The sequence below is a fragment of the uncultured Cedecea sp. genome, from assembly GCF_947498825.1.
Lineage (GTDB): Bacteria > Pseudomonadota > Gammaproteobacteria > Enterobacterales > Enterobacteriaceae > JGM124.
The window spans coordinates 461372-576714 of the sequence record NZ_CANMLV010000001.1 but is presented as its reverse complement, the minus strand read 5'-3'; the positions used below and the strand labels follow the sequence as shown (position 1 = coordinate 576714).

95 protein-coding genes, 2 tRNA genes and 4 pseudogenes (2 of these 101 running past the window's edge) are annotated in these 115343 nt (G+C 47.8%); 70 read left to right on the top strand and 31 right to left on the bottom strand.

Translation table 11 applies throughout. The annotated features are described in order from the left end of the window. The 3 genes from Q1A40_RS02760 to Q1A40_RS02750 form a co-directional block, all read right to left on the bottom strand. A protein-coding gene (locus Q1A40_RS02760; RefSeq protein ID WP_299997452.1) for an ABC transporter ATP-binding protein crosses the window boundary here: on the bottom strand, positions 1–576 show its 5' portion. It extends 486 nt beyond the left edge of the window; only the first 576 of its 1062 coding nucleotides appear in the window; the start codon lies at positions 574–576; the stop codon falls past the left edge of the window. Beyond that, a complete protein-coding gene (locus tag Q1A40_RS02755; protein WP_299997449.1) occupies positions 573–2798 on the bottom strand; it encodes an iron ABC transporter permease in 2226 nt (741 codons plus the stop codon). The genes Q1A40_RS02760 and Q1A40_RS02755 overlap by 4 nt, the downstream gene beginning before the upstream one ends. A 79-nt stretch (positions 2799–2877) precedes the next feature. Then, positions 2878–3906 (bottom strand): ABC transporter substrate-binding protein, encoded by a 1029-nt coding sequence (locus tag Q1A40_RS02750; protein ID WP_299997446.1) that lies wholly within the window; start codon positions 3904–3906, stop codon positions 2878–2880. Between the two features lie 215 nt (positions 3907–4121). On the opposite strand from Q1A40_RS02750, the gene Q1A40_RS02745 reads away from it, so the two are divergent. Then, entirely contained in the window at positions 4122–5156 is a 1035-nt protein-coding gene (locus Q1A40_RS02745) for a LacI family DNA-binding transcriptional regulator (protein WP_299997443.1), read from the top strand. Positions 5157–5275: 119 nt separating this feature from the next. On the opposite strand, the gene ycaO is transcribed toward Q1A40_RS02745, so the two are convergent. Next, a complete protein-coding gene (gene ycaO / locus Q1A40_RS02740; protein WP_299997440.1) occupies positions 5276–7039 on the bottom strand; it encodes a 30S ribosomal protein S12 methylthiotransferase accessory factor YcaO in 1764 nt (587 codons plus the stop codon). 472 nt (positions 7040–7511) lie between these two features. On the opposite strand from ycaO, the gene serC reads away from it, so the two are divergent. The 11 genes from serC (at position 7512) to kdsB (ending at position 20636) form a co-directional block, all read left to right on the top strand. After that, a complete protein-coding gene (gene serC, locus Q1A40_RS02735) occupies positions 7512–8597 on the top strand; it encodes a 3-phosphoserine/phosphohydroxythreonine transaminase (protein WP_299997438.1) in 1086 nt (361 codons plus the stop codon). 69 nt (positions 8598–8666) lie between these two features. After that, positions 8667–9950 carry a 3-phosphoshikimate 1-carboxyvinyltransferase gene (gene aroA, locus Q1A40_RS02730; protein ID WP_299997902.1) on the top strand — a complete coding sequence of 428 codons (1284 nt, stop codon included), beginning with the start codon at positions 8667–8669 and terminating at the stop codon, positions 9948–9950. A 272-nt stretch (positions 9951–10222) separates the two neighbouring features. After that, positions 10223–10906 carry a (d)CMP kinase gene (gene cmk / locus Q1A40_RS02725; RefSeq protein ID WP_299997898.1) on the top strand — a complete coding sequence of 228 codons (684 nt, stop codon included), beginning with the start codon at positions 10223–10225 and terminating at the stop codon, positions 10904–10906. A gap of 117 nt (positions 10907–11023) precedes the next feature. Then, the gene (gene rpsA / locus Q1A40_RS02720) at positions 11024–12697 is read left to right on the top strand and encodes a 30S ribosomal protein S1 (RefSeq protein ID WP_259047972.1); all 1674 of its coding nucleotides are present in this window, start codon (positions 11024–11026) and stop codon (positions 12695–12697) included. Between the two features lie 97 nt (positions 12698–12794). Next, positions 12795–13082 carry an integration host factor subunit beta gene (ihfB, locus tag Q1A40_RS02715; protein ID WP_299997433.1) on the top strand — a complete coding sequence of 96 codons (288 nt, stop codon included), beginning with the start codon at positions 12795–12797 and terminating at the stop codon, positions 13080–13082. Between the two features lie 216 nt (positions 13083–13298). Further along, entirely contained in the window at positions 13299–15563 is a 2265-nt protein-coding gene (locus Q1A40_RS02710; RefSeq protein ID WP_299997430.1) for a DNA internalization-related competence protein ComEC/Rec2, read from the top strand. Positions 15564–15600: 37 nt separating this feature from the next. Beyond that, a complete protein-coding gene (gene msbA / locus Q1A40_RS02705; RefSeq protein WP_299997427.1) occupies positions 15601–17349 on the top strand; it encodes a lipid A ABC transporter ATP-binding protein/permease MsbA in 1749 nt (582 codons plus the stop codon). Beyond that, positions 17346–18329, top strand: coding sequence for a tetraacyldisaccharide 4'-kinase (lpxK, locus tag Q1A40_RS02700; protein WP_299997425.1), 984 nt, complete (start codon positions 17346–17348; stop codon positions 18327–18329). Before msbA ends, lpxK begins: the two co-directional genes overlap by 4 nt. 45 nt (positions 18330–18374) lie before the next feature. Continuing rightward, positions 18375–19607 (top strand): winged helix-turn-helix domain-containing protein, encoded by a 1233-nt coding sequence (locus Q1A40_RS02695; protein ID WP_299997422.1) that lies wholly within the window; start codon positions 18375–18377, stop codon positions 19605–19607. A 100-nt stretch (positions 19608–19707) separates the two neighbouring features. Beyond that, positions 19708–19890 carry a Trm112 family protein gene (locus Q1A40_RS02690; protein WP_299997419.1) on the top strand — a complete coding sequence of 61 codons (183 nt, stop codon included), beginning with the start codon at positions 19708–19710 and terminating at the stop codon, positions 19888–19890. Then, the gene (gene kdsB, locus Q1A40_RS02685; RefSeq protein ID WP_299997414.1) at positions 19887–20636 is read left to right on the top strand and encodes a 3-deoxy-manno-octulosonate cytidylyltransferase; all 750 of its coding nucleotides are present in this window, start codon (positions 19887–19889) and stop codon (positions 20634–20636) included. Before Q1A40_RS02690 ends, kdsB begins: the two co-directional genes overlap by 4 nt. Before the next feature lie 123 nt (positions 20637–20759). Here kdsB and elyC read toward each other — a convergent pair whose 3' ends face one another. After that, positions 20760–21536, bottom strand: coding sequence for an envelope biogenesis factor ElyC (elyC, locus tag Q1A40_RS02680; protein WP_299997412.1), 777 nt, complete (start codon positions 21534–21536; stop codon positions 20760–20762). A 133-nt stretch (positions 21537–21669) separates the two neighbouring features. Here elyC and cmoM point away from each other — a divergent pair, with 133 nt between their 5' ends. From cmoM to mukB, 4 genes are read left to right on the top strand one after another with little or no spacing between them, the layout of a single operon-like run. Beyond that, a complete protein-coding gene (gene cmoM / locus Q1A40_RS02675) occupies positions 21670–22446 on the top strand; it encodes a tRNA uridine 5-oxyacetic acid(34) methyltransferase CmoM (protein ID WP_299997409.1) in 777 nt (258 codons plus the stop codon). 3 nt (positions 22447–22449) lie between these two features. Further along, a complete protein-coding gene (gene mukF / locus Q1A40_RS02670; protein WP_299997406.1) occupies positions 22450–23772 on the top strand; it encodes a chromosome partition protein MukF in 1323 nt (440 codons plus the stop codon). Beyond that, positions 23753–24469 (top strand): chromosome partition protein MukE, encoded by a 717-nt coding sequence (mukE, locus tag Q1A40_RS02665; RefSeq protein ID WP_299997403.1) that lies wholly within the window; start codon positions 23753–23755, stop codon positions 24467–24469. Before mukF ends, mukE begins: the two co-directional genes overlap by 20 nt. Continuing rightward, positions 24466–28917, top strand: a complete 4452-nt coding sequence (mukB, locus tag Q1A40_RS02660) for a chromosome partition protein MukB (protein ID WP_299997400.1) — start codon at positions 24466–24468, stop codon at positions 28915–28917. The genes mukE and mukB overlap by 4 nt, the downstream gene beginning before the upstream one ends. A gap of 64 nt (positions 28918–28981) precedes the next feature. Here mukB and Q1A40_RS02655 read toward each other — a convergent pair whose 3' ends face one another. Then, positions 28982–29803, bottom strand: a complete 822-nt coding sequence (locus tag Q1A40_RS02655) for a cysteine hydrolase (RefSeq protein ID WP_299997397.1) — start codon at positions 29801–29803, stop codon at positions 28982–28984. A gap of 269 nt (positions 29804–30072) precedes the next feature. Between Q1A40_RS02655 and Q1A40_RS02650 the strand changes: the two genes are divergently transcribed. From Q1A40_RS02650 to Q1A40_RS02615, 8 genes and pseudogenes are all read left to right on the top strand, one after another. Beyond that, the gene (locus Q1A40_RS02650; protein ID WP_299997394.1) at positions 30073–31050 is read left to right on the top strand and encodes a BMP family protein; all 978 of its coding nucleotides are present in this window, start codon (positions 30073–30075) and stop codon (positions 31048–31050) included. 5 nt (positions 31051–31055) lie between these two features. Beyond that, the gene (locus Q1A40_RS02645) at positions 31056–32603 is read left to right on the top strand and encodes an ABC transporter ATP-binding protein (protein WP_299997391.1); all 1548 of its coding nucleotides are present in this window, start codon (positions 31056–31058) and stop codon (positions 32601–32603) included. Then, positions 32600–33694, top strand: a complete 1095-nt coding sequence (locus tag Q1A40_RS02640; protein ID WP_299997388.1) for an ABC transporter permease — start codon at positions 32600–32602, stop codon at positions 33692–33694. The genes Q1A40_RS02645 and Q1A40_RS02640 overlap by 4 nt, the downstream gene beginning before the upstream one ends. Continuing rightward, positions 33691–34608 carry an ABC transporter permease gene (locus Q1A40_RS02635; RefSeq protein WP_299997385.1) on the top strand — a complete coding sequence of 306 codons (918 nt, stop codon included), beginning with the start codon at positions 33691–33693 and terminating at the stop codon, positions 34606–34608. Before Q1A40_RS02640 ends, Q1A40_RS02635 begins: the two co-directional genes overlap by 4 nt. A 12-nt stretch (positions 34609–34620) precedes the next feature. Continuing rightward, positions 34621–35310, top strand: coding sequence for a TetR/AcrR family transcriptional regulator (locus tag Q1A40_RS02630; RefSeq protein ID WP_299997382.1), 690 nt, complete (start codon positions 34621–34623; stop codon positions 35308–35310). 435 nt (positions 35311–35745) lie between these two features. After that, a pseudogene (gene ldtD / locus Q1A40_RS02625) lies at positions 35746–37266 on the top strand (L,D-transpeptidase); the annotation flags it as partial. A 250-nt stretch (positions 37267–37516) separates the two neighbouring features. Continuing rightward, on the top strand, positions 37517–38065 hold the full coding sequence (locus Q1A40_RS02620; protein WP_299997380.1) for a YcbK family protein: 549 nt from the start codon (positions 37517–37519) through the stop codon (positions 38063–38065). Between the two features lie 39 nt (positions 38066–38104). Beyond that, positions 38105–38752, top strand: coding sequence for an MBL fold metallo-hydrolase (locus tag Q1A40_RS02615; RefSeq protein WP_299997377.1), 648 nt, complete (start codon positions 38105–38107; stop codon positions 38750–38752). A 76-nt stretch (positions 38753–38828) separates the two neighbouring features. Here Q1A40_RS02615 and Q1A40_RS02610 read toward each other — a convergent pair whose 3' ends face one another. The 4 genes from Q1A40_RS02610 to pncB form a co-directional block, all read right to left on the bottom strand. Beyond that, complete coding sequence (locus Q1A40_RS02610; protein WP_299997374.1) at positions 38829–40019, bottom strand: amino acid aminotransferase; 1191 nt, start codon at positions 40017–40019, stop codon at positions 38829–38831. Positions 40020–40204: 185 nt separating this feature from the next. Then, positions 40205–41332: a porin gene (locus Q1A40_RS02605; protein ID WP_299997371.1), complete on the bottom strand. Its 1128-nt coding sequence runs from the start codon at positions 41330–41332 to the stop codon at positions 40205–40207. 724 nt (positions 41333–42056) lie between these two features. Beyond that, a complete protein-coding gene (gene asnS, locus Q1A40_RS02600) occupies positions 42057–43457 on the bottom strand; it encodes an asparagine--tRNA ligase (protein ID WP_299997368.1) in 1401 nt (466 codons plus the stop codon). Between the two features lie 159 nt (positions 43458–43616). Next, on the bottom strand, positions 43617–44819 hold the full coding sequence (gene pncB / locus Q1A40_RS02595; protein WP_299997365.1) for a nicotinate phosphoribosyltransferase: 1203 nt from the start codon (positions 44817–44819) through the stop codon (positions 43617–43619). 432 nt (positions 44820–45251) lie between these two features. Here pncB and pepN point away from each other — a divergent pair, with 432 nt between their 5' ends. After that, positions 45252–47864 carry an aminopeptidase N gene (gene pepN, locus Q1A40_RS02590; RefSeq protein WP_299997362.1) on the top strand — a complete coding sequence of 871 codons (2613 nt, stop codon included), beginning with the start codon at positions 45252–45254 and terminating at the stop codon, positions 47862–47864. Between the two features lie 73 nt (positions 47865–47937). On the opposite strand, the gene ssuE is transcribed toward pepN, so the two are convergent. After that, positions 47938–48531: an NADPH-dependent FMN reductase gene (gene ssuE, locus Q1A40_RS02585; RefSeq protein WP_299997359.1), complete on the bottom strand. Its 594-nt coding sequence runs from the start codon at positions 48529–48531 to the stop codon at positions 47938–47940. A 408-nt stretch (positions 48532–48939) separates the two neighbouring features. On the opposite strand from ssuE, the gene pyrD reads away from it, so the two are divergent. Next, positions 48940–49950 (top strand): quinone-dependent dihydroorotate dehydrogenase, encoded by a 1011-nt coding sequence (pyrD, locus tag Q1A40_RS02580; RefSeq protein WP_299997356.1) that lies wholly within the window; start codon positions 48940–48942, stop codon positions 49948–49950. Between the two features lie 152 nt (positions 49951–50102). Continuing rightward, a complete protein-coding gene (locus Q1A40_RS02575) occupies positions 50103–50645 on the top strand; it encodes a cell division protein ZapC (RefSeq protein WP_299997353.1) in 543 nt (180 codons plus the stop codon). On the opposite strand, the gene Q1A40_RS02570 is transcribed toward Q1A40_RS02575, so the two are convergent. Further along, entirely contained in the window at positions 50642–51754 is a 1113-nt protein-coding gene (locus Q1A40_RS02570; protein ID WP_299997350.1) for a YcbX family protein, read from the bottom strand. The two genes, Q1A40_RS02575 and Q1A40_RS02570, sit on opposite strands and share 4 nt — an antisense overlap. Before the next feature lie 180 nt (positions 51755–51934). Between Q1A40_RS02570 and rlmKL the strand changes: the two genes are divergently transcribed. From rlmKL to rmf, 6 genes are all read left to right on the top strand, one after another. Next, entirely contained in the window at positions 51935–54061 is a 2127-nt protein-coding gene (rlmKL, locus tag Q1A40_RS02565) for a bifunctional 23S rRNA (guanine(2069)-N(7))-methyltransferase RlmK/23S rRNA (guanine(2445)-N(2))-methyltransferase RlmL (RefSeq protein ID WP_299997348.1), read from the top strand. Between the two features lies 1 nt (position 54062). Then, positions 54063–55970 carry an ABC transporter ATP-binding protein gene (locus tag Q1A40_RS02560; RefSeq protein WP_299997345.1) on the top strand — a complete coding sequence of 636 codons (1908 nt, stop codon included), beginning with the start codon at positions 54063–54065 and terminating at the stop codon, positions 55968–55970. Positions 55971–55986: 16 nt separating this feature from the next. Next, complete coding sequence (gene pqiA / locus Q1A40_RS02555; RefSeq protein WP_299997342.1) at positions 55987–57255, top strand: membrane integrity-associated transporter subunit PqiA; 1269 nt, start codon at positions 55987–55989, stop codon at positions 57253–57255. Then, positions 57245–58882 carry an intermembrane transport protein PqiB gene (gene pqiB / locus Q1A40_RS02550; RefSeq protein ID WP_299997339.1) on the top strand — a complete coding sequence of 546 codons (1638 nt, stop codon included), beginning with the start codon at positions 57245–57247 and terminating at the stop codon, positions 58880–58882. Before pqiA ends, pqiB begins: the two co-directional genes overlap by 11 nt. Beyond that, positions 58882–59448, top strand: coding sequence for a membrane integrity-associated transporter subunit PqiC (gene pqiC, locus Q1A40_RS02545; protein ID WP_299997336.1), 567 nt, complete (start codon positions 58882–58884; stop codon positions 59446–59448). Before pqiB ends, pqiC begins: the two co-directional genes overlap by 1 nt. 234 nt (positions 59449–59682) lie before the next feature. Next, positions 59683–59850 (top strand): ribosome modulation factor, encoded by a 168-nt coding sequence (gene rmf / locus Q1A40_RS02540; RefSeq protein ID WP_299997333.1) that lies wholly within the window; start codon positions 59683–59685, stop codon positions 59848–59850. Between the two features lie 143 nt (positions 59851–59993). Here the strand turns inward: rmf and fabA are convergent, their stop codons facing one another. Continuing rightward, on the bottom strand, positions 59994–60512 hold the full coding sequence (gene fabA, locus Q1A40_RS02535; protein WP_259047903.1) for a bifunctional 3-hydroxydecanoyl-ACP dehydratase/trans-2-decenoyl-ACP isomerase: 519 nt from the start codon (positions 60510–60512) through the stop codon (positions 59994–59996). A gap of 68 nt (positions 60513–60580) precedes the next feature. Then, entirely contained in the window at positions 60581–62329 is a 1749-nt protein-coding gene (locus Q1A40_RS02530; RefSeq protein WP_299997327.1) for a Lon protease family protein, read from the bottom strand. 178 nt (positions 62330–62507) lie between these two features. Here Q1A40_RS02530 and matP point away from each other — a divergent pair, with 178 nt between their 5' ends. Next, complete coding sequence (gene matP / locus Q1A40_RS02525) at positions 62508–62960, top strand: macrodomain Ter protein MatP (protein ID WP_299997324.1); 453 nt, start codon at positions 62508–62510, stop codon at positions 62958–62960. A 78-nt stretch (positions 62961–63038) separates the two neighbouring features. Here the strand turns inward: matP and ompA are convergent, their stop codons facing one another. After that, a complete protein-coding gene (ompA, locus tag Q1A40_RS02520; protein ID WP_299997321.1) occupies positions 63039–64103 on the bottom strand; it encodes a porin OmpA in 1065 nt (354 codons plus the stop codon). A 362-nt stretch (positions 64104–64465) separates the two neighbouring features. After that, positions 64466–64969 carry an SOS-induced cell division inhibitor SulA gene (gene sulA, locus Q1A40_RS02515; protein WP_299997318.1) on the bottom strand — a complete coding sequence of 168 codons (504 nt, stop codon included), beginning with the start codon at positions 64967–64969 and terminating at the stop codon, positions 64466–64468. 240 nt (positions 64970–65209) lie between these two features. On the opposite strand from sulA, the gene Q1A40_RS02510 reads away from it, so the two are divergent. Next, positions 65210–65824 (top strand): TfoX/Sxy family DNA transformation protein, encoded by a 615-nt coding sequence (locus tag Q1A40_RS02510; protein ID WP_299997315.1) that lies wholly within the window; start codon positions 65210–65212, stop codon positions 65822–65824. Here the strand turns inward: Q1A40_RS02510 and yccS are convergent. Beyond that, positions 65821–67956 (bottom strand): YccS family putative transporter, encoded by a 2136-nt coding sequence (gene yccS / locus Q1A40_RS02505; protein WP_299997895.1) that lies wholly within the window; start codon positions 67954–67956, stop codon positions 65821–65823. The two genes, Q1A40_RS02510 and yccS, sit on opposite strands and share 4 nt — an antisense overlap. A 15-nt stretch (positions 67957–67971) precedes the next feature. Continuing rightward, positions 67972–68418 (bottom strand): YccF domain-containing protein, encoded by a 447-nt coding sequence (locus Q1A40_RS02500; protein ID WP_299997312.1) that lies wholly within the window; start codon positions 68416–68418, stop codon positions 67972–67974. A 184-nt stretch (positions 68419–68602) separates the two neighbouring features. Between Q1A40_RS02500 and helD the strand changes: the two genes are divergently transcribed. After that, positions 68603–70657, top strand: coding sequence for a DNA helicase IV (gene helD / locus Q1A40_RS02495; RefSeq protein WP_299997309.1), 2055 nt, complete (start codon positions 68603–68605; stop codon positions 70655–70657). Between the two features lie 3 nt (positions 70658–70660). Here the strand turns inward: helD and mgsA are convergent, their stop codons facing one another. Continuing rightward, entirely contained in the window at positions 70661–71116 is a 456-nt protein-coding gene (gene mgsA / locus Q1A40_RS02490) for a methylglyoxal synthase (protein WP_299997306.1), read from the bottom strand. Positions 71117–71297: 181 nt separating this feature from the next. On the opposite strand from mgsA, the gene Q1A40_RS02485 reads away from it, so the two are divergent. After that, positions 71298–71711 carry a CoA-binding protein gene (locus Q1A40_RS02485; protein WP_299997892.1) on the top strand — a complete coding sequence of 138 codons (414 nt, stop codon included), beginning with the start codon at positions 71298–71300 and terminating at the stop codon, positions 71709–71711. A 93-nt stretch (positions 71712–71804) separates the two neighbouring features. On the opposite strand, the gene hspQ is transcribed toward Q1A40_RS02485, so the two are convergent. Both hspQ and rlmI read right to left on the bottom strand, forming a co-directional pair. Then, complete coding sequence (gene hspQ, locus Q1A40_RS02480) at positions 71805–72122, bottom strand: heat shock protein HspQ (protein WP_299997303.1); 318 nt, start codon at positions 72120–72122, stop codon at positions 71805–71807. 59 nt (positions 72123–72181) lie between these two features. Further along, on the bottom strand, positions 72182–73393 hold the full coding sequence (gene rlmI, locus Q1A40_RS02475) for a 23S rRNA (cytosine(1962)-C(5))-methyltransferase RlmI (RefSeq protein ID WP_299997300.1): 1212 nt from the start codon (positions 73391–73393) through the stop codon (positions 72182–72184). A gap of 158 nt (positions 73394–73551) precedes the next feature. Here rlmI and yccX point away from each other — a divergent pair, with 158 nt between their 5' ends. Further along, a complete protein-coding gene (yccX, locus tag Q1A40_RS02470) occupies positions 73552–73842 on the top strand; it encodes an acylphosphatase (RefSeq protein WP_299997297.1) in 291 nt (96 codons plus the stop codon). Here yccX and tusE read toward each other — a convergent pair. Both tusE and yccA read right to left on the bottom strand, forming a co-directional pair. Further along, positions 73839–74168: a sulfurtransferase TusE gene (gene tusE / locus Q1A40_RS02465; protein ID WP_299997294.1), complete on the bottom strand. Its 330-nt coding sequence runs from the start codon at positions 74166–74168 to the stop codon at positions 73839–73841. The two genes, yccX and tusE, sit on opposite strands and share 4 nt — an antisense overlap. A 137-nt stretch (positions 74169–74305) precedes the next feature. Beyond that, positions 74306–74965 carry an FtsH protease modulator YccA gene (gene yccA / locus Q1A40_RS02460; protein ID WP_299997291.1) on the bottom strand — a complete coding sequence of 220 codons (660 nt, stop codon included), beginning with the start codon at positions 74963–74965 and terminating at the stop codon, positions 74306–74308. 450 nt (positions 74966–75415) lie between these two features. Between yccA and Q1A40_RS02455 the strand changes: the two genes are divergently transcribed. From Q1A40_RS02455 to Q1A40_RS02440, 4 genes are all read left to right on the top strand, one after another. After that, a tRNA-Ser gene (locus Q1A40_RS02455) sits at positions 75416–75503 on the top strand. A 51-nt stretch (positions 75504–75554) separates the two neighbouring features. Beyond that, positions 75555–75642 (top strand) — tRNA-Ser (locus tag Q1A40_RS02450). Between the two features lie 284 nt (positions 75643–75926). After that, positions 75927–76055 carry a hypothetical protein gene (locus Q1A40_RS23150; protein ID WP_367275723.1) on the top strand — a complete coding sequence of 43 codons (129 nt, stop codon included), beginning with the start codon at positions 75927–75929 and terminating at the stop codon, positions 76053–76055. A gap of 281 nt (positions 76056–76336) precedes the next feature. Continuing rightward, positions 76337–76495, top strand: a complete 159-nt coding sequence (locus Q1A40_RS02440; RefSeq protein WP_299997288.1) for a hypothetical protein — start codon at positions 76337–76339, stop codon at positions 76493–76495. Between the two features lie 355 nt (positions 76496–76850). Here the strand turns inward: Q1A40_RS02440 and Q1A40_RS02435 are convergent, their stop codons facing one another. Continuing rightward, positions 76851–77024, bottom strand: coding sequence for a YhfL family protein (locus Q1A40_RS02435; protein WP_299997286.1), 174 nt, complete (start codon positions 77022–77024; stop codon positions 76851–76853). Between the two features lie 833 nt (positions 77025–77857). On the opposite strand from Q1A40_RS02435, the gene Q1A40_RS02430 reads away from it, so the two are divergent. Genes Q1A40_RS02430 through Q1A40_RS02375 form a run of 12 tightly spaced genes read left to right on the top strand, consistent with a single transcriptional unit; the run spans position 77858 to position 89737 of the window. Continuing rightward, positions 77858–78865 (top strand): 3-oxoacyl-[acyl-carrier-protein] synthase III C-terminal domain-containing protein, encoded by a 1008-nt coding sequence (locus tag Q1A40_RS02430; protein ID WP_299997283.1) that lies wholly within the window; start codon positions 77858–77860, stop codon positions 78863–78865. After that, complete coding sequence (locus Q1A40_RS02425) at positions 78862–79869, top strand: NAD(P)-dependent oxidoreductase (protein WP_299997281.1); 1008 nt, start codon at positions 78862–78864, stop codon at positions 79867–79869. Before Q1A40_RS02430 ends, Q1A40_RS02425 begins: the two co-directional genes overlap by 4 nt. A 6-nt stretch (positions 79870–79875) precedes the next feature. Next, positions 79876–80682, top strand: a complete 807-nt coding sequence (locus tag Q1A40_RS02420; RefSeq protein WP_299997279.1) for an MBL fold metallo-hydrolase — start codon at positions 79876–79878, stop codon at positions 80680–80682. Then, positions 80679–81965, top strand: coding sequence for a F390 synthetase-related protein (locus tag Q1A40_RS02415; RefSeq protein ID WP_299997277.1), 1287 nt, complete (start codon positions 80679–80681; stop codon positions 81963–81965). The genes Q1A40_RS02420 and Q1A40_RS02415 overlap by 4 nt, the downstream gene beginning before the upstream one ends. Then, a complete protein-coding gene (locus Q1A40_RS02410; RefSeq protein WP_299997275.1) occupies positions 81962–82570 on the top strand; it encodes a phosphatase PAP2 family protein in 609 nt (202 codons plus the stop codon). The genes Q1A40_RS02415 and Q1A40_RS02410 overlap by 4 nt, the downstream gene beginning before the upstream one ends. Continuing rightward, on the top strand, positions 82563–83675 hold the full coding sequence (locus Q1A40_RS02405) for a sterol desaturase family protein (protein ID WP_299997273.1): 1113 nt from the start codon (positions 82563–82565) through the stop codon (positions 83673–83675). The genes Q1A40_RS02410 and Q1A40_RS02405 overlap by 8 nt, the downstream gene beginning before the upstream one ends. Then, the gene (locus Q1A40_RS02400; protein WP_299997270.1) at positions 83668–84768 is read left to right on the top strand and encodes an acyl-CoA desaturase; all 1101 of its coding nucleotides are present in this window, start codon (positions 83668–83670) and stop codon (positions 84766–84768) included. Before Q1A40_RS02405 ends, Q1A40_RS02400 begins: the two co-directional genes overlap by 8 nt. After that, positions 84768–85883, top strand: a complete 1116-nt coding sequence (locus Q1A40_RS02395; protein ID WP_299997267.1) for an acyl-CoA desaturase — start codon at positions 84768–84770, stop codon at positions 85881–85883. The genes Q1A40_RS02400 and Q1A40_RS02395 overlap by 1 nt, the downstream gene beginning before the upstream one ends. Further along, on the top strand, positions 85880–86851 hold the full coding sequence (locus Q1A40_RS02390; protein WP_299997264.1) for an NAD(P)-dependent oxidoreductase: 972 nt from the start codon (positions 85880–85882) through the stop codon (positions 86849–86851). Before Q1A40_RS02395 ends, Q1A40_RS02390 begins: the two co-directional genes overlap by 4 nt. Next, a complete protein-coding gene (locus Q1A40_RS02385; RefSeq protein WP_299997261.1) occupies positions 86845–87963 on the top strand; it encodes a glycosyltransferase family 2 protein in 1119 nt (372 codons plus the stop codon). The genes Q1A40_RS02390 and Q1A40_RS02385 overlap by 7 nt, the downstream gene beginning before the upstream one ends. Next, entirely contained in the window at positions 87960–88544 is a 585-nt protein-coding gene (locus Q1A40_RS02380; RefSeq protein WP_299997258.1) for a hypothetical protein, read from the top strand. The genes Q1A40_RS02385 and Q1A40_RS02380 overlap by 4 nt, the downstream gene beginning before the upstream one ends. Further along, complete coding sequence (locus Q1A40_RS02375; protein WP_299997256.1) at positions 88541–89737, top strand: glycosyltransferase; 1197 nt, start codon at positions 88541–88543, stop codon at positions 89735–89737. The genes Q1A40_RS02380 and Q1A40_RS02375 overlap by 4 nt, the downstream gene beginning before the upstream one ends. A gap of 22 nt (positions 89738–89759) precedes the next feature. On the opposite strand, the gene Q1A40_RS02370 is transcribed toward Q1A40_RS02375, so the two are convergent. Further along, entirely contained in the window at positions 89760–90236 is a 477-nt protein-coding gene (locus Q1A40_RS02370) for a WbuC family cupin fold metalloprotein (protein ID WP_299997253.1), read from the bottom strand. Positions 90237–90665: 429 nt separating this feature from the next. Here Q1A40_RS02370 and Q1A40_RS02365 point away from each other — a divergent pair, with 429 nt between their 5' ends. After that, positions 90666–90956, top strand: a complete 291-nt coding sequence (locus Q1A40_RS02365; RefSeq protein ID WP_299997250.1) for a hypothetical protein — start codon at positions 90666–90668, stop codon at positions 90954–90956. A 4-nt stretch (positions 90957–90960) separates the two neighbouring features. Here Q1A40_RS02365 and Q1A40_RS02360 read toward each other — a convergent pair whose 3' ends face one another. Beyond that, positions 90961–91833: an EamA family transporter gene (locus Q1A40_RS02360; protein ID WP_299997248.1), complete on the bottom strand. Its 873-nt coding sequence runs from the start codon at positions 91831–91833 to the stop codon at positions 90961–90963. A gap of 68 nt (positions 91834–91901) precedes the next feature. Here Q1A40_RS02360 and Q1A40_RS02355 point away from each other — a divergent pair, with 68 nt between their 5' ends. Then, complete coding sequence (locus tag Q1A40_RS02355) at positions 91902–92417, top strand: MarR family winged helix-turn-helix transcriptional regulator (protein ID WP_299997245.1); 516 nt, start codon at positions 91902–91904, stop codon at positions 92415–92417. 58 nt (positions 92418–92475) lie between these two features. On the opposite strand, the gene Q1A40_RS02350 is transcribed toward Q1A40_RS02355, so the two are convergent. Beyond that, entirely contained in the window at positions 92476–92985 is a 510-nt protein-coding gene (locus tag Q1A40_RS02350) for a DUF523 domain-containing protein (RefSeq protein ID WP_299997242.1), read from the bottom strand. A gap of 365 nt (positions 92986–93350) precedes the next feature. On the opposite strand from Q1A40_RS02350, the pseudogene Q1A40_RS02345 reads away from it, so the two are divergent. From Q1A40_RS02345 to Q1A40_RS02335, 3 pseudogenes are all read left to right on the top strand, one after another. Further along, a pseudogene (locus Q1A40_RS02345) lies at positions 93351–94262 on the top strand (molybdopterin cofactor-binding domain-containing protein); the annotation flags it as partial. Position 94263: 1 nt separating this feature from the next. Next, a pseudogene (locus tag Q1A40_RS02340) lies at positions 94264–95397 on the top strand (nucleobase:cation symporter-2 family protein); the annotation flags it as partial. Positions 95398–95542: 145 nt separating this feature from the next. Then, positions 95543–95650: pseudogene (locus Q1A40_RS02335) on the top strand (sugar phosphate isomerase/epimerase); the annotation flags it as partial. 212 nt (positions 95651–95862) lie between these two features. On the opposite strand, the gene Q1A40_RS02330 reads toward Q1A40_RS02335, so the two are convergent. Beyond that, positions 95863–96816, bottom strand: a complete 954-nt coding sequence (locus Q1A40_RS02330) for a sugar-binding transcriptional regulator (protein WP_299997889.1) — start codon at positions 96814–96816, stop codon at positions 95863–95865. Between the two features lie 303 nt (positions 96817–97119). Here Q1A40_RS02330 and dalD point away from each other — a divergent pair, with 303 nt between their 5' ends. From dalD to zigA, 6 genes are all read left to right on the top strand, one after another. Further along, positions 97120–98505, top strand: a complete 1386-nt coding sequence (gene dalD / locus Q1A40_RS02325) for a D-arabinitol 4-dehydrogenase (RefSeq protein WP_299997240.1) — start codon at positions 97120–97122, stop codon at positions 98503–98505. Continuing rightward, a complete protein-coding gene (gene xylB / locus Q1A40_RS02320; protein ID WP_299997236.1) occupies positions 98489–99958 on the top strand; it encodes a xylulokinase in 1470 nt (489 codons plus the stop codon). Before dalD ends, xylB begins: the two co-directional genes overlap by 17 nt. 66 nt (positions 99959–100024) lie before the next feature. Beyond that, complete coding sequence (locus tag Q1A40_RS02315; protein WP_299997887.1) at positions 100025–100990, top strand: substrate-binding domain-containing protein; 966 nt, start codon at positions 100025–100027, stop codon at positions 100988–100990. 66 nt (positions 100991–101056) lie between these two features. Further along, on the top strand, positions 101057–102556 hold the full coding sequence (locus tag Q1A40_RS02310; protein WP_299997234.1) for a sugar ABC transporter ATP-binding protein: 1500 nt from the start codon (positions 101057–101059) through the stop codon (positions 102554–102556). An 85-nt stretch (positions 102557–102641) separates the two neighbouring features. After that, complete coding sequence (locus Q1A40_RS02305; RefSeq protein WP_299997884.1) at positions 102642–103553, top strand: ABC transporter permease; 912 nt, start codon at positions 102642–102644, stop codon at positions 103551–103553. Between the two features lie 184 nt (positions 103554–103737). After that, positions 103738–104961: a zinc metallochaperone GTPase ZigA gene (zigA, locus tag Q1A40_RS02300; protein WP_299997231.1), complete on the top strand. Its 1224-nt coding sequence runs from the start codon at positions 103738–103740 to the stop codon at positions 104959–104961. 616 nt (positions 104962–105577) lie between these two features. Here the strand turns inward: zigA and Q1A40_RS02295 are convergent. From Q1A40_RS02295 to Q1A40_RS02285, 3 genes are all read right to left on the bottom strand, one after another. After that, entirely contained in the window at positions 105578–106825 is a 1248-nt protein-coding gene (locus tag Q1A40_RS02295; protein ID WP_299997229.1) for an alginate lyase family protein, read from the bottom strand. A 342-nt stretch (positions 106826–107167) separates the two neighbouring features. Further along, positions 107168–109189: a heparinase II/III family protein gene (locus Q1A40_RS02290; protein ID WP_299997226.1), complete on the bottom strand. Its 2022-nt coding sequence runs from the start codon at positions 109187–109189 to the stop codon at positions 107168–107170. Next, positions 109189–110433: an alginate lyase family protein gene (locus Q1A40_RS02285; RefSeq protein WP_299997224.1), complete on the bottom strand. Its 1245-nt coding sequence runs from the start codon at positions 110431–110433 to the stop codon at positions 109189–109191. The genes Q1A40_RS02290 and Q1A40_RS02285 overlap by 1 nt, the downstream gene beginning before the upstream one ends. 555 nt (positions 110434–110988) lie before the next feature. Between Q1A40_RS02285 and Q1A40_RS02280 the strand changes: the two genes are divergently transcribed. The 5 genes in view from Q1A40_RS02280 to Q1A40_RS02260 are tightly spaced (at most 11 nt apart) and all read left to right on the top strand, a layout consistent with a single transcriptional unit that may run on beyond the window. Continuing rightward, positions 110989–112278: a sugar ABC transporter substrate-binding protein gene (locus Q1A40_RS02280; protein WP_299997222.1), complete on the top strand. Its 1290-nt coding sequence runs from the start codon at positions 110989–110991 to the stop codon at positions 112276–112278. Positions 112279–112289: 11 nt separating this feature from the next. Next, entirely contained in the window at positions 112290–113231 is a 942-nt protein-coding gene (locus Q1A40_RS02275) for a carbohydrate ABC transporter permease (RefSeq protein ID WP_299997220.1), read from the top strand. A gap of 9 nt (positions 113232–113240) precedes the next feature. Next, positions 113241–114080, top strand: a complete 840-nt coding sequence (locus Q1A40_RS02270; RefSeq protein ID WP_299997218.1) for a carbohydrate ABC transporter permease — start codon at positions 113241–113243, stop codon at positions 114078–114080. Between the two features lie 9 nt (positions 114081–114089). Further along, a complete protein-coding gene (locus Q1A40_RS02265) occupies positions 114090–115181 on the top strand; it encodes an ABC transporter ATP-binding protein (RefSeq protein WP_299997216.1) in 1092 nt (363 codons plus the stop codon). 11 nt (positions 115182–115192) lie between these two features. Continuing rightward, positions 115193–115343: the 5' portion of an alginate lyase family protein gene (locus tag Q1A40_RS02260; protein ID WP_299997214.1), read on the top strand. Its footprint extends 998 nt past the window's final position; 151 of the gene's 1149 nt are visible here — the first part of the coding sequence; it begins with the start codon at positions 115193–115195; its stop codon lies beyond the right edge, outside the window.

The window sequence follows — 115343 nt, the reverse complement described above, 5'->3', positions numbered from 1 at the left end:
GGCGGTGAAGCCAAGTCTTTGTTGCAGATCCCGAATATCTGTACGTACTTGACGGCGTAAGCGTTCGTCAAGGTTAGAGAGCGGCTCATCCAGTAAGAGTACCTGTGGTTCCAGTACCAGGGCTCGTGCCACCGCAATACGCTGTTGCTGTCCGCCTGACAATTCTGAGGGTAAGCGCTGGCCCTGGTTTTCAAGACCGACCAGTTTCAGACCTTCTCGGGCGCGATCTTGTATCTCCTGCTTATTGATACCTGAAGCCTGTAAGCCATACATAACGTTATCAAGTGCACTCATATGTGGAAACAGGGCATAGGACTGAAACACCATTGCCACATCGCGTTCATTGGCAGGTTGATATGTCACATCTTTTCCACCAATCAGGATACGTCCGGACGTAGGGTGCTCCAACCCAGCCAGTAGCCGAAGTGTCGTTGTTTTACCGCAACCGGATGGGCCTAGCAGTGTCACTAATGTACCCGGCTCTACCTTAAGCGACAGGTCGGGAATAGCTTCAAAACCCGCAAAACGTTTAGAAACCTGGGCAAATTCAACGGAACCTGCATGAACGGTTGTCATACGGCATTCTCCTGAGTTAATGAATTAGAAGCAGAGCGCGTTTTAGCTGTGTCTACCGGACGTGTCGCACGACGTAAACGACGTTCTCCTACCAGACAATGGAATACGCCAATAATGGCCAGCATCACGACAATAAGCACCGTAGAATAAGCAATGGCGACACCGTATTCCCCATTCTCAACCAGTCCGACAATGTAGGATGTAGCCATGTTGTATTGCGCGCTGACGAGAAAAATAACGGCGCTGATTGAGGTAATTGCACGGACAAAGGCATACACCAGAGCAGCACTGATAGCGGGTTTGAGCAACGGAAGAACGACTTTGCGCAGGGTGCGGAAACTGCTGGCGCCGAGTGTTAAGGAAGCTTCGTCGAGACTTTTATCCAGCTGACTCATGGCAGCAATACCACCGCGCACGCCAACCGGCATATTACGGAACACAAAACAAGCGATCAGAATCGCCGCAGTACCCGTTATCTCCAGCGGGGGGAGATTAAATGCCATCACATAACTGACACCAATAACGGTACCAGGAATGGCGAAGCTGAGCATTAACATAAATTCAAAGGTCTGACGGCCAACAAATTTCTGCCGTACAATCAGCCAGGCGGTCAGCATACCAACCAGTGCTGTTAGCGGTGCAGCAAGAAGCGCTATCTCAAGCGTGGTCCAGAATGAGTTCCAGGCAACACCACTCCATATCAAATGCCCCTCGCTGAAGCTGATACCGAAGGCCCGAATATAGTGATCGACGGTGAGTGTGTTATTGAGACCCCAGGATTGTACGAAGCCGCCAATAATAATCATGCCGTAGATAACCAGCGTAAACAGGCCCCAGGGAATGACCATACCGTAGACACCAAAACGCAGCGGACGTGGAAGTTGTCCGTGTCTACCGCCATCGCCTTTGCCAGTGACGGTAGCGAAGTTTTTTCCTCCCAGCCAGAGGCGTTGCAGGAGAAAAGCACCTAACGTAAAGCACAGTAGGATCATCGCCAGTACCGCCGCACGACTAGGATCGTTTTGTGCCCCTACGACCGAGAAGAAGATCTCTGTCGATAACACCCCGTGGCTCCCACCCAGTACCATTGGATTACCGAAATCGGCCATACTTTCAATAAAGCTGATAAGGAAAGCATTGGCGAGTCCGGGTGCCATTAATGGCAGTGAAACGCGACGGAAGGTACGCCAGCGATTGGCCCGCAGGGTTTGTGAGGCTTCCTCTAGTGAGGGGCTGACACCTTCGACGACGCCAATCAATACCATAAAGGCTATTGGGGTAAATGAAAGTACCTGGGCGAGCCAGATACCGGTTAGACCATACAGCCAGCGGCTGGGCTCGATATCAAACAGCGTGGCCATAAACTCTGTGATAACGCCAGAACGACCAAACAATAAAATAAGCGCAAGGCCTATCACAAAAGGAGGGGTAATAATCGGCAGAATGCTGAGCATACGCAGGGCTTTCTTAAACGGCAACGGTGTACGTGTGGCCGCTAACGCAAATGCCAGCCCGAGCAGGGTGGAGGCCGTTGCGGTCATTAGTGCCAGCCATAATGTACGCCAGGCTGTTCCACAGGTTCCTCCCGCAAGGCAGGACAGACTCCAGACAGAGGGGTCCTGCATATTGCTGATTAATCCATCTGGCATAAAGTGACCATCCACGTCCTGAACTGACATCACAAACATATTCAGAACGGGATAAAGCACAAATAGACTGACCAGCGCGGTTAACATCACGAGTGAGGCAACCAGAAATGCATCACCTTTCAGAATACCGCGTTCGGCCAGAGCAAAGGAAAAGAACAGCAGAAAGGTTGTCAGCATCAACAGAGCACCCGCTCCCATTGCAGGCTGGCCTTGTTCCAGGGGGGCAAAGTTATTTTCCAGCCACAGCCAGTTCCAGCCACTGTAGCCAATAGCATGACCTTCAATGATCAAAAAGAGTACGCCGAGTGCGCTGAACAAAAGTAATAAACGACTGCGCATTCCCGAAGGTAAAAAGCCACAAGATCCACAGAGCGCGAACAGCAGCAGTACAATACCCAGCCACGGATGAGCCTCTAATTGCCAGAGAGCAGATGCACTGGCACTGTCACTCCATAAATGGGTAAGCCAGAGACTATCGAAAAATCCGCTTTCAAGGCTGTACCACGGCAATAGCAGGAGTGCCACTACTCCACAGGCTAACGCCCAGAGCAGACGACGATTTTTTGCATTCATGAGTTACCTCGAGCTGAAAACCTGTCTGAAGCGGACATCAGGCCGTGACCACCGCATTTCAGTCCTGAATGGGTATGGATTACTGTGCGTTTACGCCTATCTCTTTATCCCAGCGTCCTAGCAGGGCTTTACGTTTGGCAGAATCACCGTAGGTTTTGAAGTCGTAGTCGATAAGTTTTATGTTTTCGAAACGAGGGGCATATTCAGAAATCGCTGCTTCACGATTGGAAGGGAGCTGATAGGATTTTGCATCCTTCATATGTGACTGTGCTTCTGCACTTAGCGCCCAGTCATACCAGACTTTTGCATTTGAAAGGTTACGGGCACCCTTGACGATAGACATAGAACCAATTTCATATCCGGTGCCTTCACACGGTGCCACAGTCTTAATCGGGAAGCCATCCACTTCCATCGCTACCGCATCATGCATAAATACGATACCAACCGTGGTTTCTCCCCGAGCGGCTGATTTCACCGGTGCTGATCCCGATTTTGTGTATTGCGAAATATTGGCATTGAGCTTTTTGAGGTAATCGAAAGCCTCATCTTCACCCATGATTTGTGCCAGCGTAGCGAGTGTGTTGTAGGCGGTACCTGATGAGTTCGGGTTGGCAATCTGAATCTCACCTTTAAAACTCGGATCGAGTAGGTCAGCCCAGCACAGTGGTTCTTTCATTTTTTTATCGGCCACCAGCTTGGTGTTATAGCCCCAGCCGAGGGCTCCGGCGTAAATTCCTACAGTACGATAGTTTGAATTTTCTGCTTGTTTCTGCGCCCAGTCATGCTGCTGAGCTAACAGGGGGGATTTATACACTTGTGTTAACCCCTCTTCGGCGGCCTGCATATGCGGATCGCCGGTCCCTGCCCACCAAATATCAGTCCGTGGATTGCGGGATTCGCTACGCAGACGAGCGTAAGCCTCTCCTGCGGACAGGCGTACCATGCTTACATTGATCTCCGGATTTGTTTCACTGAAAATGCGCGTCATCTGCTCACAGACCACGACATCTGCCGAGCAGACGACATTTAAATTACCTGCCGCGCTGACAGTAAAAGGCAATGCGGTGCAACAGAGGGATAACGCGATAGCTATTGATGTAACTCGCATGATGTTCTCCTTGAGCTGTAGGGTAGTGTTTTTTGATATCTTTTTGCACGTGTGTGCAAATTAGTAATGAATAATAAATTGGCTGTCAAATGCATTGTTAAGCAATTGGTAGAGCGCGTCACAAAAATGCAACAATTGAGGTGCTAATAAAATTGCACAGCTTTGCAAGTTGAGGCAAAATCATCATTCGCTATGAAGGCGCAGAGGAAAGCGGTATGCAAAATGATAAAACGGTAGTGAGCGCGCAGGACGTGGCCAATCGAGCTGGGGTGTCACGATCGGCTGTCTCCCGTACCTATACGCCGGGTGCCAGCGTATCGGATGCAACCCGGGCTCGGGTAATAAAAGCGGCTCAGGAACTTGGCTATCACGTCAACCATCTGGCGCGAGGGCTGGTACGTAATCGCAGTGGTATTGTCTGCCTGATCGTGTCTGAAATCGCGACACCTTATCGTGCGATGTTGTTGAGTCGATTAACGCAGTTTTTGCAGGATGCAGGAAAGGTCGCGATGGTGATTAACACCGACCGTTCTGACAACAGTGTGTCTGCCGCTCTGCAACAGGCGATTAATTTTCGTGCAGATGCCTCCATTATTCTTTCCGGGATGCCGGACCGTGCCATCACACAGCAGTGCTATAAACACGGACAGAGCATTATTTTAATTAATCGGGATGAAGCTCTGCCTGGTTCGCTCAGCATTAATCTGGATGCGATACGTGAGGCGGAAACGGCTGTGATGGCATTTCAACGTGCTGGCTGTCGGCATCTGGCGTTTGCCAATTCTCTGGCCGGCACACCGAGTCTGCTGAAGCGTGAATCCTCATTTGTTACAGCGGCAGAGCGGGCCGGGTTAACCGTAACGGTGGAACGCACAGGCAACACATCGTACGAGAGTGGACAACTGCTTGCCCAGCGTTTACTCACCCGTCATCAGCGACCGGATGCGGTATTTTGTGTCACAGATCTGGTCGCTTGTGGTTTTATGGATGAAGCGAGACAGCGTTTTTCGCTGAAGATACCAGAAGATTTATGCGTGATAGGGTATGACAACATTCCGCAAGCGGGATGGACTTCCTACAATCTGACCACTTTCGCGCAGCCAGTGGATATTTTTGCCCGTGATGCGGTGAAATGGCTGACAGATATCGGACAGGGTGAGGCAGGCTCAGTTCCTCAAGGGGAACAAGAACACCACACGTTGCTCTATCAGGCCGATGTTGTGTGGCGGGGATCTGTACGAGGCGGATAACCTGTGAGCAGCGTAAGAAAAAATGCCAGAACGCAATACGTTCTGGCATTAATTAAACTATTCAGGACTGGTATATACCGACATACTGTCGGGAAAACTTGCCTGAAAGCTGCGGGTGATTAGTTTTTCTGCCAGTAACGCGCTTTCGCACGCTGTAATTTCTCATACGCTTTTAACAGTGCCTGATGCGCAGGGAAGGCAAGCAGATCGCTATCGACGGGTTGCAGGCCATAGAATGGCTCTTCGCCACTGATAGCAGCACTGGCGGCTTCTACTGCATCGCTACCATACATCCGGGTGAAAGCGTAATGATATTGTAACGGCTCCCGCTCTTCTTCCTGAGCCAATAGCAGCAGAGTTTGCAGACAACGGTAGTAATTCGCGCGTTCAGGGCTGAAAACAGAAGCGTTGAACTCGATAGTCCATTCCGTCCAGATAAGGGCTTGTTCTAAGTCCCCTCCCGCCAGAGCCAGCATGGCTTTAAGCTCGCCAATACGCAGGGTATACCAACCATTATCTTTACCGGTGGCGAGGCCCAGCAGTTCACGGACGCGAGTAAAGTCGTCATGGCCTTCTTCATCGAGCAGTGCTATCAGATCCAAGTACTCTTCCGGCGTCGCTTCGCTGCCCGGTAAAGAAAGCAGGGTCTCACGAAGATGGCTGCCCATATTATTGTTGGCCAGTAATAAATCTTCAGCAGGATAAATATCAGACATACCTGGTACGATGATGCGGCAGGCATAGACATCAAGGTGCTGATAATCAGCAATATACACTTCTTTGCCTTCAGCATTGAAGATAGCCATCAGCGTGGCAAATTCTTGCTCAGTGGTACCAGAGAAGCTCCAGTCGACGAACGGATAATCCGCATCTTGTTTGAACATATCCCAGGAAATCAAACCACTTGAGTCGATAAAGTGGGTTTCCAGGTTGGTATGCTCGGCAACTTCTTCGTCATCAAACGTCGGTGGCGTAAAGACATCCAAATCTTTGAGGCCACGGCCTTGCAGCAACTCAGTGACAGTACGCTCAAGCGCAACACCAAAATCAGGATGAGCGCCAAATGACGCAAAGCAGGTTCCGTTTGCCGGGTTAAACAGCACGACACAGATAACCGGATATTTTCCACCCAGAGAAGCATCATAGGAGAGGATAGGGAAACCTTCAGCTTCCAGGGTGTTGATAGCATCCAGCACGCCTGGATAGCGTGCCAGTACTTCAGCGGGGATCTCTGGCAGACTGATGCTTTCAGCAATGATGCGATTTTTAATATGACGCTCGAAAACTTCAGATAATCCCTGAACGCGTGCTTCATTCGCTGTGTTACCCGCGGACATACCGTTAGATACGTACAGGTTACCGACAATATTCATTGGAATATAAACGGTATTTTGAGAGGACTGACGAGTGAAGGGCAGAGCGCAGATACCCCGGTCTTCATTACCTGATTGCAGGTCAACCAGCATACCTGCGGTTAACTCTTGTTCAGGATCGTAAAATGCACGCAGGTAATCATCGAGAATACCAGCAGGCAACTGCTCATCTTCCGGGATAGGGAACCATTTTTCATTAGGATAATGCACGAAATCGCTGTTAGCGATGGCATTACCTAACCAGAAATCAGCGAAGAAATAGTTTGTTGATAGACGTTCGAAATACTCACCTAATGCAGAAGCCAGGGCCGCCTTTTTAGTGGCACCTTTACCGTTGGTGAAGCACAAAGGACAATCTTTGTCGCGAATATGTACTGACCAGACATTGGGTACAGGATTCAGCCAAGAGGCTTCTTCAATGTTAAAACCAAGGTCAGTCAGTTGTTTTTGGAAGCGGGCAATAGAATCTTCCAGAGCGGCATCTTTGCCAGGGATAAAGGTTTGGGTCATGGCTTTCACTATAGGTGGTACGCAAGGAGCCTGATAATACGTGTTTTACCGCCTCGACGCTATCCTCTCCCGAGTCCGGTTAAACGTTAGTTAAAATGTAAAGAAATTCGGCTTTTTCGTATTACCGGTATTGCGGTTTTATCCCGGAGGGTTATAGGGTTCTCTGGGGGGGAGGATGCTGTTTTACCATCATAAATCGGGCGGTTTTTTCGCTTGCTGGAATATTGTATGGTTGCTTTCCTTTAACATTCTTCCCTTGCCACGGATTAACCGTTGCATCCTGCTATCAGTGAGTGATAAAACCGATATACCCGTCATACTTCAAGTTGTTTGAGTGTTGCCGCAGTAGAGACTGCTGAATCGCATAGTTTGTCTGTGCTCATCGCTTGTCTGAACTCGCGCCTACAAGCAACGCGAATTATTTTGGGTATAAGCTAATAGAAACTTATTGTTCGAGGCGTGGTGAGGGGAAATGACACAGGTATACAATTTTAGTTCCGGACCGGCAATGCTACCGGCTGAAGTACTTCGTCGTGCACAGCAGGAATTATGTGACTGGCAAGGTTTGGGCACTTCGGTGATGGAAATCAGCCACCGTAGTAAAGAGTTTATTAAAGTAGCGGAAGAATCGGCACAAGATCTGCGCGATTTGTTGCAAATCCCCTCTAACTATAAAATTTTATTTTGCCATGGTGGTGGTCGCGGTCAGTTTGCCGGCGTCCCGTTAAATTTGTTGGGTGATAAAACCACCGCAGATTATTTTGATGGTGGTTACTGGGCTGCCAGCGCCATTAAAGAAGCAAAGAAATATTGTCAGCCAGTTGCCCATGATGTGAAAATCTTGGTTGACGGTAAACGCGCGATTAAACCAATGCGCGACTGGCAGGTTTCTGAGAACAGCGCATTTGTGCATTACTGCCCGAATGAAACTATCGATGGTATCTCTATCGATGAAACACCTGACTTCGGCGATACCATCGTCGCGGCAGACTTTTCTTCCACTATTCTTTCGCGCCCTTTGGATATCAGCCGATTTGGCGTGATTTATGCTGGCGCTCAGAAGAACATCGGTCCTGCTGGTCTGACGCTGGTGATTGTCCGCGAAGATTTACTGGGTAAGGCCCATCAGTCCTGTCCTTCTGTTCTGGATTACTCTGTTTTAGACCAGAATGATTCTATGTTTAACACCCCACCTACTTTTGCCTGGTATCTCTCTGGTCTGGTCTTTAAATGGCTGAAAGAGCAGGGCGGTGTGGCAGCGATGGATAAAATTAACCAGTCTAAAGCCGATTTGTTATACGGCGTGATTGATAACAGTGATTTTTATCGCAATGATGTGGCAGCGAGCAATCGTTCACGTATGAATGTTCCCTTCCAGCTGGCAGATAACACACTGGATAAACTGTTCCTTGAGGAGTCCTTCGCTGCTGGTCTGCATGCTCTGAAAGGCCACCGCGTTGCGGGCGGTATGCGAGCATCGATTTATAATGCGATGCCGCTGGAAGGCGTAAAAGCCCTGACCGACTTTATGGTAGACTTCGAACGCCGTCGAGGCTAATCGCATCTGGCCCCGTATACGGATCTACGGGGTTTTTATTCTGTCTGTATTGAGAGTATTTTGTCCATGCTGGAATCCCTGACATTACAACCTATCAGTCTGGTTGACGGAACCATTAATCTTCCTGGTTCAAAGAGCGTTTCGAACCGCGCATTGCTGCTGGCCGCTTTGGCGAATGGCACTACGGTGCTGACCAATTTGCTGGACAGTGATGATGTCCGACATATGCTCAATGCGTTAAGCATCCTGGGCGTCACTTATACGCTTTCCGCCGATCGTACACGTTGTGAAGTCGTCGGTGTCGGCGGACCTTTACAGGTTGCGGGCGAACATGAATTATTCTTAGGCAATGCGGGTACCGCTATGCGTCCATTGGCGGCGGCACTGTGCCTGGGGAGCAACAATATCGTGCTTACAGGTGAGCCCCGGATGAAAGAACGTCCGATTGGTCATCTGGTGGATGCCTTACGCCAGGGTGGCGCGCAAATTGAGTATCTTGAACAAACTGACTATCCGCCCATTCATCTGCGTGGGGGTTTTGTCGGTGGTAAAGTAACGGTGGATGGTAGCGTATCAAGCCAGTTTCTTACCGCACTGTTAATGACAGCGCCACTGGCACCGCAAGATACCGAAATCACCATTAAAGGCGACTTGGTCTCTAAACCTTATATCGATATTACTCTGCACCTGATGAAGACTTTTGGTGTCACGATTGAAAACCGTGATTACCAGAGTTTTGTCGTTAAAGGTGGTCAGCAATATCAGTCGCCAGGAGCTTATCTGGTAGAAGGCGATGCTTCTTCCGCGTCCTATTTTCTTGCTGCCGGGGCCATTAAAGGTGGCAAAGTGACGGTGACCGGTATTGGTCGTAATAGTGTTCAGGGGGATATCCGTTTTGCCGATGTACTGGAAAAAATGGGGGCCAAAATTACCTGGGGTGAGGACTTTATTGCCTGTGAGCGCGGTGAGTTAAATGCTATCGATATGGATATGAACCATATTCCTGATGCTGCGATGACTATTGCGACTGCTGCACTGTTTGCTAAAGGCACCACGACACTGCGTAATATTTATAACTGGCGCGTGAAAGAGACCGATCGTCTCAGTGCGATGGCGACTGAGTTACGTAAAGTGGGTGCTGAGGTTGAAGAAGGGGAGGACTACATTAGGGTCCAGCCACCTGTTCAGCTGAAATTTGCCGAAATTGGTACCTACAATGACCACCGTATGGCGATGTGTTTCTCGCTGGTGGCGCTTTCAGATACTCCGGTGAAAATTTTGGATCCTAAATGTACCGCTAAAACGTTCCCGGACTATTTTGAACAACTGGCCGGGATCAGTACGCTGGCGTAAGTCAGTTATCTGAACCAGAGAACAAAGAGAAAGGATGTTCCACCCTTTCTCTTTTCTCTGGCATCAGTAATCTCTTTGACTCTTCACGACGAATATCTGTAAATTGCATCCTGCTCAGTGTTTTTCGTTTTTGTCCTGCGTCTCATCGTGTAATTATTCGGCATGTGATTGACTTTACCAGGATATTTACGTGGAAAAGTAACGATTCTGATGATTGCAACGCTATAATACCCTGAATTGATATTCTGCGAGTCTGGCGAAAGGAAAAAATGATGACGGCTATTGCCCCAGTGATAACGATTGATGGTCCAAGTGGTGCAGGTAAGGGCACGCTTTGTAAAGCTATGGCTAAAGCGTTGCAATGGCATCTGCTCGACTCCGGTGCTATATATCGTGTGTTGGCATTAGCAGCGTTACATCATCATGTTGATATCAGTTCTGAGGATGCCTTGGTTCCCCTTGCGGCCCACTTGGATGTCCGTTTTGTTTCAACAGAGATGCAGGTAGGAACCATTCTTGAAGGCGAAGATGTTAGTGCTGAAATTCGCACTCAGGATGTCGCTGAAGTAGCCTCAAAGATAGCTGCTTTCCCTCGCGTTCGTGAGGCGTTACTGCGCCGTCAGCGTGCATTTCGTGATTTTCCTGGCCTAATAGCCGATGGTCGTGATATGGGCACAGTGGTGTTTCCTGACGCCCCGGTAAAGATTTTTCTCGATGCTTCAGCAGAAGAACGTGCCGACAGACGCATGCGGCAGTTGCAGGAACAAGGCATTAGTGTTAACTTTGAGCGCCTTTTGGTCGAGATAAAGGACCGGGACGATAGAGATCGTAACCGACCTGTTGCGCCATTAGTGCCTGCTCAAGATGCACTCATTCTGGATTCCACCGGTATGAGTATTGAGCAAGTGATTGAAAAATCACTGGAATACGCCAGGGTTAAGCTGGCGCTCGTTTGAAATAACGACTAAATCCCAATAACCTGCTGCAAAGGATTGCGTGCAGGCATGTGAAACAACCCCATCCGGCATGATGCTAGATGGACGTTAAATTGAAGAATCCTGAAGATTATCAATATGACTGAATCTTTTGCTCAACTATTTGAAGAGTCCCTGAAAGAAATCGAAACCCGCCCGGGTTCTATCGTTCGTGGTGTTGTTGTTGCTATCGACAAAGATATCGTACTGGTTGACGCCGGTCTGAAATCTGAGTCCGCCATTCCGGCTGAGCAGTTCAAAAACGCCCAGGGCGAGCTGGAAATCCAGGTTGGTGACGAAGTTGACGTTGCTCTGGATGCAGTAGAAGACGGCTTCGGTGAAACCCTGCTGTCCCGCGAGAAAGCTAAACGTCATGAAGCTTGGATCACGCTGGAAAAAGCTTACGAAGACGCTGAAACTGTTACCGGTGTTATTAACGGCAAAGTCAAGGGCGGCTTCACTGTTGAGCTGAACGGTATTCGTGCGTTCCTGCCAGGTTCACTGGTTGATGTTCGTCCGGTCCGTGACACTCTGCACCTGGAAGGCAAAGAGCTTGAGTTTAAAGTTATCAAGCTTGATCAGAAGCGTAACAACGTTGTTGTTTCTCGCCGTGCAGTTATCGAGTCTGAGAACAGTGCAGAACGTGATCAGCTGCTGGAAAACCTGCAAGAAGGCATGGAAGTTAAAGGTATCGTTAAGAACCTTACTGACTACGGTGCATTCGTTGACCTGGGTGGCGTAGACGGCCTGTTGCACATCACTGATATGGCATGGAAACGCGTTAAGCATCCAAGCGAAATCGTGAATGTTGGCGATGAAATCACTGTTAAAGTTCTGAAATTTGACCGTGAGCGTACTCGTGTTTCCCTCGGCCTGAAACAGCTGGGCGAAGATCCATGGGTAGCTATCGCTAAACGTTATCCAGAAGGTACCAAACTGACTGGTCGCGTAACTAACCTGACTGATTACGGTTGCTTCGTAGAAATCGAAGAAGGCGTAGAAGGTCTGGTACACGTGTCTGAAATGGATTGGACCAACAAAAACATCCACCCATCCAAAGTTGTTAACGTTGGTGACGTAGTGGAAGTTATGGTTCTGGATATCGACGAAGAACGTCGTCGTATCTCCCTGGGTCTGAAACAGTGTAAATCTAACCCATGGCAGTTGTTTGCTGAGACTCACAACAAAGGCGATCGCGTTGAAGGTAAAATCAAGTCAATCACTGACTTTGGTATCTTCATCGGCCTGGACGGTGGTATCGACGGTCTGGTTCACCTGTCTGACATCTCCTGGAACGTTACAGGCGAAGAAGCAGTTCGTGAATACAAAAAAGGTGATGAAATCGCCGCTGTTGTTCTGCAAGTTGACGCAGAGCGCGAGCGTATCTCCCTGGGCGTTAAGCAACTGGCTGAAGATCCGTTCAACAACTACGTTGCAGTAAACAAAAAAGGCACTATCGTTAACGGTAAAGTGACCGCAGTTGATGCTAAAGGTGCTACAGTTGAACTGGCTGATGGCGTTGAAGGCTACCTGCGTGCTTCCGAAGCGTCACGTGACCGCGTTGAAGATGCAACTCTGGTTCTGAATGTTGGCGACGATGTTGAAGCTAAATTCACCGGTGTTGATCGCAAAAACCGTATCGTTAGTCTGTCTGTACGTGCTAAAGACGAAGCTGACGAGAAAGATGCTATTGCTTCTGTTAATAACAAACCAGAAGAAAGCAACTTCTCTAGCGCTATGGCTGAAGCATTCAAAGCAGCTAAAGGCGAATAATCTACAGCATTTTTTTGCAAAGTAGATAACAAGGCGACTTTGGTCGCCTTGGTTCGATTGATAGCTGTAAGTTTATCTAATGAAAACTGGAGGGATCATGACCAAGTCAGAATTGATCGAAAGACTTGCAACCCAGCAATCTCATATTCCAGCGAAGTCTGTGGAAGATGCAGTTAAAGAGATGCTGGAACATATGGCCTCTACGCTCGCCCAAGGTGAACGTATTGAAATCCGAGGTTTCGGCAGTTTTTCCTTACACTATCGCGCACCTCGCACCGGTCGTAATCCAAAAACAGGTGATAAAGTCTCGCTGGAAGGTAAATACGTTCCGCACTTTAAGCCGGGTAAAGAGTTACGTGACCGTGCCAATCTCTACAGTAATTAATATCCTGATATTAATTACAGCGAAAAACGATACCCTGAGGTGTCGTTTTTTTTTGCCTGCTAATTAAGAACTGCGATCGACTACCCGTCTCTTATTCTCTCCTGCGGTAAATGATAAATCTCTGTTGATAACGGATCGCAGAAGTAGTTTTTTGCACCAGACATCCGTTTGTTAAACGCGCAGGCTCTTGATTCTGAGAGCGATAAGAGTGTGTTTATGCCGAGAACTGTTTGTCTGACGTTAATTATCGGGCTTCTTCCTTTAGGGTGGCTGCCTGTTATTCCCTCCCAGATCTTGCTGATTACGCTGATCGGTGTCGCACTGCTTTTACTCTCAGGTCGAAAAAAAATCTCTCGTCTGGCTGGACTGGTTATGCTTTTTTTTTGCTGGGGATGTCTGTCAGCGGCTCAGATCCTGGCCTTTTTTCAGCAGATACCCACCACCCCAGTAAATGCTGAAATAGTGATAACCAGCAGTGATGGCCAACAACATCACCAGGCAAAAATAGTGAGCCTGTCTGGAAGGCTGCTGTTTCCTCAGCCGGGGGTAAGAATTTATAGTTCGCGGCTACCTACAGCAGTATGTGCGGGCCAGCATCTTAAGGTCTCAATGAAACTGCGCCCGCTACATGGACAGTTAAATGAGGGGAATTTTGATAACCAGAGATTTTATCTCGCACAGGGCATATTATTTAGTGGGCGAGTATTAACGGCTCAAACCCTTTCTGAGAGCTGTAGTCTGCAATCTCAATGGATGTCGGCAGTGCAACGCCATATTGGCCGCTTACCGATGCAATCCATTATGATGGCACTCTTGTTTGGCGACAGAAGCCAGATGTCTGAACAGCATAAACAATTGCTTAATCAGACCGGTACGGCGCATCTTATGGCTATTTCTGGAATGCATATTTCTCTGGCAGCCGGACTCGGGTGGTTAATGGGGAGGGCATGTCAGATAGTGCTGCCAGCGTATTATATCGGTTTTCGATTTCCGTTGTTTTGCGCGCTGGTTATGGCTTCAGGCTATACCTGGTTGTCGGGTAGCAATCCGCCTGCATTACGTGCAATGTTTGCTTTGATAATTTGGTCTTCACTACGCATCAGTGGTCGAAACTGGTCATCATGGGACGTCTGGTTGGTCTGTATTGCCGGCTTACTCTTTTCTAATCCGTTGGTCTTATTATCAGAGAGTTTTTTTCTTTCTGCTCTGGCAGTCGCGGTGCTAATTTTTTGGTATCAGTGGGTGCCCTTGCCCGAGAGAGTGAGAACCTGGTCCTGGTACTTGCGTTATCCTGTACAGCTACTGCATTTACAGGCAGGAATTATGTTGTTACTGCTGCCACTACAGATTCATATTTTTCATGGCATCAGTTTTAGCGCTCTGGCGGCGAATTTATTTGCAGTGCCACTGGTTTCTTTTGTCGTGGTTCCTTTGCTTATAGCAGCATTATTTCTGAATGATGTTTCATTGGTGGGGGAGTATCTTTGGCTGATAGCTGACAGGGTACTGGCTGTTCTGTTTCAGTTACTGGCATCTTTGCCCGACGGCTGGGTTAGCGTTGAAAAGCGGATGCTGTGGCTAAGTTTTTTCGGCTGGATTAGCGTCGTCTGCTGGCGTACTGGCGCCTGGAAACATTATAAAACTGCTTTACTTGTCGCCATAACGGCTGTCATTCTTGGTCACCATCGTACTTTAGCACCACCTGCGGTATGGAAAATGACTATGCTGGATATCGGGCATGGTTTGGCTGTTGCTCTTATTCGTAATAATCGGGTGTTGCTCTACGATACTGGAGGAGTGTGGGCGAAGGGAGATGCGGCGATTCAAACCATCATTCCCTGGCTAAAATGGCATGACCTGACACTGGATGCCATTGTGTTAAGTCATGAACATCTGGATCATATTGGCGGGCTAAAAAGTTTGCAACGTTTGTTACCTTCCGTGAGTGTCCGCAGTTCATTGGGCTGGGATAATCATCTGCCATGCTATCGCGGCATCAACTGGGAGTGGGAAGGGCTACAGTTTGATGTTCACTGGCCGCCGCCAGAAGAGCGTTTGCGGGGGAATAATAATTCATGTGTCGTCAGAGTAAGTGACGGTTATCATCGATTATTACTGACGGGGGATCTGGAGGCGAGCGCAGAATTCGCCATGCTGAGGCGAGAGAATCAGCATCTGGAGGCGGATTTTATTCAGGTTCCTCATCATGGAAGCCGAACTTCATCGACTGAAGCATTGTTAAAAGCTGTTGCAGGTAAGGTGGCATTTGCCTCCACCTCACGCTATAACCAGTGGCACTTGCCTTCAGCCAGGATTGTCAATCGTTACCAAAAAAATGGTTACCAGTGGTACGATACGCCCCATTCAGGTCAACTGACTCTCTCAATAGACCACGAAAAATGGCAAGTTTTTGGATTCCGGGAGCAAATAATGCCCCGTTGGTATCATCAGTGGTTTGGCGTCATCGGTGATAATGAGTAGAATGTACGGCTATTTACTATAAGGCTGGTTCGATTTAATGCTTAACGATAAAGATCTTTCCACGTGGCAGACTTTCCGCCGGCTCTGGCCGATGATTTCCCCTTTCAGGGCTGGCCTGATTGTCGCGGCAATGGCGTTAGTACTTAACGCAGCCAGCGACACTTTTATGCTGTCGTTACTTAAACCGTTACTGGATGACGGTTTTGGTAAAACGGAGTCATCCGTTCTGAAGTGGATGCCATTAGTGGTGATTGGTTTGATGGTATTGCGTGGTATCACGAGTTATGTTTCGTCTTACTGCATTTCCTGGGTATCCGGTAAAGTGGTGATGCATATGCGTCGCCGTCTGTTCAGCCATATGATGGGGATGCCCGTCTCTTTCTTTGACCAACAATCCACAGGTACTCTGTTATCTCGCATAACCTATGACTCTGAGCAGGTTGCCTCCTCTTCTTCTGGCGCGCTCGTGACTGTGGTGCGTGAAGGAGCATCAATTATTGGTTTGTTTGTACTGATGTTTTGGTACAGCTGGCAGCTTTCATTGATCCTTATCGTGCTGGCACCAATAGTCTCTTTAGCGATTGGTTTTGTTTCAAAACGGTTCCGCAATATCAGTAAAAATATGCAGAACACCATGGGGCATGTGACGACCAGCGCGGAACAGATGCTTAAAGGGCATAAAGAAGTCCTGATTTTTGGTGGTCAGGAAGTTGAAACTAAGCGTTTTGATAAAGTCAGTAACCGTATGCGCCAGCAGGGAATGAAACTGGTATCAGCTTCATCGATTGCAGACCCGGTGATTCAATTTATTGCCTCTCTGGCGCTGGCATTTGTCTTGTATGCTGCGAGCTTCCCAAGTGTCATGGAAACGCTGACAGCGGGGACGATCACGGTTGTCTTCTCCTCAATGATTGCTTTAATGCGCCCATTGAAATCACTGACTAACGTGAATGCACAGTTTCAGCGTGGAATGGCAGCCTGTCAGACTTTGTTTGCTATTCTGGATTCTGAGCAAGAGGAAGACAGCGGTAAACGGGTGATTGAACGTTCTAAAGGTGATGTCGAGTTCCGTAATGTGACATTTACCTATCCTGGCCGTGATATTCCGGCACTGCGCGATGTGAATTTAATGATCCCGGCAGGCAAAACGGTTGCTCTGGTAGGGCGTTCTGGCTCAGGAAAATCAACCATCGCCAGTCTTATTACGCGTTTCTACGATGCCCAACAGGGTGAGATCCTGATCGATGGGCATAAAGTCCATGATTACACGCTGGCTTCACTGCGTAATCAGGTGGCATTGGTTTCTCAGCATGTTTATTTGTTCAATGACACTATCGCCAATAATATCGCCTATGCCCGTACTGAGCAGTATTCACGGGAAGATATTGAAAAAGCCGCACGCATGGCACATGCGATGGACTTTATCAATAAGATGGAAAAAGGACTCGATACCGTGATAGGGGAAAATGGTGTCATGCTTTCAGGCGGACAGCGGCAGCGTATTGCCATTGCTCGCGCTTTATTACGTGATAGCCCAATCCTTATTCTCGACGAAGCGACCTCGGCACTGGATACCGAATCTGAGCGTGCTATCCAGGCTGCGTTAGATGAGCTGCAAAAAAACCGTACCTCCCTGGTGATTGCTCACCGCTTGTCGACTATCGAGAAAGCCGACGAAATTGTGGTGGTGGAAGATGGTTGTATTGTTGAGCGTGGCTCTCATCATGAGTTACTGGAACAAGCTGGTATTTATGCCCAGCTTCATAAAATGCAGTTTGGCGCATGATTGAACGTATCTGGTCGGGGAAGTCGTGGCTCTATTTGCTGTTGCTTCCCTTTTCCTGGCTTTACGGTCTTGTTAGTGTCGCCATTCGCCTGTCTTATAAACTGGGGCTGCGCAAGTCTTGGCGGGCACCGGTTCCAGTGGTCGTGGTAGGAAATCTTACCGCTGGCGGCAATGGTAAAACGCCTGTAGTTATTTGGCTGGTGGAGCAGTTACAGCAGCGTGGTATCAAAGTTGGAGTAGTGTCACGGGGTTATGGTGGAAAAGCCGCCTCGTATCCCTTAATACTGACTTCTGATACTTCAACGGCAGAAGCAGGAGATGAACCGGTACTTATTTACCAACGTACCGGAGCCAGTGTCGCGGTGGCTCCAAAACGCAGCGCGGCTGTTCAGGCATTACTCGTATCCACATCACCGCAAATTATTATTACAGACGACGGCTTACAGCACTATGCCCTGGCGAGGGATAAAGAAATTGTGGTGGTGGATGGCGTTCGGCGTTTTGGCAATGGCTGGTGGTTGCCTGCGGGACCGATGCGGGAGCGAGCAGCACGCCTTGATACGGTTGATGCTGTGATTGTTAATGGCGGAACCGCAGGCGCTCATGAAATAGCGATGCAGCTTATTCCGGGTGAGGTGGTTCATCTCAATAGTGGCAGGCGTCTGCCACTGCAACAACTCTCTAATGTGGTGGCGATGGCCGGTATCGGGCATCCGCCTCGTTTTTTTAATACTCTTGTCAGTGCCGGTGTTGTACCCGTAAAAACGGTGGCACTGACCGATCATCAGGCATTAGGAGAGAGAGAGATTAATGCTCTCACCCAGCCCGGCCAGACATTACTGATGACAGAAAAAGACGCGGTCAAATATCGCAGATATGCAGGGACAGAGTCTGACTGGTGGTATTTACCGGTTGATGCTCATCTTGACTCTCCTGCTGCCACGGTTCTGCTCGATTCACTGGTTAAGTTGGTCAAGTAACGTTTATGCCACGTAGCGTCGTTCGTTAATGACAGGAAGCCGCAGATGACTATTTTAAATATTTCGCTTCAAGCGGCCCGAAATATACATCTTGCTGCTCAAGGATTACTGTATAAACCTCGTTTGTCGGTTGATCATCAGGCCATCAATGACACCATTTCACGCATGTCATTACTGCAAATCGATACCATTAATATTGTTGCCCGCAGTCCCTACCTGGTGCTATTTAGCCGTCTCGGATGCTACCCGCCAGAATTACTGAATCAGGCTCTGGCCAAGGGGGATCTGATTGAATACTGGGCGCATGAGGCCTGCTTTTTACCCAGGCAAGATTTTAAGCTGATACGTCACCGGATGCTGAATCCGGACAACATGGGGTGGAAGTACCGACCTGAATGGATGCAGCAACATGCTGCTGATATTGAACAACTACTAAAACATATTGAGCAGTACGGGCCTGTACGCTCTGCTGATTTTAGCGCACAAAGCAAAGGTGCCAGCGGCTGGTGGTCATGGAAGCCACAAAAAAAGCATCTCGAAGGTTTGTTTACCGCTGGCAAGCTGATGGTCATTGAACGACGCAATTTTCAGCGAGTCTATGACTTGACTGAACGTGTCATGCCGGAGTGGGATGACGCTTTGCATGGCTTGGAACAACAACAGGCTGAACGGCTTATGTTGGATAACAGTGCCCGCAGTTTAGGCATTTTTCGCCCGGAATGGCTGGCTGATTACTATCGTCTGAAGAATATCCCCTTAAAATCCTGGATTATGACGGAACTTGATTCTGACCGATTACGCCAGATTGAGGTGGATTCTCTGGGCACTATGCTGGTGCACCATAGTGCCTATACTTTACTTGAAAAAGCCCGGAACAATAAGTTAAAGGCAACGCATAGCACAGTACTGTCGCCCTTTGATCCTGTGGTCTGGGACAGGCGTAGAGCCGAGGCATTGTTTAATTTTTCCTATCGGCTTGAATGTTACACCCCAGCCGAAAAACGCAAATACGGCTACTTTGTGTTGCCCTTACTGCATAAAGGTCAACTGGTTGGCAGAATAGATGCCAAAATGCATCGCAAGCAAGGTGAGCTGGAAATCATTAATCTTTATTCTGAAGAAGGAATAAAGGTAACTGCAGGCCTATTGACGGGATTACAAGCTGCACTGACGGAATTTGCTCAGTGGCAATCCGCTTCATCTGTTCGTCTGAGTGGAGCCCCTGCTACCTTCAGAGAGGTTTGGGGGCTGGGCTGGGAAATCACTCAAAGAGAGTGATACCGGTCATACTTAGCGCCATTTTAGAATTCTCTTCACCAGAAATTCGAGTTATTTGGGTATATTTATGGGTATTGTAAGAATACCTCCAGGAGTTGTTATGGAAAGTCGTTTACTTGAAATCATCGCTTGCCCTGTGTGCAATGGGAAGCTCCATTTTAGCCACGATAAACAAGAGCTTATTTGTAAGCCTGATGGTCTGGCTTTCCCGATCCGCGACGGTATTCCGGTATTACTGGAAAACGAAGCACGGACGTTAACTTCTGACGAGATCCACCCATGAGTTTTGTCGCGATTATTCCCGCTCGCTTCGCCTCAACGCGTTTGCCAGGCAAACCGCTAAAGGATATCAACGGCAAGCCAATGATTGTCCATGTGCTGGAACGGGCTCGTGAGTCAGGCGCTGACAGAATTATTGTTGCCACTGATAATATTGATGTCGCCCATGCAGTCGAAGCGGCGGGCGGAGAAGTTTGCCTGACCAGCCCCGATCATCAGTCGGGTACGGAGCGGCTGGCGGAAGTCATTGAAAAATGTGCCTTCAGCGATGATCAGGTGATTGTCAATGTACAGGGGGATGAGCCGATGATCCCGCCTGTGATTATTAAGCAGGTTGCCGATAATGTTGCTGCCAGTGAGGCCGGTATGGCGACCCTGGCTGTACCTATCACGACAGCTGAAGAGGCATTTAACCCTAATGCCGTAAAAGTGGTGATGGACGCTCAGGGGTATGCGCTCTATTTTTCCCGTGCGACAATTCCCTGGGATCGTGAGCGTTTTATGCACAGCCGCGAACAAATTGGCTCGCACTTTTTACGCCATATTGGTATTTACGGTTACCGGGCTGGATTTATCCGCCGTTATGTCAGTTGGTCCGCCAGCCCGCTGGAACAGATAGAAATGCTCGAGCAACTGCGGGTATTGTGGCACGGTGAAAAAATCCATGTTGCGGTTGCAAAAGAAGTTCCGGGGGTGGGCGTTGATACCCCGGAAGATTTAGAACGCGTGCGTTTAAGTATGATTCAGTGATTTAACGTTTTCACAGCCAAAACCAGACACCCAAACCGCGGCGTGTCTGGTTTATCGTTTATACTTCTCCAGCATCTTAATATCGTTATTTATCGGGTCAGTTCATTCAGGGCGGAGAGGATGTCAATTTTCTGCTGTCTCTTTTGGCGCGCGCAGTGCCTGCCACATTCTCCCCAGCGTTTCATAAACCGCGCTATGGCTGTGCATCAGCCAGGTGGGTGAGGGGAATGCTCTTTCCCAGGGATTCAGCGGGGAAGTGATAGCCAGCTGATTAGCCGGGGCCGGAAGAGGATACATGCCTGCCTGGTTAAAGAAAATCATTGCACGTGGCAGGTGTGAAGCTGAAGTCAGCAGAATAAAAGGCTGTTGTCCGACGATAGTTGAGACGGCCTGCGCTTCTTCTTCGGTATCCCGGGCCATGTCGAGGGTGATAATATGCGTTCGCGGTACACCCAGACTTTCAGCAACCCGCGCACCGGCGTCCGCAGTGGTGACGTTATTGCCGATAGCCGCAGCACCGGTAAAAATTAATTTTGCTTCCGGGCGTGTTTGCCACAGTCTGACAGCTTCAGTAACTCGCGGTAGATTATTGGCAAACAGATTTGAGCTTGGTGCCCAATCTGGGTTCCAGGTATAGCCTCCGCCCAGAACCACGATATAATCAACCCCATCATTTTGCAGCCTTGTCTGATAGGTATCTTCGATAGGTTTCAGTAATCTGTCCGCAACAGGTTGCAGGCTTAACAGCAATAATATTAGCCAGCTGAAGGTAAGCAGACCCTTGCCTGTCTTTTGCCAGCGGGTAAACCAGAGCAAAATAATAGCCAGACCCATCAGTAACAATAGCAAAGGCAGAGGTTGTAGCAGGCCACCAACGACTTTTTTTAGCACGAAAAACATGAACTCTGGCTCCTTTTTTAGCCATCTGGCAGGTAAACTCTGGCGATATTACACCAAATGGGTTCATTATCTGTCGGGCTGTGCCAAAATAAGTGTTTTGTCAGGTGACCCTTTTTGCCACGGAGCTGGATTAATGGCCGATCGTAATTTTGACGATATCGCCGAAAAATTTTCGCGCAACATTTATGGCACGACTAAAGGCCAACTACGACAGGCTATCCTCTGGCAGGATCTGGATAAATTTCTTGCAACCCAACCTCCAGGCCTCCGTGTGCTCGATGCAGGCGGTGGGGAAGGGCAAACAGCGCTCCGTTTTGCAGAACGTGGTCATCAGGTGACATTATGTGATGTCTCGGGCGAAATGATCGTCCGGGCGAAAGCACAAGCTATACAGCAGGGACTCAGTGATCGGATGCATTTTATCCAGGCATCTGCTCAGGATATGGCACAGCATTTGGACAGTCAGGTAGATCTGTTATTATTTCATGCCGTGCTGGAGTGGGTTGCCTCTCCGCAAGCGGTACTGGAGTCTCTTTGGCATTGTTTGCGCCCTGGGGGAACTTTGTCGCTGATGTTTTACAATGCTAATGGATTACTGATGCATAATATGGTGGTCGGTAATCTGGAATATGTTGAGCAAGGAATGCCAAAGAAGAAAAAACGTACATTGTCACCCAACAATCCGCTGCAGCCAGAGCAGGTCTACCACTGGCTGGAGCAAATTGGCTGGGAAATTACCGGAAAAACCGGTGTACGGGTGTTTCATGATTACCTGCGTAATAAACAGCACCAAAAAGAAAAATTCGATGATTTGCTGACGCTTGAGACGCGTTATTGCCGGCAAGAACCCTATATCAGTTTTGGCCGCTATATTCATGTCACCGCGTTTAAGCCGCAGAGCAAAGGATAAATTATGAGTGGTTTTTCCCAGACCGTGCCGGAACTGGTTACCTGGGCCAGGAAAAATGATTTTTCTATTTCCCTGCCCACTGAACGTCTTACTTTTTTATTGGCGATTGCCACTCTGAATGGTGAGCGGCTGGATGGCGAGCTGAGCGAAGGTGAGCTGGTTGATGCCTTTCGTTTCGTCAGTGAAGGTTTTGATCAGACCAGTGAAACCATTGCGGTCAGAGCCAATAATGCGATTAACGATTTGGTGCGTCAGCGCTTGATTAACCGTTTTGTCAGTGAGACATCTGATGGTAATGCCATTTACCGCCTTACCCCCCTAGGAATGGGGATCACTGACTACTATATTCGTCAGCGTGAATTCTCTACTTTAAGGCTATCGATGCAACTTTCCGTGGTCGCGGGTGAGTTAAAACATGCCGCCAACGCGGCCGATGAACAAGGGGATGAAATTCACTGGCATCGTAATGTCTATGCGCCACTCAAATATTCGGTTGCGGAGATCTTCGACAGTATTGATTTGACACAGCGCATCATGGATGAGCAGCAACAGCTGGTGAAAGACGAAATTTCTCAGTTACTGAATAAAGACTGGCGAGCGGCCATTTCAAGTTGTGAGCTGTTACTGTCAGAAACCTCAGGCACCCTGCGCGAACTGCAAGATACTCTGGAAGCTGCCGGTGATAAAATGCAGGCCAATCTGTTGCGCATTCAGGACTCAATAGTGGGCCATGACGATTTACAGTTTATCGACAGGCTGATTTTTGATCTGCAAGCAAAGCTCGACCGTATTATAAGCTGGGGCCAGCAATCAATTGATTTATGGATTGGCTACGATCGCCACGTTCACAAATTTATTCGTACCGCCATTGATATGGATAAAAACCGCGTTTTTGCCCAGCGTTTACGTCAATCAGTACAGACCTATCTCGATACCCCCTGGACACTGACTTATGCCAGTGCTGACCGTCTGCTTGATATGCGTGATGAAGAGATGAGCCTGCGGGATGAAGAGGTGACCGGTGAGTTGCCTGACAGCCTGGAATTTGAAGAATTTAATGAAATACGCGAACAGCTGGCAGCCCTGATTGAAGCTGCACTTCAGACCTATAAAACGCAGCAGATCCCGCTAGATTTAGGCCTGGTAATGAAAGAGTTTCTGGCCCAATATCCGCGAGCGCGTCATTTTGATGTTGCCCGAATTGTGGTTGACCAAGCCGTACGTTTAGGGATAGCGGAAGCTGATTTCACCGGTTTGCCAGCGAACTGGCAAACAATTAATGATTATGGAGCCAAGGTACAAGCGCATGTCATCAACAAATATTGAACACGTGATGCCAGCTAAGCTGGCACAGGCGCTGGCGAACTCTCTCTTTCCGGCCCTCGATAGCCAGTTACGTGCCGGGCGCCATATCAGCCAGGATGAGCTGGATAATCATGCCTTTTTAATGGACTTCCAGATTTACCTGGAATCCTTCTATGCGCGCTACCATGTCGAACTGATCCGCGCCCCGGAGGGCTTTTTCTATCTCCGTCCCCGCTCAAGCACCCTTATTCCCCGCTCTACCTTGTCAGAGCTGGATATGATGGTCGGAAAAATACTCTGCTATCTCTACCTGAGTCCGGAACGACTGGCCAATGAAGGTATCTTCACTCAGGTTGAACTGTATGATGAATTGCTGACCCTGGCGGATGAGAGCAAACTCCTCAAGTTGGTAAATAACCGTTCCACAGGCTCTGATTTAGATCGCCAGAAACTCCAGGAAAAAGTCCGCGCTTCGCTGACGCGTCTGCGTCGTCTGGGTATGATTTGGTTTATGGGGCACGACAGCAGTAAGTTTCGTATCACCGAGTCTGTATTCCGTTTTGGTGCTGATGTACGCAGTGGTGATGACCCACGTGAGGCACAGTTACGGATGATCCGTGATGGCGAGGCGATGCCTATAGAGAATCGCTTACAACTCGACGATGAGACAGAAGAAGTCGTTGCTGATTCAGGTAACGCGGAGGATGAACAGGAATGATTGAACGCGGTAAGTTTCGCTCACTAACGCTGGTTAACTGGAACGGTTTTTTTGCCCGTACCTTTGATCTTGATGAGCTGGTCACTACATTATCGGGTGGTAATGGCGCGGGTAAGTCTACGACAATGGCGGCTTTTGTTACTGCCCTGATCCCTGATCTGACGCTGCTGCACTTTCGTAATACCACTGAAGCGGGTGCCACTTCTGGTTCTCGGGATAAGGGGCTGCATGGTAAGCTGAAAGCCGGGGTCTGTTATGCGGTGCTGGATGTCGTAAATTCCCGTCACCAGCGCGTAATGGTCGGGGTGCGTCTTCAGCAAATTGCTGGCCGCGACCGTAAAGTGGATATCAAACCCTTTGCCATTCAAGGTCTGCCAGACACATTTAAACCCACCCAACTGTTAACCGAAACGCTGAATGAGCGTCAGGCTCGGGTACTGAGTCTGAACGAGTTAAAAGAGAAAGTTGAGGGAATTGAAAATGTTCAGTTCAAAGCTTTTAACTCGATAACCGAATATCACTCTCTGATGTTTGATTTAGGCATTGTCGCGCGTCGTCTGCGTACCGCCTCCGATCGTAGTAAGTATTACCGGCTGATTGAAGCGTCATTGTATGGCGGGATCTCCAGCGCCATTACCCGTTCACTACGTGACTATTTGTTGCCGGAAAACAGCGGAGTACGTAAAGCATTCCAGGATATGGAGGCGGCATTACGTGAAAACCGCCTGACGCTGGAAGCGATTCGTGTCACCCAGTCTGATCGTGATTTGTTTAAGCATCTGATCACTGAAGCCACGCATTACGTGGCTGCTGACTATATGCGCCATGCCAATGAGCGACGCGTTCATCTTGATAAAGCGCTGGAGTGGCGGCGTGAGCTGTTTATCAGCCGCCAGCAGCTGGCTGCTGAGCAGTATAAGCATGTGGAGATGGCGCGTGAACTTGGCGAGCACAATGGAGCTGAAGAAGATCTCGAGGCATCCTATCAGGCAGCCAGTGACAATTTAAATCTGGTACAAACCGCGCTGCGTCAGCAAGAGAAAATTGAGCGTTACGAAGGGGATCTGGAAGAGCTTCAGATCCGCCTTGAAGAACAAAATGAAATTGTTGCCGAAGCGATTGAACAACAAGAAGAAAATGAAGCACGTACAGAAGCAACAGATCTGGAAGTGGATGAGCTGAAAAGCCAGCTTGCTGATTACCAGCAGGCACTCGACGTTCAACAGACGCGGGCGATTCAGTATCAGCAAGCACTTGAAGCGCTGGAACGTGCGCGCAGTCAGTGCCATCTTCCAGACCTGACTCTCGATAGTGCTGAGGAATGGCTGGAAACCTTCCAGGCAAAAGAGACAGAAGCGACCGAAACGCTATTGTCCCTGGAACAAAAAATTCGTGTTTCCGAAACAGCACACAGCCAGTTTGAACAAGCCTATCAGTTACTCACCGCAATTAATGGGCCAGTCAGTCGCGGTGATGCCTTTGAAACGGCACGCGAACTGATTCGTGACAGTCATAACCAGCGCCATCTGTCAGACCAGGTACAACCTCTGCGTATGCGCTTAAACGAGCTGGAACAGCGCCGCCGCGATCAACAAGAAGCAGAACGACTGCTGAATGACTTCTGTAAGCGTCAGGGTAAACAAATCGATCCTGAGGATCTGGAAGCGCTGCATGATGAGCTGGAAGCTCAAATAGCAACGCTTTCGCATACCGTTTCTGAAGCCAGTGAACAGCGTGCTGCTCTACGCCAGGAGCTGGAACAGCTACAGGCGCGAGTGAAAATGCTGAACTTGCGTGCTCCGGTATGGATTGCTGCCCAAACCAGTCTTAATCAGCTATGTGAACAAAGTCATGAAGAGTTTGAAACTAGCCAGCAAGTGACTGAGTACATGCAGCAACTGCTGGAGCTGGAACGTGAGTCGACCGTTGAGCGAGACGAAGTCGGAAATAAAAAACGCCTGGTCGATGAAGAAATTGAATTACTGAGTCAGCCTGGTGGTGCCGGCGATCCTCGTCTTAATACTCTGGCGGAGCGCTTTGGTGGTGTACTGTTGTCGGAAATTTATGACGACATCAGCCTTGATGATGCACCTTATTTTTCAGCACTCTATGGTCCGTCTCGTCACGCGATAGTGGTACCCGATTTATCGCTGGTGCGTACACATCTTGATAGTCTGGAAGATTGTCCGGAAGATCTCTATTTTATTGAAGGCGATCCCTCCTCCTTCGATGACAGTGTCTTTAGCGTTGAAGAGTTAACCAGCGCGGTTTTAGTGAAGAGTGGCGATCGGCAGTGGCGCTATTCACGGTTGCCAGAATTACCCCTGTTTGGCCGTGCCGCGCGTGAAAACCGCATCGAAGCCCTGCATGCTGAGCGTGAAATTCTCTCCGAACGTTTTGCAACACTGTCGTTTGATGTTCAGAAAAATCAGCGTTTGCACCATGCATTCAGCCGTTTTATTGGCCAGCACTTAGGCGTGGCATTTGACGACGATCCTGAAGTGGAGCTGCGTCAGTTAAGCAGCCGCCGTGGTGAGCTTGAACGCGCTATCAGCCAACATGAAAATGCCACCCAGCATCAGCATGTACAGTTTGAACAAGCGAAGGAGGGCGTCAGTCAGCTTAATCGCCTGCTGCCACGTATTGGGGTATTAAGCGATGAAACGCTGGTCGACCGCTGCGAAGAGATACAGGCGCACCTTGATGAGGCAGAGGAAGCGGCGCGCTTTATGCAGCAGCACGGTAATCAGTTGATAAAACTGGAGGCTGTGGTCAGTGTTCTGCAAAGTGATCCTGAACAGTTTGAGCAACTGAAAGATGATTATGCCCATGCCCAGCAAATGCAGCGTGATGCTCGTCAGCGTGCGTTCTCGTTAACCGAAGTGGTGCAACGTCGGGCGCATTTTGGCTACAGTGATTCGGCAGCGATGCTCGACGGTAACAGTGATTTAAACGAAAAATTACGTCAGCGTCTGGCACAGGCGGAAAGCGACAGAGCGCGTGCTCGTGATACGTTACGCCAGCATACTCAGCAGCTAGGCCAATACAATCAGTTGCTGGCGTCGTTGAAAAGTGCCTTTGACACCAAGAATGAGCTACTGAAAGAACTGCATAAAGAGCTTCAGGATATTGGTGTCCGTGCTGACAGCGGAGCAGAAGAGCGGGCGCGTATTCGTCGGGATGAATTGCATGCCAGCCTCAACAGTAACCGTCTACGCCGTAACCAGCTGGAAAAACAGCTCACGTTCTGCGAAGCGGAAATGAATAACCTGACCCGTAAACTCAAACAGCTGGAACGTAACTATCTGGAAATACGTGAACAGGTTGTGGTGGCGAAAGCTGGCTGGTGTGCGGTGATGCGGATGGTGAAAGATAACGGCGTTGAACGCCGCTTACACCGTCGGGAGCTGGCCTATCAGACAGCGGATGAACTGCGTTCTATGTCGGATAAGGCATTGGGTGCGCTTCGCCTGGCGGTTGCCGATAATGAACATCTGCGCGATGTTTTACGTTTATCCGAAGATCCAAAACGTCCGGAAAGAAAAATTCAGTTCTTTGTTGCGGTATATCAGCATCTCCGGGAGCGTATCCGTCAGGATATCATTCGTACCGATGACCCGGTTGAAGCCATTGAACAGATGGAAATTGAGTTGAGCCGTCTGACCGAAGAACTGACTTCCCGTGAGCAGAAACTGGCAATCAGTTCCCGTAGTGTGGCGAATATTATTCGCAAGACTATCCAGCGTGAGCAGAACCGTATTCGCATGCTTAACCAGGGCTTGCAGAGTGTCTCTTTCGGACAGGTTAATAGCGTGCGTTTGAATGTGAATGTGCGCGAAGCACACTCGACATTGCTTACCGTGTTGTCCGAACAGCATGAGCAACATCAGGATCTGTTTAACAGTAATCGCCTGACGTTCTCTGAAGCGCTGGCGAAACTCTATCAGCGTCTGAATCCACAGATTGATACGGGACAGCGTACGCCGCAAACCATTGGTGAAGAACTTCTGGACTACCGTAACTATCTGGAAATGGAAGTGGAAGTGAATCGTGGGTCCGATGGCTGGTTACGTGCAGAAAGTGGTGCGTTGTCGACCGGGGAAGCGATTGGTACCGGGATGTCCATTCTGGTGATGGTGGTGCAAAGCTGGGAAGAAGAGTCCAGCCGCTTACGTGGTAAAGACATTTCACCTTGCCGTCTGCTGTTCCTTGATGAAGCGGCGCGTTTGGATGCCAAGTCCATTGCCACCCTGTTTGAGCTTTGCGAACGGTTACAGATGCAGTTGATCATTGCGGCGCCTGAGAATATCAGTCCGGAAAAAGGCACAACCTATAAACTGGTGCGTAAAGTGTTCCAGAATACCGAGCATGTGCATGTGGTAGGACTGCGGGGATTTGCGCCTCCGGTTGCGCCTGAAGCACAGCCAGAATCACAGGATGCATCGTGATGTGATCTTCGGTAAGTGAAAGAAAACGGGCATGGAAATATTCATGCCCGTTTTTTATTCGCTGCTATACCGCCAGTTTCATGGTCTCATCGCCTGGCATGGCGGCTATCAGTCTTGTAGAATCAGAGACAAAGCCTAAGCATTTTCTTACATTCCATAATGTCGCTTCGGTGCAAAAATCGGGTGACGATGTTGCACAACAATCTTCCAGCAGCACACAGCCATAGCCGAGGAAATTTGCATCGGCCAGAGAATGCAGCACACACTGATCGGTGTTAACGCCAGCAAACAGCAGGGTGCGCACACCCAGGTTACGCAGAATACTGTCCAGCGGTGTATCCCAGAAACCACTGATACGGTATTTATCTACCAGGATATCCTCAGGGCTCGGGGCCAGTTCGTCCACGATTGCTGCCGCCCACGAATCTTTTTGCAGTACGCGAGCCCCATGCCCCGGTAAGGCTTCACCCAGTCCAATTCCCTCGCCAGTAGGCTTATAAAGATGATGCTGGTTAGCGGGCATATTCGCCAGGTCAGGGCGATTACCCCAGTTCACCCAGATAACCGGAACCTGCTGTTCACGTAATACCGGTAACAGGCGTTGTAATGGTGCAATTGGTGCACGATCTGCTGCAAAATTGCCTCCAATATGGGAGACCCAACCCGTCTCTGTGCAGAAGTCATTTTGCATATCGATAATGATAATAGCCGTATGATTCAGGTCTATTCTGAGGTTTTGAGGCTCACTGGACAGTGTCGTAATCATCGGTGTACGGGCGGGAACCACCATATCTACCTGAGTTTCATCGCTGTGCCAGCGCGTATTGGTAAACGTCCCCAGTGGCGCGGCAACGCCTGTCGTTTCTCGTATCGATTGTATAGTCATAAGGCGTTCTCCTGTATTGGGCGATGGCCCGTTTGCTTGGGTTAAATAAAGTTCGTTGTTTTGACTGAGTGAACTGACCGGCAATTTATGAAAACCATTCAGTAAAAACTTACTTACCCCATAACACAGGCAATAAAGATGCCAGGATGCCATTCCTCTTTTTATTCATTTAATTGTTTGCTCTTACCTGTGCACTGGCACTGAATTTGCATCATCCATTCAGTAAGAACTTACTTACTCCACACAACACACAGAACAGGGGTTTCGGAATGGCATCTGTCTTATCAATTCGTTTGGTTGTTTCTTTTACCCTGCTTACCGGTGCACTGGTATCCCAGCAGGCGATTGCCTCTGATGCGATGCGCGTTGGCGTGTTAATTCCGGGGTCAAAAATGGATAAAGGATGGATGGAGTCCGGCTATGAAGGGGTCGTTGCCTCGCAAAAGACATTTGGCGATAAGTTAAAAACGCAGATTATTGAAAATATCAATTACGCCGATATGGAACAGGCTCTCACCAACCTGGCGACAAAAAACCAGCTGGTTATCGGAGTGGGGGGACAAACTCAGGCTGCGGTATTGAAGGTGGCTAAACGCTTCCCGAAAGTAAAATTCTCTATTGTTGGTGGGAACGAGATGAAGGCTATGCCGGCCAATGTGGCAGGCTATGATGTCAAACAGGCCGAAATCGCCTTTGTAGCGGGTGCGGCGGCTGCGATGATGACGAAAACCGATAAAATCAGCTACGTAGGGGGAATGGAGATCCCATCTATTGTGAATGCTGGCAAGGAATTTGGTAAAGGCGCGCAGTACATCAATCCGAAAGTCCAGAATTTTGTCAGCTACAGCGGTGATTTTGATGATGTCTCTAAAGCGCATGAAGCGACGCTGGCGGCTATCTCGCAGGGGGCTGATGTGCATTATCATATTCTCAATCTCGGCTTACGCGGCATGGAGCAGGCCGCCCGTGAGAAAAATACCCATATCATAGGTAGCTACACCGCACGCTGTGGCACCGATCCCCTCTATATAGGTTATAGCGTCACCGGTGTTGGCTATCAGGTGCAATACGCGATTGAACAACTTGAAAATAAGACCTGGCAGCCTGGCTATAAAGTCTTCGGCCTCGCTATGGGGCCTCAGGCGTCAGATATGATTGTGTGCAGCTCGACGCCGGAAATCGATGCCAGGTTAAAGCAAATCAAACAAGATATTCAAAGCGGCAAAATTAAAGTGCTGGAAGGATAACCGCTATGGTTGACGCTCAAGGTACGTTTGTTCCTGCGTTATCACTCCAGGGCATTGATAAGTTTTTTGGTAAATTCCAGGCATTATCCAGCATCAATCTGGATCTGTTTCCTGGAGAAGTTCATTGTCTGTTAGGTGAGAATGGTGCAGGTAAATCCACGCTGTGTAACGTTATTTTCGGCGTACATCAGCCTGATTCGGGTGTGATGTATCGCGCAGGTAATCCTTATAAGCCTGTGAGGCCACATGATGCACTGATGGCGGGGATTGCGATGGTGCATCAGCATTTTAGCCTGGTGGATAACGCCACGGTACTCGATAACTTGCTGCTGGGGCAGACGCGAGGCTGGATTAACGCAGGTCAGCAGCAACGGCGAATTGAAGAAACGTTGCAAAGTCTGGGACTGCATCTGGATTTGCAGGCAAAAGTTCAGGCTTTGTCGGTCGGTGAGCGTCAGCGTGTGGAGATAGTGAAATGCCTGCTGCGTGAACCCAGTGTACTGATCCTTGATGAACCCACGGCAGTACTATTGCCAACAGAAATCAGTGCACTGTTGGCCGTCTGTGAACGGGTAGCAAGCTTGGGATGTGCGGTGGTGCTGGTGACTCACAAACTGGCTGAAATCCAGCGTATCGCCACGCGTGCCACGGTATTGCAGAGTGGCAGAGTCGTCACAACATCTACCCAACCGGCACAGGAAATAGAAAGACTGGTGAGCGCCATGATTGACAGACCTGGGCTTGCACAAATACCCGCCCTGACTCCCGTGGCGGTCGCTGAGCATACCCGGCGCTATGCACTGAGTGACGAAGTGTTACAGCTTAATGGACTCACCGTGCGTGATGCTCTGGGGGTGACCCGACTGGATAATTGCACCATGGTAGTGAATCGCGGTGAGATTGTGGCGATTGCCGGTGTTGAAGGGAACGGTCAGAGTGAACTGGGTGCCGTGCTGGCCGGTATGTTGCCGGTTAGCGACGGGCAAGTTTATGTTGCGGGAAAAGAGGTGACTGGCGCTTCCCCGCAGCAAATGACTCGTGCCGGAGTGGGTATTGTACCGGAAGACCGGCATGCGGTGGGGTGTATTACCGAGATGAGCCTGACGGAGAACCTGCTGCTTAATCATATGCACCGCTATTCTCGCTGGGGTTTTTTGCAACGCAGAAAAATGCGCGACGATGCCCGGGCACTGGTCACTCGTTTCGATATTCGTGCCGCGGGAATCGATGTGTCCTTTGGGGGGCTGTCAGGGGGAAATCAGCAGAAAGCGGTACTGGCGCGTGAGTTAACGCTGGAGTCTCTGGTGCTGCTAGTCGCAGCCCAGCCGACACGCGGGCTGGATGTCGGAGCGGTGGCAGCGGTTTATCGCCATATTCAGGATGCGCGCGATCGCGGGGTTGGCGTATTACTGATTTCATCAGAACTGGATGAAGTGCTGTCGGTTGCGGATCGAGTCGTGGTGTTTTATCGGGGCAAAATTATCGGCACCAGTCTGTGCGGGCAACACGATCGCGCGGTCATCGGGGCATGGATGGCGGGGCAAGCAGCATGAACAATCCGTTGATAAAATTAACACCGATCCAGTGGTCTACCTGCCCGCACCTTCGCATTTTACTTGTTATGAGCGGTGCCATTGTGGCTGCTATCTTCGTGGCGATAGTCATGATCCTCAGCTTCGGTGTACCGGTCTCAGAAGCGCTGGCCGCATTTGCTGACGGTGCCTGGGGGTCACCTTATGCCATAGGCGCCTCGATTAATCGTAGTCTGGTCTTTGCCCTTGTGGGGGTGGGTTTTGTACTCGCGAATCGGGCAAGACTGACGAACGTCGGTGGCGAAGGTCAGATTGCTATCGGCGGTATTGCTGCGACGGCAATGAGTCTGTATGGCGGCTGTGAAGGCTTACCCTATGGTTTGGCCTATATTGTGCCGATGTTATGTGCGGCCCTGGCAGGGGGGATCTGGGGGGCGATTCCCGGCTGGCTGAAAGCCCGACTCGGGACCAATGAAGTGATCAGTACGCTGCTGCTGTCATTTATTGCCGTCTGGTTACTCTACTGGTGCGTGCAGTCGGTTGATCTCCTGCGTCAGCCAATGACCAGCGGAGGTACGCTGCCGGAGTCTCTGACCATTCCTGAAACCACGCAATTGCCTCTGCTGTTCCCGGACAGTGGGCTGGGCATACATCTCGGGCTTGCTATCACCCTGATACTGGGCATTGTCATCGCTGCGGTTATCTCACGTACCCGTTTTGGTTTTTCACTCCGTGCGGTGGGATACAACCCGCAGGCAGCCAGGCGTGCCGGGATCGCGATTACCTGGACCATGGTCGCTGCGCTGGCGATTGCGGGGGCTTTAGGTGGGCTGGCTGGTGCAATCATGTTACAGGGGGATCAATATTCGCTTAAAGCAGGATTCTCCTCTGGCTACGGTTTTGACGGTCTGGTTGTCGGTCTGTTAGCACGTAATTCAATAACGGGTGTCTTTGTCGCCGCTTTGTTATTCGGATTTCTGCGTTCTGGCGGCATTAACATGGAAATGGTAGCCCAGGTTCCTGCTGCGCTGGTGCTGGTGGTGCAGGCTATTGTCATTCTGATTCTGGCGGGCAGTACTTTGTGGCTCTCCCGTAAAGGAGAAAAAATATGAGTATGGAACTGCTGGCCATTTTTGCCGCATCATCTATTCGACTTGCGGCCCCGTTGATGATTGCTTCAGCGGGGGAACTGATCAGTGAACGTGCTGGCGTACTGAATATGAGCGTTGAAGGCATGATGCTCACGGGCGCTTTCCTTGGGGTAGCGGGAGCCAGTATGACGGGGAGTGCGGAATGGGGGCTGTTGATAGGTGTACTGGGAGTGATTCCTTTGGCGTTGTTGCAGGCCTTTCTTAGTGTGACGTTACGCGCTAACCAAATCGTCACCGGGATAGGTATCAATATCCTGGCATTAGGGGCGACAACTCTGGCTTATCGGGAAATGTTTGGCGCGCGCTCAAATGCGGTTATCCCGGGCCTGGACAAATGGTCACCACCGTTGCTGCGTGATATCCCTTTTTTAGGTACTGAAGTCTTAAATCAGGTATGGCTGTTTTATCCTGGCTTACTGGTATTACTGTTGTGTGCGGTGGTTATGCGTCGAACGGCATTGGGGATCTCTCTGAATGCGGTCGGTGTCTCACCGCGCGCCGTCGATCAATCCGGTTTGTCCGTTACCCGGCTACGTTATGGTGCAGTAATTTTTTCCGGCATGATGGCGGCGGCGGCGGGATGTCTGCTTTCCATTGGTAATATTCATACTTTTACTGAAGGAATGACTAATGGTATGGGATACCTGGCTATTGCTGCGATTATTTTCGGTAACTGGAAGACTGGCCGTACCGCTTTAGCCTGTCTGCTATTTGGTGCAGCCAGCGCACTCCAGTTTCAACTCCCTCTGCTGGGAATTGAAGTCCCAACCGCGCTGTTAATTATGCTGCCTTATTTACTGGCACTGATAGCCGTAGCGGGATTAATCGGGCGACAAACCGCGCCAGCAGCGCTGACGCAGCCTTATCAGCGCTAAATAAGGATGATAATGATGTCAGATATCAATCAGGATGGGCTCACTGTCACTGAGCGACGAATGTCGGTAAAGCAGCAACAGTTGATGCAAAATACCCGAAAACGTATCTTTGATATTGCATTACAGGAGTTTGCTGATAAGGGCTTCAGTGGGGTTCGTGTCGAAACCATCGCGGCCTTGGCCGGGGTGAATATTCGTATGATTTATCATTATTTTGAGAATAAACAGAACCTCTATATTGAGGTTCTGGAGAGTGTTCTCGGGCAGCTACGCAGTGAAGAGCTTAAACTGAAACTGGATACCCATCAGACAGATTCTGTTGAGGGAATATTGCAGTTGTATGATTTTATCGAAAGCCATTTTTCCCGGCATCGGGAACTGCAATGTTTGCTGCAATGGGAGAATCTTAATAAAGCCGAAACCCTGAAACAGTCCGCCCGAATTCAGGCTATGTCTTTTCCTATTCGTTCTTTGTTAACCGAGCTTATCCAGCTTGGAGAGCGAAAGGGTACCCTGCGCCCAGGTATTGACGCATTACATCTGTACGTTACGTTGGTGAGTCTGAGTGTTTTTCATAAATCAAATGCTTTCACAATATCCTGGATGTTTGAGACCGATTTACTCGCAACAGACTGGCAGCATCAGCATAAACATCAGGCCTATGAGATGATTCGCGCCTATCTTAAACCCCTTACAGACTGATTTATCTTTCTTTTCTCAGCCTATTAACGCATAAAGTATGATATATGGTTTCCTGGTCATCGACTTTGAACGAGTAAATGACTTTGACTATACTGAAGGGAAATCCTGACATCCTTTAACTGGAACAGGTACTGACGACTTTTATTTATCTGAATCACTGGTCCAGGTAATGCGACCCGCCATACTTTAAGTAGCCTGCTCCCGGCCTGTAAGTTTGGTTATCGATTCCGCGCAATACAACGGACACATTAATGAAAGGAGTCTTGGATGCTGATAGCAAAAGTGAATAGTTTTCAATGGATGGTTATCGGTTGTAGTCTGTTTTTGGGACTGGCTTCTGTTTCACGAGCTGATACAGAAACACTGACGACAATAGAACAAACCTCACCGGTGCAAGTGGACACGCCAGTCACGGCAGTGATGCCGTTGACGACTGAGCAGGGGCGGGCGCAAATTATTGCCAGTCTGCCAGTGGGTTATACTCCTCTTTATCTCAATAACTTATCTGAGCTTTACGCCAGCCGTGACATGCAGCCAATGTGGCAGGAAGAGGGCGCAGTACAGGCTTTTTCCCAGCAACTGGCTGAAGTGGCGATGGCCGGTATTCAGCCACAGTTTGCCTATTGGGTTGAGCAACTGACACATCCTTCAGTGCAGGAGGGGGGACGTGATATTGTCCTGTCCGATGCGATGCTCGGATATCTGGATTATATTTCGGGTATCCCTACTGAAGGAAGCCGCTGGTTGTATGGGGGCCGTGTCTATAAGCCAAAAGCACCACCACAAGACATTGTTAACCAGTGGCAGTTGGCTATCAGCCAAGGGAATGCTTCGGCCTTTATTGCTTCACTGGCCCCCACAAACCCGCAGTATATGACTTTGCGTCAGTCATTACATGCTCTGATGCAACCGACAGAAGCCTGGCCTCAACTCCAGGATAAAGTCACGCTTCGCCCTGGAGATCTCAGTCGTGATATCCCGGCATTACGTGAGATTCTGGCGCGTAGCCTCAGTGCGCCTGCGAGTAGTCAGGTAATTGATGAAACTCAGGATTACGGTCCGGAACTGGTTGAGAGTGTCAAACAGTTTCAGCGGCAACAAGGATTAGAGACGGACGGGGTGATTGGTACGCAAACCCGCTACTGGTTGAATGCGACCCCTGAGCAACGTGCGGCGATTGTCGCATTAAATATGCAGCGCCTGAGATTATTGCCAGACAAGGTTGATACCGGGATTATGGTCAATATTCCGGACTACTCATTAGTCTATTATTTGAATGGTAATGAGGCGTTACAGTCGCGGGTCATTGTCGGACGACCGGACCGTAAAACGCCTTTAATGAGCAGTGCATTGAATAATGTGGTGGTGAATCCACCGTGGAATGTCCCTCAGTCCTTGGCCCGTAAAGATATTTTACCTAAAGTACGTCAAGATCCGGGCTATCTTGAACGTCAGGGCTACAGTATCTATCAAGGCTGGAACAAGGATGCCGAAAGTATCAATCCTTGGATGGTGGACTGGTCCACTATCACCGAGCGAAATTTACCTTTCCGCTTCCAGCAGAGGCCGGGACAGAATAATGCGTTGGGTCGTTACAAATTCAATATGCCAAATTCAGAGTCTATTTACCTGCACGATACGCCGAACCATAACCTGTTCCGCCGTGAGGCGCGCGCATTGAGTTCCGGATGTGTTCGTGTCAACAAAGCTTCTGAGCTGGCGAATATGTTATTGCAGGATGTTGGCTGGAACGCTTCCCGGATCTCTGGCGTCGTTGACCGGGGGAATACCACATTTATCCCTATCCGCCAGAATGTACCGGTTATGCTTTATTATTTAACCGCATTCAGTGAAGCTGACGGGCATATCGCTTTCCGTACTGACATTTATAACTATGACAGTGCGGCACGTGTCGGCGCGAATAATGTGAATCGCGCCCGGCTGCTTATCCAGTAAAGGATAAGTGGTGGTAGTATTGATACCCGAATAGCGGATAGCCATTTTTCGTTATTCGGGTAAAACTGCCAAATATACGGTCTTGACGGCTAAACTTTAGCCAGTTAAGGTGAGGGGCGTAAAACCGCGTATTAAATGTACTCTTCTTATTTCAAGTTCCATGGCTGACGTATGCTTAGCCTGTAGCCAACGAACTTGCAGCTTGAAGCATGAAGGGTATAGACAATAATTTTTTTTCAGGCTTGTAATAATGGATAAATTTGACCCTTCACGCCGCAGACTGCTGGCTTTAGGCGGCGTGGCGCTTGGCACGTCGCTGTTGTCGTCTCCCGCACTTGCTACACTCTCTACTCCACGTCCGCGTATTTTGACACTGAGTAATCTTAATACCGGTGAGTCACTTAAAGCCGAGTTCTTTGATGGTAAAGGTTACATCAAAGACGAGTTAACCCGACTCAATCATTTTTTCCGTGATTACCGTGCGAATAAAATGATCGCTATCGATACCGCATTATTTGATCAGCTCTATCGTTTACAAGTTTTACTTGGCACGAAAAAACCCGTTCAGCTGATCTCTGGTTATCGCTCTGTTGATACCAATAACGATCTGCGAGCACACAGTCGTGGGGTAGCGAAAAAGAGTTACCACACCAAAGGTCAGGCTATGGACTTTCACATTGACGGCGTGGCATTAAGCCAGGTTCGGAAAGCGGCATTATCAATGCGAGCGGGTGGAGTCGGATATTATCCGCGCAGTAATTTTGTACATATCGATACCGGACCCGTCAGAACCTGGTAACACAACAAACCGGTGTTTGTTTGCCGGTAATGGAGCAGCATGAATTACCATATTATTCCCGTCACCCCCTTTGCCCAAAACTGTTCATTAGTCTGGTGTCCGGTGACCCGGCAAGCAGCCTTGGTAGATCCGGGGGGCGATGCACAACGTATTAAGCAAGCGATCGCAGAGACGGGAGTTAAGGTCACACAAATCCTGTTGACCCATGGTCATTTGGATCATGTCGGTGCAGCGGCAGAACTGGCGGCCTATTTACATGTTCCTGTTATTGGTCCACAAAAAGAAGATGAATTCTGGCTTCAGGGACTTCCGCAGCAGAGCCAGATGTTTGGTCTTGAAGAGTGCCAGCCTCTGGTGCCAGATCGGTGGCTGGAAGAGGGGGATTCTGTGAACGTGGGGGAAACAATCTTTCAGGTGTTGCACTGCCCCGGTCATACGCCAGGTCATATTGTCTTTTTTGACCCGATTTCCCGATTACTGGTTTCTGGTGACGTTATTTTCAAAGGTGGCGTTGGACGTAGTGATTTCCCGCGTGGCGATCATGGTGCGTTAATCGATGCAATTAAACGCAAGTTGTTGCCGTTAGGCGATGATGTCACTTTTATACCAGGCCATGGCCCACTGTCCACTTTGGGTGAAGAGCGACGGAATAATCCTTTCTTACAAGATGAGCTGCCTGTCTGGTAGGTCTCTGTTAATAAAAAACCGCTGGCACTTTTAGTGACCAGCGGTTTTTTTGACCGTCTTATGCCAGTGTATTGAATTACAGCACTGCTACGATAGCCTCACACAGTGGAGACATATTGTCTGGCGTCAAACCTGCCACGTTGATACGACCTGAAGCCACTGCATAGATACCAAACTCTTCACGCAGACGTAGCACCTGTTCTTTGCTTAAGCCGCTGAAAGAGAACATACCGTTCTGGTTAATAATAAAGCTGAAGTCACGACTTGCTCCTTTTTCTTGCAGGGTCGTTACAAACAGCTGACGCATACGCTGAATACGCTCACGCATCTCTGTCAGCTCTTGCTCCCAGAGGCTACGCAATGCTTCATTACTCAGAATAGTAGCAACAACCGCAGCACCATGCGCTGGTGGATTGGAGTAGTTGGCACGAATAGTGGCTTTCACCTGGCTAAAGGCGCGATCAACGGTTTCGGCATCAGCTGCAACTAACGTAAAGGCACCCACACGTTCATTGTACAGGCCAAAGTTCTTAGAGTAAGAACTGGCGACAATCAGTTCTTTATGGCTTGCGGCAAACAGACGCAGACCTTCTGCATCTTCTTCCAGTCCGCGTGCAAAGCCCTGGTAGGCGAAATCAAACAGCGGTAGCCAGCCTTTTTCCAGCGACATCTCACACAGAGTCTGCCACTGTTCTAAAGTCGGGTCGATACCGGTTGGGTTATGACAGCAACCGTGGAACAGAACGACATCACCCGCCTGTGCCGCTTGCAGACTGTCAACCAGGCCCACGAAGTTAAGGCTATGATTGGTCGCATCGTAGTAGTTGTATTCGCAGATTTCCAGACCCGCAGACTCGAAAACATTTTTATGGTTCGGCCAGCTAGGGTTGCTTACCCAGACACGTTTTGCTGAGGTGTTATGCGCAATAAAATCCGCGGCTACACGCAGTGCGCCGGTACCACCTGGGGTTTGTGCAGTACGTGCCCGTTTGGCTTCGCTAATCGGGCTGCCTTTACCGAATAATAGCTCTTGGGTGCATTGACCAAATGCGGGAATACCGTCAATGCTGAGATAGTTTTTCGTGACTTCATTTTCAAGCAAATAAAGCTCAGCTTTTTTTACGCTGGTGAGAACCGGAGTATTACCCGTTTCATCTTTATAGACACCAATACCCAGGTTAATTTTATTAGCACGGTCATCAGCACGAAACAGATCAGCCAGGCCCAGAATGGGGTCAGCAGGAGCAGCAGTAATGTTCTCAAACATAACGGATTCCATAGAGATAGCGGGATAAATTGATATCAGGTTACCCGCTGTTGTACTAAATGCCAACCGTTTGCAAAAAAAAGAATGAAGGGAAATTATGACGCGGTTTCTTGTGCTTTTCAGACATAAAAAAACAGGACTTACGTCCTGTTTTTAGTCATATCAGACAAATATTTTGCCAGATATTAGAACTGGTAAGCTACACCAACAACACCCTGGTTGTCAGAACCAACCCAGCCGCCGTCAGTTTTCTCAGCTTCTGAGGTGCTCAGCAGGTTTACACGATAGTCAGCATAAACGTTGAAGTTTTTGTTGAAGTAGTAGGAAGAACCTACCTGGATGTATTTAGCCAGATCTGCGCTTACGTCTTTGTTAGCTGAATCCAGGTTCAGACCCTTGCCTTTAGAGTGTACGAATGCCAGGGATGGACGCAGACCGAAATCAAACTGGTATTGAGCGATCAGTTCAATGTTCTGAGTTTTTCTTGCTGCGATATCAGTACCGGTCATGCCATTTGCCACGTTACTCATGTTGCGAGTTTCGGCATATACTGCTGCCAGGTAGATGTTGTTGGCATCATATTTACCACCAACAGCCCATGCTTCAGCATGCTTGGCTTCGTTACCCAGAACCGTTTTCTGCTTGCTGGTACGGTTAGAGTTGCTGTATGCGCCAGTCAGAGCAAAACCTTCAGCAAAGTTATATTCTGCTGAGTAACCTACACCTTCGCCATTCGATTTGGTTGCGTTGTCGCGGTCATTTTTACCCTGGAACTGGATACCGAAGTTCAGACCTTCAACGTGACCAAAGAAGTCAGTGTTACGGTAAGTCAGAACACCAGTAGTACGGTTGTTCATGAAGTTATCAGTGCTACCACCCCAAGTTTCACCAGAGAAAGATGGTGACATATCGGTATATGACTCAACGTCATAAACGATACCGTGATTACGGCCATAGCTCAGGGAGCCAGCTTCACCTGCTTTAATACCAGCGAAAGCCAGACGAGTTACGTTGTCCTGGTTGCCTTCTTCTTTGCTTGCTTTAGCACGATATTCCCAACGACCGAAACCTACCAGGTCAGAGTTGATCTGAGTTTCACCTTTGAAACCGATCTGAGCGTAGGAAGCATCGCTGCTGCCTTTTTTGGTGCCCTTGTCTTTGTCTGCAGTTTGGGTATTGAAGCCACGCTCACCAACAACTTTACCGTAGAAGTCTAATTTGTTGCCGTCTTTGTTGTAGATTTCAGCAGCGTTTACAGAACCAGCTACCAGGATAGCAGGGATGATCACTGCCAGAATATTGCGCTTCATCATTATTTATTACCCTCATTGGTTTTATGAACACCTGCCACTGCCGTCAACAATTCTTTACAAAATTGCCGATGAGAGTTTGGTGTCTTTCTGTGTCTGAGGGCATCTTTCCATCCATGACCATGTTTCGCTAGCCTGAAAGTGCTACAAATATCAAAACTAAGTAACAAGCGGAAAATATATGTAACATTGTGTGAATTTAATGGAACTTTGTGAACTAATTCAAACTTCGGCTTAATAATTAATGAGATGATTTTTTCTTAACGTATATATATGAATTGCTTATATTTAATTTATATAAGTGTGAAGTGCGTCGAAAAAAGTTGATCTGAACAATTTTGCTGAAGAGCCAAAAAACTGAAGATTGCAGTGAAAGATTGCCAAAATGTGCGGTATTTAATGGGGAACTTATTTAGCCTGATTATCGGTTTCTGCGTTTCATTTACTGCTTATTGTAAGAAACAACTTGTAACCAGGTTGCATATGAAAACGGTTGAAATTGATATTTAAATATCAATCATTAATAAAATATGTCCAAAGAAAACGAGGATACTTGTCTTATCCGGAATACAAGTGGAGATTTGTATCAGAGAGTATCGAGTGACAGGGAAAAGTCGTTCAGAAGTGGAATAATGAAGAGAGAGGAGACGGAACCCAAACGACCGAATCATTGCTTTATCGGTTGTCCGGGTACCGGTAAGAAACCAGAGCTATTCAGTCTGGTTGATTAGAAGCTTGCATTACGTGGTGTGCGTGGGAAAGGGATCACGTCACGTACGTTCTGAACACCGGTGACATAAGCAATCAGACGCTCAAAGCCAAGCCCAAAGCCTGAATGCGGTACGGTGCCATAGCGGCGCAGATCGCGGTACCACCAGTAATCTTCTTTATTCAGCCCCATTTCTGCCAGACGGGCATCCAGGACATCCAGACGCTCTTCACGCTGTGAGCCTCCGATGATTTCACCGATACCTGGGGCCAGAACATCCATTGCAGCAACGGTCTTACCGTCATCATTAAGGCGCATATAGAATGCTTTGATGTCTTTTGGATAGTTTTTTACTACCACTGGTGCTTTAAAGTGATGCTCCGCCAGATAACGCTCATGCTCGGAAGAGAGGTCAACACCCCAGAAAACAGGATTTTCGAAGCTCTTACCACAGTTCAGCAGGATTTCAACGGCATCGGTATAATCAACCTGAGCAAAATCTGCCTTAATGAAGTTCTGTAGACGCTCAATGGCTTCTTTATCTACACGTTCAGCAAAGAACTTCATATCATCCATACGTTCTTCAAGTACCGCATTGAAGACATATTTCAACATTGCTTCAGCCAGACCTGCGACATCGTTTAAATCTGCAAAAGCCACTTCCGGCTCCAGCATCCAGAATTCTGCCAGATGACGACTGGTATTAGAGTTTTCGGCACGGAACGTCGGGCCAAAGGTATACACTTTAGATAAAGCACTGGCATAGGTTTCGCCATTTAACTGACCGGAGACGGTCAGGAAGGACTCTTTGCCAAAGAAATCTTTATCAAAGTCGACTTTCCCTTCTGGTGTGCGGGGCAAGTTTTCCATGTCAAGCGTGGATACGCGGAACATTTCACCGGCACCTTCAGTATCAGAAGCCGTAATCAGCGGGGTTGAAACCCAGAAATATCCTTGCTCATCAAAGAAACGATGCAGGGCTTGCGCCAGAGTATGACGTACACGCGCAACAGCACCGATCAGGTTAGTTCGTGGGCGTAAATGCGCAACCTCACGCAGATATTCAATGCTGTGACGTTTAGCGGCCATTGGATAGGTATCAGGATCGTCAACCCAACCGGTCACTTCAACTTTAAGTGCCTGTATTTCGAAACTCTGCCCCTGGCCTGGAGAAGCAACGACAGTACCTGTAACGATAACGGAACAACCGGTTGTCAGATGCAGTATCTCGTCATTGTAATTAGGCAGGGAATTATTAATGACAGCCTGTACAGGATCAAAGCAGGAGCCATCATAAATGGCAAGGAAGGAGATACCAGCTTTTGAATCTCTCCGAGTACGCACCCATCCGCGCACGGTGACTTCACTGTCAACGGCTGTACGGCCCTGGAGTACGTCGGCTACAGGCACAACGCTCATAGTTTTCTCTCTATTTAATGGTCAATAAAAAATTAGCCCGAAAGGGGCTATCTATATTACTTGTCGTGTGTCAGCAGACAAGAAGAATTCACTGTCTGCGATGAAGAAATCATGTTAAGGCAGACAATGAGGGTGGGATATCTCATTGTCTGCTATTAATCAGCTGGCTTTTTTGACTTCAGTCAGGCTGAAGGCTTCACGCAGTGCACGGACAAAGGCTTTATCCAGGCAAATCGTTTTACCCGGACTGTCGGACAGTTTCGCAACAGGTTTACCGTTGCACTCAACAAGCTTAATAACGATGTTGAGTGGTTTAACGCCAGGAATATCACAGGTCAGGCGAGTGCCAATACCAAAACTGAGCTGCACACGTTCTGAAAAATGACGGTACAACTCTATCGATTTTGCCAAATCAAGATTATCCGAAAACACCAGGACTTTACTCATTGGGTCGATCCCCAGCGAACGGTAGTGAGCTATCGCTTTTTCACCCCAGGCGAAGGGATCCCCTGAATCATGGCGCAAGCCTTGATAACGTGTGGCAAAGTTATGATCGAAATCACGCAAGAAAGCATCCATAGTGATGCAATCTGTTAAAGCAATACCTAATCTGTCGGGATATTCATCCAGCCAGGCTTGCAGCGCAGCCCGTTGGCTGTTAGCCAGTGTCGGACTGATTTGCTGGTGTGCCTGAAACCATTCATGTGCCTGGGTGCCCATTGGCGTCAGATTCAGGCTACGGGCCAGGGAATAGTTACTGGTGCCGACAAACCAAGATTCATCCTGCAAACGGGTGACAATCGCTTGCTGTACCCCGCGTGAGAAACGGCGACGAGTACCGAAATCCATTAACCGGAAAGCACTTAAATCAGTATCTTGGGTTAAGCGATTAAAGTTATTAAGCTTATTTTCCAAATGATCGAGCGCTAATTGTATATTGATATCGGGTGAACGACGACGGTGGGCAACTTCGCTTATCATGGCGAGCAAAGGCACTTCCCATAAAATCACTTCACGCCAAGGGCCGGTTAACCGAATATCTAAATGGCCTTGATTATTCGTCACCTCAACCTGAGTAGGATCGAAACGAAACTGGTTAAGCCAGTCAAGGTAATCAGCTTTAAAGAAGGGCAAACCTTTAAGCCAGCTAAATTCTTCCGGACTTAGTGCCAGATGTTGCATAAAACCGATTTGCTCACGAACAGCATCGGCATAAATCCCTAACAGGTCGTCGCCGCGACAGCGGAATTCCGCTGTAACGACAACCTCGCCATAGAGGTGAAAAACAGCTTGCTGCATATGAAGCTTATAAGCATCGGTATCCAGCAGCGATTGTAATATTGGGGAAGCGTGTCGAGTCATGGCGCGTTTCAGCATCCTCTCACAGGAGCGTTTCCATCAAGAACAAGCAAATAATGAGGCAGGAGTATACCTTGATTATCTGTTTATTGAAGTAAGATCACAACACAGTGGACATGCAGGATCGATGGCAATTTGTGCCACAGACTGGATTTGGTCAAATTTTTTATATTTATTATACTGTTACATATAGAAAATAACGTAATTTTCAGAAAGACCCTGATGCAACAAACTCCATCTGTAGTTTGAAATATTGTTTATCAGCACAAGATTATGGGTTACCAGACGAAGATGTATCGATATCAGCAACCGCTTTAAGAACGTGGAAACAACTTAGCATTCTTCGTTCGCTGGATAAAGATTCTGCGTGGTAACATTACTGCAACAGAAACAGACAGAATGCCGTTTATCTACGGCTGAATAAGAAGGTTTTTTATGACACAACAGCCTCAAGCTAAATACCGTCACGATTATCGTGCGCCCGACTTTACTATCACTGATATTGATTTAACCTTTTCTCTTGATGCCACCTGTACTCAAGTCACGGCGATAAGTCGTGTGGTACGCCAGGGCGAGGCGAATGCTTCTCTTCGGCTTAATGGTGAAGATTTAACGCTGGTGTCCATTAAAGTTGACGGTCAGGACTGGACGAATTATCAGCTGGAGCAGAGCGTATTAATTCTTGAATCACTGCCTGATATTTTTGAATTGACGATTGTTAATGAAATTAGTCCGGCAGCCAATACCGCTCTGGAAGGGTTATACCAATCAGGCGAGGCTCTCTGTACTCAATGTGAGGCTGAAGGCTTCCGTCATATTACCTGGTACCTTGATCGCCCGGATGTACTGGCGCGCTTTACCACCAAAATTATTGCAGATAAGCAGAAATACCCTTACCTGCTGTCTAACGGTAACCGTATCGCCGAGGGAGAACTTGAAGGTGGGCGTCACTGGGTTCAGTGGCAGGATCCCTTCCCAAAACCATGCTATTTATTTGCGCTGGTTGCCGGTGATTTTGATGTCCTGCGTGACAGCTTTAAAACCCGTTCTGGCCGTGATGTTGCATTAGAGTTGTTTGTTGATCGTGGTAATCTGTGTCGTGCGGACTGGGCGATGACCTCCCTGAAAGCATCGATGGAATGGGACGAAAAGCGTTTTGGACTGGAGTATGATCTCGATATCTACATGATTGTCGCCGTTGATTTCTTCAATATGGGCGCGATGGAAAATAAAGGACTGAATGTCTTTAACTCCAAATTTGTTCTCGCCCGTGCGGAAACCGCAACAGATAAAGACTATCTCGATATTGAGCGTGTTATCGGTCATGAGTATTTCCATAACTGGACCGGAAACCGCGTTACTTGCCGTGACTGGTTTCAGCTAAGCCTGAAAGAAGGGCTGACGGTATTCCGCGATCAGGAATTTAGTTCTGATCTGGGTTCGCGAGCAGTGAACCGTATTCAGAATGTTCGCACCATGCGTGCTATGCAGTTTGCTGAAGATGCCAGCCCGATGGCCCATCCAATCCGTCCGGATAAAGTTATCGAGATGAATAACTTTTACACCCTGACTGTTTATGAGAAGGGCTCAGAAGTCATTCGTATGCTTCATACATTGCTTGGGGAGAAAAACTTCCAGAAAGGTATGCAGCTATACTTTGAGCGTCATGATGGTAGTGCTGCAACCTGTGATGATTTTGTTCAGGCGATGGAAGATGCCTCGAATATTGATTTGTCATATTTCCGTCGCTGGTACAGTCAGGCTGGCACACCGATTGTTACTGTACGTGATGATTATGACCCACAGACTGAACAGTATAGCCTGACCATTAGCCAAATGACTCCGCCAACGGCAGAGCAGCAGGAAAAAGTTCCTCTGCATATTCCATTCGATATTGAACTCTATGATAACGAAGGACAGGTTATTCCTTTGCAGAAAGACGGTCACCCCGTCCACCATGTTCTTAATGTGACTCAGGCAGAACAGACATTTGTTTTTGATAATGTCTACTTCCAGCCTGTACCATCCCTACTGCGTGAATTTTCAGCCCCGGTAAAATTGGACTATAAATGGAGTGATGAACAGTTAGTTTTCCTGATGCGACATGCACGTAATGATTTCTCTCGCTGGGATGCCGCACAGAGCTTGCTGACGCTTTATATCAAAATTAATGTCAACCGTTGTGAACAGGAACAACCTCTTTCTTTGCCTCTGCATGTGGTTGACGCTTTCCGGGCAATTTTACTCGATGAACATATTTCTCCGGCACTGGCGAGTGAGATCCTGACCTTACCATCACAAAATGAAATTGCTGAGCTGTTCCCGGTTATCAACCCTCAGGCTATCGCGAAGGTGCATGGGGCATTAACCCGTACTCTGGCAACAGAACTGGCGGACGAGTTGCTGGCGGTATATAACGCGAACAAACTTGAATCGTATCAGGTCAATCACAGTGATATTGGTCAGCGTGCTCTGCGCAACACTTGCCTGCGCTATTTAGCCTTTGGTGAGTCTGCACTGGCCCTGAATCTGGTTAGCCGCCAGTACAGGGAGGCAGATAACATGACCGATGCTATTGCTGCGCTTTCTGCGGCAGTTGCAGCTGAGTTGCCTTGCCGTGATGAGCTGTTGGCGCATTACGATGAAAAATGGCATCAGGATGGCCTGGTTATGGATAAGTGGTTTATGTTGCAAGCGACGAGTCCGGCGAATGATACCCTGGAAAATATCCGCAAGCTGTTAAACCACCGTTCATTCAGTCTCAGTAATCCAAACCGCACACGCGCATTAATTGGTGCCTTTGCTCTTAATAATCCTGCGGCGTTCCACGCTAAAGATGGCAGTGGTTATCAATTTATGGTGGAAATGCTGACTGAACTGAATAGTCGTAATCCGCAAGTTGCTTCACGTCTGATTGAGCCGTTGATTCGTCTGAAACGCTATGATGCTGAACGTCAGCAGATGATGCGTACAGCCTTGGAGCAACTGCAAGGACTGGATAATTTATCGGGCGATCTGTTTGAGAAGATAGCGAAAGCATTAGCCTGATAAAAACAGCCCTCACTGATTTCTCAGTGAGGGCTGAAACTCATGAACAGTCACGGAGATACAAAAGTCTGTTCTATGATGCGATTTGAATAGCTGCATTGGCTGCGACTTGGCGATTTAATAATCCGGTAACGTTGATTTTTCTTCGTTGTATTGCCTGTAAGAAAAGATGCAATGAACCATCCAGACGTTGTTTAAGATCAGGCGTAAATTGTGGTTTGTGCTGATAGTCAGTCACCTGACCGTCATCGGCGAAGACTCCATGTAAAATTTCCTGCGCTTTCAGCGCATTCAATACGGGTTTCAGGGCGTAGTCGACCGCTAGCATATGAGCAATACTTCCACCGGTGGCGAGGGGGAGGACGACCTTATTATCCAGCGCACGCTCAGGAAGTAGATCAAGCAATGTTTTCAGCCCCCCCGAAAAAGACGCTTTATAGACTGGGGTTGCGATGATAACACCATCTGCTGTGGCAAGCTGCTCAGTCAGCGTTTGTAGTGCCGGGCTGTCAAAACGCGCATAAAGAAGATCTTCAGGGGCAAAATTTTGTAGATGCCAATGATAAACCTCAATATCCAGCTTGCGTAGTTGCTTACGGGCATATTCCAACAGCGCACTGGAACGCGACGGAAAACGGGGGCTTCCGGCCAGGGTTATTACTCGCATAACGTCTCCTCATCACTGATATATTCGCAAAGGTACTGGTTATTGTTTGTCTGGGCCTGTCTGTCGTTTTACTAACCGATTCTGCGGTGACTTATGGTTTGCACCCATGAAACGATATAAATGATTGGGGCTACAGAACGCTTGATAACTGGATTCTGTCAGAGCGTGCGCTTTTATCTAAATGACTTTTCCTGCATTTAAAACCCGAAAATGTGCATATCACAGGTATTTACCTGATAATCGTCACATTCTCTTAACCTGATACTGCCAGATACAGGGGAACAGGATGTCGCCGGAAGGCCCTTATAGCGAGTGATTAAGGCTTTTTTGTGTATTGTCAATTCCAATCAGGCAGGAGATAGTGAATAATACTGCCCCGGTCTGCACACCGGGAATCCAGGAGAAGTTATGTTCTACCCCTTCGTTCGCAAAGCTCTGTTTCAGCTCGATGCTGAGCGCGCTCATAATCTGACTTTTCAACAACTTCGTCGTATCAGTGGTACGCCTCTTGAAAGAATTATTCGTCAGAATCTTCCAGCAAAGCCTGTAACCTGCATGGGGTTGACCTTTAAAAACCCTCTCGGCTTAGCCGCAGGGTTGGACAAAAACGGTGAGTGCATCGATGTTCTGGGTGCTCTGGGATTTGGTTTTATTGAAATTGGCACCGTAACGCCACGTCCACAACAGGGAAATGATAAACCACGGATTTTCCGGCTGCCTGAGGCTGAAGGTCTGATCAACCGTATGGGTTTTAATAACCATGGTGTTGATAATCTGGTAGAAAACGTCAAGAAAGCACATTTTGATGGAATTCTGGGGATCAATATCGGTAAAAATAAAGATACGCCGGTGGAGCAGGGGGAAGATGATTATCTGGCTTGTATGGATAAAATTTATCCTTATGCCGGTTATATCGCGATCAATATATCCTCACCGAATACTCCAGGACTCCGTACGTTGCAATATGGTGATGCGCTGGATTCACTGTTAAGCAGTATTAAAAACAAACAGCAGCAGTTGCATGAGTATCACCATAAATATGTTCCGATCGCTGTGAAAATTGCCCCAGACCTTTCTGAAGATGAATTGATTCAGGTTGCTGATAGCTTAGTCAGACATAATATTGATGGTGTGATTGCCACCAATACCACACTGGACAGAAGTTTAGTTCAGGGGATGAAATATAGTGATGAAGTGGGTGGCCTTAGTGGGCGTCCGGTACAGCTAAAAAGCACCGAGATTATTCGTCGTTTATCTCTGGAAATAAATAATCGCTTACCCATTATTGGCGTGGGTGGGATTGATTCTGTTATTTCTGCGCGTGAAAAAATGGCAGCAGGGGCTTCGCTGGTACAAATATACTCAGGATTTATTTATAAAGGACCGTCGCTGATTAAAGAAATCGTCACGCACCTGTAAATAATTGCCACTTCCAGGACACCAGGACTTTATTTTCAGTCCTGGTTGATTTATATTCTTCATTTGATGCTTATTTATACATATTTGAAATTTTTTATTAAGGATGAGTATTCAGGTAACAATAGGAATGGACTTAATACAAGGAAAGCACAATGCGAATAAAACCAGATGACGACTGGCTATGGTATTTTGATGAAGAGCATGATCGAATGATGCTTGACCTGGCTAATGGAATGATTTTCCGTTCACGTTTTCCTCGCAAAATGTTAACTCCTGATGCTTTTGAAAAAACAGGTTTTTGTGTTGATGATGCGGCGTTATATTTTTCTTTTGAAGAAACCTGCCGTAGCCTGGTATTAACAGATGAACAACGCGCTGAGCTGGTTTTAAATGCCCTGGTGGCTATTCGTTTCCTGAAACCGCAGATGCCTAAAAGCTGGCATTTTGTCTCCCACAATAATGACTGGCAACCCGAAGTCGGAGCGGCAGCTCATGCCTGGCTGAACGACAACTGGCAGCAAGTTAATCTGCTGGTGATTGAAACGGGAGATAATGCAGCACTTTGCTTACTTGCCCAGAGTGAGCTGACGCTGGCCGGACGTATGATGCAACTGGGAGATGCGATTAAAGTGATGAACGACAGACTGAAACCACAGTCTGACGCTCAGTATATGGGATTAGAATACGCCGTTTAGTTTGGTGCGACGAACAGGTCTCCCACTGGCACACAACTGCAGCTTAATGCTGTCCCGTCACCTGAAACCGCGCCTTTTTTAAGGGCATGGACCTCACCTTCCTGTACGCGAATTCGACAGCTGCCACAAATTCCCGCCCTGCAAGAATAAGGCACCTTGATTCCTTGTTGTTCCAGCTGCTCAAGCAGAATTTGTTGATTATTCCCCTGAAAGATTTGCCCGGCCCAGTTAATGGTGACCTGCTGACTGGCGATAGTCTGCTCAGGCAGGTTTTCGGCTACAGCACCGGCTTTATACAATTGAGGGGGTTTGGTTGACAGCACTTCCACCTCATCACCGACACGGATAACCCCACTTTGGCGGGCAATCAGATTCTGGCCAAAATCAACGTCGTTGGTGCCTTGTGCTGTACGGAAGCTTTGCAGCGTAGCCAGGGGCTCGCCGCCTGGATGGCGACGCCCGCGCTCCGGACTAATGGTTGTAAAAACGCAGCGGCTACAAGGTTTAACGACATCAAACATGACGCTACCAATACGTATAACACGCCAGCTATCTTCAGCCCAGGCAGGAGCACCAGTGACGACCAGATTTGGGCGAAACTGATTCATACTGACACTGGCCGGACAGCGCTGTTGCAAGTCTCGTAATGAGGCTTCATTAGTCAGCAAATAGGGAAAGCCATCAGCAAAGGAGAGGGGGACTTCTTCATGCTGTTGCACGCGACGGGTCAAATTTTCACCCACCCAGCGCAGTTGAACCGGGCGAGGGAAAAAACCACTCAACCAGTCATTGATCTCTGCAGGCGCGATTTGTGCTGTAAAGTGATTTCCCCAGACTTCTGTCGGGGCCGGGGCTGAAATAAAATCGGCGAAGCGAATGGTTGCGGAACTGCCATCGGGCGCACTCAGGTACAATCCGTCATGTAACAGTGCCGGGGTAAACAGCACCATTTGTGGATAAAGACGCGCAGTAATAAAGGTTCCATCAGGTTCCGTTATCATAAAAATACGGTCGAAAGCGGCCCCACTGGCTGAGATTTGGCTATGGGAAAGCGCCAGGCCACGCATCGATTTTACTGGGTAGATATGAAGCTGAGATAAATTAATCATAAAATCCTCTGTCAATATACCCTTCATATTACCAGGGATCTGGGATGAATTTTGTGAAGTTTACACACCAGAATATTGAATTAATCAGGCTATAGAGAAATTAACCCGGCCAACTTTATGACATGCGTTGCGGATTAGCTATAATGCGGGACAATTTTCTTTTTTTTGATAAGTGACGATATGAATTCTCTGTTTGCCAGCACGGCGCGTGGTCTTGAAGAGCTATTAAAAACTGAACTAGAAAGCTTCGGCGCGCTGAACTGCAAAATTGTGCAGGGCGGCGTACATTACCAGGGAGATTCACGTCTTCTTTATCAAAGTTTGATGTGGAGCCGTCTGGCGTCACGCATTCTGTTACCTTTGACGGAGTGTAAAGTCTATAGCGATCTTGATCTCTACATCGGCGTACAGGTTATCGACTGGCCGGCTATATTCGGACCGGAAGCCACCTTTGCGGTGCATTTTAGTGGCTTAAATGACACTATCCGCAATAGCCAGTATGGGGCATTGAAAGTCAAAGATGCCATTGTGGACTCTTTTACCCGCAAAAACTTGCCTCGCCCTGATGTTAACCGCGAAGCGCCCGATCTGCGTATCAACGTCTGGCTGAATAAAGAAACGGCCAGCATCGCTCTTGATTTAAGTGGTGAAGGACTGCATCAGCGTGGTTATCGTGACGAAACTGGCGCGGCACCGATTAAAGAGACACTGGCAGCCGCTATTGTTATGCGTTCGGGCTGGCAGCCAGGTACTCTGCTGCTTGACCCTATGTGTGGTTCTGGCACCTTGCTGATTGAAGGGGCGATGATCGCAACCGATCGCGCGCCTGGTTTGAATCGTCAGCGCTGGGGGTTTTATAACTGGGCACAGCACAATCCCGAATTATGGCAAGAGGTGAAAACAGAAGCACAACGTCGGGCGCGTGAAGGTGCTCGTCAGTATACTTCTCGCTTCTTTGGCTCTGATAACGACCGCCGAGTGATTGAACATGCGCGTTCTAACGCCCGCAGGGCGGGTCTGGCGGATCTTATTCAGTTTGAAATGAAAGATGTCACTAAACTGACAAATCCATTACCGGAAGGACCGGCTGGCACGTTAATCAGTAACCCTCCTTATGGAGAACGCCTGGAAAGTGAACCAGCGCTGATTGCATTACATAACTTACTCGGTCGCCGATTTAAAGAGCAGTTTGGTGGCTGGCACTTGTCTTTATTCAGTGCCTCGCCTGAACTGTTAAGCTGCCTGCAATTGCGAGCCGATCGTCAGTTTAAAGCCAAAAATGGCCCGCTTGATTGCGTACAGAAAAACTATACCCTTGCCGTTCATGCTGAAGGAAGTTCGGGACCAGTCAGTCAGATTGCTGATGATTATGCGAACCGCCTGCGCAAGAATGCTAAAAAGTTCGATAAATGGGCCCGTCAGGAAGGGATCAGCTGCTATCGCATCTATGATGCCGACCTGCCAGAATACAACGTTGCTGTCGATCGTTATGGTGACTGGGTTGTAGTACAAGAGTATGCTCCACCAAAAACCGTAGAGCCACAAAAAGCACGTCAGCGTCTGTTTGATGTTATTGCAGCCACACAGAGCGTTCTGGAACTGCCGGGTAATAAATTAGTGCTGAAAACCCGTGAACGTCAGAAGGGCAAAAATCAATATCAAAAAATGGGTGAGAAAGGTGACTTTATGGAAGTGAGCGAATATAACGCGCGCTTATGGGTCAATCTCACGGATTATCTTGATACCGGTCTGTTCCTGGATCACCGTATTGCACGTCGTATGTTAGGTGAAATGAGTAAAGGGAAAGACTTCCTTAACTTATTCTCCTATACCGGCACTGCGACGGTTCATGCTGGTTTGGGTGGGGCACGTACCACCACGACAGTGGATATGTCACGGACTTATCTTGAATGGGCAGAGCGTAATTTACGCCTTAATGGTTTAACCGGGCGTCCGCATCGTTTGATTCAGGCTGACTGTTTGAGTTGGCTACGCGACAGCGACGAACAGTTTGATCTGATTTTTATCGATCCACCGACGTTTTCAAACTCTAAACGTATGGAAGACAGTTTTGATGTACAACGTGATCACCTGGATTTAATGAAAGATCTGAAACGCTTATTACGTTCTGGAGGCACTATCATGTTTTCCAATAATAAGCGTGGTTTTAAAATGAATTTAACCGGTCTTGCGGAACTCGGGTTAGTTGCACAAGAAATTACCCAGAAAACGCAGTCGCAGGACTTTGCACGTAATCGCCAGATCCATAATTGCTGGTTAATCACTCACGAATCCCGGAAGTCATAGTATGTCTTTAATCAGTATGCACGGCGCTTGGTTGTCATTTAGCGACTCGCCGTTGCTGGATAATACCGAATTACATATCGAAGAAAATGAACGTGTTTGTCTGGTCGGCCGTAATGGTGCAGGCAAATCAACGTTGATGAAGATCCTTAATCGTGAAGTGCCGCTCGATGATGGGCGAATGGTTTACGAACAAGATTTAATTGTGGCTCGTTTGCAGCAGGATCCTCCACGCAATGTCGCGGGTACGGTCTATGATTTTGTCGCTGAAGGCGTGGAAGAACAGGCTGAACACCTGAAAGCTTATCATGATATTTCTCATAAAGTGATGGCCGATCCCAGTGAGAAAAATCTTAATGAAATGGCGCGAATTCAGGAAATTCTCGATCACCAAGGCCTGTGGATGCTCGACAGTCGTATCAACGAAGTGCTGGAACAGCTTGGACTGGATGCCGATACTGAGCTGTCTGCCCTTTCAGGTGGCTGGTTACGTAAAGCGGCGTTAGGTCGGGCATTAGTGAGCTCACCGCGCGTCTTGCTGTTAGATGAACCGACTAACCACCTGGATATTGAAACCATTGACTGGCTGGAAGGCTTTTTGAAAACCTTCCAGGGAAGCATTATTTTTATCTCGCATGACCGTTCTTTTATCCGCAATATGGCAACACGTATTGTCGACTTGGATCGTGGCAAACTGGTTTCTTATCCTGGTGATTACGAAACCTATTTACTGGCCAAAGAAGAAGCATTGCGCGTTGAAGAACTCCAGAATGCGGAGTTTGATCGTAAACTGGCCCAAGAGGAAGTCTGGATCCGCCAGGGGATTAAGGCTCGTCGTACCCGTAACGAAGGTCGTGTCCGTGCCCTGAAAGCGATGCGTCGTGAACGTAGTGAGCGTCGCGAAGTGATGGGGAGTGCCAAGATGCAAGTCGAGGAGGCGAGCCGTTCAGGTAAGATTGTCTTCGAGATGGAAAATGTCTGTTATCAGGTTGCTGGTAAGACATTGGTCAGTGATTTTAGCGCACAGGTGATGCGTGGTGACAAAATTGCCTTGGTAGGGCCAAATGGTTGTGGTAAGACGACTCTGTTGAAACTTATGCTGGGTCAGCTTGAAGCAGATAGTGGACGAGTTCACTGCGGAACCAAACTGGAAGTAGCCTATTTTGATCAGCACCGTACCGAGCTTGATCCAGATCGTACAGTGATGGACAACCTGGCGGAAGGAAAGCAAGAGGTTATGGTGAATGGGCGACCACGCCATGTGTTGGGTTATCTTCAGGACTTCTTGTTCCATCCTAAACGTGCGATGACACCGGTTCGCGCACTTTCAGGGGGAGAGCGTAACCGTCTTTTACTGGCTCGCTTATTCCTGAAACCCAGTAACTTATTGATTCTGGATGAACCTACGAACGATCTTGATGTAGAGACTCTGGAACTACTGGAAGAGCTGATTGAGAGTTATCAGGGAACAGTCATGCTGGTGAGCCACGATCGTCAGTTTGTCGATAATACCGTCACCGAATGTTGGATTTTTGAAGGTAAAGGAAAAATCGGACGTTACGTCGGTGGGTATTTCGATGCCAAAGGTCAACAAGGCTCCTTCCAGCCTCTGCGCGCAGTGACTGCGACAAAAACGCAGGGCAGTTCGGAAAGCAAACCTGAAACAGTTAAACGAGCGGCCAGTAAACTCAGCTATAATCTGCAACGTGAACTGGAACAGTTGCCGAAAAAGCTTGAACAGCTGGAAGCTGAACTTGAAGTACTTCAGGCAAAAGTGAGTGATGCTGAATTTTTCAATCAGCCTCACGAAACGACGCAAAAAGTGCTTACTGACCTTGCGAATGCCGAGCAGGCGTTAGAGCAAGCCTTTGAGCGCTGGGAATATCTCGAGTCGCTTAAAGACGGCGAATAAAATCAGGAGAGCATCCATGTGTGCAGAGCACCATCATAAATCACATATTCTATGCCCCCAATGTGATTTGCTGGTGCAACTGCCAGCACTGGAAGATGGCTACAAAGCCGATTGTCCACGTTGTGGAACAATGCTTACGGCCCAGTGGTCTGTTCCGCGTAAGCGGCCAACGGTCTATGCGTTGGTCGCATTATTTATGTTATTGCTGGCTAATTTGTTTCCCTTCGTCAATATGAATGTGGCCGGGATCAGTAGCCAGGTAACATTGCTGCAAATACCCAATGTATTATTCGATGAAAACTATGCCAGTCTCGGTACGTTCTTTCTGCTTTTTGTCCAGATAGTTCCGACATTGCTGCTGATCATCATTTTGTTACTGGTTAATCGCGTCAGACTCCCTTTAGTGCTCAAAAAATCGATGGCCCGCGTTCTGTTTCAGCTAAAAAGTTGGGGAATGGCCGAAATATTTCTTGCCGGTGTTCTGGTGAGCTTCGTCAAACTGATGGCTTACGGCAATATAGGTATCGGAAGCAGCTTTATTCCCTGGTGTCTGTTTTGTATTTTGCAGCTCATGACATTTATGTATGTTGATAAACGCTGGCTATGGGATGACATTCAGCCGTTGCCAGTACTCAGCCAGAAACTGGTGGTCGGTGAAACCGGTTTGAAGCAGGGCCTGCGTTCATGTACCTGTTGTACAGCGATTATTCCAGCCGATATGCTGGAATGCCCACGCTGTCAGTCCGAGGGACATGCCCGGCGAAAAAATAGCTTACAGTGGACTGTTGCACTTCTGCTGGTCTCTATCATGCTGTACTTTCCGGCTAATTTATTGCCGATCATGGTGACAGACTTTTTAGGCAGTAAATATGCTTCTACAATTATGGAAGGTGTTATTTTACTCTGGAGTGAGGGCTCTTACCCGGTTGCGATGGTGATATTTATTGCCAGTATCATGGTGCCAACGCTAAAAATGGTGGCTATTGGCTGGTTATGCTGGGATGCAAAGCGCCCACATAAGCCAAACCGGGAAAGAATGCATTTTATTTATGAAGTGGTCGAATTTGTCGGTCGCTGGTCAATGATTGATGTTTTTGTTATTGCTGTACTTTCTGCGTTGGTGAGGATGGGCGGAGTGATGAATATTCATCCCGATATTGGTGCACTGATGTTTTCACTGGTTGTTATTCTAACCATGTTTTCAGCAGCAGTCTTTGATCCACGCTTGTCATGGGACAACAGAGACAATGATTTAAATAAGGAGTCCTCCGCAAATGGAGAATAATAAAGGTGAGGCCAAGGTTCAAAAGCTCAAAAGCTGGTCGCCCGTTTGGATCTTTCCAATTATCACTGCACTGATAGGGGCCTGGATATTATTCTATCATTACAGCCACCAGGGGCCACAGGTTGTCCTGATTACCACCAATGCCGAAGGCATTGAAGGTGGGAAAACGACAATTAAAAGCCGCAGTGTTGATGTTGGTGTCGTCGAAACGGCTGTACTCAGTGATGATTTACATCATGTCCGAGTTACTGCACGTCTTAATTCCGGTATGGATAAATTATTGCGCCAGGATTCTGTCTTTTGGGTCGTTAAACCACAAATTGGGCGTGATGGTGTCTCGGGATTAGGCACCTTACTTTCGGGTGCCTATATTGAGCTGCAGCCCGGCTCAACAGGTGAACATCTGGAAGAATATTCCTTGCTGGATGCGCCTCCGCTTGCGCCACCGGATGCTAAAGGTATTCGTATTACCCTGGACAGTAAGAAAGCCGGGCAGCTTAATCCCGGCGATCCGGTATTATTCCGCGGCTATCGCGTCGGATCGGTCGAAACCAGCCATTTTGATGCCAATAAACGCATGATTACTTATCAGCTATTTATTGCCGCGCCAAACGACAAGCTTATCACTAATAATGTTCGTTTCTGGAAAGATAGTGGTATCGCAGTAGACTTTTCTTCCCAGGGAATGAGTATTCAGATGGGATCCCTGACAACATTATTCAGTGGTGGCGTTAGCTTTGATGTTCCGGAAGGTTTGGACTGGGGAACGCCAGTAGAGTCTGGCGCAGATTATCAGTTGTTTGACGATCAAAAGGATATTCAGGACTCGTTATATAAAGAAAATATTGAATTCATCATGCTGTTTAAAGACTCAATTCGCGGCCTGTCGGCAGGTGCTCCCGTTGAGTTCCGTGGTATTCGTTTAGGAACTGTAGCGCAGGTGCCTTTCTTTACTGAGCAGATGCAGCAAAAGTTAGACAGTAACTTCCGTACACCGGTACTTATTCGTATTGAGCCTGAACGGTTGAAGAATATCGTCGGTCAGGAAACCAATATTCCGAATAATATCCAGGGGTTAATTAAGAGTGGATTACGCGGTGCAATGAAAACCGGTAACTTGCTGTCGGGCGCATTATTTATCGACTTTGATTTTTATCCAAATGAAAAACTGGAAAAAGAAGCGAATGAGATTGATGGTTATCCCGTTATCCCGACTATCAGTGTTGGACTGGCACAAATTCAGCAAAAACTACTGGATACGCTGGATAAAGTGAATAATTTGCCGTTGAATCCGATGATCCAGCAGGCGACCAAAACACTGAATGAAAGCCAGCAGACTCTGAAGCGGCTGCAACAGACATTAGATAACCTGAATAAGTTAACCTCAAGTCAGTCAATGCAGCAGCTTCCGGTTGATATGCAGAAGACATTGCAGGAGCTGAACCGCAGCATGCAGGGCTTCCAGCCAGGTTCAGCAGCCTATAACAAGATGGTGACTGATATGCAGCGTCTTGATCAGGTTTTAAGGGAGCTTCAGCCAGTATTGCGTACGCTGAATGATAAGAGCAATGCATTAGTGTTTGAAGCAAAAGATAAACCCGATCCACAGCCAAAAAGGGCCAAATAATGAAAAAGTGGCTAATGGTCATTGCAGCATTAATGCTGGCAGCTTGTAGCAGCAGCAATGGCGGCAAAGTTTATTATCAGTTACCGGCTAACGCACAACCCGCGAATCAGGTTGTGAGCCAAACGGGGCATCATTTACTGTGGATTGATCAGATAGTTCTGTCTGATTATTTGGCTGCTAATGGCTTGGTATATCAGACCTCGGATGTACAGTATGTGATTGCGACGAATAATCTGTGGGCAAGCCCGCTTGACCAGCAACTACGTAATGCGCTGATAAACAATCTTAGTCAGGCTATGCCTGGCTGGATTGTTGCTTCACAACCTCTGGCGAGCGAGCAGAGTAGCCTGACGGTGAACATTACCGGTTTTCATGGTCGTTATGATGGAAAGGTGATCGTCAGTGGCGAATGGTTGCTGAAACAAAATAATGAAATCATTAACCGTCCTTTTCGTATTGAGCTAAACCAACAGGATGATGGTTATGACGCGATGGTGAAGACCTTGGCTCAGGCCTGGCAGCAGGAAACCCAGAGCATTGCTTCAGAACTTTTACGTCGTCAGTAGTATTTTTAAAGTAATACAAAACGTGGCCCAGGCGGCCACGTTTTTTTTACCTGTAATTCTCTGCTGTTAGCGAAAAAGAATATCAAAAATGGCTAAGAACAGGATGAATATTGCAATTGTATGAATTTTACTCGTTGACTGAGGGCGTTTTTCACGCTATTCATTAAATGTGATTGCAACCAGTGCAATTACTGTTTTCATTTCCACCTGCAAATAAAATGAGGGAAACGAGGCATGAAGAGACAAAAACGAGATCGCCTGGAGCGGGCTCACCAACGTGGTTATCAAGCAGGTATCACCGGACGTTCTAAAGAAACCTGTCCTTACCAAGTTATCGATCAGCGATCGCATTGGTTAGGAGGCTGGCGAGAAGCCATGGAAGTCAGGGCTGTGACTGCTTAATAATGATCTCGTTAGCAACAGCCATGTCTGCAATGCGGAAGTGTGACTGAGTGAACAGGCAGTTATGGCGCTCAGTAATAACGGCAGACTCAGTAAAAAGAAGGCATTCAGTGAATGCCTTCATTGATAAAGGAGGGCATTGCTTAGAAAGCAGAAGTATCCTTAAACAGACCTACTTTCAGGTCGTTAGCGGTATAAATTACGCGACCATCAACCAGTACTTCACCATCCGCCAGTCCCATAATCAGACGACGATTAACGATACGTTTAAAGTGAATACGGTAAGTTACTTTTTTCGCAGTCGGCAGAACCTGGCCGGTAAATTTCACTTCACCGACACCTAATGCACGGCCTTTACCCTCACCGCCCAGCCAGCCGAGGTAAAAACCTACCAGCTGCCACATTGCGTCGAGACCCAGGCAGCCTGGCATTACCGGATCGCCAATAAAATGGCAACCGAAGAACCATAAGTCAGGATTAATATCCAGTTCAGCTTCGACATAACCTTTATCAAAGTTACCGCCGTCTTCGGTCATTTTGACCACACGATCCATCATCAGCATGCTAGGTGCTGGTAATTGTGGGCCCTCAGCACCAAATAACTCACCGCGTCCGGAGGCAAGAAGGTCTTCTTTTGTATAAGATTCGCGTTTATCTACCATGTCTAAAGTATGCCTTTTTATAATGAAGTCCGCAGATTAGCGTACAGGTGTACGCTGAACAAGTCCGATCAGTTACGGCTGAACCAATTTAACCAGCGCAATGGCCAGGGACGAGGTGGTACATCCGGTGCGATGATTTGAGCGATACGCTCTTGTACTGCATTCATCAGGGTATTTTGTCCTTCACCATCCCACGGAAGTGTCGTTAATAGCGGCAGAGCATCGGCAACTTCGTCAATTGCCCAGACTGAGAATTTTTCTTGTTCCACAGCCTCTAACACCTCTTTATGAAGAGTAAGGTGACGCACGTTAGCTGCCGGGATAATCACACCTTGCTGACCGGTAAAATTACGTTGCTGGCAGATACGGAAGAACCCTTCAATTTTTTCGTTCAGTCCTCCTACGGGTTGCATTCGACCAAACTGATCGACTGAGCCTGTCAGAGCAATATGCTGAGAAATAGGGACATTGGCCAGAGCACTGATGAGCGCGCATAATTCAGCCATTGATGCACTATCACCATCAACTTCACCGTAGGATTGTTCAAAGGTAATTGAGGCGGAGAACGGAATCTGCTGCTCAAGCTGCAATTCTGACATTAAAAATGCCTGCATAATCATCATGCCTTTAGCATGAATATTGCCGCCCAGCTCAGCTTTACGCTCTACATCGGTAAACTCACCGTCGCCCACATGTACTACGCAGCTAATACGCGAAGGTTCACCAAAGGCGCGTGGATGTCCTGGAAACTCAACAACAGATAGCGCATTGATTTGACCGACCATTTCACCTTCGGTCTCAATACGTATTTGTTCCTGCAAGATTTCATCTTGCATGCGATCGGCCAGGAAGCCTTCTCGCCAGGCTCGCTGCTCCAACATTTGTTCCAGTTCAGCGGCTTTAAATTGTGCTTGCTCGCAGAATGGGGCAACTTCACTGAGCTGCCGCATGACCCAGGCAGGGCAGAGTGGGAGCATCTCCTGAGAGCCGGTAAACCGCGTCGCCTCTCTTATCAGAGGAACCCACCCCTCAGCTGCTGGTGCCGGTAAAGATTTTTGCTGTGCGATACTGGTTACCCACTGACACCACAGAGCGACATCCTCATTTTCGGTAATTTGCAGGCTATCTTCGTATTCGCTATAAATCGCCACTGCAGCCATGTCTGGCTCCATCTCATGGAAGTCGGCCAGCGAAATACGATCACCCACTAGCACCAGTTTTATATCCAGTGGTAATGAAGGGATTTTAACCGGCAGAGGGCGTGTTTCATCTGGCGACATCCAGTCGAAACGGCCTTGCACTATCATTTGTTTGAGGCGTAGCCAAAGCAGCGGCTGTGCAAGCACGCTACGTAATGACAGTACCAGTACACCGCCATTAGCACGATGTATCAGACCGGGCTCAAGGCTGATTTTACCGGCGAACTGACGAACACAGCCAAATAATTGTTCATTTTCCACCCACTCGGCTATGATGACCTCGCCTGTAGCGGCGAAATTATCTTCGGGTTGTGTGGCAGGGCGGAAAGTGATCTGATTTTCCTCTATACTATAATGACCACCGGCAAGGGCATCTTCTTGTGTCCGTGTCTCCTCAATGGCTGTGGCAATAAGACTGAGATACTCAGCCTCTTCAACAGCTTTAATCAGCATAATCGCTGATGAGTCAGAAAGATGAAACTGTTCAATGCCATAGGCTAGCCGGGCTTGAACACTCGAGAATGGTGCAAAGTCGTTGTCATAAGGCTGTGCAAAAATCTCCTGATAACTATCCGTATCAGGGACGAGAGCACGCCAGTCGAGTCGATGAGTCGTCAAAGTCGCTATATATTCATCAATGAGATTTTAAAGGCGTGATTATACAAGAATCCCTGAAGGAGCACACGGATAAAGCAGTAACATCCCGTTATCCTTCTCCGGTCTGTGATTTTCAGTTCAAGAAATATTACAAAAACTGCTATTCTGATGTGAGCGAAACGGTCACACTGAGACAACAATGAAATATCAACAGTTGGAAAATCTCGAGAGCGGCTGGAAGTGGAAGTATTTGGTGAAGAAACATCGCGAGGGTGAACTTATTACGCGATATCTTGAAACCAGTGCAGCACATGAGGCTGTAGAAAAGCTCCTGGCTCTGGAGAATGTCCCGGTTTTAGTCCTGGACTGGATTGAACTTCATATGAATCCGGAATTAGAAAACCGGATGAAGCAGACGATTCGTGCCCGACGTAAACGTCATTTTAACGCCGAGCATCAGCACACGCGTAAAAAATCCATTGATCTGGAATACCTCGTCTGGCAACGACTGGCTGGTTTGGCACAGCGCCGGAATATAACCTTATCTGAAACGATTGTGCAGTTGATTGAGGATGCAGAACGAAAAGAGAAGGTTGAAAGTAAAATCTCAACCTTGAGACAAGATCTCCAGGCTATGCTTTCACAAGAGTAGTGCTGTTAACAAAAAATGAGTTATTTCAGATAAAAAAAAACCCGCATTATAGCGGGTTTTTTTCAGACGGGGTTCAGCTTATGCAGCAGGCTGAACAATAACGTCTTTGATACCTTTAACTTGGATCTCTACACGACGATCCGGTGCCAGGCACTCAATCAGTTTAGCGCGTGGCGCTACGTTGTCGCAGGTGTTACCAGTAACTGGATCTGCTTTACCCATGCCGCGAGCAGAAATCTTGTCAGCTGGGATACCCTTAGAAACCAGGTAGTCAACAACGCTTTGTGCACGTTGCTCAGACAGTTTCAGGTTGTACTGCTCTGAACCGATACGGTCAGTGTAGCCAAGAACAATAACAGAACCGTCAGTTGGATCCAGGCTGCTCAGCTGGTTGTACAGCTGATCCAATGCTTGCTGACCTTCAGCTTTCAGAGTTGATTTACCGAAAGTGAACAGAACGTCAGATTTCAGAGTAAAGTGCTTGGTCTCTACTTCTGGAGCTGGAGCTGGAGCCGGTGCCGGAGCTGGTGCAACATAATCTTCCTGCTGACCAAAGCGGTAAGAAACACCAACACTCAGCAGGCCATTGTCTGGACGAGCATGTAAGGTGTCTTTATCACCAATGTGGTTAACCCACTGGTATTCCAGACGGGTAGCGATGTCACGAGTTACAGCATATTCCAAACCACCAGCGAATACAGGTGAAACACCGGTATCGTTGTTTTTAGCACGGCCAGCTGCATAATTCAGGTTGGAATCTGCACGCCATACCATACCACCCAGACGGGTATAAATGTCCAGGTCATTCAGAACTGGATAGCTCAGTTTGGTCGTCAGTTGAACGCCTTGAGCTTTGAATGCGCCGTTGCTGTTGCTGCCTTTATAAGCCATACGGCCTAACCAGTCGTAACCCATTTCAAAACCAACATACGGGTTAACCTGATAGCCACCGTAGGCACCGGCGCCCAGCTGATCGTTACGAGTCGATCCGCTGTTCAGCAGAGCTGGAGATGTAGCAGTAGAATGGTATTGAGACCAGCCCAGTTTACCACCCGCGTACCAAGTATCGTCTTTCGGAGCGGCCTGCGCTACGGTAGCGAAGCCAGCCAGTGCCACAGCAATTGCGATAGCTGTCTTTTTCATTTTATGCGCCTCATTATCATCCAAAATGGCCACGAGATCTAAGTTACTTTAGAACTTGCGGTTAAAATCCTTCGACCCGGGTTAAGCTCAAATTATAACATCAACCGATGTATCGGCATTATGGAAGAGCTCCCTGGCGAGATAAATTCTACAACGTAGTGAGAAACTTACAAGCATCAAGTCTGCCGGAATAATAAAAAAAAAACGTAAGTTCGTACATTTTCTTATAAAATTGGTTATTAATTACTCGAAAAACCACTGTATTGCTTTTTGTAATTTACTTTTTATTCAGTACGTTAGTCAGTTTTTTCGTCAAGTGAATGTTAAACTTAAAAAAATTCCAGGACTTGTCTGAAATTTACTTAATGATACAAACTAGAATGAATTTTTATCCCACTTTGTGGTCTGTTGGCTGAAATATGCTGCGGTCTCATAATAAAACCCAGAGTATTACCTGCTTCGGCAGCAACACTCAGACGATGATGCTGGTCATCTGTCAGGTCTTCATTTAACCAACTAATTACAATACTGTAATTTCCCGTTAACAATGCTTTCTCCATTGCATCAATAGTACATGCTGTTGTGTATTGTCGGCTCTGCATCACTTTATGCAAGGGCAAACCAGCATCTTGTAACCATTGACGGCTCAATTTTTGCTGAGGAGTTAACCAAAGCTGCCAGCGTGACTGATGACCTAGCTGTCGAAGTAGGGGTAACAGGATACAATGGGTTACCCAAGGCTTATCTTCACGATAAACGACTTCACTAATTAAACCATGCATATCTACAGAATTTTGCGATCTTTCGGAAAAAGCCGATGTTGCTGTAGTAGAGCGGAATGAGGTCGGGAAATCATATGAACGCATAGTAAGGTCTCACTCTGTACTGTCACTGTATGAATATACAGTAATACCGGAGAGTGCAAAGATCAACCAAAATTTCGGCGTGCTTCTCAATTCTTTTATCCAAATCGACTCAATATAAAAATCTCGCTGCCGGGAGGGGCTGCGTTACTGATTTTTTGTTGGAAGCACAGGTTATTTTTTGCTATTAGTGTGAAGGGTAGAATCAGGATTGTTTTACTCATTGATACATAAGGAGAATTAATGAAAGAGCTAACGTATGTGAAAATCCGTGAGTCCCAGGAAAGTCTCTCAACGTTGGGGGATATTGGCTATCGACCATTGTTTGGCGGTTACAGTCTTTTTGTTGACGGTGTGATTTTTGCGATGGTTTCTGGTGGCGATCTTTACCTGCGTGCGTGCGAACAATGTTCTGATTATTTTACAAAAAAATCAGCACCAGCTTTACAATATTTTAAACGTGGGGTTCCCATTCAACTTAATTACTATCGGGTTGATGATGAGCTTTGGCAGGATACCAATCAGCTTATTAAACTCTCTTCCAGCGCTTTAAAAAGTGCCCGACAGGAAAAATTGCAACGTAATTCGCTTAGTCGCCTGAAGGATTTGCCGAATATCAGTTTGAATCTGGAAATAATGCTACGTGAAGCTGGAATTAATGATTCTGAAACACTTAAGTCTTTTGGTGCCAAACGTTCATGGATCAAGTTAAAAAATAATAAAAAGGCTGTTGGAGTAAAGGTCTTACTGGCGCTTGCAGGGGCGATCAGTGGCGTTCATGAAGCTGTATTACCGTCCAGTGTTCGTCTGGAATTGATGGACTGGTGGCGTCGCTATGAGCAACGCCACTCTAGTTAGTCTGATAACTGAGAAACTTGTTGCTGCAGACGAGATATTTCCGGTAACAGAGTCACTAACAGTCCTATTTGCTGTAGCACAAGTGGCTCCTTTGTTTCTGGACGTACATCGAGCTGTGATACGCGAGCGGTGATATTATTCAGCATGATTTGCAAGCGTTCATCGTTGATTGACAGATGATGAAGCGCATCATCAACATAGCAAACAGCATCATCCAGCAGGTGCAAAATTGCCTCGTTAGTCAGTTGCTCGCGATGTGCACCCAAAGCTGAAATATAACTGCTCAGAGAGTGATTCAGACACAATAAACGAAATGCTATCTCACGTAGCTCCGGAGACACGTGAGGTTCGCTTGCTATATTGGAAACGACTGACGCCAGCTCCGCTCCTTTATTATAGGCATCTCTTCTGGCAATACGATATTCAAGGCGGTTATCCCGGCCTTGATGGTATTGCTCAAGGATGGCATCAAGATAGCGGCAGTTGGCGTCCAGTGTTCGCTTAATAACCAAAGGTAGACGGCGGAAACGCCAGTCTGGCCAGATAAAACTGACCGCCGCCCAGGCAATTCCACAGCCCAGAATAGTATCGAATACCCGTGGTAAAGCCACTTCAAATCCCTCGCCCAGCAGATTAAAGCAGAGCAAGACCAGCAGAGTAATAAACATCGTGGCATGGGCATATTGAACATGGCGAAAAGAGAAGAAAAGTACGCCAGTAATGACTATCAAGAGTAACTGCCCCTCGAGTGAGGGGACAAAAAATAATACCGGTATGCCTATCGCGACCCCCAGTAGAGTTCCAATAATACGTAATGCCAGTCGGTGGCGGGTCGCACTGTAATTAGGCTGACAGACAAATAAGCTGGTCAGTAGGATCCAGTAACCGTGCTGCATCCCCGTGAATTGAATAAATGCATAACCGAGACAAAGCACCAACGACATACGTACAGCATGACGAAACAGTGCTGATTCTGGCGTAAAGTTCCGTGACAAGCGCAGCCAAGTGTCACCTAATCCAGTCAGCCTGTCGTCGGAGAGCCGGTTTTCCTTATCATTTCGGGGATTCTCAAATGCTTGTTCGGATTCGATCGTGGCCAGCTGAGCATCAATGGCTCGAAGATTAGTCAGTAAGAATCCCAGCGCTTTGAGTTCGGGCGAACCACTGTCGGTTGCTCTAATTTTATCTAACGCGGCATCGAGATGACTGAACACTCTCTCGAAGCCCGTATCGTGCTGATAAGGCGTGCTCAGCAGTATTGAGCGGGATAGCTGCTGGCAAGCCTGAGACTGCAGGGTTAGCAGGCGTTGAAAACGGAACATGATATCGGTATAGCGAAACTTATCGCGCAATTTTTGATATTGAACATGAGATGAACTGGCACGTTCATGAATATCCTGGGCGACAAAATAATAATGAAGTGTCCGACGCGTTCCTTTTTGCCCACGATAGCCACGCAGACGAGTCAGTAGCGATATTTTTGTTTGTTCAAGGGTCGTCACAAGTTGACGATTGGCCAGCGCAAGTTCGAAGACCGGGGTTTGGCTCTCTTGTTCTATATCGGGATCAAACAGTGCGGCTTTAATTTCCAGGTAATGGGCCAAATTGTCATAACAGCGTGCCAGATTGTCCTGCAGTGGACGAACAGGAAAAATCAAATGCCCGGCAAGCGTCAGAACATTGTACCAGATAGCACCAGCCAGCAATAAAACAGGTTGTTGATACCAGTGTGTATAAAGCGAGGTTCCCAGCATGGTATAGATAGCAATCAGCAGAGCACCAAAAGCAATAGTGGCATAGCGCTGGCCTAATCCTCCCAGCAGAATGAATCCGCTGGTAGAGATAAGTAGTCCCAAAGCAAAGAACCAGGGATAAGGAAATAGCAACTCAACAGAGGCTGAGGCAATAAAAAAACAAACCAGAGTAATGACTAAATTACGCAGACGTCCAGTGAGTCTGTCGTCCACATCGGCGAGCGCGGCAGCGACGACACCGAGTGTCAAAGGAATGGTTAGGCGAACATCACCTAACCACCAAGGAAGAACTGCGGTACCCGTGAGGGCAATAAAAATTCGCAGGTTATAAAGCCAGGCACTGCTCCATGTGTAACGCTGTAATAGCGGAGTCATAATCAGCACAAAAAAACCTTAGTAAAATCGATTCCGGGCGTTAGCAATACGTGCAGCCTGAGCAACTTCGACAGGGACGACACGGCGTCCGACAGGCCAGAGAGCAATGGCGGCGATTTTAAAATTTGCCAGGCCAACAGGAATACCTATCAGAGAGATACACTGTGTGATACCGACGCAAATATGCATAATACACAGCCACCAGCCAAACAGAACGAACCACACAATATTCAGTACGGTACCCCCCGTATTGGCTATAGCACTTTTATCTTCCGGATACAGCTCATCGACATGAATGGCTTCGTTACCGTAAGGAACAAACGACAATTTCGTAATTTCCCAGCAGGAACGTGTCAGCGGTAAGGTTATGATCAGCAGCATGCTGATCAGCGTGGCAAATAACCAGCCTAGTGTTGTTGCAAAACCACCCAATACAAAATTCAATACATTAAGAATCGTACGCATAATTCCTCCCTGTTGGTATAACCTGACACGTCATACTTTAAGCTGCCGATACGTGCAGGACTATGACTTGAATTATTAATGATATAAAAAACACAATAATATTAGCGCGTTTTACCCTGGAGCGTTACCTCATCAGTGGTTAAACTGACTCAGTACCCCCCCATTATTCAGGATAAGACAAATCATGGAACTTAGAGCAACCTCCCTGGGTAAACATTTAGCACAGCACCCATATAATCGGGTGAAATTGTTACCCGCGGGAGTTGAAGTTAAAGGCGATAGTCATGAATATCTAATACCTTTCAATCAGTTAGTTAAAATAAACTGTAAGCGAGGTTTAGTCTGGGGGGAGCTGGAATTTGTCCTGCCAGATAACAAGGTCGTGCGTTTGCATGGTACTGAATGGCAGGAAACACGTCGATTTTTTACTCATCTCAATCATATCTGGCAAAGCTGGAGTGAAGAGATGAGTCATGTCGCCGCCGATGTTCTTAGTAAACAACAGGATAATATACAGCGGCTGAACAGCCAGGAGAAATGGCTTAAACGTCGGGAGTTGCTGGCATTACAGCAGGAAGTTCGTCAGACATTTGCAGCCATGCCGCTCCCTATTGTTCGTCTGACTGAGTTTGCTTGTTGCCGTGAGGCCTTAAGTCTCTGTCAGCAACTCCTTGATCAAGGCGATGCGTTTCGTCAGCAATGCAATGAGACTTACACTCGTCAGATGCGTGAGCAGTATGCGGCATTTTTTGAGCATATAGAAAGCGCGCCGCTAAATCCGGCCCAGGCGCAAGCGGTCGTAAACGACGAAGATTCACTGCTGGTGCTTGCGGGGGCAGGAAGCGGTAAAACATCCGTTTTGGTTGCCCGGGTTGGCTGGTTATTACAGCAAGCCGAAGTCGCGCAAGAGCAGATCCTCATGCTGGCATTCGGGCGTAAGGCCGCTTTGGAAATGGAACAGCGACTGGCCGACAGACTCAATACGGACTCTCTGAGCGTAAAAACCTTTCATGCACTCGCTTTACATATTATTTCTGAGGGAAGTAAAAAAGTACCGCAAGTCAGTGAGCTTGAAGGGGATACTGCCGCGCGTCAGCAACTGTTAATAGACTGCTGGCAGCAGCAGTGCCGTGAAAAAAAAGCGATGGCAAAAGGCTGGCGTCAGTGGTTGGAGGATGAGTTAAATTGGTCCGTTCCGGAAGGGGAGTACTGGCAGGATAAAAAGTTAATCACTCGTCTGGCAGGAAAACTGGATAGCTGGTTATCACTGATTCGGATGCAAGGGGGGTCTCAAGCCGAAATGATCGCCACTGCCAGCGAGGAATTAAAGCCGCGTTTTACCCGTGGTATTAAGTTGATGGCCCCCTTACTCAAATGCTGGAAAACGACGCTGCGAAATGCCGGTGAAATTGATTTTTCGGGATTAATTCATCAGGCTCAAAATATTCTGGATAAGGGGCGATTTGTCAGCCCGTGGAAACATATTCTGGTGGACGAATTTCAGGATATCTCTCCGCAACGAGCAGCATTACTGAGTGCATTACGTAAGCAAAATAGTCATACCTCGCTGTATGCTGTAGGAGATGACTGGCAGGCTATCTATCGATTTGCCGGCGCGCAAACTGCACTGACTAGCGAGTTTGTTCAGCATTTTAATGCAGCTGAGACCTGTATGCTGGATACCACCTACCGCTTTAATAGCCGTATTGGTGAGATTGCTAATCAGTGGGTACAACAGAACCCCTGGCAACAAAAGAAAGCACTCAATAGCCTGGTCAAGGGAGATAAACAATCTGTCAATCTGTTGGTGGACGATAAGCTTGAAAGCCTGCTCGACAAGTTAAGTGGTTATGCTTTACCTGAACAGCGCATTTTGATTCTTGCGCGTTATCGATATTTATATCCTGACTGTCTGAATAATGCGGCGACGCGCTGGCCAAAACTCAATATCGACTTTATGACTATCCATGCCAGTAAAGGACAGGAAGCTGATTACGTGATTGTTCTCGGCTTACAAGCAGGAAAAGAGGGATTCCCTGCCGAGGCGAGAGAGTCCGTTTTTGAGCAAGTATTATTACCTCAACCTGAAGATTTTCCCGATGCAGAAGAACGTCGTTTACTTTATGTCGCTTTAACCCGGGCACGCCAGCGTGTTTGGTTATTATTCAATAAACAACAACCTTCCTCATTTGTTGAGGGATTAAAACGACTTGGCGTGCCGGTACTTAATCGCCCTTGAAACTTACAGACGGTCCGTCAGATAACGCTGATAGTCCGGGATCTGAATTTCAACCGGGCGATTAAACCCAGGCGAATGAATAATAAAGTCAGCTGTCGACAGGTTAGTGGCAACCGGGATATTCCAGACGGTTGCCAGACGCAGTAACGCCTTAACGTCAGGATCATGAGGAACCGCATTCAGTGGGTCCCAGAGGAAAATCAGGACATCAATTTTACCTTCAGCGATCATGGCTCCAACCTGTTGGTCGCCACCCATCGGGCCGCTCATCATTGCATTGACCTCCAGACCCGATGCTCGTTGAATTAAGTTGCCGGTCGTGCCAGTGGCATACAAGGTATGATTTTCAAGAACTGATTTATGACGCTCTACCCAAGCCAATAACGCACTTTTACAGTGATCATGGGCAACCAAGGCAACATGTTTTTTTTCTGAAAGGGTACGGGTGGTCAGATGCATGATTTTTTCCTGATTGATTTGAATATTAGATAGATTACTGGAAGAGATTGATGCTGCAAGAGAAAGAAATTAAAAAAGCGCCCTGAAGTGTATGATATACACTAAATGATTCGAGTGGCCTGTAGAGACTGAGCGAAGCTTAACCAATAGACGGTGTATTTTGCCATTTCAAGGAGGCATGATGAGTAACTTGAGTATTGAAGAGATCCTGCGCACGACACGCACCATTGCTTTGGTGGGAGCCAGTGAGAAAACGAATCGTCCTTCTTATGAGGTTATGAACTATTTACTCCAGCAGGGATACGAGGTGATCCCCGTGTCACCCAAACTTGCCGGGCAGACCTTATTAGGGCAACAGGTCTATGCGACTCTTGCCGACATTCCGCAGCAAGTCGATATGGTTGATGTTTTCCGTAACTCAGAGGCGGCTTTGGGTGTGGCACAAGAGGCGATTGCGATTAAGTCGAAAACACTGTGGCTGCAAATTGGTGTGATTAATGAACAGGCAGCGCAGCTGGCTAAAGAGGCGGGGCTGAATGTGGTTATGGACCATTGCCCGGCAATAGAAATACCGCGTCTGGGGCTGGCTAAATAGCGTCATTATATGTTGTGCGCAGACGTTATTTGCACTGAATGATGCAGAGATTCAGGCTCGTTGACCTGAATCTCTTATTCCTGGAGGAGATTTTCAGTTACGCAGACATGGAGTTTGTAACCTCTTGCGTATTGAGGCTGCCAGTTCATCAAGTGATGTTTGCTCTGGATGTTCCTGCTCACCTTCACCGCTCAGCTGCGCTTCGGCGAGATAAGTATGCACGGTCATCCCGTCATCGTTCTCCATTACAACATGATACCAGGGGGTGTTTCGCAGCGAGCTATTGATTGCCAGATAATCTTCGTGGGTCTCACTCAGCCCGTACTCTGGGTCAATATCGACCACCACACCTAAATAGCCCAGTAAAGCATGCCTGACTTGCTGACCAATCCCAAATTTAGCGGCAATCATTTTCACCTCCAGAAACATCATATTGTTATAGATGTATGGCATCCTTTCCATTTTTCAAGTCAAATGACGCGACAAGCAAATCCTTTCAGATACAATCCTTCGGGATAACTTGCAATGACCGGATGGTCGGCAGCCTGACGAAACTGTTCAATAAACTGCAATTCCCGGCCGGCATCCAGCGCAGCATCAGCAACGATTTTTTGGAATAAGTCTGTTGTCATTAATCCTGAGCACGAGAAGGTCATTAAAATGCCTCCCGGATTCAGAAGCTGACATGCCAGCATATTGATATCTTTATATCCACGGCATGCGCCGGACAACTGATTTTTATTTTCAACAAATTTCGGTGGATCCATGATGATGACATCGAATTTTTCGCCGCTATCGCGATACTTACGCAACAATTTGAAGACATCATCGCGCAGAAACTCGGCTTTGCTGAGGTCAAGCTGGTTAAGCTCGACATTTTGTTTGGCGATATCCAGTGCTTCTTGTGAAGTATCGACGCTGACAACTTCGCGACAGTCACCCATTAACGCCGAGACAGCAAATCCACCGGTATAAGAAAAACAGTTCAGTACGCGTTTATTTTTGACATAGCCACGGGTGGCAAAACGACTATCACGCTGATCAAGATAGTAGCCTGTTTTATGCCCCTGCTGGATATCAACCAGTAGTTTCATACCATGCTCTTCTATCGCGAGCAGAGCGGGCGGTAGTTCGCCGCTAATGGTGCCTTGTGTCAGTGGCAGTCCCTCTTTTTTGCGCACTGCGACGTCAGACCTTTCATAAACAGAACAGTCCGGATACAGTTTTTGCAGTGCTGCAACCAACTGTGGACGCTGATAGTCTGCACCAGCAGAAAGCAATTGTAATACCAGAAAATGAGAAAAACGGTCGATAGTGATGCCGGGCAGGCCATCTGACTCACCGGCGATGAGACGATAGCTGTCTAAACCATCGCGCGCAGCAAGCCAGTCACGCCACTGTTGTGCTTGTTCCAGGCGACGGATAAAGAATTCTGTATCGATTATCTCGTTACGGTCAAAACTCCAGACTCGCGCACAAATTTGTGAGGCGGGGGAATAAGCTGCCCGGGCAAGCCATTTCCCATGGGCATCAACAATATCAATGGTTTCACCCAGATTGACGTTACCTTCTATACGGGCGACTGCACCTGAGAAGACCCAGGGATGACGACGCAACAATGATTTTTCGCGTCCTTTGGCTAGCACTAAACGGGGATAATGATTAACAGTCGACTCAGTCATGCAAAGAAACCTCTGACAAACAGGGATGCGAGCTGGATTATAAACCAGCCTGATGCTATTAAAATAAAATGGCGCGTAGGTTAACACACCTACCCAAGGCAATCATTAAACAGCGCGGGATAACATCTATCGCCGGTGAATCGAGTGGAGGCAATGTCATGACAGGATCTCAACCGCAATGTGTTAAATATCGAGTATATGGCAGAGTACAGGGCGTAGGATTTCGTTACAGTGTCTGGCGGGAGGCACAGCAACTGGCGTTAACAGGTTATGCACGCAATCTGGATGATGGCAGTGTGGAAGTCCTCGCTTGTGGCTCTCCAGACCAGCTTGAAAAGTTGCTTAACTGGCTGAATGCCGGAGGACCACGGGGAGCACGAGTTGATAATGTTTTTTCAGCCGCTCACCAACCCGAAGAGCGCTGGACTGAGTTTAAGGTTCGCTATTAAATACACTTCACCGGTTTGGGTAAACCGGCAATTTTGGTTGCCTGTTTTGCCGGACCTTTTGGAAACAGGCGATAGAGGTAACGGCTATTGCCTTTTTCTTCACCAAACTTACTGGCCATAGCTTTAACCAGCATACGAATAGCCGGAGAGGTATTAAACTCCAGATAAAAGTTACGCACAAAATGCACCACTTCCCAGTGCTCAGCTGCAAGGACTATCCCTTCCTGGGTAGCAATCGCTTCAGCTAAAGCTTCGCTCCATTGCTGGCTGTGCTTCAGATAACCATCGGCGTCGGTGGCAATTTCCTGCCCTTCAAAAATCAGCATAATGACTCGTTATTTTTATGAGAACGCCAGCAGTGTAACAAATTTCAGGCGCCATAAAAAACTGCACCTTACTCAGTTGCCTGCGGCAACCTTTAGGGTGCAGTCTGATCACGCTTATCAGCAAATGCTGCTAGTGATTAATCCTTGCTGGCGAATCCGAGAAGACTCAACAGGCTGATGAAAATATTGTAAATAGAGACATACAGGCTCACGGTTGCGCGCACATAGTTAGTCTCTCCACCACGAATGATGTTGCTGGTTTCATACAAAATGGCACCAGAAGATATCAGAATAAAGACTGAACTAATGGCCAGATGCAACGCTGTCAGCTGTAAGAAGATATTGGCCACCATAGCGACCAGAACCACAACCACACCTGCCATCAGCATACCACCGAGGAAGGACATGTCTTTGCGGGTCGTCAGGACATAAGCTGAGCAACCAACGAAGACCAGTGCGGTACCGGCCAGCGCCATTCCGATGACATCGCCCATTCCTGCGGACAGATAGCTATTCAGAATAGGACCAAGGATATACCCCAGGAAACCGGTAAAGGCGAAGGTGGCAATCAGGCCTGATGGTTTGTCTGCCAGACGGTAGGTCAGAAACATCAGACCATACATACCGACCAGAGTCAGAATCAGTCCCGGTGAAGGTAATTGTAATAAGGTGCTGGCGGTCGCAACCAGGGCTGAGAATGCCAGAGTCAGACTAAGTAGAAAATAGGTATTACGCAGAACCTTGTGCGTACTCAACAATGACGTGCGGTCATTCGAGGAGGTAATAATGCGATCCATTGTTAAACTCTCTCTTTTGCAGGTGTTTTATAGTAGATGAGCATAATGCCCTGCTTTATTGCAAAAAAGCCTTTTTACCCATCTTTACCTGTTGTGGCTCTCAAATCATCCTCAGATAAAATCTCAGGGTAGTTTTTTGAAAAATATATCTTTATTGGTAAGCCTGATAAGTAAAATGAAGTGATGATTGACTGAATTCTGCCAGACAGAGAAAGAAGGCGATGCCAAACTTTGCTAAAAGCTATTTTTATCCGTTTTTAACGTTGTCTGAACATAATAATCGCTATCGGAATAATATAAGAAAGGGCGCATGGCGAAGATGAGATGTGTTGTAAACCTCACCACATTGTTGCACTTTCAACCAAACAACACAAAAACGGCTAAATTTAAGGCGATTAGATAAAATGGTGCTTTACATGAGGAATCGCTATGTTTATAGTTCGCCTCGTTGGAAGTGTGGCCGAGCGGTTGAAGGCACCGGTCTTGAAAACCGGCGACCCGAAAGGGTTCTAGAGTTCGAATCTCTACGCTTCCGCCAACATTTAAGCAGTGGCTGAAAAGCGACTGTTATGCAGTAAAAAAGTATTATGGAAGTGTGGCCGAGTGGTTGAAGGCACCGGTCTTGAAAACCGGCGACCCGAAAGGGTTCTAGAGTTCGAATCTCTACGCTTCCGCCAAACATAAACCCCAAGTTAGTTAATAACTTGGGGTTTTTTGTTGTGCGCCGAGCATGGCGCGTAGTGCCTTGATGGGCGCTGTCTGTTTGGTAGCAGAGGACTTGAAGGTGAAAGTCCTCTACACACCCGGCAAGGGAAGTGTTAGCTGAACGGCAAGAGTGTTCACTGCGAGGTGAAATCTGAAGGAAGCCGAAAGCAAATGCGGGTCTGACGAACAGAATTCGTGAGAGCAGCTTAGTGGTGCTGAAATCGACACGGCGGTCAGTGGGCGAACGAAAGTGGAAGTGCCGCTGACAATCGACACGGTGACAGACAGATTCATTCAACAGGCGATAGCGCAGAAACTGAGCCCTGTCGTCGATCCGACCTTCTCAAACTCCAGTTATGGCTTCCGTCCGGGACGTAACGCATGAAAGGCGGTGCGTCAGACACAAGCCTACATGCACAGCGGTAAACACCGGGTGGTCGACATGGTTCTGGAGAAGTTCTTCGACAGAATAGATCACGATATATTATTTTCGTTGAAATCAGTAACCATGCTGCTTTCAGCATTCTGAGTGTTAAAAATCCAGTCATCAAACCAACGTAAATCTGTCCGATGCTGCCACGTGATCTATAGACTTAAAACCATATGGTTACGTTCTTAACGTACGTTTCCGTTCCATTAGGCTTTAAACCCCGAAGATAAACGGGCATGAATAAAAGCGAAAAACAGAAAAAAGATGATACCGCTGCCCTGCTGGGGGCATTGGCCCGACTGAATGAGCTGCCACGGGATAATACGATATGGTCAGATTCGGAAATCAGAGGTCAGGAACTGCTGAACAGCAAAAAGCCCGACAGTAACACCTGACTGAGTAGCAATGTGAAGGCTCAACCAGATTTGCTATACAGAGAAGGAAGAGAAGGATAAGCGCAACGAAGAGCTCAAACATGCCTGTTGCTGATCGAGTCAAAATTGCCGGCGACACCTGAACCGGTTATGCAGTCAGCAGTCAAGAAATATGGGGATTCTGTAAAAATAGAGGTTTAAGACGGTTTTCCGTTTTAAACCTCTATTATGATAAGAAATTGCTGAACTGAATCGGATGCTTTTCGATTAAAGCTATACTTCATTGCAGAGCATACCCTATCAGAAAATCGTGCATCACGACCGGGTAAATATCTATTTGTACAGCAAATTACCAGATATAAACTACTCGAATATCTTATTTAACGTCAGCTACAGGGCCACAGCCACCGATAACTTTAGAAATAGAGATCGATGGATGTAGAAGATAATCATAGCTGCAATTTTTTTTCTGGTTTTCGATACGACCAGTACATGCAGTTAGAGTCGCGAGAACAGAACCTACTACGATAATTTTTAATAATTTAGACATTTTTATCTCTGATTTATATGGGTTTTTTAGGATTTTGATTACAAAACTACAAAATTATTTTACATCAGTTTACCCTTCAAAACAATCCCATATTAATAGCGTGGCTTATATTTACCGGTACCTCCTGCTCATATTTTTGTTTCATGAGTAAGAAAATGGTGATTATTCTTAATAGTCTAGGCTGTAACCCTTGAAACCAATCTTTTTCCTTCTGAGGTTGTCTTTCCGCCAGTAGCTCACGTTCCTTCTATCTTTCCCTCTCCTGATAGTGTAGCGGTCAAGAAAAACCGGCCACAGATGGCAGGACAGACAGGGTTGACGGTGATATCCATTTTTATCTGCCTTCGGGTACACCGTTTTATGAGCAGGTAGTCAATGCAGGATCACCCGATACGGGTAATCTGAATAAGGTTCACACTAGCACTGCACCGCTGTTTGTCAGCATGACCTTTGAAAACGGGAGCTGCACGATGGATGCGACCAGTGATTTTGTCTATGACACGGTGGGCGATCCCCTGGTGGAGTGATTCCGTCTCCTACTCGATTTCCACATTTACCCATTTTTATTGATGAATCCCCGGCAGGTCGCTGAGTTTTGTTCCCTCAGATTTATGGTCAGCAAAGTACATCCACTCGCTACAAATGGTGGCAGCACCCCGCGACATTCTGAAGCTGAAACTCGTCATCAGGAAGGATTTCAGGCTGGAGGAGAGATGTTCTCTCCAGGGATTATCCTGAATGATAAATGGCATCACCAAACGAATAGACAACCTAAGGGGGGGAAAAATAGAATACTCATCATGGCTATTCTAACCAAGGTTCTCTTTCCGCCTATGTCGACTCCTTTTCATTCGCATTCTTCGCAGGCTTTGAGCATCATAGCCACTGGTACCGCATTGCCCCCGGGCAAGGTGGAGTCCGCGACACTCGATAAAAAATTGGGTAAAGCAGCGGGGTATGTAGAACAGCGTTCAGGTATTGAATACCGTTTTCACGCCAGCCATAGCGCGAGCCAGGCTGATTTGGCTGCCGCTGCTCTGCATAATGCGCTGGAACGTCATGCTATTGATCCAGACTCCATTGATCTCTTGATTTCAGCCTCGGCTATCTCCTATCAGGCTCTTCCCTGTACCGCAGTCCATATCCTGAAATCGGCAGGCCTGGCGCCGGGTACTGCAGGTTTTGACATTAACAGCAGTTGCGTGAGCTTTATTTCTGCTCTACAAGTGGCGACCGGACTCCTGAATTCCGGTAGTTATCAGCGCATTGCTATTGTCAGCGCGGATATCGCCTCACGCGGGATAGACTGGAACCATGAAGAGTCGTCTTTGATTTTTGGAGACGGTGCGGCTTGTGCCATCGTTGAACGCGGGGATGGGCGTAGCCGGGTGTTGGGTAGCTTGGTTGAAATGTATCCCTCCGGCAGTGAACTTTGTGAAATTCGTGCGGGAGGAACTCGCTGTAATCCTCGGGCTGGCATGAACGATCAAGATTTCTTATTTCATATGCAGGCTAAAGCCTTATTCCGCCATGCCTCCTCGATTATTGAGGAATATTTTCAACGTTTGCTCGCGCAATGTCAGCTAACGCTCCAGGATATTGCTACCGTTGTTCCTCATCAGGCCAGCCACTTAGCGTTGGAACATATACGCAAACGCCTTCATGTGCCGAATGAGATCCTGGTTGATATTTATCGTTATCACGGCAATCAGGTGGCGGCATCACTGCCTTTTGCCTTGCATGAAGCGATGATTACCGGGCGTGTTAATCCCGGAAAACCTGTGATGCTGATGGGGACTGCTGCAGGACTGACGCTCGCGGGTATGGTGATCCTGCCATGAAAATTCTGGTGACTGGCGCAACCAGTGGATTAGGGCGTAATGCGACACAATGGTTACTGGAGCAAGGACATAACGTTGTTGCAACAGGACGTGACCCTCTGGCAGGTGCAGAACTACAGGCGATCGGCGCGACCTTTATTTCCCTGGATTTAACTCAGTGTTCAGATGATACCTTTCTGTCGCTGGTCGCTGGTTGCGATGCCGTCTGGCATTGTGCGGCTAAGTCCTCTCCCTGGGGAACGGCAGAGGACTTTTTCCAGACCAATGTGGTGGTGACCGAGAAACTTGCCAGGGTTGCCGGACGTGAAGGCGTCAGACGCTTTATTCATATCTCTTCTCCGGCGGTTTATTTTGACTTCCGGCATCATCATAATTTGCCAGAAACCTACCGCGCCAGGCGTTTTTCAAACCATTATGCTTACAGTAAGTATGCGGCTGAGCAGGTGCTGCTGCAGCCCATCGAACTCTATCCTGATACCCAGTATATTATTTTGCGACCACGTGGGTTATTTGGCCCACATGATCGGGTGATTATTCCGCGGTTGTTAGCGAATATTCGCGGTAAAAATAATGTACTGCGCTTGCCGGGCGGGGGCAGGGCGCAGCTTGACTTAACCTTCGTTCTGAATGTCGTGCATGCCATGTCACTGGCAACCACGCAGCAGCATCTGCCTTCTGGCGCGATATATAACATCACTAATCAGCAGCCGCAGCGGCTGGCTGAGATGGTTGAAGCTATTTTGAATCAGCAACTCGGTTATGGTGTCAGGTTGCAATCGGTGCCTTATCGATTGTTATCTATGGTTGCCGCGGGGATGGAGTTGGCAGCGAAAATAACCGATAAAGAGCCCATGCTTACTCGCTATAGTGTAGGTGCGGTCTATTTTGATATGACCCTCGATTCGCAACGAGCGATTAATGAGCTGGGTTATCGTCCGCTTTATTCGCTCGAAGAGAGTATCGTGCGTACCGGAGACTGGTTACGTACCTCAGTCAGGGAGTAAGACGTCGTGGCTAAAATAACCACTTTTGAAGTGGGATACTGTACTCACCCAGGCTGTATGGCTTTGAAAGGCGCCGGCTTTCGGGTCTGTAAATTTCCTGCCCGGGCGTATTTGCTGGAAGTGGGAGATAAGCGCTGGTTGTGGGATACGGGTTATGCTAACTGGTTTAAGGATTACACCCGCTCAGGATTATTCTGGCTCTATCGTCAGGTGACACCGGTGTATTTTGACCCACAAGAATCACTGGTCGCTCAGCTCCGGGAGCAAGGTTATCTGGAGGAGGATATTGACGGCATTATCCTCTCTCATTTTCATGCTGACCATGTTGCCGGACTCCGTGATTTCTCCTCTCTTCGGTTTATGTGTTCCGGGGAAGGATGGCAAAAAACGCGCAATCTGCGTGGCATTGCTGCATTAAAACAGGCCTTTATTCCCGGACTGATCCCTGAAACTTTCGAAACGGCATTAGCGTTTTTTGAGGGATTCACGCAGGTTGCCTTGGCCCCGGAATTGATGCCGTTTGCTCAGGGGTACGAATTACCTGGCAGCCAGGGGCAAATTTTACTGGTGCCATTACCCGGTCATGCTGCCGGGCACTGGGGTGCCTTTATTGAAACAGATGAGGGCTGGGTATTGCTGGCCAGTGATGCGGCCTGGTCACCGGTCAGCTATCAAACGCTGCGTGGCCCCTCACGTATGGCAAATTTAGTGATGGATGATCCGGTCGCTTACTACCAGACCTTGGCTCAGCTTAACCAGCTCTGGTTAGGCGGGAAATGCCAGATCCGTCTCTGCCATGAGGGGGATTTATGACCGCATTACTCCGCACCTTGTGGCACTATTTTCGTATTCGACGTCAACGTTTCACCAGTCGTGAGGCTTTGGAGCGTTATCAGCAGCGACAGCTAAAATGCTTTACTCGCCGGGTGCTGGCGAAAAGTCCATGGTTTAGTCGCTATCAGGATATGCCAATGGCGGCTTGGCCGTTAATGGACAAATCTCTGATGATGAAACATTTTGACCAGATGAATACGCAACATCTTCGTAGCCAGCCACTACTCGATATCGCACTGCAAAGCGAGAAAGATCGCGATTTCTCACGTCAGGTCGGGAGATTCAGCGTTGGATTATCCTCGGGTACTTCCGGTCAGCGGGGATTATTTGTTGTGAGCCCGGAAGAACAGCAACTGTGGGCGGGAGGCATGCTGGCTAAAATGCTGCCTGATGGTTTGTTTGCCGGGGAGCGTGTGGCGTTATTTTTACGTGCCAATAATAACCTCTACCAGAGCGTGAATAATCGCTGGCTGAGCCTCGCTTACTATGATTTATTTCAGTCTTTTTCTTCCCATTTACCCGTGTTAGAACAACAGGCTCCGACGATTATTGTTGCTCCGGCCCAGGTACTGCGTGAACTGGCTTTGAGCGTACAGCGGAATGAAGTCCGCTTACAGGTCAAAAAGGTTATTTCTGTTGCGGAAGTTTTGGAGCACCAGGATCGCCTGTTACTGACAGAAGTCTTCGGCGTGGTAGGTGAGGTTTATCAGGCTACTGAAGGATTTTTAGCTGCGACCTGTCGCTATGGTACTTTGCACCTTAACGAAGAGTTTCTGCATATTGAGCCTCAGTGGCTGGATAAGCAGCGTTTTACACCGGTCATTACCGATTTTACCCGGGAAACACAACCTATTGTCCGTTATCGGCTGGATGATGTACTGGTTATCAGGGAAGAGGCGTGTCCTTGTGGTAACCCGGCTCGGGCTATTCACCATATTGAGGGACGCTGGGACGATCAGCTCATACTTGCGGACATTAACGGGCAGCCGCAGACTGTTTTTGCCGATCTTTGTAGTCGTGTGCTGGCTATTTCATTGCCTGTCAATGCGGATTACCGCCTGACTCAGCAGGACTCTGAAACCTTGCACCTGCTTGCTGATTGTTCCCTCGAAGCCCTGGAAACCAGTAAACAGGCGCTGATCGCAATGCTGGATAAGCAAGGTATCGATACACAAATACTGCACTGGCAGCTGGAAAGTGCCAATGTCATTGCGCAATTTGATAGCAAGCGGCGGCGCATTATTCGTAAGGTCAGTTTATGAATAACGGATTTTATCGTGCATGGCAGCTACTGCTGGGGTGGGGATTTGTCGGTGTTATTTATCACTTTAGTGATGATTTACAAGGTGCGGGACAGATAATAACGCCATCCTGGATTGATAATAAGATACCCTTTTCAGCATCGGCTATCTGGGCCTATTTGTCTTTCTTTCTGATTATTCCTGCGGGCTATTTTCTGGCACCTTTAACAGCAGTGCGCTGGCTTGCCCGCTCAATGCAACTCACTGCCTTAGGGGCAGGGCTGATTTATTTACTCTGGCCAACGACCCTTGTTACTCCGCCGGACACCGGGCAGGGCATTACGTCTGTGCTATTGAAACAATTAATTTCCGTCGACTCGGCGCAAAATTGCTTTCCCTCGTTGCATGTTGCTCTGACGCTTCTGGCAGTATGGGCGATAGCCAAGTCCCGGCAGTATTTGTTGACCCTGGCGTTTATATTTTGGGGGAGCGTGATAGCGTTTTCTGTTTTGCAGTTAAAACGTCATCTGTTTATCGACCTGGTCGGTGGAGTCGTACTGGCATTAGGAGCGGGTATGCTGGTGAGCTGGATAATCAATCGGCAGAAGGAGACGCCTGATGAGTGAATTAATTGTTCCTGTCATTCTAATGTTGTTATTTGTGCTGGGTGAGGCCTTGTTACTGAGATTTACCCGCCAGCAAACAGTTGACTGGCATGATGTTATTTTCAACCTTAACTCAGGGCATATTATGCTCTGGCTATTTCGTGGTCTTGAGGTTCTCTGTTATAGCCTGGTGCTCAGTCACTTCAGCCTCAATCTGTTTGCTGAAGTCTCACCTGTCTGGGTCTGGTGTTTTGCTATTATTGCCTGGGATTTTGGTTTTTACTGGCTACACCGACTGCACCATCGACTGGCTATTTTATGGGCGGTACACGTCGTCCACCATCAGGGGCATCACTATAATTTATCGCTGGGGGTACGTAACTCCTGGTATTCTTCATTAACATCGATTCCTTTCTTTATTGTTCTCGCATGGCTTGGGGTACCGCTCACGGTATTTTTGAGTGTGTCAATATTGCACTACACGGTGCAGTTTTTTAACCATATATCAGTGAAGCCGAACCTGGGCTGGCTGGAAAACATTTTTGTCACCCCGACACATCATCGGGTTCACCATATTAATGATCGCGCTTACTCTGATAGTAATTATGGCGGCAGCTTTATTTTCTGGGACAAGCTTTTTGGCACCTTCAAAGTCGCACCCACCGAATCTTATCATTATGGTGTCAAAGGCCAACAGCCGGGCAATAATCCTTTTATTGCCAGTAATCTTCCCTTCTGGCGTTTGTGGCATAAAGGAGGGACAGGCCAGGGCGCAAAACGGCAGTTTTATGCCTCGGCGTGGATGCTGGTCAGTGGGGCGCTGCTGCTATTTTCTTTAGTGCTGGGGTATATTCAGCTCTATGGTTACGGCTATCAGGATGTCACTCTCGCTCAGATTGCACTATTTATTCTGCTCGCTTTTGGGTCGGTTGCTCTGGGAGGGATTTCCCAGGGACAGCGCTGGGGGGTATTGAGCTGGTTTTTGCTCACGCTAATGCTGTGGGGCTTACTGGTGGTGGGACTGGGCTGGAACGAGGGCTTTTGGCTGGTCACATTATCAGCACTGATACTCCATAGTCTCAGCGTATTGTGTGGCTGGGGACGAAGAGGAATTGTTGATGTCTGATACACTTGATCCTTTGCACTATCCTCGTGAAAATGAGCAGGCTTTTCACCAACATCTCCAGCAGGCAGTACGAGAATATCTGGGGCATGATCATGCCTATGCTGATGGCTGGCAGTGGGGGAAAGCGTTACTGCTTCTTGTGCTGTCCGTGCTGTGCTATGGCATTATGCTTGGCAGTACCCCGCTGTGGTTATTTGCCAGCAGTTATTTTATTTTTGTCATGATGGCGATGTTATTGAATGTGAATGTCAACCATGATGCTTCCCATAATACCTTCAGCCGTCATCCCGTTATTAATCGTTTTATTGGCCGACTGGTGACATTACCTTTGGGGGTGGATCCTGATTACTGGCGGGCACGGCATGTTATATTCCATCATCATTATGCCAATATTGAAATTTACGATTTAGATACCGAAGAGAATGGTATTTTTCGCCAGTCTCCTTTTCAGCAATGGCGCAGCCATATGCGCTATCAGCATCTTTACTGGCCACTGATTGCGGCGTTATCACTGCCATGGATAACCTGGGTTTTTGACTGGCGGGACAGGCTGAACAAAACGCCGCTCCGGCAAGAGAAATTATTACGCGGTAAACAGGGTTGGGTGCTTTTTATTGGCAGTAAAGTCGCTCATCTGTTTCTGGTGCTGGTGATCCCTGTGCTTGTGGGGCTACAGCACGGTATTGCGCCGTGGGCTGTTATCCTGATTTATTTCGTCAGTCAGATGTGTGCCTCCCTGATGGTGGTCTTTTTATTACTCGGCACGCACTGGGCTGAGGCCGAGTTCTTCGAGGCTCCCGAAAATAAGCAGATGCCCCATGGCTGGTATCACCATAATTTTGCTACCGCCTGTGATTGGGTCACTTCACCGCGCTGGCTTCATCATCTTACTGGTGGGCTTAATTATCATTTAACCCATCATCTTTTTCCGCAGCTCAATCACCGACATTATCCGGCACTTGCCGAAATTATTGGTGAGCTGGCGACGCGTTATGGCATGGATTACCGCTGTATCAGTTATCATGAACTCTTGGTTAGACAGCGCAGATTTTTGTGGCAAATGGGGCAGCCTCCCGTAAAGGAAACTGAATAATGAGCAGGCCTCCCTTACGCCCGCTGGCTTATCAGAAAGACGACTTAGCGTTGCATAAAGCGATGATGCAGGCGGCACAGCAGTATCTGCGTAGACGTCAGGACAGCCGATTTGCTGATAAATGGGCTATCGGCAAACTGATTTTTTTGGTCGGGATTTGCCTGACTTGTTACGGGATAAGCCTGCAACAACACTCTGTAATAGCACTGTCTTGCTGGTATCTGGGATTTATTTTTAGCGCCATGTTGCTGGTGATTAACGTGGTTCACGATACCTCCCATAATGCTTTCTTTCGCTCTGGCTGGGTTAATGCTGTTGTTGGGCGAGTCGTGTCGATTCCGCTGGGGCTGGATCCCGACTGTTGGCGAGTACGGCATGTTCTTTTTCATCATACGCATACCAACATTGCGGGCTATGATCCGGATATTGATGAGAATGGTCTGTTACGTCAGACACCTTTTCAGCGCTGGAAGCCTTTTATGCGTCTTCAGCACTGGTACTGGCCGTTTATTGCTGCTTTTACTTTCCCTTGGTATATCTGGCTGGTGGACTGGCTTGACAGGGCCGGACAGACCAGAGTAACAGCGAAAATGGCGATGCGGGGTCTGAAGGGCTGGACTGTTTTTCTTATCAGTAAAAGTCTGCATTTTTTGCTGGCTCTGGTTATCCCCGCTTATGTGTTGTCTGCTGAGTTCAGTTTCTCCACCTTATTGATTATCTACTTGTTATCCCAGATGGTGTCATCGTTACTGTTTGTGATGTTGATTGTTGGTACCCATTGGGCAAAATCACATTTCTTTGAGCCGCCGGCTGCGGGAAATATGCCGCATAGCTGGTATCAGCATGTTTTCACGACCACCTTCGACTGGCAAGCACGACCGGCCTGGCTGGGCTACTGGCTGGGGGGCGCTAATTTACATCTGACGCATCATCTCTTTCCCAACTGGCATCATCGCCATTATCCGGCATTAAGTCAGTTGATTACACAGATAGCGACGCGTTTTAATATTGACTACCAAAAGATAAGTCTGACGGAGTTGTTACAGTTACAACAACAGTTTCTGAAACAGATGGGCGTTAATCCGCAGCAGCTTGAGGATATTTCCCCTCCATGATAAACATCGTCATAACAGGCGCATCGGGCTTTATTGGTCAGGCTTTTCTGCGTCGTTTTGCCGGACATAATAATCTCGAATTGCTGGGTGTCGGAAGACGCCCACGCCCAAAATCCCTCACGGGTATGCGTTATTTTCAGCTTGATTTAGCTGATTTAGACACCCTGGATTTTGCTCCGGATGTGGTGATTCATGCCGCAGGTAAAGCGGGGCCATGGGGAAGCCGTGCAGAGTACTGGCGCGATAATGTCCTGACGACTGAACAGGTTATTCATTTTTGCCGAAAGCGAGGTCATCCACGACTGATCTACCTCTCTACAGCAGCCGTTTATTACCGCTACCAGCATCAGCTTGGCCTTACAGAACAACATACTCCCGGCCCGGATTTCGCCAATGAATATGCCCGCAGTAAATATGAGGGTGAAAAGAGGGTGCAAGCTTATCAGGGAAAGAAGACGATATTACGTCCCTGCGCGGTTTTTGGCGTCGGTGATAACCTGCTATTTCCGCCACTCCTTAAGGCTGCGCGTAACAAGCAACTACCGATATTAACGTCACCGGATATGCCCGCTCAGGGGGATATTATGCCGGTTGAAACACTGTGCGATTATCTCCTGCAAGCGGCGACATTGCCGAAGTTAAGAAGGGTGTACAACCTTTCTAACGCCGAGCCGGTTGAAATAAATCGCTTCCTGCAAGAGGTGCTTGAGCGTTTTAATCTGCCTGCGCCAAAAAGGCAGATATCAGTGAAACAATTGATGCTGATTGCCCGGCTGATTGAGGGGGGATATCGATTACTGGGCATAAAAAAAATGCCGCCGATAACCCGTTTTGGTGTTGGTGTCTTTGGTTATTCAAAAACACTCGATGTGCGCGCAGCGCTCGCGGACTTCGGTCCGCCTTCTTGTACCTTGTCAGACGGGCTGGACAGATTCATTCAATATTACCTGGAGCAAAATCAATGTTGATCCTTGTTGCTAGCTGGCTGGGGATATTACTGTTAAAAGTTGTATTAACGTTGGGAATTATCCGCAAAGAAAAGTGGTCTGCCGCCCAGCCATTATCGCAACGGGTAACGATTTTACAGCCTATTTTAAGTGGTGATCCGACACTGGGGGCCACTTTAAAGGAAAATGTTATGGCGCTTGAACAGGCCGATTTTATCTGGCTGATTGATGATGACGATGCGGTCGCAAAGATGACCGTTAACCAGATAAAGCAGCAGCTGGCGCCGCGAAATATTAATATTATCTCCTGTCCGGCTGCGCCGCAGGGCGTAAATCCGAAGGCTTTTAAACTGGAACGGGCCTGGCAGGAAGCCAGTAATAACATTATTTTGGTGCTGGATGACGATGCGATACTCTCTCCGGCAGCATTTACTCGGCTTATCAGCGAAGTTGGTGCAGATAATTTGGTGACTGCCTTGCCCTATTATGCTGCCAGTAAAGAGCGTTATGCGGCACTACTCGCGCAGTTTGTGAATGACAATTCAGCGCTGACTTATCTGCCTTTGTTGTCTTATCTTCCACCGTTAACCATCAATGGTATGTGCTATGCGCTAACTCGCCAAACGCTGGAAAAGGTAGAGGGTTTCGCCCATATTCAGCATGATTTGACGGACGATCTGGCTCTGGCTTCTCTACTGGATAAACATCAAATTCGGCTGACGCAGAGTATTGCGCTGGTAAAAATGCATACTGATTTAGCCAGTGGTAAAAAATACTGGCAACAAATGCATCGCTGGTTCTTATTTGCCACACTCTTACTGCGGGAGAAATCATTCAAGATCAAACTGATGATTTTTTTACTGCAAGGTTTGCATCCCCTGTTGTTATGGGGAGTACTATTGATGGCTGTCTCACATCCCTGGGGGGTTCTGGCATGCCTGATGATACGCCACCTGGCTCTACGGAAGGTGCAACAAGCTTTGACGACGGATATTCAATCTCGCCCCTTGTTGTCGCTAATTTCAGAACTATTGCAACCGCTACATCTCCTTCATGCTGTATGTAACCGCACCATTATCTGGCGTACACGGCGTTATCGGGTGTTCAATAACAATCATTTTATTTCACGATGAATCCGGTCTCTTTACAAATAGCGTATATCACCGGACGCAGTCAGCCGGGCCATGCTCAGCTGAGCCCGCTGCAGTCAGCATTTATCAGTAAGCTGGCTCGGCCACAGCGCCGGCTGGTGAGTCTCAATTTTCCATATGTCTGCGAAACCGGGGCGTTGACGGGTATTCCGTCACCGGGCTTACTCACTGCAAGCTTCTATAACAGCCGTGACTATTTCACGTCCCGTAATCGTCAATTTCGGGCGCGTTATCAGCGTTGCGTGACAGAGTTATTGACTCAGGCACCGCAGACGGTACTGCTTGCCGGAAGCTGTGGGTTAGAGTTATTTAATAATCTGGATTTATCTTCTGAAGTGATGGCCTCGACTACGATTATTGCCTATGGCGCGGTGGCCAGAAAGCGGCCGGCCTGCCGACATATTTTGATTCAGGGTCACCAGGACTGGCTATCAAGATTTTACTTCCGTAAAGTTGACTTAAAAGTACACTGCGGACATATGAACTATCTCTCGAATCCTGATGTTCTGGCGATTTGCGAAGACTATATAGAGCGTATTGAATCCAGGGAAAACGGAAGATGAAGTCTTTACTGGCATCCATTCCTCCTTCTGTCCGACAGATAGACCTGCTGGCACCGCCTTTTTCCGGACATTTACACCCTGTTCTTGCACTGGGGCGGGCGCTGGCACCTCAGTATGAGGTACGGATCATCAGTACGCAGGGGGCATTGTCGCGTATAACGGGGGCTGGGCTACAGGGGATTGCTTTACCCGGGAATTTTGATCTTCCCTTACAAGAGATAGCTAATCCGAACTATGCGGTAAAAAGTCACCCGGTAAAATTATACCGCCAGTTTAAACAGGCGGTGGGGTTACTGGCCGATTTTGCCCGTGAGCTTGATGAACTCTACCAACAGGGGCAGCCCCCTGACTTGATCATTGCTGACTTTACGCTTCCCGTCGTCGGTAAGGTCGCTGATACATGGAATATCCCCTGGTGGACGAGTTTACCTTCTCCTTGTGTACTGGAAACCGACGATGGTCCGCCAGCGTATTGCGGGGGATTGACGCCAGCAACCAGCCGCTGGCAGCGGTTCAGGCATGCCGTTGCCCGTAAAAAAGTACGCTGGTTTAAACAGACGATATTCTGGTTGTTTTATCGCACTATAAGGCAGACTGGAATAACCCGACTCTATCGACCTGACGGAACGGAAAGTGCCTATTCTGCGCAATGTATTCTGGCTTTAGGGGATAAATCGCTGGAGTTCACGCGGAGCTGGCCCGCCAGCGTGCAGTTTATTGGCCCGGCACTCTATACCCCACCAGACGCCGGCCATAAGCCCCATTTTGTTCCGGGGCAGCGATATATCCTGGTGACATTAGGCACCCATCTGGCCTGGCATAAAGAGGAGGTTGCTGATGCTGTCCTGCAGCTTGCCCGCACTTTACCAGACTGGCAGTTTCATTTTACTGAGGGGGCTCCTGAGTCAATGCGCTACCAGCAAACAGAAAACGTCGTTCGTCTTCCCTGGGTAAACTATGAAACCTGCCTGCAATATTACGATTTAGTGATTCATCATGGCGGGGCAGGCATTATGTATTATTGCTTGCGGCAAAATATTCCGACATTGGTCTATCCGGTCGATTTTGATCAGTTTGATCATGCAGCCAGACTGGAAGTCGCAGGGAAGGGCGTCTGGCTGAAAGGCGGGCTGAGCGCGTTGATTAATGCCAGAGCGACGATTGAGCAACTGCTGGCGAACGCGAAGTCATAGTGGCTTCGCGTCGTCACCCTTTCTATAAACGGAAACCGCCATCGCCCACCTGGGCCTGCGCGTACCACTCCATTAACTTCGTGGTGCCTTCTTCCCCTTCAGCGGGAGCCCATGCGGCAGAGTCTTGCTCTGCTACGGGCTGATAGCCCCCGTGTTTCACTTCAAAAATCACGCCACCGTTATCAAGAGACAGTACCGCATGCCAGGTTCCGGCTTCCATTTCCAGCGCCATGCAATCTTCACCCAGTACCACGCGTTGCGTGACCGTGCCCTGGTCATCAAAATTTAATACCAGAAAGCGTCCTCTAAGCGGTAACAGTAGCTCAAAAGTATGAGGATGACGGTGAGGACGAATATAGGTACCAGGCTCCATGGCAATCGCCAGACGTTGTACCGGGTCGCTCAGTTCAGGGTGAAAATTTCGGTGAGCACGTAAACGTGGAGCACTTGCTGCTGCCGCGCTTTGTTGCTGCATATCGCTAATCGTTATCTGTTTCATAAAGCTGCCTGAGTTCAGGAATGGTAAGCATTATTGCTTGAGAGCACAGATTAACAGTCGCCTCTGAGACAAGAAAGGACTTCGCGGGTGGAAGGCCTCTCTTGAAGAGGCGATTGATATTAAACAGTACGTTGCAGCGCCTTCCCGGGTGACACATTAAGCGCAAGGATCGATGCTATGCGTAATGACCGGTTCACATAACACCGGGAAATTTAGCGAGTTAGCAATAAAGCATAATTCATGGGCACGATGATGGAGTTCCTGAGCCAGCTTTATCGGGAAGCGCCGTAAACCCCCGTCCTTTTAGGCATAGGTATCTACACAAAGTTGCCAAAATCTGGCATAAATGGATAGCATGAATTAAGCCTCTCTCTCGCCGGGCTTGATGCCCGGCTCAGCCGCCGATATCAGACGCTGGTTAAATAACTTATGACTCCCGCTGAACCACTTGCCTGTGCGATTAAAGATCTTGCCAGCACGCAAAAAAACACTTTTGCCACCACTCAGGCCGTCTGGCGTTTTCTTAACAATGAACGCGTGACTTTCAGACAGCTTAATGACCCTCTGCTTTCCCTGGCTCGTCAGGAGATAGCTCACCGCCTTAAGATGACGCATTCTACCGATGTCGGCTATGAGCTGCGTGGCAGTCTGTTGGTCGATGCAGCATCCGGCCTTACGTTGGGCCACGCTTGCTTCTCCCCACTTTGTTTAATGTTGTGAAGTACTATTTGGTTTGCGCTGAGGTACGTTGTACCACTAATACACTGGCCAGAACGATAAAAAGTCCAACAAATGCGATACCGCTCATCTCCTGGGAAAGCACTATCCAACCCAAGGCAACGGCAGTTAACGGACTGAGTAATCCTAATGACGCTACCGCAACGCCGGGCAGACAATTAATGCCACGAAACCACAGGGCGTAAGCGACAAATGCCCCTGCCAGGCTGAGATAGGCATAAGCAGCCCACTGGGGAACCGTCAGTACGGGGAGCGGAGCATCAAAAAACCACGCCGCGGGGGCCAGCATGATGCCACCCAGAACGAGTTGCCAGCCTGTTAGCGCCATCACAGGCAGCTTGACTTGCCAGCGGCGAGTCAGCCAGACGCCGGATGCCATACACATTGCACCCAGTAAGGCGGCAGCAATACCGACAGGTTCAAATACGGTCTGAGGTGACAGCAGTAACATCGCCATACCCACGACCCCCGCCAGCGCTGCCCATAAGGTAATTTGCTTAGGCGGACGCCTGTCAACAAGCCAAATCAGGACCATGATCAGCAGCGGTTGGATAGCACCGAGTACTGCGGCCAGCCCTCCGGGCAATCGATAGGCGGCGACAAATAACAATGCCTGGAAAACACCAATATTGAGCGCACTGAGAATAATCAGACGTCCAATATCCCGGCGTTCAGGCAAACGGCGGATAAACAGCAGCAGCAGGATACCCGCAGGTAAAACACGAATCAGTGCCGCAGTAAAAGGTCTGTCCGGCGGCAGAAACTGGGTTGTCACAATGTAAGTTGATCCCCAGATAGCGGGGGCGATTGCTGTCAGGAGAACATCACGCCAGTAGGGCGCAGAGAAAGAGTTACGCATAATTTTGTACTTATCTTCAGTTCAAGATAAAATAAGCTTGTCGATAAATTAACTTGAAGTCAAGATAAATGAACGTTCAAAATAAACCGCAACAAGATGCAGTAGATACTATTCTTGCGCAGTGGGAACGCGAGCGTCCGGATTTAGACTGTAGCCCGATGGGGCCGATTGGTCGGCTTAGTCGTTGTGCAGCCTTTCTGGAGCAGCAGCTTGAGTTAACCTTTGCTGAGTTTGGATTGAGTGTGTGGGAGTTCGATATGCTGGCGACACTACGCCGGGCTGGTGCGCCCTATATCCTGACGCCAACCGAACTGTTTTCAACCCTGATGGTGACTTCGGGAACCATGACGCATCGCCTTAAACGCCTGGAATCCCGAGGTTTTATTGTTCGCCAGGTGAATGTCGAGGATGCCCGTAGCATGCTGGTGCAGTTGACTGATGAAGGTCTGACGCTTATCGATCGTGCGGTAGAAAAACATGTTGAGAACGAAAGGCAAATCCTGTCCGCATTGTCAGCTGAGAAATTGCGTGAATTAGATAATCGTCTGGCAGATTTACTGCATTCTTTGGAAAACAGGAGTTAGGTATTCACCACGTCCGGAATAGCTGCCCGGAGCGATAAGAGTGCTTTCAGGTGTCAGTTTATCTGCCTGATATTCCATTTTCCCGCTCTGCAACCCAGGCAATCAGCTCCTCGAGCTGGCTGTCGGCAAAGACAGTAATGCCGTGTTCGGTGAGAAGGGCAGCTGCTACACCCATACCTGATTTTTGCTTGCCAGTGAAAGAACCATCGTAGATAAACCGGCTGCCACAAGTCGGGCTACCGTCCGTTAATAATGCCGCAGTACAGCCCGACTCTTGTGCCGCACGCAGAGCCATCCAGGCGGCAAGCTGGTAGTGCTCGGTCACATCCTGCCCGGTGTTCTCGATGATCCGGGCACGTTCCTGCATCACGTCTTTGCCATCAGCTGCGAAAATCTCTGCCGGAGGCCTGGGAGTCGGCAATCCTGCCGCCAGTTCAGGGCAGTGAACTACCAGGCGTTGTTCCTGCTGCCAGCGCGCCAGCGTTTCGACTACCTGTGCTTTTTCGCTAGCGTTATAACGGATTTTAAAGCCCATCAGACAGGCACTGACCAGAATTTTATCGATCATTTTTTCGTGATTTGAGAGTAAAAAACCTGGAGTATAACACTGAGCAGTCTTAAACATATCGCTACTCGACGGGGAAAGTTAACTGGCATATTTATTGCTGTATTGACTTCAATAGCTAAGAGACACCACGGGGCGCGAGATCAAACTATCACTTTTGCTGCGTACGTATCATTATGAGTTGATTAAACTCATAATGATACGTGCAGCACGCACATTCATTTTCTTTGCCTGTCTTGTTGTTGCCCATATTTTTTATCTTTATCACATTTCGTAAATCCCCCGGTATGGCTTTGTATTTCTGGCGTAATTCTTGCCTGTTTTAACTATTGCTCTGGAACCGAATAAATAAATCAAGGGGGACGTTTATGGATGCGCGAGAAGCCACCGCTACCGGTGAGTCATGTATGCGCGTGGACGCCATCGCGAAAGTGACGGGGCGGGCACGATATACTGATGATTATATGATGGCGGGCATGTGTTTTGCCAAGTATGTTCGCAGCCCTATTGCCCATGGTTACGCCATTAACATCAATTATGAACAGGCGAAAAGTCTGCCGGGGGTGCTGGCGGTATTCACCTGGGAAGATGTGCCTAATTTTCCTTTTGCTACCGCCGGGCATGCCTGGACACTGAATGAAGATAAACGTGATATAGCCGATCGTTTTCTACTGAACCGCCATGTCCGCCACCATGGCGATGCAGTTGCGATTGTTGTGGCTCGGGATGAACTAACCGCCGAAAAAGCGGCACTGCTGGTCACTGTTGAATGGGAAGAGCTGCCCGTGATAACCACGCCGGAAGCGGCTCTTGCAGAGGGAGCGGTTAATATTCACCCCGGTGGTAATTTGCTCAAACAGACCGAGATGGCAAGCGGAGATGTATAGCTGGCCATTGATGAGGCGGACTTCCAGTTTCAAGGACACTACCAGACACCGGTTGTTCAGCACTGTCATATGGAGAACGTTACTTCATTTGCCTGGATGGAAGATGATTCTCGGATCTCTATCGTTTCCAGTACCCAAATTCCACAAATTGTTCGTCGGATAGTGGGGCAGGCGCTGGGTATACCCTGGTCATGCGTGCGGGTGATTAAACCTTATATTGGCGGCGGTTTTGGCAATAAACAGGATGTACTGGAAGAGCCTATGGCGGCTTTTCTGACCTCTAAACTGGGTGGTATTCCGGTAAAGGTTTCACTCAGTCGGGAGGAGTGTTTTCTTGCCTCCCGGACCCGCCACGCCTTTACCATTGACGGACGTCTGGGGATTAATCGTGACGATAGCGATTGGTATTAACCCGAATATCGGGCTGCTCGGTATTTTCGGTGCCACCATCGCCGCTGGTATAATTACAACGCTACTGGCTCCCGTAATTGGCCGTTTAATGCCGCTGTTTCCACCGTTGGTGACCGGAATTGTTATCTCCTCCATTGGTCTGAGTATTATTCAGGTGGGTATTGACTGGGCGGCAGGCGGGAAAGGAAATCCTGAGTACGGTAATCCGATCTATTTAGGTATTTCATTTGCAGTATTAATTTTTATTTTATTAATTACTCGTTATGCCAAAGGATTTATATCGAATGTCTCGGTTCTGCTGGGCATCGCCTTTGGTTTTGCACTGGCATGGATGATGAATGAGGTGAATTTATCAGGGCTGGGCGACGCCTCTTGGTTTGCTTTTGTCAAACCCATGGCTTTTGGTATGCCTGTTTTTGATCCGGTATCTATTCTGACGATGACCGCGGTGTTAATCATTGTTTTCATCGAATCAATGGGAATGTTTCTGGCGCTGGGCGATATTGTGGGTCGTAAACTTTCCTCGCAGGATATCATCCGTGGTTTACGAGTCGATGGGGTAGGAACCCTTATTGGGGGAGTGTTTAATAGTTTTCCCCATACCTCTTTTTCACAAAATATCGGACTGGTGAGTATTACGCGGGTACACAGTCGTTGGGTTTGTGTGGCGGCTGGCACTATTTTGATTTTGTTTGGCATGGTACCCAAAATGGCGGTTATGGTTGCTTCTATTCCACAATTTGTGCTGGGTGGCGCAGGTTTGGTTATGTTTGGCATGGTGCTGGCAACGGGGATCCGCATCTTGTCCCGCTGCAATTATAATACCAAGCCTTTCAATCTCTACATTGTCGCCATCAGTCTTGGTGTGGGTATGACACCCACGTTATCAAACGATTTCTTTTCCCAGCTACCGGCTGTTCTTCAGCCTTTACTGCATAGTGGCATTATGCTGGCTACTATTAGTGCCGTTGTTCTGAATCTGTTTTTTAATGGCTATCAGCATAATACCGGGTTAGTACAGGAATCTGTTTCAGATAAAAATTTAAAAGTCAGAACGGTGAGAATGTGGTTACTGATGCGCCAGCTAAAAAAAAGTCAGCAGGAGCATGAGGAATAAGATGAATTTTCTGGCACTGTTGCAAAGTTATTGATGAATTAACCTTTCGTGTTATTGAAAGGTCTTATCTGTCGGTGTTCAAGGTCAGACGGACATTTACCTTCCTGCTTCAGCAATGCCAGTGGCATCAGATCTTTGCAACAGTGCTAAAAATCACCCCCATATTCCGTTAATCATTGAGCATGTTGATGAGCCTGATATTCCTCGGGCAAAACACTTTGTCGATGAAATACTGATTAAAACGGGTAGCTAATTAGAAATAACGAAAGACAAATGATAAAACCACTGGCGTGGCTTCAGATTGCTGACAAAGAAGGAAAAACGTGGTTTTTCCTTCTTTGTGTTCTCAGCCGAAAATCAATGAATTGATTTTCCTGTTTATTTTCATAAATAAGCGCTGAGAATTAGATATCACTTTAGCTTTGTCATCAGTCTCAAGCCACCGGCGTGGCTTTATTTTTTCCATTAAGTATTGTCTTGCAATAAACGTTCCGCCGTTGTTTCATCCGTCACAAGGCCATTGATCCATTTCCCTCGCAGTACTGCCTGAACCGCCTGGAATTTATCTTCTCCCCCTGCGAAAGCGGTCAGTTGACGGGAAGGAGAACGTTGCAGCGCAATGCTGGTACAGCGACTGTCCAGGATATCGGGCAGTCTGTCACCATTGTTGTCGATAAAATGACCGTTAATCTCAGCCACAGCTCCCGCATCCAGCAGGCGCTGCACATCTTCTGCGGTGATAAAACCCCCGGTATACAATGGACACTGAAAAGAGATATGGCCAATACCGATAAAGGTGACATCCGCCAGGGCGGTCTGTTCATTAATCAGCTTATAGATTCGGTGATTACACCAGACTTCTCTGTCTTCCTGATTATCAGCGAAAAGAGGAGCGGGCAGGATAAAATATTTCCCCGAGGTTTTTTCCGCCAGACTCAGTGACACATCATAGAGCGTACAGGAACCATCGCTGGCGATAGCGCCAATACGTGACAGGCAACTATGCTGTGGGCGTGAGATTTCAGACATCTCTTTCACAGCCCCACGCAATGTTCGCCCGGAACCGAGGGCGATGATTTGTGGTTCTTCGGGCTGAACCGCCCATTCAATCTCCTCTGCCGCAGAGACAGTTATCATATGCTGAACCGTTTCTGCGGGTAGTCCTGCAGAAGGCACCACCTGGCAGCGAGTCAGACCAAAAGTCTGTTTCATTTGTTCGGCGAGTGAAGCGCACTGAGCCACAGTATGAGAGATCCGTACCTGCACTAATTCCATTTCTGAAGCAGCGGCGACCAGACGCTGTGCGACTTGACGTGATACGCCAAGTACATCAGCAATCTGGTTCTGCGTTTGTCCGCCGATGTAATACATCCAGGCGGCTCTGGCGGCCATGTCCTGTTTTTTATCATTTTTAGTCATCACTCGCCCTGTTCCTTACCAGCGTGCTGGTCAGCTAATTTTCGCCATAGTACTGCATCTGATATCCAGAATAGTGAAGTTTTTTTACTGCGTTCCACGTCAACTGTCCGCCATTAAATCGGCCTGGCCTGCGCGGTTTCTGGCATCACTATAGCGTAATCACCTCCCTGACACTGACAGTGGAATATTCGATTATGTGATCTATTGCTCAGTAATAGGGCAATTATTCATTTAACTTTAAAACGAATAATTGCCCTGCAATTAAATAATTGCTCACTTTTGTTTTATGCCAAGGGGAAGAGAATGACAACATCAAAACCGTATTACTGGATGCATCTGGGCGCGGGATCTTTTCACCGTGCTCACCAGGCCTGGTATCTGCATCGTCTGCTGGAACAGGGAGATGACCGCTGGCATATCGCCCTCGGTAATATTCGCAATGATGCCGGGCCTCTTCTCGCCGCTTTGGCTGAGCAACAGGGGCAATATCAGCTGGAAACGGTGACACCGGAAGGTGAACGCTGCTATGAAACCATCACCTCAGTAAAAAAAGTGCTGCCGTGGGATGAGTCGCTCAGCGCTATCGTGGCTCAGGGGGCTGATGAAAATACTAAAGTGATCGCTTTTACCGTTACGGAAGGCGGTTACTACCTTGACACCGACCATCGGCTTGATCCGCGTCACCCTGATATTCAGGCAGATCTCGCGGGTGAAGCACGTACCATTTATGGTGCATTGGCGCGTGTATTACGTGCCAGACTCAAACAACATGGCCAGCCTGTGACCTTACTGAACTGCGATAATTTGCGTCACAACGGTGAGCGTTTCCGGGCCGGTTTTCTGACCTTTCTGGGGTTAAGTGATGATCTTGAACTTTGCAACTGGGTAGAAAAACACACGACTTCGCCAAACACGATGGTGGATCGTATAACGCCGCGCCCGACAGCAGATATTGCTGACAGGGTTCGTCAGGAAATGGGAATAGAAGACCGTGTTCCGGTGATGGGTGAAGCTTTTATTCAATGGGTTATTGAAGATGACTTTATCGCCGGACGCCCGGCTTTGGAAAATGTCGGTGTTGAAATGGTGGCATCGGTGCTGCCATGGGAAGAGGCTAAAATTCGTATTCTGAATGCCAGCCACAGCTGTATTGCCTGGGCAGGTACGCTAAAAGGCCAGTCATATATTCATGAAAGCACGCAAACTGACGCTATTCGTCAGCTGGCATGGGACTACGTTACCGAAGATGTGATCCCTTGTTTAACCCCAAGTCCGCTGGATCTGGAAGCGTATCGGGATGTGGTGTTATCCCGTTTCAGTAATCCTTATATTCAGGATACCAACCAGCGTGTCGCGGCAGATGGTTTATCGAAGATCCCGGGCTTTATCACGCCGACACTTCTTGAATGCTATCAGCGTGGCGCAGAACCGCGTGCGACCGCCGTCTTACCTGCACTGTTTTTCCTGTTCTTGCAACGCTGGCATCGGGGCGAACTGCCTTATACCTACCAGGATGGCGTTCTTGACGAAGAGGCCATGCATACTCTGCTGGCAGCAGATGATGCCCTGGCACGCTTTACTGCCGATGAAACATTATTTGGACCACTGGCAAGCGATCCGCGGTTTGCCCGACTGATGCGCGATACCGTGGCTCGCCTTGAGGAGGCTGGTTATGTATCTGGGCATTGATGCTGGAACCTCAGAGATAAAAGCGCTGGTGCTTGATGATAATGGCACTATCCTGGCGACTGCCGGTGTGCCATTAACTGTCCAACGTCCTCATCCGCACTGGTCAGAACAGCAACCTGAGGCCTGGTGGCAGGCACTGAATCAGGCAGTGCAGCAACTGCGCAGTAATATCGGTGAGCGCTGGTCTGAGATCAGTGCGATTGGCCTGTCCGGGCAGATGCACGGTGCAGTGTTACTGAATAACCAAGGGGAGGTTCTGCGACCTTGTATTCTCTGGAACGACACCCGGAGTGCCGCGCAGTGCGAAAGGCTGACGCGTAAAGCCCCACAGCTACATGCTATTGCCGGTAATCTGGCGATGCCGGGATTTACGGCACCCAAACTGCTGTGGGTCGCTGAACACGAACCCGACATCTTTGCGCAAACGGCATATGTGCTGTTACCGAAAGACTATCTGCGCTGGTGCATGACCGGGGAAATGGTCAGTGAAATGTCGGATGCGGCAGGCACACTGTGGCTGGATGTCGCCCGCCGTGACTGGTCAGACGATTTGCTCGATGCCTGTGGCTTAAACCGCGACATGATGCCTGCTTTGGTCGAAGGATCACAGGCCAGTGGCATCTTAAAAGCCGAGATTGCCGCACAGTGGGGCCTGAAAGAGGGCGTCATTATCGCGGGTGGCGGTGGTGATAATGCCGCAAGTGCAGTGGGTATTGGCGCTATCAATACCGGGGATGCTTTTATCTCCCTCGGCACCTCTGGCGTGTTATTTGCGGTTAATGATTGCTACCGGCCTAATCCACAGTCGGCAGTGCATGCTTTTTGCCATGCATTGCCGAATCGCTGGCATCAAATGAGTGTCATGCTGACGGCGGCAAGTGCTCTGCGCTGGCTCTGTCAGTTAACGGGCTGCAGTGAAAGTACGTTAATGGCCGAAGTTGAACAGCTCAGTGATGAGCAGCGGGAGCAGGCTCCTCTGTTTTTACCCTACCTCTCCGGAGAGCGTACGCCGCATAACGACGCTTTAGCTGAAGGTGCATTCAGTGGTTTGAAGCATGCGACAACCCGTGCGCATCTTGGTTATGCCGTCATTGAGGGGGTGACTTTCGGCCTGGCGGACGGTCTGCAGGTGCTGAATGACGCGGGAACCGAACTCACGCAATGTTCTTTAGTCGGCGGCGGCGCACGCAGTCCTTACTGGGCACAGTTGATAGCCGATGTACTGAATTTGTTGATTATCACCCATGAAGGCAGCGAGGCGGGCGGAGCATTGGGTGCTGCAAGACTTGCGCAACTGGCAACTGGCGCTGCGGAACAAACCGTGTGTGTCAAACCGCCAGAGCGGCATCGGTATGTGCCCGATACTTCCCGGTTTGAACGATTACAACATCGCTTAAAACACTGGCGTTTACTCTATCGCCAGCAGGTTGAAGCGCGTGACTTACTGAAATGATCTGAATCTCGATTTTTCTACCACAGGCAACACTCTGTATCTCTCTATAAGGAAAACAAGATGACAATAAAAAAACTCGTTTGGGGCGTCACACTTGCACTGGTCTCTGTCACTGCAACAACGTCTGCTCTGGCAGATGACAAAGTGAAAATTGGCTTTGCCAACCGTACCCTGAATGGTGCGTTCTTTAATGGTTTGACTGAATACATGAAAATTCATGCCAAAGATCACGGGTATGAACTCATTACCACCGATGCGCGTGGCGATCTGAATAAACAGATCTCTGATGTGGAAGATATGCTGGCACAAGGCATTAATTACCTGGTGCTGAATCCACAGGATCCGGAAGCGGGGCAGCGTATTGCTCAGATTGCTAAAAACAAAAATGTTCCGGTTATCGTACTCGACAGCGATATTTCCCTCGATGCACCAGTGGTAACGCGTGTGCAGGCAAATAACGCGAAAAACAATATTCTTATTGGCGAGTTCGCCGTTGATCAATTTGGTGATAAGCCACTGAATTGCGTGGTAATTAGTGGTAACCAAGGTAACCTGGTAGGCGAAGCCCGCCGTACGAACTTCTTCCGTGGCGTAATGGAAGCCCAGCTACGTAAATATAACCATACTCAGGTTAACGTGTTAAGCCAGGGCTGGGGTAACTGGGATCAGCAGGGCGGCCTGAAAGCGATGGAAGACTTAATTGTTGCTCATGGCGATAAAATTAACTGCGTCTATAGCGAAATGGATGATATGGCGCTGGGGGCTGTGCTGTCTCTGAGAGCGGCGAATAAACTGCAAAATGTCAAAGTCTTCTCACACGATGGCTACAAAAGAGGACTGGAAGCTATTCAGCGCGGTGATATTCAGGCTACCGCCTCAAATAACCCCGACCTGCTGACGGATACAGTTATGGATGTGATTGATAAATACCAGGCTGGAAATAAAGACTTCCCTGACTACGTTTATATTCCTTCGATCCTGATAACTAAAGATAACGTCAGTAAATATTACAACAAAGACTCTATTTTCTGATCCGCCATTGCGGGCAGAAATGTCTTCTGCCCGCAATGTTAAAACAGCGTCAATGGGGCATGCCAGATGCAAGAATATGCAATAGTCATCGACAAAGTAAAAAAGCGTTTTGGCGGGGTTCATGCCCTGAGAAACGTCAGCCTGCAAGTTAAACACGGAGATGTGCACGCCATTGTCGGTGAGAATGGCGCGGGAAAATCAACGTTAATGAAGATCCTCTCCGGTATTTATATCAAAGATGGCGGAACGCTACAGATTAACGGAGAAGAGGTACATTTCACCACTCCCGGACAAAGCCGCGAACACAAAATTGGCATCATTTATCAGGAGCTGGCTTTAGCACCGGACTTGACTGTTGCAGAGAATATCTTTCTGGATGATTTAACCTCGGGTAAGAAAATCATCAACTGGAAAGAACTGAATCATAAAGCGGCCAAAGTATTGAGCCGACTGGGATTTGATATCTCACCGGAAGAGAAGGTTGGGAATCTTAGTGTTGCCTATCAGCAAATGGTGGAAATCGCTAAGTCGCTGGCCCGTGACGTGAAGTTCCTTATTCTCGATGAGCCGACCGCTGTCTTGTCCGAACGTGAAATAAGCATTCTGTTCAGCCAGCTTAAACTGCTAAAAGGTCAGGGGGTGACGATTCTCTATATCTCTCACCGACTGGAAGAGATTTTTATGATAGCCGATGCCATCAGTGTGATTAAAGATGGTGAGTCGATGGGGGATCTTGACCCTAAAATTTGTACAGAAGACGATATTATTGCCGCAATGGTCGGACGTAAATTTGAGAATCTTTATCCTGAACTGAATACTCCGCAAACAGACGAGATTTTACGGATAGAGAATTTGTCCACGCGTACTCTGTTACGGGATATCAATCTCCATGTGCGCAAAGGTGAAATTATCGGTTTAGCCGGGCTGGTCGGCGCCGGACGTACTGAGATAGCGCGCTGTTTATTCGGCATTGACCGTATGGCCAGCGGCACCATCAAGAAAAATGGCCAACCGATTACGATTCATCACCCTGTAGATGCCATGAATCATGGAATCGGCCTGGTTCCGGAAAGTCGTAAAGAACAAGGGGCTATTCTGGCACAAAGTATTCGCGAGAATATCTCGATTTCCCGTCTGAAAGACGTTTGCTATCGCTTAGGGATTATCAGTCATCGTAAAGATAAAAAACTCGCCGAAGAGTATCGCAATAAACTGAAAATTAAGCTCGGTTCGGTAGAGGATCCCTTATCCAGCCTCAGTGGTGGTAACCAGCAAAAAGTGGTTATCGCGAAATGGCTTAATACAGATTGTGATGTCCTTATTCTTGATGAGCCCACCCGTGGTGTTGATGTCGGTGCCAAAGTCGAAATCTACAACGTGATTCATGACCTCGCCAAACGTGGCTACGCCATTATTTTGATTTCATCCGAAATGGTGGAGGTGATTAATCTCTCTCATCGGGTTTATGTCATGAGTGAAGGCAGTATTACCCGTGAGCTTACCGGGAATGACATCACAGAAGAAAATATTATGAAACATGCTATTCCGAAACGCGCTTTAGTCTGAAAGGGGAACCCAGATAATGGAAAAAGTCACAACTTCACACACGACAACCACCCCTTCGGCCGCAAAGGGGATACTGACATTTTTAATGAACAATTCGACGCTGATGGTTTTTCTGCTGATGCTGGTGATTGCCGGATTTTTGTCAGATAAATTCTACAGTGGCGATAATCTCACCAACGTACTGCGTCAGAGTGTGCCATTGGGCCTGGCTGCATTAGGTTTACTGTTTGTTATTCTCACCGGGGGAATCGATCTGTCTGTCGGTTCTATTATGGCACTGATCTCGGTGGCGGTAGCGATCCTTATTCCGGAAATTGGTCTCTGGCCTGCGGTATTTGCCAGCCTGTTTATAGGTGCGCTAGTGGGGGCGGGTTCGGGGGTATTGGTCACTGCGTTTAATATCGCTCCTTTTATTGCCACTTTGGCAATGATGACGATTGCCCGAGGTCTGTCACTGATTGTCTCGAAAGGTCAGCCCGTCTTTATTGATGATATGGCTCTGGTTGATTTTGGTACCGGTTACTTTCTCGGGCTGCCTAAACCCGTTTATATTCTGATAATCTTTGCCCTGGTTGCCCATTTTATTTATAAATACACTGCATTTGGTCGTCTGGTTATCTCTATCGGCTCCAATGAAACGGCAACGCGTTTCGCAGGTATTCGTGTTGGCTGGTATAAATTTGCCGTTTATGCACTCAGTGGTTTTGCCGCAGGCATGGCGGGATTACTGGCCTCAACGCGTACCGGTGTGGGTTCGCCGGTACTGGCGGTGGGTTTTGAGCTGGATGTGATTGCCGCAGTGGTCGTAGGGGGCGCGAGCCTGGCTGGAGGCCGCGGTAACGTGGTTAATACCATTATTGGGGTACTTATCTTAAGTATCATCTCAAACTTGATGAACCTGATGAATATTTCAGGCTACAACCAGCAAGTGGTGAAAGGGGTCATCATAATTGCCGCCGTTATGCTGGAAAGTATGAAATCTCGTAAGCGCGCGTAAACCATTTCACCAGGTAAAAATGGCAGTCTTCGGCTGCCATTTTTACTTTTCTGCTTCAATTCACCACTCAATTCATCTGACCGTACTCTGATAAATAGCCGATTGCGCTATTGTTTTTTTATTATTGTTATAATATAACAACATCTTGTTTATGTTATGTTATAACAATTAAAGTGAGTTGCAAATGTCGGAAATCATCATCAATGCTCAAGCGGATACCCGCTTGCCTGTCACAGTACTGTCCGGCTTTCTTGGTGCCGGTAAAACGACCTTACTGAATCATATTTTAAATAATCGTGAAAATCGGCGTGTAGCGGTGATTGTGAACGATATGTCGGAAGTCAATATTGATGCTGATTTGGTGAGGGGAGGCGGCGCTGAATTATCACGTACCGATGAAAAACTGGTGGAAATGAGCAATGGGTGTATCTGCTGCACGTTGCGTGAGGATTTACTGCTGGAAGTCAGTCGTCTGGCAAAAGAAGGGCGTTTCGATCAACTGGTGATTGAGTCTACCGGTATTTCGGAGCCGCTGCCGGTCGCAGAAACTTTTACCTTTGCCGATGAGCAAGGAGACAGCCTGTCCGCTATTGCCAGACTCGATACGATGGTGACTGTCGTTGATGGGTTTAATTTTCTGAATGATTACGAGTCTGATGCAAGTATTCAGTCTCGCGGAGAATCACTGGGTGAAGATGATGAACGCAGTGTTGTGGATCTTCTGATCGAACAAATTGAATTCTGCGATGTTCTGATATTAAACAAAGTCGATTTGCTGGAACAGCCACAAGTAAACCGACTGATGGCTATTCTTCACTCTTTGAATCCACGAGCGGATATTTTGCAGTCTCATTTTGGCAAGGTTCCTCTGGATGCGGTGCTTAATACCGGATTATTTGATTTTGACAAGGCGGCCGAGGCACCTGGCTGGCTCAAGGAACTACGCGGAGAACATCTGCCCGAAACTGAAGAGTACGGTATTACCAGTTTTGTTTTCCGGGCTCGTCGTCCTTTCCACCCACTGCGTTTTTCGCAGGTGATGGAAAAAAATCTGCGTAATGTGGTTCGCTCTAAAGGCTATTTTTGGTTAGCCAGTCGGCCTGAATATGCCGGGACTTGGTCCCAGGCGGGAGGTGTCGCTCGTCAAGGATACGGAGGGATCTGGTGGGCGAGCGTGCCGAGGGCAAACTGGCCAAGTGATAAAGAGTCTCTGGCATTGATTCAGAAGCACTGGCTGGATGGTGTAGGTGATGCTCGTCAGGAGCTGGTTTTTATTGGTATCGATATGGACGAGCAGTCATTAAAGAGACAGCTTAATGATGCTTTGCTTAGCGATGAGGAAATGGCTGCAGGTCTGGCAAGCTGGTTAATGCTGGAGGATCCCCTTGAAGCCTGGTTTGATGATTAACTACGCCTGTTATTTGTGATAACAGACAAATCATCTAACACCGAAGTCCCTCTGCTTCTGAAGGGATTCAGATGACACACAGTATATTTAAAAATCAATCAGATGGTTGATTCTTGGAAGAGTGAGGCATCGAATGCGCTTTTTAATAACAGGATATTAAGCCGATATTAAACGAGTTTTATGGTGTTAAATTCTGGATGGGAACGTTTCTTGCAGTTTGTTTTAAAAAAAGACTCCCCTTAAAGGGGAGTAAATTCTGTACAAGTAAAATCCGAGGGCATCTTACTAAACGCCGAACAAATAAAGATGATCCCAATCAATATTTGTCAGCCTATCGTCAGGTGACAGTAAATAATCGTAATCAAAGTGACTGATGGCCATTGGCGATATTACATTCAGTTATTAATACTATTTTTATTAGATCCTGTTAGCGGAAATAGATTGTGCTGATTCGTTTCGTCTTAAGACAAACGATGACTTTTTTATAAAAAAGGAAGAGGAAAGCTGCCTGGGACTAAGAGGGGTTTGACGGCGTATACGCCTCAAATTAGCGAAATATTATCTCGGCTATGCCCGTCGGGCATAGCGTTTATTGCGTATGGGTCGAGACTTGATGCTATTGGTGAGCACCTTTATCTTCTGGTTTTACCGGTAAGGGGGCGAGCAAAATAGTAATATCCTCAGGATATTTAGCCTGTAAATAGCGCGCCTTTTCGTTAAGCAGTGTGTCATCAGGCCATGTTTTTGCGGCTCTGGATAGACTTAGCAGGGCTTTTCTGTCGTCCATTTTATCCATGTCTTTCCATGGCCACGGCGTTTTACTGTCTATAAAGTTGGCGATATAGCGATAGCCGTTGTGGAGATTATGGTTATCGACGTTATGATTCCAGATATCAACGTAGATTTTTTCACCGAGTTCGGCTATCTGACTGTAGGCTTCCAGATTGAAATTACTGTAGTGCCACGAACGCGTTCTGGCAACTTCACGCATCTGTTTGCCTTCTGCATCAAAATGATTTGGAATTCGGCGATTCTGTGTGACATTCAGGCGTTTTTTAGCATCATCAGTCTTGCCACTGAATTGCGCAAAAGTGGCTGTCTGTAGATCATACCAGGTTCCGTGGTTATTTTTTCCGCTGTCTTCTTTCAGTCCATTCGGGCTGACCGTCATCCAGTAATATAATTCACCAAACCATTTTTTTAACGCATTGTATTCAATCTCAGTTATTGCACCTGATGAATGCAATAACTGAATAGCATCCACAACATTGACCAGCACACGAGTATCAATAATGCCTGTTCCACGTCCGGTATTCACGCCAGGTGTCGCCTGAGCATAGGCCATATTAGGATTCATACGCGTAGCAGGGTTAAGGAACCAAGTGCGAATTTGCTCTGCCGCTTTATCACTGTAGCGTTGATCCTTGGTAAAATACCAGGCAAGCGCGAGATTAGAGACATTATTACTCATTCTTACCAGGCGTTTTTTATCCGTGGCATCACTACTGGCGTCAGGATTGTTTTGCCCGTCTTTACGAATATAGGGCAGACCGTCTTTTTTGGTCGGATCTGGCCACCAGTAAGGTGGAAAGCTGTAATAGTCATGCTTATCGCCACTCGCCGCCACCAGTGTTTTATCCATCACTGAGAGCAAAGGCTGATTAAGCGCTGAGTTAGCTTTTTGAATTAAGGCATTTTCGGCTTTAAGGAAGCGAGGGTTACCGGCTTGAATTTGTTCAAGACTGAATGTTAAGTCATTATTATCAATGATGTAGGGTTTTGATTCTGCAGCATATAAGCCGCTCTGTGCTCCGGATAATATAAAGACAAGACCTAAAGCACTCCAGGGTGAGAATCGAGCCATGAGCAAAATACTCCGTTATCAAATATAAACACAATGGTGCTTATAGATACCTTACTGCGTTTCAATAAAGTGGATCAATGGCAATAAGGATCAAAAAGAAACGGCATTTCAAATTCATTTATGGGTACTTAATCGAATAGAAAACGGCGCGAGACGCCGTTAGAGACTGATGACAAAGCTAAAGTGATATCTAATTCTTAGCGCTTATTTACGAAAATAAACAGTAAAATCAATGAATTGATTTTCGGCTAATAACACAAAGAAGGAAAAACCACGTTTTTTCCTTCTTTGTCAGCAATCTGAAACGGCGCAAGGCGCCGTTATTAACAGACAGAGTAATATTTACAGCACCTTTAAGAGGGATGACTGCTTACTTTCCGGTAATGAATGTGGATCGTGAAAAATCACTATCTGTTGTGTATGCTCAGCCCGCCGTAAAGTCAAAGTGGTATGTTCAGGCCTATTCTGTATGTTCACCTCAGTGAGCGGAGTGGTACGGGTAAAGTCCCAGACGCAGGCAAACCAGGCTTGAGGCTGCCGATTGCGTAAAACGAGGTAGCTGAGGTCGGTTAGCGCTGGGTTATTTGGTGCATATCCTTGCCATAACTCCGTTTTTTCAGTACCAGCCAGCCAGAGTGCCAGAGTGCCCTGCGCATGAGAAAAATGACGTGGCTGACAATGCTGTAATGGAATAACAGTAGCGTCGCGCATAATCTGTAGTGGACCCGTCTCAGCAAATACTGCCGGTAAGCCACTTTGGTCGAGTGCTTTTGCTGATAAATGCAAAGTCCAGTCCAGTTGCTGATGATGTGGGTTATCAACAGTCGACAAATCTATTAAAACATCATCTATCCACAATAAACGACGACGAAAGCGAATATCACGCCAGGCATGAGCATCCCATTCGACGCGAGTATGGCTATTTAATGCTGGTGGTGTTTTACGCCAGTCTGCTTCACAGTCAAGCCAGTAGTAGTTATCTCCTTGATGCCAGTTGAGCACGACAGGATGTGTGGGCGGTTGGTTACTCTGATTAACGGTAATCGTGTTATGTGTGGCACTATTTTTGTAGTAGTCATAGTGCATTCGGGCACCATAGCCGGTGGTACCTAAGTCTGGTAGCAGTGGAAAACTGTCCTGCCAAATAAGTAGACTTAAGCGATCGTAATGATCGTGCTCTCCACCATAAGGACTGTGTTTAATCATAATCACTTCGTCCTTGCCAGGACGACGCCACATTGTCAGTCCTGCATCAGGCGCAAACAGGGATCCTGTCGGTAACAAGGGCTCGACAGGCGTCGGTAATGGCACATCGCGCCAGAGCAATGCTTCCAGGGTTTTTTTACCGTTATCAGTGAAGTTCAGTACTGCGGCATAGTGTGGGTTCTGCCAGATATGCCAGGCAAATTCGTAAATATCGTTATGATGTAACTGTTCTTGTCCGGCGATACAATCATTCAGGCGCGGGAACGTGCCACCTGGCAGCAGTAACCTCAGCGGGAAATTCAGCATCTTTTGGTACCATGGGCCATTCGTCAGGCTCCATGGACTGCCATACGCCATTTTTTCAAAAGCAAAAAATCCCTGGAGCGCATAGAAGTGGTAATGGACAGAACCTTCAAACCATAATCCTTCGTCTAATAAACCATTCTCAAGCTGCCAGCGCAGACCATAGATCTGGTTAACAGCTAAATCGAGCAGGGAGTCATCTTTAAGTATAAAGCCCAGAATTGCCAAGGCCGCATTGATCTTCACTTCATGATTATGAATTTGTGGGCTACGGTGGTGACTGAGAAAATCGGCCGCACTGCGCAGTAACCGGCTAGTGATAAATTGTTGCTGTTCAGTACTCAGGGTATCGACAATAAAATCGTAACCTAGTGCTAAATCAAGGATACAATTTGCCTCACACAGAGTTTGGGCATTCATCTTCCCGGGGCCATTATGGGGAATATTGCCGTGGACCTCGTAGTCGGGATAGAACTCGGCATAGCCGAGTAGTATCTCAGCGACTTTGTCAGCGTAACGAGACTCACCGGTTAACTGCCACAGCAAACCCATGTGATAGCAAGCGCTTGCGTTGTAGCCATTCATCACGCGCCACCATGCACTGTCATAAGGTTCGCCACTAAAGACTTCGCCATCAACAGGGCAACAATGACGGGTTGGTTCGTTTTTGTCCCAGACCAGTCGCACGCTATGCTGCGGGCAAAAATAGTACAGATTCCAGCTGGCAATGCCGCTTTGCGGAATATGCACTGGTGCATCAAGCAGCGGTGCATATTCCGTACTCAGCTGTTCAACAGTGCTGCTATGCACAGCACGAGAGGCAATTTTTGGCCATTGCCCGTTGAATTGCATCATTATTTTTTATCTCCGCCCGCAGACTGAACCGGTAGTGGTGCTATCAGAATGGTAATATCTTCCGGATACTTGGCTTGCAAATACTGAGCCTTAGCATTGAGTAAGGCATTATCTGGCCAGGCAAGCGCCGCTCTGGAAAGATTAAACAGGGCTTTTTTATCATCAGTTTTATCGAGATCTTTCCATGGCCACGGTGTTTCACTATCCACAAAACTGGCAATATAGGTATAACCCTTCAACAGATTGTGCTTATCAATTTCATGATTCCAGACATCAACCTTCGTTTTTTCACCTAGCTTCCCTAACTGGCTATAGGCTTCCAGATTAAAGTTACTGTAGTGCCATGGACGTGTCCGTTCCAGTTCACCCATCTGACGACCTTCAGTATCAAAATGACCCGGAATACGGCGAATCTGCGTGATATTTAAACGTTTTTTAGCCTCTTCAGTCTTGCCACTAAACAAGGCAAAAGTGGCTGCTTGCAGATCGTAATAAGTACCGTGGTTGTTATGCCAGTTATCTTCCTCAAAGCCATTATCGCTGGTGACCATCCAGTGATAAAAATCGCCAAACCAAAGCTGTAGTTGTTTATATTCACTGTCGCTGATTAAACCTGACGGGCGTAGTAACTCGATAGCATCAACCACCTGCACCAGTGCCCGGCTATCGATGATCCCAATACCGCGTCCGGTATTAATGCCGGGGATCGCCTGAGCATAAGCCAGATTTGGATTCATACGAGTCGCGGGGGCCAGAAACCAGGTGCGGATTTGTTCTACGGCCTTTTCAGCGTAGGCTTTATCTTGGGTAAAATACCAGGCCAGTGAGAGGTCATAGACATTATTGCTCATCTTCACCAGACGTTTTTTGTCGGTAGCATCGCTGTTGGCATCGGGATTCGTCTGACCATCTTTACGAATATAGGGCAGACCATCTTTTTTAGACGGGTCCGGCCACCAGTAAGGTGGAAAACTGTAGTAATCATGCTTATCGCCGCTCGCCGCCAGCAATGTTTTATCCATAACAGAGAGCAAAGGTTGCTTAAGTGCCAGATTAGCTTTTTTGATTAAAGCATTTTCTGCTTTAATAAACAGAGGATTACCTGCACGAATTTGTTCGAGACTTAAAGCTAAATCTTTATTATCAATAACATAGGGACCCGTCTCTGCTGCATATAATCCGATACTGGTTCCGGATAATACGAAAGCAAGACATAAAGCGCTGCGGTACGATAATCGAGCCATAAAAATAATCCTTAAGTATAAATATCGAACACAATAATATTCACGAATGATATATTTTTCGGTGTTTGTATAAATTTAAATAATAGTGGTCTTTATCAAAGGGAAACATTGTTTCAAATTTGATTGTGGGAGTTTAAAAGGCGTAAAGTTTTTTTTTGTGATGCTGATCTTGTTTGTCAATTTGACTAAAAAACACCCGAATAATTGTGTCTTGGATCACGTAATTTACCATTTTAAAGAAAACAACCTAATTCACAGGTAATTGTGAAATATTTTAAGTAATTGATTTAATTTGTATTTTAATTTTTAATATTTTTTTTAAAGTTTTTTGTAGTGATATGGGTCAAGTTTTTTCATTTTAAAATACAATTTCTTTTTTGTTTTATTGCATTGCCACTTTCCTTTCTATTAAATAATTCAATGCGCTGAAATACTTTTAATGTAATAAGTGAATTAATAAGAAAGTTTTTTATTTTTCTTATTAATTGCCGGGGGATATATCAACTGGCAGCATCTTTATTTATCTTACGACCCTACAATAAAGGATATGGAACCATGTCTACGAATCAATTACGTTCACTGTTACTCATTTCGACCTTGGGGCTGGGGATCGGGCAAAGTTTTGCCGCTTCCACGCTAAATGTCTGGATCCGCGCCAGTAACGATTCTAAAAATATTTACCAGCAAGAAGCAGAAGCTTTTGAGAAAAAAACCGGTATAAAAATCGAATATTTCAATGCTACGACTGATTTTGAACAGCGACTGGCGCGTGCTGCGGCCGGTAATGCCTTACCCGACCTTATCTTCAATGATGCCGCTTCGCTGGGTCAGTTTATTCAGCTCGGTATCGTTGATGAGATAGATCCAAAAACTATCGCGGGTGGCGATAACCTTTATTCTACCGCCTGGGACAGTACGCGTTATATCGACGGTAAATATTATGGTGTACCAACCTCGGCGCAAACCTTTGCTTTGTTTGTGCGTAAAGACTGGCGTGAAAAACTAGGTTATCCGCAACCGAAAACTTGGGAAGACGTCATGAAACTGGCTCATGCTTTCACCCAAGAGGATCCTGACGGTAACGGAAAAAATGATACTTACGGGTTTAATATTCCAGGTTCAACCACTCGCGGCTATACCAGTTGGTTTTTAACCCCATTTATCTGGCAGGCTGGTGGAGATTATGTCTCTGAGAAAGACGGTAAATTTACCGCCACGCTTAATACACCAGAAGTCGCAGAAGCGATTAATTTCATGCGTACCATGATCTGCGAAAAAGTCGCTCAGCCTGGTGCGATAAATGCTACCACTGCTGATGTCATTCCATCCTTCCGTTCCGGACAAGTCGGGATGTTCTTCACTGGGCCTTACCATATTGCGGTATTTGATAGAGACCCAGGTAAAGAACAGTACGAAGTTGTCACTCTCGAAGGCCCGAAAAATTCAGCCACGCTGGCGGAAGGAACAACTGTATTCCTGATGAAGAGCAGCAAACAGAAAGAAGAAGCGCGCAAATTTATCGAATTTATGATTTCGAAAGAAGGTCAGGAAATCGGTATGGGTAAAGGTTCGAAAAATATTCCGGTAGTTCGCCTGGCTGTCAATAAAGATGTCGATGTAAAAGAAGTCTATCAGGATGACCGTTGGGCTACTTTTGCCAGCCTGTATAACCACCAAGGCCGCTATGTTCCGCAAATTCCAAACTGGACTCCTGTGCGTCAGATAACCGCCGAAGGCTTTAATCGTATTCTCGCTAACTGCGATGGCAATATTGCGCAGGAACTCGATGCGCTCAATATAAAAGTGAATAGCGAGCTGGAAAAGCAAGACGTGCTGGCTAAATGAGGCAAAGAGGCATGAGTATGCATGAAACAAAATCGACTCCGACCCCCAGAGGCTTATCTTCCGGCATAACGGGTTGGCTGACGCCGAAACGTAAACGCGCGCTGATCCCGTGGCTGTTTCTGATGCCAGCTCTGATTATCTTTAGTTGGTTCAAATTCATCCCCATGATTCAGGGGCTGGTTATGAGCTTCTATAAGGTGAATTTTAATCAGCCCGATGAGTGGGTCGGGTTTGAAAACTTTGCCCGTGCTTTTGCCGATCAGGCACTGCATGCCGCGGTATGGAATACCTTACTCTATGTAGTCGTCACTATGGTTGTTGCCGCATTCTGTGCTTTCTTTCTGGCAATGTTGTTGGAAGGCCCGGCACGTCATTTACGTTTTATCCGTACCGCTATCTTTTTACCGGCAGTAACCAGTGCGGCAATCGTCGCAGAAATGTGGCGAATTCTGTTTAATCCAACACCAAATGGTGTCGTTAATCAGTTCTTAAGTTGGTTTGGAATAGAAGATCAGGGCTTTCTTGCCAGTACTGATCAGGCGATATGGATAATCATGCTGTTGCATATCTGGAAAGCTATCCCCTATGACATGGTGATATTTATCGCCGGACTGGCAGGTATTAGTCGGGATCTTTATGACGCTGCAAATGTGGATGGTGCCAGTTGGTGGAATCGTCTGCTCTACGTGACGTTGCCTGGCATGATCCCTGCGCTGTCGGTGGTCTTAATGCTTTCCTTTATTCGCGGTTTTCGAGTCTTCGCTGAAGTGTACGCCACCACTGGCGGGGGACCCTCTAACTCGACTGAGATGATAATGACCCATATCTATAAGCTCGGTTTTGAACAGTTCGATTATGGCTACGCTTCTGCGGTGTCGTTCTTGCTGTTCAGCTTTACGGTGATTTTAACCATTTGTCATCTGACGCTGAAAAAGCGTATCGCACGTTACTAAGGAGCTGAAATGTTAGGTAAACGTTGGGATATAGCAGGGCGCTGGTGCATCTATGCAGTACTGCTGTTTGTTTTTGTCGGGCCGTTTTGGGGAATTGTTGCGACGGCCTTCAGTGGCGCGCCGGTTAAACCGGGTGAACTGCTCGCCTGGCCGAATGAGTTTTCTTTGGAAAATTTTATCTTCGCCTGGCAGGACATTGGTGTCTGGCGCTATCTGCTGAACTCGATGGTGGTAGTATTCTTCGGCACTATTTTGCAGGTTTCAGTCAGTGCCCTTGCAGCCTATGCACTGGCACGAAAGAAATTCCGTGGTGTTGCAGTGGTGAGTCTGGTGATTTTATCCACCATGATATTACCGGAAGAAGTTATCGCTATTCCGCTTTATATGATTATCAACTGGCGTCTGCCATTGCTTGATGTCTCTATCTATAACAGCTATCTCGGCATGATATTGCCGATTGTCGGTTGGGCTTTTTCCATCTTTGTATTAAGTGAATTTATGGCAGCCATCCCCAAAGAGTTGGAAGAGGCTGCGCGTATTGATGGTTGTAACGAATGGCAGATTTTCTTCCACGTTATTTTACCGCTGGTGAAACCGGCGCTGGGTACTGTTGTGACCTTCGGATTCATCATGATTTGGGATCAGTATCTGTTGCCGCTCATTGTTGTTAATCAGGATAGTCTCAACACGATCCCGGTGATTTTAGGTACGTTACGTACAGATGAGAGCATTACACCGAATATTTTTATTGCGATTACTCTGCTGGCGATGCTGCCAAGCATCATCGTATACCTGGGGCTGCAAAAACATTTCAATCGCGGAATTATGTCCGGCGCGGTTAAAGGATAAGGGGGCATTATGGGATCTGTTGTACTGAACGGTGTGCGTAAATCATATGGTGATGCACAGGTGATTAAAGGCGTTTCATTGACCATTCCTGATGGCGAGTTTTGTGTCCTGGTCGGCCCCAGTGGTTGTGGCAAGTCAACATTACTACGCATGATTGCCGGGCTTGAAGAAATTACGGGGGGAGAGGTACATATCAATGATAAAAATGTCACTGATGTTGAACCTAAACTGCGTGATATTGCGATGGTTTTTCAGAGCTATGCGCTCTACCCGCAAATGACGGTCCGTGAAAATATGGGTTTTGCTTTAAAAATGGCGAAAGTACCAAAGACAGAAATTAATAAAAAAGTCACTGATGCCGCCTCTTTACTGGGACTAGAGCCGTTACTTGAAAGATTGCCAAAAGATCTTTCCGGTGGTCAGCGACAGCGCGTTGCGATGGGACGAGCAATTGTTCGCCAGCCGCAGGTTTTTTTATTTGATGAACCTTTATCGAATCTCGATGCTAAGTTACGTACTCAGGTTCGTGGTGAGATCCGCGAACTGCATCGTCGTTTGAAAACTACCTCAGTTTATGTCACCCATGACCAAATTGAAGCCATGACGATGGGCCAGATGATTGTGGTTTTACGTGATGGGTATATCGAACAGGCCGGGACTCCGCTGGAACTGTATGACAAACCAGCGAATCTGTTTGTTGCTGGTTTTATCGGTTCCCCAGAAATTAACCAGCTCCACGGTGAAGTCCGACTTGAAGGCGTTCAGGCACACTTGCGTTTGAAAGATGGCTCATTACTGGCACTCCCGCAGGGTCTGGATGTGACTCATGGGCAACAGGTGGTTTATGCCATTCGTCCTGAGCAAGTTAACGTGGTTTATGAAGCTCGTGAAGATACTCTGGCCGCGACGATTACCGCTATCGAAAATACGGGTTCTGATATGCAGTTGTTCTGTAACACGGGAGGCGGAGCCTTTACCTCGGTCTTTAAACAGCGTCTTGAGGTTCGGGAAGGTGAAACCATTTGGTTGCAACCTAAGCTTTCAGGTATCCATGTTTTTAATGCCGATAATGGCATTCGCATCAGAAAAGCAGGGGAATAAACACGGTGGCTATGAAGCTGTACACACTTGATGAAAATTGTCTCGAGAATGCGCGAGCGAGCCTGAAGCAGCCATTTTCGCCGCTAAAGTTAGCCCTAAGCCAGCTTATTGAAGAAGCCAATTCTCTGTTACAAGCTGCACCCGAAACAGTCATTGAGAAAA

Excerpts from the sequence above, each read along its gene's own strand:
- kdsB (WP_299997414.1), top strand. The coding sequence starts at position 19,887 with ATGAGTTTTGTCGCGATTATTCCCGCTCGCTTCGCCTCAACGCGTTTG.
- Q1A40_RS02655 (WP_299997397.1), bottom strand. The coding sequence starts at position 29,803 with ATGACTATACAATCGATACGAGAAACGACAGGCGTTGCCGCGCCACTG.
- Q1A40_RS02375 (WP_299997256.1), top strand. The coding sequence starts at position 88,541 with ATGAAGTCTTTACTGGCATCCATTCCTCCTTCTGTCCGACAGATAGAC.
- Q1A40_RS02630 (WP_299997382.1), top strand. The coding sequence starts at position 34,621 with ATGATGTCAGATATCAATCAGGATGGGCTCACTGTCACTGAGCGACGA.
- Q1A40_RS02355 (WP_299997245.1), top strand. The coding sequence starts at position 91,902 with ATGAACGTTCAAAATAAACCGCAACAAGATGCAGTAGATACTATTCTT.
- Q1A40_RS02285 (WP_299997224.1), bottom strand. The coding sequence starts at position 110,433 with ATGGCTCGATTATCGTACCGCAGCGCTTTATGTCTTGCTTTCGTATTA.
- Q1A40_RS02310 (WP_299997234.1), top strand. The coding sequence starts at position 101,057 with ATGCAAGAATATGCAATAGTCATCGACAAAGTAAAAAAGCGTTTTGGC.
- mukE (WP_299997403.1), top strand. The coding sequence starts at position 23,753 with ATGTCATCAACAAATATTGAACACGTGATGCCAGCTAAGCTGGCACAG.
- yccX (WP_299997297.1), top strand. The coding sequence starts at position 73,552 with ATGACAGGATCTCAACCGCAATGTGTTAAATATCGAGTATATGGCAGA.
- zigA (WP_299997231.1), top strand. The coding sequence starts at position 103,738 with ATGTCGGAAATCATCATCAATGCTCAAGCGGATACCCGCTTGCCTGTC.
- pyrD (WP_299997356.1), top strand. The coding sequence starts at position 48,940 with ATGTTCTACCCCTTCGTTCGCAAAGCTCTGTTTCAGCTCGATGCTGAG.
- fabA (WP_259047903.1), bottom strand. The coding sequence starts at position 60,512 with ATGGTAGATAAACGCGAATCTTATACAAAAGAAGACCTTCTTGCCTCC.
- Q1A40_RS02425 (WP_299997281.1), top strand. The coding sequence starts at position 78,862 with ATGAAAATTCTGGTGACTGGCGCAACCAGTGGATTAGGGCGTAATGCG.
- Q1A40_RS02405 (WP_299997273.1), top strand. The coding sequence starts at position 82,563 with ATGAGTGAATTAATTGTTCCTGTCATTCTAATGTTGTTATTTGTGCTG.
- pncB (WP_299997365.1), bottom strand. The coding sequence starts at position 44,819 with ATGACTCGACACGCTTCCCCAATATTACAATCGCTGCTGGATACCGAT.
- Q1A40_RS02270 (WP_299997218.1), top strand. The coding sequence starts at position 113,241 with ATGTTAGGTAAACGTTGGGATATAGCAGGGCGCTGGTGCATCTATGCA.
- xylB (WP_299997236.1), top strand. The coding sequence starts at position 98,489 with ATGTATCTGGGCATTGATGCTGGAACCTCAGAGATAAAAGCGCTGGTG.
- Q1A40_RS02275 (WP_299997220.1), top strand. The coding sequence starts at position 112,290 with ATGAGTATGCATGAAACAAAATCGACTCCGACCCCCAGAGGCTTATCT.
- cmk (WP_299997898.1), top strand. The coding sequence starts at position 10,223 with ATGACGGCTATTGCCCCAGTGATAACGATTGATGGTCCAAGTGGTGCA.
- ycaO (WP_299997440.1), bottom strand. The coding sequence starts at position 7,039 with ATGACCCAAACCTTTATCCCTGGCAAAGATGCCGCTCTGGAAGATTCT.
- asnS (WP_299997368.1), bottom strand. The coding sequence starts at position 43,457 with ATGAGCGTTGTGCCTGTAGCCGACGTACTCCAGGGCCGTACAGCCGTT.
- sulA (WP_299997318.1), bottom strand. The coding sequence starts at position 64,969 with ATGCGTTCATATGATTTCCCGACCTCATTCCGCTCTACTACAGCAACA.
- mukF (WP_299997406.1), top strand. The coding sequence starts at position 22,450 with ATGAGTGGTTTTTCCCAGACCGTGCCGGAACTGGTTACCTGGGCCAGG.
- matP (WP_299997324.1), top strand. The coding sequence starts at position 62,508 with ATGAAATATCAACAGTTGGAAAATCTCGAGAGCGGCTGGAAGTGGAAG.
- rlmKL (WP_299997348.1), top strand. The coding sequence starts at position 51,935 with ATGAATTCTCTGTTTGCCAGCACGGCGCGTGGTCTTGAAGAGCTATTA.
- helD (WP_299997309.1), top strand. The coding sequence starts at position 68,603 with ATGGAACTTAGAGCAACCTCCCTGGGTAAACATTTAGCACAGCACCCA.
- pqiA (WP_299997342.1), top strand. The coding sequence starts at position 55,987 with ATGTGTGCAGAGCACCATCATAAATCACATATTCTATGCCCCCAATGT.
- ssuE (WP_299997359.1), bottom strand. The coding sequence starts at position 48,531 with ATGCGAGTAATAACCCTGGCCGGAAGCCCCCGTTTTCCGTCGCGTTCC.
- rpsA (WP_259047972.1), top strand. The coding sequence starts at position 11,024 with ATGACTGAATCTTTTGCTCAACTATTTGAAGAGTCCCTGAAAGAAATC.
- Q1A40_RS02755 (WP_299997449.1), bottom strand. The coding sequence starts at position 2,798 with ATGAATGCAAAAAATCGTCGTCTGCTCTGGGCGTTAGCCTGTGGAGTA.
- Q1A40_RS02615 (WP_299997377.1), top strand. The coding sequence starts at position 38,105 with ATGAATTACCATATTATTCCCGTCACCCCCTTTGCCCAAAACTGTTCA.
- Q1A40_RS02560 (WP_299997345.1), top strand. The coding sequence starts at position 54,063 with ATGTCTTTAATCAGTATGCACGGCGCTTGGTTGTCATTTAGCGACTCG.
- Q1A40_RS02710 (WP_299997430.1), top strand. The coding sequence starts at position 13,299 with ATGCCGAGAACTGTTTGTCTGACGTTAATTATCGGGCTTCTTCCTTTA.
- Q1A40_RS02650 (WP_299997394.1), top strand. The coding sequence starts at position 30,073 with ATGGCATCTGTCTTATCAATTCGTTTGGTTGTTTCTTTTACCCTGCTT.
- ompA (WP_299997321.1), bottom strand. The coding sequence starts at position 64,103 with ATGAAAAAGACAGCTATCGCAATTGCTGTGGCACTGGCTGGCTTCGCT.
- Q1A40_RS02385 (WP_299997261.1), top strand. The coding sequence starts at position 86,845 with ATGTTGATCCTTGTTGCTAGCTGGCTGGGGATATTACTGTTAAAAGTT.
- mgsA (WP_299997306.1), bottom strand. The coding sequence starts at position 71,116 with ATGCATCTGACCACCCGTACCCTTTCAGAAAAAAAACATGTTGCCTTG.
- Q1A40_RS02570 (WP_299997350.1), bottom strand. The coding sequence starts at position 51,754 with ATGATTAATTTATCTCAGCTTCATATCTACCCAGTAAAATCGATGCGT.
- Q1A40_RS02390 (WP_299997264.1), top strand. The coding sequence starts at position 85,880 with ATGATAAACATCGTCATAACAGGCGCATCGGGCTTTATTGGTCAGGCT.
- Q1A40_RS02370 (WP_299997253.1), bottom strand. The coding sequence starts at position 90,236 with ATGAAACAGATAACGATTAGCGATATGCAGCAACAAAGCGCGGCAGCA.
- Q1A40_RS02510 (WP_299997315.1), top strand. The coding sequence starts at position 65,210 with ATGAAAGAGCTAACGTATGTGAAAATCCGTGAGTCCCAGGAAAGTCTC.
- Q1A40_RS02280 (WP_299997222.1), top strand. The coding sequence starts at position 110,989 with ATGTCTACGAATCAATTACGTTCACTGTTACTCATTTCGACCTTGGGG.
- Q1A40_RS02640 (WP_299997388.1), top strand. The coding sequence starts at position 32,600 with ATGAACAATCCGTTGATAAAATTAACACCGATCCAGTGGTCTACCTGC.
- Q1A40_RS02430 (WP_299997283.1), top strand. The coding sequence starts at position 77,858 with ATGTCGACTCCTTTTCATTCGCATTCTTCGCAGGCTTTGAGCATCATA.
- msbA (WP_299997427.1), top strand. The coding sequence starts at position 15,601 with ATGCTTAACGATAAAGATCTTTCCACGTGGCAGACTTTCCGCCGGCTC.
- Q1A40_RS02635 (WP_299997385.1), top strand. The coding sequence starts at position 33,691 with ATGAGTATGGAACTGCTGGCCATTTTTGCCGCATCATCTATTCGACTT.
- Q1A40_RS02440 (WP_299997288.1), top strand. The coding sequence starts at position 76,337 with ATGAATAAAAGCGAAAAACAGAAAAAAGATGATACCGCTGCCCTGCTG.
- Q1A40_RS02415 (WP_299997277.1), top strand. The coding sequence starts at position 80,679 with ATGACCGCATTACTCCGCACCTTGTGGCACTATTTTCGTATTCGACGT.
- Q1A40_RS02620 (WP_299997380.1), top strand. The coding sequence starts at position 37,517 with ATGGATAAATTTGACCCTTCACGCCGCAGACTGCTGGCTTTAGGCGGC.
- dalD (WP_299997240.1), top strand. The coding sequence starts at position 97,120 with ATGACAACATCAAAACCGTATTACTGGATGCATCTGGGCGCGGGATCT.
- ihfB (WP_299997433.1), top strand. The coding sequence starts at position 12,795 with ATGACCAAGTCAGAATTGATCGAAAGACTTGCAACCCAGCAATCTCAT.
- hspQ (WP_299997303.1), bottom strand. The coding sequence starts at position 72,122 with ATGATTGCCGCTAAATTTGGGATTGGTCAGCAAGTCAGGCATGCTTTA.
- serC (WP_299997438.1), top strand. The coding sequence starts at position 7,512 with ATGACACAGGTATACAATTTTAGTTCCGGACCGGCAATGCTACCGGCT.
- Q1A40_RS02360 (WP_299997248.1), bottom strand. The coding sequence starts at position 91,833 with ATGCGTAACTCTTTCTCTGCGCCCTACTGGCGTGATGTTCTCCTGACA.
- Q1A40_RS02605 (WP_299997371.1), bottom strand. The coding sequence starts at position 41,332 with ATGATGAAGCGCAATATTCTGGCAGTGATCATCCCTGCTATCCTGGTA.
- Q1A40_RS02435 (WP_299997286.1), bottom strand. The coding sequence starts at position 77,024 with ATGTCTAAATTATTAAAAATTATCGTAGTAGGTTCTGTTCTCGCGACT.
- pqiC (WP_299997336.1), top strand. The coding sequence starts at position 58,882 with ATGAAAAAGTGGCTAATGGTCATTGCAGCATTAATGCTGGCAGCTTGT.
- Q1A40_RS02365 (WP_299997250.1), top strand. The coding sequence starts at position 90,666 with ATGACTCCCGCTGAACCACTTGCCTGTGCGATTAAAGATCTTGCCAGC.
- Q1A40_RS02745 (WP_299997443.1), top strand. The coding sequence starts at position 4,122 with ATGCAAAATGATAAAACGGTAGTGAGCGCGCAGGACGTGGCCAATCGA.
- Q1A40_RS02265 (WP_299997216.1), top strand. The coding sequence starts at position 114,090 with ATGGGATCTGTTGTACTGAACGGTGTGCGTAAATCATATGGTGATGCA.
- Q1A40_RS02295 (WP_299997229.1), bottom strand. The coding sequence starts at position 106,825 with ATGGCTCGATTCTCACCCTGGAGTGCTTTAGGTCTTGTCTTTATATTA.
- Q1A40_RS02610 (WP_299997374.1), bottom strand. The coding sequence starts at position 40,019 with ATGTTTGAGAACATTACTGCTGCTCCTGCTGACCCCATTCTGGGCCTG.
- mukB (WP_299997400.1), top strand. The coding sequence starts at position 24,466 with ATGATTGAACGCGGTAAGTTTCGCTCACTAACGCTGGTTAACTGGAAC.
- Q1A40_RS02410 (WP_299997275.1), top strand. The coding sequence starts at position 81,962 with ATGAATAACGGATTTTATCGTGCATGGCAGCTACTGCTGGGGTGGGGA.
- Q1A40_RS02350 (WP_299997242.1), bottom strand. The coding sequence starts at position 92,985 with ATGATCGATAAAATTCTGGTCAGTGCCTGTCTGATGGGCTTTAAAATC.
- Q1A40_RS02645 (WP_299997391.1), top strand. The coding sequence starts at position 31,056 with ATGGTTGACGCTCAAGGTACGTTTGTTCCTGCGTTATCACTCCAGGGC.
- Q1A40_RS02400 (WP_299997270.1), top strand. The coding sequence starts at position 83,668 with ATGTCTGATACACTTGATCCTTTGCACTATCCTCGTGAAAATGAGCAG.
- tusE (WP_299997294.1), bottom strand. The coding sequence starts at position 74,168 with ATGCTGATTTTTGAAGGGCAGGAAATTGCCACCGACGCCGATGGTTAT.
- Q1A40_RS02330 (WP_299997889.1), bottom strand. The coding sequence starts at position 96,816 with ATGACTAAAAATGATAAAAAACAGGACATGGCCGCCAGAGCCGCCTGG.
- pqiB (WP_299997339.1), top strand. The coding sequence starts at position 57,245 with ATGGAGAATAATAAAGGTGAGGCCAAGGTTCAAAAGCTCAAAAGCTGG.
- rmf (WP_299997333.1), top strand. The coding sequence starts at position 59,683 with ATGAAGAGACAAAAACGAGATCGCCTGGAGCGGGCTCACCAACGTGGT.
- Q1A40_RS02575 (WP_299997353.1), top strand. The coding sequence starts at position 50,103 with ATGCGAATAAAACCAGATGACGACTGGCTATGGTATTTTGATGAAGAG.
- Q1A40_RS02750 (WP_299997446.1), bottom strand. The coding sequence starts at position 3,906 with ATGCGAGTTACATCAATAGCTATCGCGTTATCCCTCTGTTGCACCGCA.
- Q1A40_RS02500 (WP_299997312.1), bottom strand. The coding sequence starts at position 68,418 with ATGCGTACGATTCTTAATGTATTGAATTTTGTATTGGGTGGTTTTGCA.
- Q1A40_RS02395 (WP_299997267.1), top strand. The coding sequence starts at position 84,768 with ATGAGCAGGCCTCCCTTACGCCCGCTGGCTTATCAGAAAGACGACTTA.
- Q1A40_RS02695 (WP_299997422.1), top strand. The coding sequence starts at position 18,375 with ATGACTATTTTAAATATTTCGCTTCAAGCGGCCCGAAATATACATCTT.
- pepN (WP_299997362.1), top strand. The coding sequence starts at position 45,252 with ATGACACAACAGCCTCAAGCTAAATACCGTCACGATTATCGTGCGCCC.
- Q1A40_RS02290 (WP_299997226.1), bottom strand. The coding sequence starts at position 109,189 with ATGATGCAATTCAACGGGCAATGGCCAAAAATTGCCTCTCGTGCTGTG.
- lpxK (WP_299997425.1), top strand. The coding sequence starts at position 17,346 with ATGATTGAACGTATCTGGTCGGGGAAGTCGTGGCTCTATTTGCTGTTG.
- cmoM (WP_299997409.1), top strand. The coding sequence starts at position 21,670 with ATGGCCGATCGTAATTTTGACGATATCGCCGAAAAATTTTCGCGCAAC.
- Q1A40_RS02690 (WP_299997419.1), top strand. The coding sequence starts at position 19,708 with ATGGAAAGTCGTTTACTTGAAATCATCGCTTGCCCTGTGTGCAATGGG.
- Q1A40_RS02305 (WP_299997884.1), top strand. The coding sequence starts at position 102,642 with ATGAACAATTCGACGCTGATGGTTTTTCTGCTGATGCTGGTGATTGCC.
- elyC (WP_299997412.1), bottom strand. The coding sequence starts at position 21,536 with ATGTTTTTCGTGCTAAAAAAAGTCGTTGGTGGCCTGCTACAACCTCTG.
- yccA (WP_299997291.1), bottom strand. The coding sequence starts at position 74,965 with ATGGATCGCATTATTACCTCCTCGAATGACCGCACGTCATTGTTGAGT.
- Q1A40_RS02380 (WP_299997258.1), top strand. The coding sequence starts at position 87,960 with ATGAATCCGGTCTCTTTACAAATAGCGTATATCACCGGACGCAGTCAG.
- Q1A40_RS02485 (WP_299997892.1), top strand. The coding sequence starts at position 71,298 with ATGAGTAACTTGAGTATTGAAGAGATCCTGCGCACGACACGCACCATT.
- rlmI (WP_299997300.1), bottom strand. The coding sequence starts at position 73,393 with ATGACTGAGTCGACTGTTAATCATTATCCCCGTTTAGTGCTAGCCAAA.